Origin of the sequence: Nocardioides aromaticivorans, from assembly GCF_013408525.1 — a bacterium.
In the GTDB taxonomy this organism is placed as follows: domain Bacteria; phylum Actinomycetota; class Actinomycetes; order Propionibacteriales; family Nocardioidaceae; genus Nocardioides; species Nocardioides aromaticivorans.
Map to the genome: position 1 here is coordinate 3,836,141 of NZ_JACBZM010000001.1, position 113,220 is coordinate 3,949,360.

The 113,220-nt window shown below is 72.5% G+C and carries 101 protein-coding genes, 1 tRNA gene and 1 pseudogene (1 of these 103 running past the window's edge); 55 read left to right on the forward strand and 48 right to left on the reverse strand.

Annotation, left to right across the window (positions count from 1 at the left end; all coding sequences use genetic code 11):
• The first annotated feature begins 117 nt into the window (after window positions 1-117).
• Window positions 118-726 (forward strand): hypothetical protein, encoded by a 609-nt coding sequence (locus tag BJ993_RS18460; RefSeq protein WP_179650444.1) that lies wholly within the window; start codon window positions 118-120, stop codon window positions 724-726.
• A gap of 4 nt (window positions 727-730) precedes the next feature.
• Here the strand turns inward: BJ993_RS18460 and BJ993_RS18465 are convergent, their stop codons facing one another.
• Window positions 731-1,168 carry a winged helix-turn-helix transcriptional regulator gene (locus BJ993_RS18465; RefSeq protein WP_179650446.1) on the reverse strand — a complete coding sequence of 146 codons (438 nt, stop codon included), beginning with the start codon at window positions 1,166-1,168 and terminating at the stop codon, window positions 731-733.
• 91 nt (window positions 1,169-1,259) lie between these two features.
• Between BJ993_RS18465 and BJ993_RS18470 the strand changes: the two genes are divergently transcribed.
• Window positions 1,260-2,426 carry a thiolase family protein gene (locus BJ993_RS18470; RefSeq protein ID WP_179650447.1) on the forward strand — a complete coding sequence of 389 codons (1,167 nt, stop codon included), beginning with the start codon at window positions 1,260-1,262 and terminating at the stop codon, window positions 2,424-2,426.
• An 81-nt stretch (window positions 2,427-2,507) separates the two neighbouring features.
• Here BJ993_RS18470 and BJ993_RS18475 read toward each other — a convergent pair whose 3' ends face one another.
• Window positions 2,508-5,297: a family 43 glycosylhydrolase gene (locus BJ993_RS18475; RefSeq protein WP_179650448.1), complete on the reverse strand. Its 2,790-nt coding sequence runs from the start codon at window positions 5,295-5,297 to the stop codon at window positions 2,508-2,510.
• 272 nt (window positions 5,298-5,569) lie between these two features.
• On the opposite strand from BJ993_RS18475, the gene BJ993_RS18480 reads away from it, so the two are divergent.
• The 7 genes from BJ993_RS18480 to BJ993_RS18510 all read left to right on the forward strand — a co-directional run bounded on the left by BJ993_RS18480 (window position 5,570) and on the right by BJ993_RS18510 (window position 13,540).
• Window positions 5,570-7,708: a thiamine pyrophosphate-dependent enzyme gene (locus tag BJ993_RS18480; protein ID WP_179650449.1), complete on the forward strand. Its 2,139-nt coding sequence runs from the start codon at window positions 5,570-5,572 to the stop codon at window positions 7,706-7,708.
• Window positions 7,709-7,788: 80 nt separating this feature from the next.
• A complete protein-coding gene (locus BJ993_RS18485) occupies window positions 7,789-8,772 on the forward strand; it encodes an NAD(P)-dependent alcohol dehydrogenase (RefSeq protein WP_179650450.1) in 984 nt (327 codons plus the stop codon).
• Between the two features lie 257 nt (window positions 8,773-9,029).
• Window positions 9,030-9,827, forward strand: a complete 798-nt coding sequence (locus tag BJ993_RS18490; protein WP_179650451.1) for a hypothetical protein — start codon at window positions 9,030-9,032, stop codon at window positions 9,825-9,827.
• A 167-nt stretch (window positions 9,828-9,994) separates the two neighbouring features.
• The gene (locus BJ993_RS18495; protein ID WP_036541899.1) at window positions 9,995-10,882 is read left to right on the forward strand and encodes an AfsR/SARP family transcriptional regulator; all 888 of its coding nucleotides are present in this window, start codon (window positions 9,995-9,997) and stop codon (window positions 10,880-10,882) included.
• A gap of 61 nt (window positions 10,883-10,943) precedes the next feature.
• Complete coding sequence (locus BJ993_RS18500; protein WP_179650452.1) at window positions 10,944-11,630, forward strand: response regulator; 687 nt, start codon at window positions 10,944-10,946, stop codon at window positions 11,628-11,630.
• The gene (locus tag BJ993_RS18505) at window positions 11,617-12,966 is read left to right on the forward strand and encodes a sensor histidine kinase (RefSeq protein ID WP_179650453.1); all 1,350 of its coding nucleotides are present in this window, start codon (window positions 11,617-11,619) and stop codon (window positions 12,964-12,966) included. Before BJ993_RS18500 ends, BJ993_RS18505 begins: the two co-directional genes overlap by 14 nt.
• An 82-nt stretch (window positions 12,967-13,048) precedes the next feature.
• Window positions 13,049-13,540 (forward strand): response regulator, encoded by a 492-nt coding sequence (locus tag BJ993_RS18510; protein ID WP_179650455.1) that lies wholly within the window; start codon window positions 13,049-13,051, stop codon window positions 13,538-13,540.
• On the opposite strand, the gene BJ993_RS18515 is transcribed toward BJ993_RS18510, so the two are convergent.
• On the reverse strand, window positions 13,458-14,057 hold the full coding sequence (locus BJ993_RS18515; protein ID WP_179650457.1) for a hypothetical protein: 600 nt from the start codon (window positions 14,055-14,057) through the stop codon (window positions 13,458-13,460). The genes BJ993_RS18510 and BJ993_RS18515 overlap by 83 nt on opposite strands.
• Window positions 14,058-14,139: 82 nt before the next feature.
• Between BJ993_RS18515 and BJ993_RS18520 the strand changes: the two genes are divergently transcribed.
• Window positions 14,140-15,438 carry a lytic murein transglycosylase gene (locus BJ993_RS18520; RefSeq protein WP_306457129.1) on the forward strand — a complete coding sequence of 433 codons (1,299 nt, stop codon included), beginning with the start codon at window positions 14,140-14,142 and terminating at the stop codon, window positions 15,436-15,438.
• A gap of 179 nt (window positions 15,439-15,617) precedes the next feature.
• Here the strand turns inward: BJ993_RS18520 and BJ993_RS18525 are convergent, their stop codons facing one another.
• From BJ993_RS18525 to BJ993_RS18545, 5 genes are all read right to left on the reverse strand, one after another.
• Window positions 15,618-20,243 (reverse strand): multicopper oxidase domain-containing protein, encoded by a 4,626-nt coding sequence (locus tag BJ993_RS18525; RefSeq protein ID WP_179650459.1) that lies wholly within the window; start codon window positions 20,241-20,243, stop codon window positions 15,618-15,620.
• An 18-nt stretch (window positions 20,244-20,261) separates the two neighbouring features.
• Window positions 20,262-20,858, reverse strand: a complete 597-nt coding sequence (locus tag BJ993_RS18530; RefSeq protein ID WP_179650461.1) for a hypothetical protein — start codon at window positions 20,856-20,858, stop codon at window positions 20,262-20,264.
• A 118-nt stretch (window positions 20,859-20,976) separates the two neighbouring features.
• Window positions 20,977-26,556: a peroxidase family protein gene (locus tag BJ993_RS18535; protein WP_218864744.1), complete on the reverse strand. Its 5,580-nt coding sequence runs from the start codon at window positions 26,554-26,556 to the stop codon at window positions 20,977-20,979.
• Window positions 26,557-26,753: 197 nt separating this feature from the next.
• A complete protein-coding gene (locus BJ993_RS26390; protein ID WP_179650463.1) occupies window positions 26,754-27,914 on the reverse strand; it encodes a M15 family metallopeptidase in 1,161 nt (386 codons plus the stop codon).
• Window positions 27,915-28,058: 144 nt separating this feature from the next.
• Window positions 28,059-28,625 (reverse strand): hypothetical protein, encoded by a 567-nt coding sequence (locus tag BJ993_RS18545; RefSeq protein WP_179650465.1) that lies wholly within the window; start codon window positions 28,623-28,625, stop codon window positions 28,059-28,061.
• A 227-nt stretch (window positions 28,626-28,852) separates the two neighbouring features.
• Here BJ993_RS18545 and BJ993_RS18550 point away from each other — a divergent pair.
• A tRNA-Thr gene (locus tag BJ993_RS18550) sits at window positions 28,853-28,936 on the forward strand.
• Between the two features lie 240 nt (window positions 28,937-29,176).
• A complete protein-coding gene (locus BJ993_RS18555) occupies window positions 29,177-30,736 on the forward strand; it encodes a TROVE domain-containing protein (protein WP_179650467.1) in 1,560 nt (519 codons plus the stop codon).
• 360 nt (window positions 30,737-31,096) lie between these two features.
• Here BJ993_RS18555 and BJ993_RS18560 read toward each other — a convergent pair whose 3' ends face one another.
• Window positions 31,097-32,725, reverse strand: coding sequence for a GMC oxidoreductase (locus tag BJ993_RS18560; protein WP_179650469.1), 1,629 nt, complete (start codon window positions 32,723-32,725; stop codon window positions 31,097-31,099).
• A gap of 123 nt (window positions 32,726-32,848) precedes the next feature.
• On the opposite strand from BJ993_RS18560, the gene BJ993_RS18565 reads away from it, so the two are divergent.
• Complete coding sequence (locus tag BJ993_RS18565; RefSeq protein ID WP_179650471.1) at window positions 32,849-33,310, forward strand: DUF4383 domain-containing protein; 462 nt, start codon at window positions 32,849-32,851, stop codon at window positions 33,308-33,310.
• 52 nt (window positions 33,311-33,362) lie between these two features.
• Here BJ993_RS18565 and BJ993_RS18570 read toward each other — a convergent pair whose 3' ends face one another.
• Complete coding sequence (locus tag BJ993_RS18570; protein ID WP_179650472.1) at window positions 33,363-33,953, reverse strand: hypothetical protein; 591 nt, start codon at window positions 33,951-33,953, stop codon at window positions 33,363-33,365.
• A gap of 101 nt (window positions 33,954-34,054) precedes the next feature.
• Between BJ993_RS18570 and BJ993_RS18575 the strand changes: the two genes are divergently transcribed.
• Window positions 34,055-35,062 carry an AraC family transcriptional regulator gene (locus BJ993_RS18575; RefSeq protein ID WP_179650474.1) on the forward strand — a complete coding sequence of 336 codons (1,008 nt, stop codon included), beginning with the start codon at window positions 34,055-34,057 and terminating at the stop codon, window positions 35,060-35,062.
• 3 nt (window positions 35,063-35,065) lie between these two features.
• On the opposite strand, the gene BJ993_RS18580 is transcribed toward BJ993_RS18575, so the two are convergent.
• Both BJ993_RS18580 and BJ993_RS18585 read right to left on the reverse strand, forming a co-directional pair.
• Complete coding sequence (locus tag BJ993_RS18580) at window positions 35,066-35,749, reverse strand: lysoplasmalogenase (protein WP_179650476.1); 684 nt, start codon at window positions 35,747-35,749, stop codon at window positions 35,066-35,068.
• Window positions 35,750-35,771: 22 nt separating this feature from the next.
• Window positions 35,772-36,215: an HNH endonuclease gene (locus BJ993_RS18585; RefSeq protein ID WP_179650478.1), complete on the reverse strand. Its 444-nt coding sequence runs from the start codon at window positions 36,213-36,215 to the stop codon at window positions 35,772-35,774.
• Window positions 36,216-36,407: 192 nt separating this feature from the next.
• Between BJ993_RS18585 and BJ993_RS18590 the strand changes: the two genes are divergently transcribed.
• Complete coding sequence (locus tag BJ993_RS18590; RefSeq protein ID WP_179650480.1) at window positions 36,408-36,878, forward strand: hypothetical protein; 471 nt, start codon at window positions 36,408-36,410, stop codon at window positions 36,876-36,878.
• Here BJ993_RS18590 and BJ993_RS18595 read toward each other — a convergent pair.
• A complete protein-coding gene (locus BJ993_RS18595; protein ID WP_179650482.1) occupies window positions 36,841-38,058 on the reverse strand; it encodes a PucR family transcriptional regulator in 1,218 nt (405 codons plus the stop codon). The genes BJ993_RS18590 and BJ993_RS18595 overlap by 38 nt on opposite strands.
• Before the next feature lie 82 nt (window positions 38,059-38,140).
• Between BJ993_RS18595 and BJ993_RS18600 the strand changes: the two genes are divergently transcribed.
• Together BJ993_RS18600 and pruA are read left to right on the forward strand one after the other, a co-directional pair.
• Window positions 38,141-39,064, forward strand: a complete 924-nt coding sequence (locus tag BJ993_RS18600) for a proline dehydrogenase family protein (protein WP_179650484.1) — start codon at window positions 38,141-38,143, stop codon at window positions 39,062-39,064.
• A 38-nt stretch (window positions 39,065-39,102) separates the two neighbouring features.
• Window positions 39,103-40,740, forward strand: a complete 1,638-nt coding sequence (gene pruA, locus BJ993_RS18605; RefSeq protein WP_179650486.1) for an L-glutamate gamma-semialdehyde dehydrogenase — start codon at window positions 39,103-39,105, stop codon at window positions 40,738-40,740.
• Between the two features lie 78 nt (window positions 40,741-40,818).
• Here pruA and BJ993_RS18610 read toward each other — a convergent pair whose 3' ends face one another.
• On the reverse strand, window positions 40,819-41,979 hold the full coding sequence (locus BJ993_RS18610; RefSeq protein WP_179650488.1) for a glycoside hydrolase family 6 protein: 1,161 nt from the start codon (window positions 41,977-41,979) through the stop codon (window positions 40,819-40,821).
• 43 nt (window positions 41,980-42,022) lie between these two features.
• A complete protein-coding gene (locus tag BJ993_RS18615; RefSeq protein ID WP_179650489.1) occupies window positions 42,023-43,237 on the reverse strand; it encodes a S1C family serine protease in 1,215 nt (404 codons plus the stop codon).
• A 103-nt stretch (window positions 43,238-43,340) separates the two neighbouring features.
• On the opposite strand from BJ993_RS18615, the gene BJ993_RS18620 reads away from it, so the two are divergent.
• The 3 genes from BJ993_RS18620 to BJ993_RS18630 all read left to right on the forward strand — a co-directional run bounded on the left by BJ993_RS18620 (window position 43,341) and on the right by BJ993_RS18630 (window position 45,691).
• Entirely contained in the window at window positions 43,341-44,390 is a 1,050-nt protein-coding gene (locus BJ993_RS18620; RefSeq protein WP_218864745.1) for an alpha/beta fold hydrolase, read from the forward strand.
• Between the two features lie 276 nt (window positions 44,391-44,666).
• Window positions 44,667-45,026 (forward strand): GIY-YIG nuclease family protein, encoded by a 360-nt coding sequence (locus BJ993_RS18625; RefSeq protein ID WP_179650491.1) that lies wholly within the window; start codon window positions 44,667-44,669, stop codon window positions 45,024-45,026.
• A 299-nt stretch (window positions 45,027-45,325) separates the two neighbouring features.
• Window positions 45,326-45,691: a DsrE family protein gene (locus BJ993_RS18630; RefSeq protein WP_036541926.1), complete on the forward strand. Its 366-nt coding sequence runs from the start codon at window positions 45,326-45,328 to the stop codon at window positions 45,689-45,691.
• Here the strand turns inward: BJ993_RS18630 and BJ993_RS18635 are convergent.
• The gene (locus tag BJ993_RS18635; protein ID WP_179650493.1) at window positions 45,681-46,643 is read right to left on the reverse strand and encodes a 2-hydroxyacid dehydrogenase; all 963 of its coding nucleotides are present in this window, start codon (window positions 46,641-46,643) and stop codon (window positions 45,681-45,683) included. The two genes, BJ993_RS18630 and BJ993_RS18635, sit on opposite strands and share 11 nt — an antisense overlap.
• A 146-nt stretch (window positions 46,644-46,789) precedes the next feature.
• Window positions 46,790-48,124: an FAD-dependent oxidoreductase gene (locus tag BJ993_RS18640; RefSeq protein WP_179650495.1), complete on the reverse strand. Its 1,335-nt coding sequence runs from the start codon at window positions 48,122-48,124 to the stop codon at window positions 46,790-46,792.
• Between the two features lie 76 nt (window positions 48,125-48,200).
• On the opposite strand from BJ993_RS18640, the gene BJ993_RS18645 reads away from it, so the two are divergent.
• Entirely contained in the window at window positions 48,201-49,118 is a 918-nt protein-coding gene (locus BJ993_RS18645; RefSeq protein WP_036542933.1) for a LysR family transcriptional regulator, read from the forward strand.
• A gap of 133 nt (window positions 49,119-49,251) precedes the next feature.
• Here the strand turns inward: BJ993_RS18645 and BJ993_RS18650 are convergent, their stop codons facing one another.
• Both BJ993_RS18650 and BJ993_RS18655 read right to left on the reverse strand, forming a co-directional pair.
• Complete coding sequence (locus tag BJ993_RS18650; protein WP_308645624.1) at window positions 49,252-52,362, reverse strand: M14 family metallopeptidase; 3,111 nt, start codon at window positions 52,360-52,362, stop codon at window positions 49,252-49,254.
• A gap of 111 nt (window positions 52,363-52,473) precedes the next feature.
• On the reverse strand, window positions 52,474-53,370 hold the full coding sequence (locus BJ993_RS18655) for a phenylalanine 4-monooxygenase (RefSeq protein WP_036541928.1): 897 nt from the start codon (window positions 53,368-53,370) through the stop codon (window positions 52,474-52,476).
• A gap of 89 nt (window positions 53,371-53,459) precedes the next feature.
• On the opposite strand from BJ993_RS18655, the gene BJ993_RS18660 reads away from it, so the two are divergent.
• From BJ993_RS18660 to BJ993_RS18670, 3 genes are all read left to right on the forward strand, one after another.
• On the forward strand, window positions 53,460-53,891 hold the full coding sequence (locus BJ993_RS18660) for an Lrp/AsnC family transcriptional regulator (RefSeq protein ID WP_242530573.1): 432 nt from the start codon (window positions 53,460-53,462) through the stop codon (window positions 53,889-53,891).
• A gap of 197 nt (window positions 53,892-54,088) precedes the next feature.
• Window positions 54,089-54,901 carry an SDR family NAD(P)-dependent oxidoreductase gene (locus BJ993_RS18665; protein ID WP_179650497.1) on the forward strand — a complete coding sequence of 271 codons (813 nt, stop codon included), beginning with the start codon at window positions 54,089-54,091 and terminating at the stop codon, window positions 54,899-54,901.
• A gap of 5 nt (window positions 54,902-54,906) precedes the next feature.
• Window positions 54,907-55,686: an SDR family oxidoreductase gene (locus tag BJ993_RS18670; RefSeq protein ID WP_179650499.1), complete on the forward strand. Its 780-nt coding sequence runs from the start codon at window positions 54,907-54,909 to the stop codon at window positions 55,684-55,686.
• A gap of 3 nt (window positions 55,687-55,689) precedes the next feature.
• Here the strand turns inward: BJ993_RS18670 and BJ993_RS18675 are convergent, their stop codons facing one another.
• Window positions 55,690-56,766, reverse strand: a complete 1,077-nt coding sequence (locus BJ993_RS18675) for an alpha/beta fold hydrolase (RefSeq protein ID WP_179650500.1) — start codon at window positions 56,764-56,766, stop codon at window positions 55,690-55,692.
• A 406-nt stretch (window positions 56,767-57,172) separates the two neighbouring features.
• On the opposite strand from BJ993_RS18675, the gene BJ993_RS18680 reads away from it, so the two are divergent.
• The 8 genes from BJ993_RS18680 (at window position 57,173) to BJ993_RS18715 (ending at window position 65,790) form a co-directional block, all read left to right on the forward strand.
• Window positions 57,173-57,526: a prepilin-type N-terminal cleavage/methylation domain-containing protein gene (locus tag BJ993_RS18680; RefSeq protein ID WP_179650502.1), complete on the forward strand. Its 354-nt coding sequence runs from the start codon at window positions 57,173-57,175 to the stop codon at window positions 57,524-57,526.
• A gap of 90 nt (window positions 57,527-57,616) precedes the next feature.
• The gene (locus tag BJ993_RS18685) at window positions 57,617-58,729 is read left to right on the forward strand and encodes a type IV pilus twitching motility protein PilT (RefSeq protein WP_308645625.1); all 1,113 of its coding nucleotides are present in this window, start codon (window positions 57,617-57,619) and stop codon (window positions 58,727-58,729) included.
• A 13-nt stretch (window positions 58,730-58,742) separates the two neighbouring features.
• Window positions 58,743-60,476: a GspE/PulE family protein gene (locus BJ993_RS18690; RefSeq protein ID WP_179650504.1), complete on the forward strand. Its 1,734-nt coding sequence runs from the start codon at window positions 58,743-58,745 to the stop codon at window positions 60,474-60,476.
• 2 nt (window positions 60,477-60,478) lie between these two features.
• Entirely contained in the window at window positions 60,479-61,684 is a 1,206-nt protein-coding gene (locus BJ993_RS18695) for a type II secretion system F family protein (protein WP_179650505.1), read from the forward strand.
• Between the two features lie 47 nt (window positions 61,685-61,731).
• Complete coding sequence (locus BJ993_RS18700; protein WP_179650506.1) at window positions 61,732-62,169, forward strand: type II secretion system protein; 438 nt, start codon at window positions 61,732-61,734, stop codon at window positions 62,167-62,169.
• Window positions 62,160-62,795: a PulJ/GspJ family protein gene (locus tag BJ993_RS18705; RefSeq protein WP_179650507.1), complete on the forward strand. Its 636-nt coding sequence runs from the start codon at window positions 62,160-62,162 to the stop codon at window positions 62,793-62,795. The genes BJ993_RS18700 and BJ993_RS18705 overlap by 10 nt, the downstream gene beginning before the upstream one ends.
• Window positions 62,792-64,993: a hypothetical protein gene (locus tag BJ993_RS18710; RefSeq protein ID WP_179650508.1), complete on the forward strand. Its 2,202-nt coding sequence runs from the start codon at window positions 62,792-62,794 to the stop codon at window positions 64,991-64,993. The genes BJ993_RS18705 and BJ993_RS18710 overlap by 4 nt, the downstream gene beginning before the upstream one ends.
• 53 nt (window positions 64,994-65,046) lie before the next feature.
• Window positions 65,047-65,790, forward strand: coding sequence for a prepilin peptidase (locus tag BJ993_RS18715; RefSeq protein ID WP_257027576.1), 744 nt, complete (start codon window positions 65,047-65,049; stop codon window positions 65,788-65,790).
• Window positions 65,791-66,016: 226 nt separating this feature from the next.
• Here the strand turns inward: BJ993_RS18715 and BJ993_RS18720 are convergent, their stop codons facing one another.
• The 6 genes from BJ993_RS18720 to cls form a co-directional block, all read right to left on the reverse strand.
• On the reverse strand, window positions 66,017-67,453 hold the full coding sequence (locus BJ993_RS18720) for a serine/threonine-protein kinase (protein WP_179650509.1): 1,437 nt from the start codon (window positions 67,451-67,453) through the stop codon (window positions 66,017-66,019).
• A 60-nt stretch (window positions 67,454-67,513) separates the two neighbouring features.
• Window positions 67,514-67,723: a DUF6458 family protein gene (locus tag BJ993_RS18725; RefSeq protein ID WP_036541940.1), complete on the reverse strand. Its 210-nt coding sequence runs from the start codon at window positions 67,721-67,723 to the stop codon at window positions 67,514-67,516.
• Window positions 67,724-67,822: 99 nt separating this feature from the next.
• On the reverse strand, window positions 67,823-67,951 hold the full coding sequence (locus BJ993_RS26085; protein ID WP_257026918.1) for a hypothetical protein: 129 nt from the start codon (window positions 67,949-67,951) through the stop codon (window positions 67,823-67,825).
• 10 nt (window positions 67,952-67,961) lie between these two features.
• On the reverse strand, window positions 67,962-68,174 hold the full coding sequence (locus BJ993_RS18730) for a DUF6458 family protein (protein WP_179650510.1): 213 nt from the start codon (window positions 68,172-68,174) through the stop codon (window positions 67,962-67,964).
• Window positions 68,175-68,341: 167 nt separating this feature from the next.
• Window positions 68,342-68,563 (reverse strand): hypothetical protein, encoded by a 222-nt coding sequence (locus BJ993_RS18735; RefSeq protein WP_179650511.1) that lies wholly within the window; start codon window positions 68,561-68,563, stop codon window positions 68,342-68,344.
• Between the two features lie 182 nt (window positions 68,564-68,745).
• Window positions 68,746-70,218 (reverse strand): cardiolipin synthase, encoded by a 1,473-nt coding sequence (gene cls, locus BJ993_RS18740; RefSeq protein WP_179650512.1) that lies wholly within the window; start codon window positions 70,216-70,218, stop codon window positions 68,746-68,748.
• Window positions 70,219-70,353: 135 nt separating this feature from the next.
• Here cls and BJ993_RS18745 point away from each other — a divergent pair, with 135 nt between their 5' ends.
• Complete coding sequence (locus BJ993_RS18745; protein ID WP_036541947.1) at window positions 70,354-71,112, forward strand: glucose 1-dehydrogenase; 759 nt, start codon at window positions 70,354-70,356, stop codon at window positions 71,110-71,112.
• Window positions 71,113-71,145: 33 nt separating this feature from the next.
• Here BJ993_RS18745 and BJ993_RS18750 read toward each other — a convergent pair whose 3' ends face one another.
• The gene (locus BJ993_RS18750; RefSeq protein WP_036541949.1) at window positions 71,146-71,892 is read right to left on the reverse strand and encodes an IclR family transcriptional regulator; all 747 of its coding nucleotides are present in this window, start codon (window positions 71,890-71,892) and stop codon (window positions 71,146-71,148) included.
• Between the two features lie 65 nt (window positions 71,893-71,957).
• Here BJ993_RS18750 and pcaH point away from each other — a divergent pair, with 65 nt between their 5' ends.
• From pcaH to BJ993_RS18780, 6 genes are read left to right on the forward strand one after another with little or no spacing between them, the layout of a single operon-like run.
• Window positions 71,958-72,758, forward strand: coding sequence for a protocatechuate 3,4-dioxygenase subunit beta (gene pcaH, locus BJ993_RS18755; protein ID WP_308645626.1), 801 nt, complete (start codon window positions 71,958-71,960; stop codon window positions 72,756-72,758).
• Window positions 72,755-73,303: a protocatechuate 3,4-dioxygenase subunit alpha gene (gene pcaG / locus BJ993_RS18760; RefSeq protein ID WP_036541950.1), complete on the forward strand. Its 549-nt coding sequence runs from the start codon at window positions 72,755-72,757 to the stop codon at window positions 73,301-73,303. Before pcaH ends, pcaG begins: the two co-directional genes overlap by 4 nt.
• A 1-nt stretch (window position 73,304) precedes the next feature.
• On the forward strand, window positions 73,305-74,468 hold the full coding sequence (locus tag BJ993_RS18765) for a lyase family protein (RefSeq protein ID WP_179650516.1): 1,164 nt from the start codon (window positions 73,305-73,307) through the stop codon (window positions 74,466-74,468).
• The gene (locus tag BJ993_RS18770) at window positions 74,461-75,198 is read left to right on the forward strand and encodes an alpha/beta fold hydrolase (protein WP_179650518.1); all 738 of its coding nucleotides are present in this window, start codon (window positions 74,461-74,463) and stop codon (window positions 75,196-75,198) included. Before BJ993_RS18765 ends, BJ993_RS18770 begins: the two co-directional genes overlap by 8 nt.
• Window positions 75,195-75,596 carry a 4-carboxymuconolactone decarboxylase gene (pcaC, locus tag BJ993_RS18775; RefSeq protein ID WP_036541954.1) on the forward strand — a complete coding sequence of 134 codons (402 nt, stop codon included), beginning with the start codon at window positions 75,195-75,197 and terminating at the stop codon, window positions 75,594-75,596. Before BJ993_RS18770 ends, pcaC begins: the two co-directional genes overlap by 4 nt.
• Window positions 75,593-76,771 carry a 4-hydroxybenzoate 3-monooxygenase gene (locus tag BJ993_RS18780; RefSeq protein ID WP_036541956.1) on the forward strand — a complete coding sequence of 393 codons (1,179 nt, stop codon included), beginning with the start codon at window positions 75,593-75,595 and terminating at the stop codon, window positions 76,769-76,771. The genes pcaC and BJ993_RS18780 overlap by 4 nt, the downstream gene beginning before the upstream one ends.
• On the opposite strand, the gene BJ993_RS18785 is transcribed toward BJ993_RS18780, so the two are convergent.
• From BJ993_RS18785 to BJ993_RS18795, 4 genes and pseudogenes are all read right to left on the reverse strand, one after another.
• Window positions 76,750-76,980 carry a YgaP family membrane protein gene (locus tag BJ993_RS18785; RefSeq protein ID WP_179650520.1) on the reverse strand — a complete coding sequence of 77 codons (231 nt, stop codon included), beginning with the start codon at window positions 76,978-76,980 and terminating at the stop codon, window positions 76,750-76,752. The two genes, BJ993_RS18780 and BJ993_RS18785, sit on opposite strands and share 22 nt — an antisense overlap.
• Before the next feature lie 23 nt (window positions 76,981-77,003).
• Window positions 77,004-77,117: pseudogene (locus BJ993_RS26840) on the reverse strand (DUF8730 family Cys-rich protein); the annotation flags it as partial.
• 3 nt (window positions 77,118-77,120) lie between these two features.
• Window positions 77,121-77,498, reverse strand: coding sequence for a carboxymuconolactone decarboxylase family protein (locus BJ993_RS18790; protein WP_179650522.1), 378 nt, complete (start codon window positions 77,496-77,498; stop codon window positions 77,121-77,123).
• A gap of 31 nt (window positions 77,499-77,529) precedes the next feature.
• Entirely contained in the window at window positions 77,530-79,686 is a 2,157-nt protein-coding gene (locus tag BJ993_RS18795) for an MMPL family transporter (RefSeq protein ID WP_308645627.1), read from the reverse strand.
• Between the two features lie 94 nt (window positions 79,687-79,780).
• On the opposite strand from BJ993_RS18795, the gene BJ993_RS18800 reads away from it, so the two are divergent.
• Together BJ993_RS18800 and BJ993_RS18805 are read left to right on the forward strand one after the other, a co-directional pair.
• Window positions 79,781-80,209, forward strand: a complete 429-nt coding sequence (locus BJ993_RS18800; RefSeq protein ID WP_179650526.1) for a DUF302 domain-containing protein — start codon at window positions 79,781-79,783, stop codon at window positions 80,207-80,209.
• On the forward strand, window positions 80,206-80,466 hold the full coding sequence (locus tag BJ993_RS18805; protein ID WP_036541962.1) for a metal-sensitive transcriptional regulator: 261 nt from the start codon (window positions 80,206-80,208) through the stop codon (window positions 80,464-80,466). The genes BJ993_RS18800 and BJ993_RS18805 overlap by 4 nt, the downstream gene beginning before the upstream one ends.
• An 80-nt stretch (window positions 80,467-80,546) precedes the next feature.
• Here BJ993_RS18805 and BJ993_RS18810 read toward each other — a convergent pair whose 3' ends face one another.
• The 6 genes from BJ993_RS18810 to BJ993_RS18835 all read right to left on the reverse strand — a co-directional run bounded on the left by BJ993_RS18810 (window position 80,547) and on the right by BJ993_RS18835 (window position 88,951).
• Complete coding sequence (locus BJ993_RS18810) at window positions 80,547-81,170, reverse strand: alpha/beta hydrolase (protein WP_242530580.1); 624 nt, start codon at window positions 81,168-81,170, stop codon at window positions 80,547-80,549.
• Window positions 81,171-81,216: 46 nt separating this feature from the next.
• Complete coding sequence (locus BJ993_RS18815) at window positions 81,217-82,527, reverse strand: cryptochrome/photolyase family protein (RefSeq protein ID WP_179650528.1); 1,311 nt, start codon at window positions 82,525-82,527, stop codon at window positions 81,217-81,219.
• A gap of 148 nt (window positions 82,528-82,675) precedes the next feature.
• A complete protein-coding gene (locus tag BJ993_RS18820; protein ID WP_179650530.1) occupies window positions 82,676-84,088 on the reverse strand; it encodes a phytoene desaturase family protein in 1,413 nt (470 codons plus the stop codon).
• A 154-nt stretch (window positions 84,089-84,242) separates the two neighbouring features.
• Window positions 84,243-85,523 carry a PucR family transcriptional regulator gene (locus tag BJ993_RS18825; RefSeq protein WP_179650531.1) on the reverse strand — a complete coding sequence of 427 codons (1,281 nt, stop codon included), beginning with the start codon at window positions 85,521-85,523 and terminating at the stop codon, window positions 84,243-84,245.
• 107 nt (window positions 85,524-85,630) lie between these two features.
• Window positions 85,631-87,145 carry a class I adenylate-forming enzyme family protein gene (locus tag BJ993_RS18830; protein ID WP_179650533.1) on the reverse strand — a complete coding sequence of 505 codons (1,515 nt, stop codon included), beginning with the start codon at window positions 87,143-87,145 and terminating at the stop codon, window positions 85,631-85,633.
• Between the two features lie 3 nt (window positions 87,146-87,148).
• A complete protein-coding gene (locus BJ993_RS18835) occupies window positions 87,149-88,951 on the reverse strand; it encodes a DUF3556 domain-containing protein (protein ID WP_179650535.1) in 1,803 nt (600 codons plus the stop codon).
• A 152-nt stretch (window positions 88,952-89,103) separates the two neighbouring features.
• On the opposite strand from BJ993_RS18835, the gene BJ993_RS18840 reads away from it, so the two are divergent.
• Both BJ993_RS18840 and BJ993_RS18845 read left to right on the forward strand, forming a co-directional pair.
• Window positions 89,104-89,502, forward strand: a complete 399-nt coding sequence (locus BJ993_RS18840) for a homing endonuclease associated repeat-containing protein (protein WP_179650537.1) — start codon at window positions 89,104-89,106, stop codon at window positions 89,500-89,502.
• 24 nt (window positions 89,503-89,526) lie between these two features.
• Window positions 89,527-90,063, forward strand: coding sequence for a DUF4334 domain-containing protein (locus tag BJ993_RS18845; RefSeq protein WP_179650539.1), 537 nt, complete (start codon window positions 89,527-89,529; stop codon window positions 90,061-90,063).
• Window positions 90,064-90,138: 75 nt separating this feature from the next.
• Here the strand turns inward: BJ993_RS18845 and BJ993_RS18850 are convergent, their stop codons facing one another.
• Window positions 90,139-90,768: a flavodoxin family protein gene (locus BJ993_RS18850; RefSeq protein ID WP_036541975.1), complete on the reverse strand. Its 630-nt coding sequence runs from the start codon at window positions 90,766-90,768 to the stop codon at window positions 90,139-90,141.
• A 167-nt stretch (window positions 90,769-90,935) separates the two neighbouring features.
• Between BJ993_RS18850 and BJ993_RS18855 the strand changes: the two genes are divergently transcribed.
• Both BJ993_RS18855 and BJ993_RS18860 read left to right on the forward strand, forming a co-directional pair.
• Complete coding sequence (locus BJ993_RS18855) at window positions 90,936-92,402, forward strand: DUF1800 domain-containing protein (RefSeq protein ID WP_179650540.1); 1,467 nt, start codon at window positions 90,936-90,938, stop codon at window positions 92,400-92,402.
• Between the two features lie 5 nt (window positions 92,403-92,407).
• Window positions 92,408-93,682 (forward strand): DUF1501 domain-containing protein, encoded by a 1,275-nt coding sequence (locus BJ993_RS18860; RefSeq protein WP_179650542.1) that lies wholly within the window; start codon window positions 92,408-92,410, stop codon window positions 93,680-93,682.
• Here the strand turns inward: BJ993_RS18860 and BJ993_RS18865 are convergent.
• Window positions 93,679-94,062 carry a DUF1304 domain-containing protein gene (locus tag BJ993_RS18865; protein ID WP_179650544.1) on the reverse strand — a complete coding sequence of 128 codons (384 nt, stop codon included), beginning with the start codon at window positions 94,060-94,062 and terminating at the stop codon, window positions 93,679-93,681. The genes BJ993_RS18860 and BJ993_RS18865 overlap by 4 nt on opposite strands.
• 314 nt (window positions 94,063-94,376) lie before the next feature.
• Here BJ993_RS18865 and BJ993_RS18870 point away from each other — a divergent pair, with 314 nt between their 5' ends.
• A complete protein-coding gene (locus BJ993_RS18870; protein ID WP_036541977.1) occupies window positions 94,377-94,862 on the forward strand; it encodes an SRPBCC family protein in 486 nt (161 codons plus the stop codon).
• A 117-nt stretch (window positions 94,863-94,979) separates the two neighbouring features.
• Here BJ993_RS18870 and BJ993_RS18875 read toward each other — a convergent pair whose 3' ends face one another.
• The 4 genes from BJ993_RS18875 to BJ993_RS18890 all read right to left on the reverse strand — a co-directional run bounded on the left by BJ993_RS18875 (window position 94,980) and on the right by BJ993_RS18890 (window position 99,264).
• Window positions 94,980-95,369, reverse strand: coding sequence for a nuclear transport factor 2 family protein (locus BJ993_RS18875; RefSeq protein ID WP_308645628.1), 390 nt, complete (start codon window positions 95,367-95,369; stop codon window positions 94,980-94,982).
• Complete coding sequence (locus BJ993_RS18880; RefSeq protein WP_179650546.1) at window positions 95,366-97,369, reverse strand: NADPH-dependent 2,4-dienoyl-CoA reductase; 2,004 nt, start codon at window positions 97,367-97,369, stop codon at window positions 95,366-95,368. The genes BJ993_RS18875 and BJ993_RS18880 overlap by 4 nt, the downstream gene beginning before the upstream one ends.
• Entirely contained in the window at window positions 97,366-97,935 is a 570-nt protein-coding gene (locus BJ993_RS18885; protein ID WP_179650548.1) for a PadR family transcriptional regulator, read from the reverse strand. The genes BJ993_RS18880 and BJ993_RS18885 overlap by 4 nt, the downstream gene beginning before the upstream one ends.
• A 159-nt stretch (window positions 97,936-98,094) precedes the next feature.
• Window positions 98,095-99,264: a nuclear transport factor 2 family protein gene (locus BJ993_RS18890; protein WP_179650550.1), complete on the reverse strand. Its 1,170-nt coding sequence runs from the start codon at window positions 99,262-99,264 to the stop codon at window positions 98,095-98,097.
• A gap of 83 nt (window positions 99,265-99,347) precedes the next feature.
• On the opposite strand from BJ993_RS18890, the gene BJ993_RS18895 reads away from it, so the two are divergent.
• Window positions 99,348-100,250: a LysR family transcriptional regulator gene (locus BJ993_RS18895; protein ID WP_179650552.1), complete on the forward strand. Its 903-nt coding sequence runs from the start codon at window positions 99,348-99,350 to the stop codon at window positions 100,248-100,250.
• Here the strand turns inward: BJ993_RS18895 and BJ993_RS18900 are convergent.
• Window positions 100,204-101,070: an SDR family oxidoreductase gene (locus BJ993_RS18900; protein WP_179650554.1), complete on the reverse strand. Its 867-nt coding sequence runs from the start codon at window positions 101,068-101,070 to the stop codon at window positions 100,204-100,206. The two genes, BJ993_RS18895 and BJ993_RS18900, sit on opposite strands and share 47 nt — an antisense overlap.
• A 21-nt stretch (window positions 101,071-101,091) precedes the next feature.
• Window positions 101,092-101,844, reverse strand: coding sequence for a winged helix-turn-helix transcriptional regulator (locus BJ993_RS18905; RefSeq protein ID WP_179650556.1), 753 nt, complete (start codon window positions 101,842-101,844; stop codon window positions 101,092-101,094).
• 141 nt (window positions 101,845-101,985) lie between these two features.
• Here BJ993_RS18905 and BJ993_RS18910 point away from each other — a divergent pair, with 141 nt between their 5' ends.
• Complete coding sequence (locus tag BJ993_RS18910; RefSeq protein WP_179650558.1) at window positions 101,986-103,149, forward strand: acyl-CoA dehydrogenase family protein; 1,164 nt, start codon at window positions 101,986-101,988, stop codon at window positions 103,147-103,149.
• Between the two features lie 190 nt (window positions 103,150-103,339).
• Here BJ993_RS18910 and BJ993_RS18915 read toward each other — a convergent pair whose 3' ends face one another.
• On the reverse strand, window positions 103,340-103,897 hold the full coding sequence (locus tag BJ993_RS18915) for a hypothetical protein (protein ID WP_179650560.1): 558 nt from the start codon (window positions 103,895-103,897) through the stop codon (window positions 103,340-103,342).
• A 159-nt stretch (window positions 103,898-104,056) separates the two neighbouring features.
• Here BJ993_RS18915 and BJ993_RS18920 point away from each other — a divergent pair, with 159 nt between their 5' ends.
• The 5 genes from BJ993_RS18920 (at window position 104,057) to sigJ (ending at window position 109,446) form a co-directional block, all read left to right on the forward strand.
• A complete protein-coding gene (locus BJ993_RS18920; protein ID WP_179650561.1) occupies window positions 104,057-104,428 on the forward strand; it encodes an ArsR/SmtB family transcription factor in 372 nt (123 codons plus the stop codon).
• A gap of 4 nt (window positions 104,429-104,432) precedes the next feature.
• Window positions 104,433-105,410 (forward strand): TIGR03086 family metal-binding protein, encoded by a 978-nt coding sequence (locus BJ993_RS18925; protein WP_036541991.1) that lies wholly within the window; start codon window positions 104,433-104,435, stop codon window positions 105,408-105,410.
• A gap of 205 nt (window positions 105,411-105,615) precedes the next feature.
• Entirely contained in the window at window positions 105,616-107,769 is a 2,154-nt protein-coding gene (locus BJ993_RS18930) for a DEAD/DEAH box helicase (protein ID WP_036541994.1), read from the forward strand.
• 47 nt (window positions 107,770-107,816) lie between these two features.
• Window positions 107,817-108,560 (forward strand): SDR family oxidoreductase, encoded by a 744-nt coding sequence (locus tag BJ993_RS18935; RefSeq protein WP_179650565.1) that lies wholly within the window; start codon window positions 107,817-107,819, stop codon window positions 108,558-108,560.
• Complete coding sequence (sigJ, locus tag BJ993_RS18940) at window positions 108,553-109,446, forward strand: RNA polymerase sigma factor SigJ (RefSeq protein ID WP_308645629.1); 894 nt, start codon at window positions 108,553-108,555, stop codon at window positions 109,444-109,446. Before BJ993_RS18935 ends, sigJ begins: the two co-directional genes overlap by 8 nt.
• 3 nt (window positions 109,447-109,449) lie before the next feature.
• On the opposite strand, the gene BJ993_RS18945 is transcribed toward sigJ, so the two are convergent.
• Window positions 109,450-110,097 carry a Pr6Pr family membrane protein gene (locus BJ993_RS18945; protein WP_179650566.1) on the reverse strand — a complete coding sequence of 216 codons (648 nt, stop codon included), beginning with the start codon at window positions 110,095-110,097 and terminating at the stop codon, window positions 109,450-109,452.
• Complete coding sequence (locus BJ993_RS18950; protein WP_179650568.1) at window positions 110,097-110,705, reverse strand: TetR/AcrR family transcriptional regulator; 609 nt, start codon at window positions 110,703-110,705, stop codon at window positions 110,097-110,099. Before BJ993_RS18950 ends, BJ993_RS18945 begins: the two co-directional genes overlap by 1 nt.
• A gap of 77 nt (window positions 110,706-110,782) precedes the next feature.
• Here BJ993_RS18950 and BJ993_RS18955 point away from each other — a divergent pair, with 77 nt between their 5' ends.
• Window positions 110,783-112,207, forward strand: coding sequence for an MFS transporter (locus BJ993_RS18955; protein WP_051931673.1), 1,425 nt, complete (start codon window positions 110,783-110,785; stop codon window positions 112,205-112,207).
• 183 nt (window positions 112,208-112,390) lie between these two features.
• Window positions 112,391-113,220, forward strand: partial view of a DUF445 domain-containing protein gene (locus BJ993_RS18960; RefSeq protein ID WP_308645630.1) — the 5' portion only. Its footprint extends 433 nt past the window's final position; the window shows 830 of its 1,263 coding nt (coding positions 1-830); its start codon is at window positions 112,391-112,393; the stop codon falls past the right edge of the window.

The following is a 113,220-nucleotide window of genomic DNA, read 5'->3' on the forward strand; positions in this document are numbered from 1 at the left end:
CCTGCCCCCGCTACCAAAGTCCTGAGGGCGGTCACCGGATCCGGTGGCCGCCCTCAGGCGTTCTTCTCCCGTTCTCCCGCCTGACGCGGCGTCGCCCCGCGGCGCTATCGTCGCCGCGTGTCCGGCTACCAGCGCATCGCCGTCGTCAGCACGGCGTCCGGGTCTCCTGACCTGCGTGCGCTCGGGCGCGAGGTGGCCCGGGGTGCATTGGTGCTGACCGCGCCGACGGGCGAGGCCAAGGCGGTCGCCCAAGCGGTCTCCGGGGACGTGCGGCCCGAGATCCTGCTGGCCCCGGTGCGATTCCCGGATGCCGACCGCGGCCACCGGCTCGATGCGCTGGTGCGGGAGCACGCACTGCGCGACCGCTTCCGCGACGTGGTCGTCGTCGCCGACCCGGCGACGGTCACGCTGCTCCTGCGGGCGCTCGCACCGGGCCAGCTCGCGAGTGGAGGTGCCGTCTCCGTCGTGGCGCTGCCACGCGCGGATCCGCCGGTCTCGCCGCTCCGGGTCGCGCTGCTGGGCGGCGTCCTGGGCGCGCTCTCGGCGGTCCTGGACGGCCTGCTGCCGCTGTTCGTGCCCCCACTCGCGGTGGGGGTGTGCGGTCTCCTGCTCCTGGCGGTCCCGTCGCAGCGTCGTACTGGCCGCGAGGCACTGCTCGCGGCCGGGATCGGGGCACTCGTGGTGGTGATGATCGTGGCCGGGTCCACGCGATTCCCGTCCGGCTGAGGCCTCAGCCCTCCAGCGTCAGCTGGCCCGCCTCGAGCGGGTCGCCGCACGCCGCGCAGTGCAGCTCGGCGACGAACTCGTGGCCGCAGACGTGGTCGAACCGCACCGGGTCCGCGCCCTGGCGCACGTGCTCGTGGCCCCACTGCTTGAGGGTCAGCAGCACGGGGGACAGGGCGCGGCCCATCTCCGTCAGCCGGTACTCGTAGCGCGGCGGGCGCTCGCTGTACTGCTCGCGCGCGATCACGCCGTGCTCGACCAGCTTGCGCAGCCGGGTGGTGAGGATGTCGCGCGGGGCGCCGGTGTTGCGCGCGATCTCGGTGAAGCGGCGCTGGGCGTAGAAGAGCTCGCGGACGACGAGCAGGCTCCACCGGTCGCCGACGACCTCGAGCGCATCGGCGATCGTGCAGTCCCGCGGGGTCCGGGCGGCGGGTGCTGTCGGCATGGTCACATCCTCGGCGAAGACGGTTGTGTTTTCAAACTTACCGCGCCACCATGGGGTCAGTTCGGAAAACCAACTGACCGAGGAGCACGCCATGTCCGCAGCCGTCATCGTCGACGCCGTCCGCACGCCGCTCGCCAAGGGCAAGCCCGGCGGTGCGTACGCCGACATCCACCCCGTCGACCTCCACGCGGCCGCGCTGCGGGCGCTCGTCGACCGCACCGGCTTCGACCCCGCGGTCATCGACGACGTGATCAGCGGTGCCGTCGGTCAGGTCGGGGAGCAGGCCGGCAACACCGCGCGCTGGGCGCTCCTCGCAGCGGGCTACCCGGAGAGCGTCCCGGGCGTGACCGTGGACCGCCAGTGCGGCAGCAGCCAGCAGGCGCTGCACTTCGCGGCGCAGGGCGTCATCGCCGGTGCGTACGACGTCGCGGTCGCCTCCGGTGTCGAGTCGATGAGCCGGATCCCGATCGGCTCGCAGTTCCAGGGCAAGGACTTCTTCGGCCCGCAGGTCGGCGCCCGCTACGGCGGGGGACTGGTGCCGCAGGGCATCAGCGCCGAGCTGATCGCGCAGAAGTGGGACCTGTCCCGTGCCCAGCTCGACGAGTACTCCGCGATGTCCCACGAGCGTGCCGCCCGGGCGTGGAAGGACGGCCTCCTCGACAGCCAGGTCACGTTCGTCAACGACCTGCGCACCGACGAGACCATCCGCCCGGGCACGTCGGTCGAGACCCTCGCCGGTCTGCGGCCTGCCTTCCGCAACGACGACTGGGCGGCGGCGTACCCGACCATCGACTGGCGGGTGACCGCCGGCAACAGCTCGCCGGTCAACGACGGCTCGGCCGCGGTGCTCGTGACGAGCGAGGAGGCGGCGGCCCGGCTGGGGCTGAAGCCGCGGGCCCGGGTGCACTCCTTCGCCGTGGTCGGCGACGACCCGATCCTGATGCTGACCGGCATCATCCCGGCGACGAAGAAGGTGCTCGACCGGGCGGGCCTCTCGCTCGGCGACATCGACGCGTTCGAGGTCAACGAGGCGTTCGCCTCCGTCGTCCTCGCCTGGCAGGCCGAGACCGGCGCCGATCTCGCCAAGGTCAACGTCAACGGCGGCGCGATCGCGATCGGCCACCCGCTCGGCGCCTCCGGTGCCCGGCTCGCCACCAGCCTGCTCAACGTGCTGGAGCAGCAGGACGGCCGGTTCGGGCTGCAGGTCATGTGCGAGGCCGGGGGCCTCGCCAACGCCACCATCATCGAGAGGATCTGAGCAGGCCGGCGCTCGAGCCGGACAGCAGGGCGGCCGCACCCTTCGCGCTGAAGGGTGCGGCCGCCCCGTGCCGGGTCCGCCTCAGCGCGTGACGCGCACGCTGCGGACGGCCTGGGTGGCGGTCACGAAGGGGCTGCCGGCGTAGGTCACGCGGAGCTGCTTCGTGCCGACCCGCGTCGACCGGGGCACGCGGAGCCGGACGGTGGCCACGCCGTCCCTCACGACCGCGGTCACGGGCCGCACCCGTACGCCGGCCAGGGCCACCGTGACCTTGCCGGTGGGGGAGAGGCCGGACGCGGAGACCCGCGCCCGGACCGTCAGGTAGCTGCCTGTGCGGACCTTCGTCGGCGCGGACACCGTGAGATGGCCGCGCGCCTTGACCACGCTCACCCGCACGCTGGTCGAGGACGGCGCGAACTCCGGCGTCCCGGCGTAGCTGACGGTCAGGTCGTGCGTCCCGGGCGGGAGCGAGCGCCGCGCGATCGGCAGCTTGGCCTTCCCGTCCTCGTCGATCCCGGCGGTGACCTTCCGGCCCCCGGCCGTGGTCGACACGGTGCCCTCGTCGGCCCCCGACACGGCGACCCGCAGCCAGCCGACCTGGCCGTAGACCATGGTCACCGGTGCGACCGAGACGGCCGTCTCCACCGGCTGCGGGGCCTCGACGGGTGCGAAGCTCCAGGTCTCGACGTCGAAGAGCTGGCCCGCGTCCTCGCCGGAGTAGCGGAAGAACAGGTCGTGCGTGCCGGTCAGTGCGCCCTCGGCCAGCGGGAGGTCGAGGTCCGTCCAGGTGGAGCCGTCGCCGGCCGGGACGGTGATGCTGCCCACCACCGCGTCGGCCTGCGCGGGGTCGGGACTCGTGCTGACCGTGATCGTGCCTCCGGCCTTCGGGAGCACCCGGGCGGTCAGCCCGGCTGCTCCGTCGCCGAAGTCCACGCCCGCGAGGGACGTCCAGTCGCCGTCGTCGATGCTGGTGAGCTTCGGCGTCGGCGTCTGGCCTTCCCAGGTGCTCGTGCCGACGTACCCCTGCCGCGTGCCGGCCTGCCAGGCGATGGTCTCTGCCGACACCGGTCCCTCGTAGGGGTCGAAGGCGGCCTTCTGGCCCGGCCCGGCGTAGGTCCCGGTCACCGGCGCGATGGTGCCGTCCGCGCCCATGTCGACCTTGTCGATGTGGGCGTTGCGGTAGCCGGCGGAGGCGCCGTCCTCGATCGCCACGTCCAGGGTCTGGGCGTGGTAGGTGAGATACCAGCTGCCCTGGAAGTCGAAGAACGCGTGGTGGTTGTTGCCGCCCGTCCCGGCGCCGAAGAACTGCGCCTGGTTGGCGAACGCGAGCTTCGGCTCCGACCACGGACCGAGCGGGCTGTCCGATTCCATGACGACGATGTCGCCACGGCCGAAGTCGACGCCCGAGAGGGTGTGGGAGAAGTTGGTGCAGTACGTGTAGTAGTACGTGTCGCCCACCTTGTGGATCCCGGAGTCCTCGAAGACCCCCGGCGCGTCGATCATCTGGACCTCGTCGACCTGCCCGTCGTCGTTGTCGTCGGCGAGGCTGACCATGTCGTCGCCCAGCTTGGCCATCCGCGCGGTGTTCGGGTGGTTGGCCTCCCCGGTCGGGACGCCGCCGCCGAAGTAGATGTAGGCCTCACCGTCGTCGTCGACGAGCACGGCGGGGTCGAACAGCCAGACGACGTCGTTCGCCTCCGGGTCGGAGTTGTCGTTCACCCCCGGCGTGTCGAAGCCGATCAGGGACCGGTTCAACGGCGAGGTGAAGGGGCCCAGCGGCGACTCGCCCTGGAGGACCCAGATCCCGCCGGCGCTGTTGGCGAAGTAGAGGAAGAACTCGTCGTCGCCATCGCCGTCGACGTCCTTGGCCGCGGCGGCCGGTGCCCACGAGTTGCCGGGACGGTTGGCCGCGGCTCGCGTGATGCCGTCCGCACCGGCGGCGTTGATCGGACCGTGGTTCGTCCAGTTCACCAGGTCGGCGCTGGACCACACGTTGATCTCGTTGATCCGGCCGTAGTTGTTGGACTCCCCGTTCTCGACGTGGTCGACCCACTCCTGGGTGTCGTTCGTCGTGTAGACGTAGACGCGCCCGTCGTGCTCCATGGCCCAGGGGTCGGCCCCGAAGTTCTGGGTCACGAGCGGGTTCCCGCGCCGGCTCGCCGCATCCGTGCCCGGAGTCTTCGCGAAGGCGCCGAAGCTGCCCGGCGCGGTGTTGTCGTTGCGCTCCAGCGGGTCGGGCGGGGGCGGCGGGACCTCGCGCTCGCCGTACACGGAGATGTCGTCGACGAAGAAGATGTCCGGCACGGTGGCGGGGCCGACCGACTGGATCGACACCTTCGCCGTCGAGAGGTCGAGGCCGGTGGTCGGGACCGTGAAGGAGCCGGAGACGTGGCCGAACGTGGTCGTCGCCGTGGACGAGCCCTTCTCGACGGCCGACTGGGCCATGACCCGGGAGGAGCCGCCCGCGTCGCTCAGCACGACGGCGAAGTCGGTGGAGGCGTCACCGAGGTCGCGGTAGTGCACCCACGCGGAGACGTCGTACGTCGTACCGGCGATGAGTCCTTCGATCGCCCGGGACGCCCCGTCGGTGTGGGCCGTGCGGCCGTTGACCTTGAGCGACATGGCGCCGCCGTGCCGGGTGGAGTAGCCCAGGCTCAGGGTCGCGGACCCGACGGCCGTCCATCCGGCGGTGCCTGCCTCGATGTCACCGTTGGTGACCAGCTCCGCCGGCGCGGTGTCGAGGGCGGCGCCCGCGCGGACGGCCTCGTCCGCCCGGGCGCCCTGCGGCGCGGCGACTGCCATGGCGAGCGAGCAGCCCACCGCGAGCGCGGCGAGCGACGCGGTCGCCCGCCTGCTTCGTGTTCGGTTCATCGTTCCTCTTCTGGGGACGGGGATGCGTCGAGCCGGGACGGCAGGACCGTTCCGGGGGCGCGCGGCATCGCCCGAGGGCGTGTGCGTCGGAGCTCGTGGGGTGCCGGCGCCCCGGACGCGTCGGCGACGGGCGGGCCGATGGGGATCCGGGAGCGGTGTGACGCCCGTCACCACAGATTGTTAGCGCTAACATCCGGGCCGGTCAAGGACGGGTCTCACGGATCGCGGCGTCGGTGTGAGCGTGCGCATGGCTGGTCTGGCATCGTCGGCGCATGGAGCCCGTGGAGGAGCACTTCCTGGACGTCGTACGACGGCTGCCGGTCCCGCCCGAGCCGAGCGCGACGTCGACGCCCCTCGACGGGGACCTGCTGGCGCTCTTCCGCGCGCAGGCGACCAGCCGCCTCCTCGACCTCGCGGCGCGCGAGCTGCAGCGCGCGGGAGCCGGCTACTACACGATCGGGTCGGCCGGCCACGAGTCGAATGCCGCGCTCGGCATGCTCTCCGGCCCCGGCGACCCGGCGCTGCTCCACTACCGCTCGGGCGCCTTCTACGCGGCCCGTGCGCTCGCGTCGGGCACGGTCGACCCGGTGCGGGAGACCCTTCGTGGCCTGACCTGCTCGGCGCTGGACCCCGCGTCGGGCGGTCGGCACAAGGTGATCGGCCACCCCGACCTCGGCATCGTCCCCCAGACCTCGACCATCGCCTCGCACCTGCCACGTGCCGTGGGCCTCGGCTTCGCGCTCGGGCTCGCCGCTGCCTCGGGCCGGGAGACCGGCTGGGCCGAGGACGCCGTCGTCGTGGCCAGCTTCGGGGACGCCTCGCTCAACCACTCGACGGCCGCCGGTGCCCTCAACGCGGCCGCCTATCTCGCGCACCGGCACAAGGACTGCCCGGTGCTCCTCGTCTGCGAGGACAACGGACTCGGCATCAGCACCCCGTCGCCGCGCGGCTGGGTGGGCGCGGCGCTGCAGTCGGTGCCCGGGGTGCCGTACTTCGAGGTCGACGGGGACGCCCCGATCGCCCTCCTCGGTGTCGCGCGCCACGCACTCGCGCAGGTGCGGGAGACGCGTCGCCCCGCGATCCTGCACCTGCACACGGTGCGCTTCCTCGGCCACGCCGGCTCCGACGTCGAGATCGCCTACCGGTCGCCGCGCGCGATCGCCGCGGACCTGGAGCGCGACCCGCTGCTCGCGACCGCCCGGTTGCTCGTCGAGCGGGGCGTCCGCACGCCGTCCCACCTCCTCGACGAGTACGACGCCCTCCGCGCCGATGTCGCGAGCCGCACGGTCGAGGTGCGGGCCGAGGAGCCGCTCCGGACCCGGTCCCAGGTCATCGCGCCGCTGGCGCTCCCCGAGCGGCGCCCGGTGGTGCACCGCCCGGCGGCCGCGCCGGGCGGGATCACCCTCGCGCAGGCGATCAACCAGACCCTCGCCGCCGAGCTCGCCGCGGACCCCGGCGTCCTCGTCCTCGGGGAGGACGTGGGCGCGAAGGGCGGTGTCTACGGGGTGACCCGCGGCCTGGCGGCGACCTTCGGCGCGGGCCGCGTCTTCGACACCCTCCTGGACGAGCAGACGGTGCTCGGCACCGCCCTCGGCGCGGCGCTCGCCGGCTACACGCCCGTGCCGGAGATCCAGTACCTCGCCTACCTGCACAACGCCGAGGACCAGCTGCGCGGCGAGGCCGCGTCGCTGCGCTTCTTCTCCGCCGGGCAGCACGACAACGGCATGGTGGTGCGGATCGCGGGCCTGGCCTACCAGAAGGGCTTCGGCGGCCACTTCCACAACGACAACTCCGTGGCGGTGCTGCGCGACATCCCGGGGCTGGTGCTCGCGGTGCCGAGCCATCCCGCGCTGGCTCCCGCCCTCCTGCGCGGCTGCCTCGAGCTGGCGCGCGAGGGGCGGGTCGTGGTGTTCCTCGAGCCGATCGCCCGCTACCACACGCGTGACCTCGTGGACGGCGACGAGGAGTGGCTCGCCGGCTTCGAGCCGTCGGGCACCGTCGGGCTGGGCGACGTCGCCGTCCACGGCAGCGGCACCGACCTGCTGCTGGTCACCTTCGGCAACGGCGTCCACCTCGGGCGGACGGCCGCGCTGGCGCTGGAGGCCGAGGGCATCGCCACCACCGTGCTCGACCTGGTCTGGCTGGCGCCGCTGCCGGTCGAGGCCCTGGTCGCTGCCGCGCGCGGTGCCGGCGCGGTCCTCGTCGTCGACGAGACCCGTGCGTCCGGCGGTGTCAGCGAGGGGGTCGTCACGGCGCTCGTCGATGCCGGCGTCGACGTACCGCTGGCGCGGGTGACGAGCGCCGACAGCTACGTGCCGCTCGGTCCGGCGGCGGCGACGGTGCTGCTCCAGGTCGACGAGGTCGTCGAGGCGGGACGGCGTCTGGCGACCTCGGGGTCGGCTCAGGGCTGATCCCGATGGTCGCCACACCCGTGACTCCCTAGCGTCGACGGCAAGCGCCGGAACCGCCGGCCGAAGCTCGAGGGGCCGCCATGAAGGCGCTGGTGCAGGACATCTACGGCACGTCCGACGTGCTCCGGCTCGAGGACGTGGCGGACCCGGTGCCCGGTGAGGACGAAGTGCTCGTGCGGATCGCCGCGGCATCGGTCAACGCGGCCGACTGGCACATCATGCGCGGGGAGCCGCGGGTCGCGCGGCTGATGGACCGCACGATCTTCGGGCGCCGGGGACCGCGCCAACCGATCCGCGGGCGTGACCTCGCAGGCACGATCGAGGCCGTCGGCCCCGGCGTGGTGGGCTGGAAGGTCGGTGACGAGGTGCTGGGGGAGGACGAGGCGACCCTGGCCGAGTACGCCGCCGTTCCCGCCGCGAGCCTGGCGCGCAGACCGGCGGGCCTGAGCGTCGAGGAGGCCGCGGCGCTCCCGCTCGCCGCGGTCACCGCCGACCTGTGCCTGACGGCCGGCGCCGTCCGGGCCGGCCAGCGGGTGCTCGTGGTCGGGGCCTCGGGCGGGGTGGGCACGTTCGCCGTCCAGCTCGCGGTGGCGTCGGGCGCCACCGTCACCGGCGTCTGCAGCACCCGCAACGTCGAGCTGGTGACCTCGCTCGGCGCGAGTGCGGTCGTCGACTACACCGAGCAGGACTTCACCCGCACCGGGGCGTCGTACGACGTGGTGGTCGATCTCGTCGGCAACCGGCGGTTGCGCGACCTGCGCCGGGTCGTGGCGAAGGGCGGCACCCTCGTGCTCTCCGGCGGCGGCAATCCCGGTGAGGGCCGCATCCTCGGCCCGGTCGGGCTGATGGCGAAGGGCGGCCTCTTCGGCCGGCTGCTCGGGCTGCGCGTGCAGATCCCGCTCGCTAAGCCGGACGCCGCGCGGCTGGGCGAGCTCGCGGTGATGGCGGCGGCGGGCGAGCTGCGTCCCGTCATCGAGCGGACCTTCCCCCTCGCCGACGCCGCCGCGGCGATCCGGCACCTGGAGGTCGAGCACGCGCGCGGCAAGGTCGTCGTCACGGTCTGAGCGGACGGGAATACCGGCCCGGGTGCACCCGTTGTGCCCGTCAGCTGGTTCGACCCAAGCCCCCGGGCCTCACCTTTCGCCGCCACGAGCGGCCGTCCGCCGAGAGGCGGCTGGCGGACCAGTGAGCAGCACCGCACAGCCACCCGCCGGGTAAGCCCCGGTCAGGGTGGCTGTGCGCGTTGTGCGGGCGTAGCGTTGGTCGGGCGCCCTGCGCCGGCGCCCTGCAGCCGGCGCGCGACCGGATCGGGGTGATCGAGGTGCGCACCATCGCGGCGATCTGCGTCGGGAGCCTCCTCGCGCTGCTCGTCGGCTGCGGGTCGGACGAGCCGTCCCGGCCGGGCGCGACGCCACCGCCCGACCTGCCGCGCTCGGACGAGGCCAGCACGCTCGACCCGTCGACCTTCACCGCCGACGTGACCAATCGCTGGTACCCGTTGGCACCGGGCACCCGGTGGACCTACCGCGAGACGACCGAGGAGGGCGAGCAGCAGCAGGTGGTCGTCACCGCGACGACGATCACCCGCCGGATCGCCAACGGCGTCACGGCACGGGTCGTCCGCGACACGGTGAGCCTCGCGGGTGAGGTCGTCGAGGACACCCTCGACTGGTACGCGCAGGACGAGGACGGCACCGTCTGGTACCTCGGTGAGGACACCGCGGAGTTCGAGGACGGCGAGGTCAGCAGCCGCGAGGGCTCCTTCGAGGCCGGCGTCGACGGCGCGGAGGCCGGCATCATCATGCCGGCGGCGCCTGCGGTCGGCATGGACTACCGGCAGGAGTACTACGAGGGCGAGGCCGAGGACCACGGCGAGGTGATCGCGGTCGGGCAGGCGGTGCAGGTCCCGGCGGGGAAGTACGACGACCTCCTCCAGACCGCCGACACCACGCCGCTCGAGCCCGACGTCCTCGAGCACAAGTACTACGCCTCCGGGGTGGGGCTCGTCCTGACGGTGGACAAGGAGGCCGGTGGTCGCGAGGAACTCCTGTCGGTCACACGGGTCTCGATGGCAGAGGCACGCCGTGCGGGCTCCGCCGCGCTGGGCCAGCCGTACTGACGCGCGGCATTGTCGGTCCCGTCCACCCCGGTGTCCGCTCCTCGTGGACTACTCAATTTTGGGGGGCGCGCGATACCGCATTCGAGGGTTCACTTCGGCCGTGGCCCGGAGTAACAATCGGGACAGCACCAGCGTCATCTCGGGCGGAAGCCAAGGGGGGCACCGGGATGATCCGCGTCAGGCTGTTCGGTCCGACATCCGTCGAGGTCGATGGTGAGCCGACGGGGGCCCTGCGGGGCCGGCCGCGGCAGATCCTCGAGATCCTGGCCAGCGCCGCCGGAGCCCCGGTGGCCAAGGAGAGACTCTCCGACCTCGTCTGGAACGGCGATCCGCCGGCGTCCCACCTCGGCACCCTCGAGAGCTACATCTGCAACCTGCGCCACTGCCTCGGGGTCCGCAGCGGGCGAGGCTCCGTGCTGGCCACGGCGGCGGGCGGCTACCAGCTCGCGGGGCCCTCGCTGCGGGTGGACCTCACCGAGGTCCGCGAGCACATCGAGGCGTCGATGGGGCCGGCCGACATCGCGGTGGACCGGGCGCTCGCTGCGGTCCGGCTCACGACGGGCGACCTGCTCGAGAGCGAGCCCTACGCGGGCTGGGCGGAACGGATGCGGGAGGTGTTCGCGCGCGAAGCGGTGACGGCGTACGTGCGCACGGCGGGACTGGCCAACGCGACCCGGCGCTTCGACTGCGCGAGCGTCCTGGCGCGCGAGGCGGTGCGCCTCGACCGGCTCTGCGAGGTCGCGTGGCAGCAGCTGGTCCGGTCGTACTGGCTGGCGGGCCGGCACGGCGAGGCGTTGCGCGCGTACGCCGACCTGCGCGCCCTGATGCTCGAGGAGCTCGGCGACGAGCCGGGACCGGAGAGTCGCGACCTCTATCTCGCGGTGCTCCAGGACTCGTCGGACCAGGGTGATCGGCGGCGGCTCGCCGGTCGCGAGCTGCAGACCCTGCTGGTCCTGCTGCGCCAGTCGCTCGCCGCGACCCCGGGCGCGGTCCTGCCCGCGCTCGACTCGGCGTTGTCCGCGGCCGCGGTTCGAGTGATCGCGACCCAGCCGTGAGCGCGCGCGACGGGAGCCTGCCGGGCGACGGGCAGGACCGGGACGCGAAGGCGGTGCGGTCGTGACGGTCCAGACGGAGGTCCGGCCGGCGGGACCGGTCGAGAAGATGCGGATCGTGGTCGTCGACGACCACCGGATGTTCGCCCAGCTGCTGGCGATCACGCTGGGCGACCAGCCCGACATGGAGTGCGTCGGGATCGCCAACGACGTCGCGACCGCGCTCAGCATGGTGACGGCGCTCCGGCCCGACCTCGTGCTGATGGACGCCCGCCTCCAGGACGGCGACGGGGTCGCCGCGACGGCCGAGCTGGTCGCCACCAACCCCGGCCTGCGCGTGGCCGTGCTCAGCGGCTTCATCGACACCGCCCTGATGCGCCGGGCGGCGGAGGCGGGCGCCTGCGCCCTGCACCCGAAGGACGGTGACCTGGAGGAGATCCTCAGCGCCGTACGCCGGGCGCGTGCGGGCACCTTCGTCGTCCAGCCGCAGCTGCTGCGCAGCCTCGTCGCACAGTCGCGCGACGCCCAGCCGCTGCACCCGCCGCTGACGGAGCGCGAGCACGCCGTCCTGCAGTTCCTGGCGGCCGGCCTGGATGCCTCGGTCATCGCCCGCGAGCTGGGCATCTCCGTCAACACCTGCCGTGGCTACGTGAAGACCCTGTTGACCAAGCTGGGTGCGCACTCCCAGCTCGAAGCGGTCGTGTTCGCCCTGCGAACGGGCCTCGTCGGCGTCGGTGATGTCGCGCCGTGAGCGGAGACAGGCACCCGTCGGTGGTCTCGGGCGGCGAGCGCTCGTCGAGTTCGTGCTCTGTGCGCTGCTGTCGGCCACCGCTGTCAGCGTCGCCACCCTGCTGGTGGCGCAGACCATGTCCGAGCGGATCGCCATCCGTGACGCCCAGGCGCGCGGGGAGGCGTTCACCAACGGTGTCGCGGCGCCGCTGGTCACCATGGGGGTCCGTGACGGCGACCCGGAGGCGATCGCCGACTTCGACCGGGTGATGCAGAACCGGCTCACCGCCGGAGCGATCGTGCACATGAAGCTGTGGGCCACCGACGGCACGGTGCTGTGGTCCGACGAGACCGGCTTGATCGGCCACACCTACGAGCTCGAGGAGTCGGTCCGCCGGCAGGCCGGGACCTCGTTCGCGCACGCGGAGCTCTCCAGCCTCGACGAGCCGGAGAACGAGCTGGAGAACGAGCTCGACCCGGACACCGGACAGCTCCTCGAGGTGTACGTCGGCACGCGGGACGCCGACGGGAGGCCGATGATCTTCGAGACCTACTGGTCGGCCGACCGGATCCACAGCGACGAGCGCCGGGTGTTCTGGACCCTGGCACCGCTGTCGCTGGGGTCGATGGGCCTGCTGCTGCTCCTGCTGCTGCCCCTCGCGTTCAACCTCGCGCGCAACACCAGCCAGCACGTGCGTGAGCGCAACCGCGTCCTCAAGCACGCCCTGGTCGCGGTGGACCTCGAACGCGCCCGGATCGCCCAGCTGCTCCACGACGGCGTGATCCAGGACCTCGCCGGCGTCGGCTACGCCCTGCCCTCCGCCGCATCGCGGCTCGAGCACGAGCCGGGCCTGGCGGACGCGCGCGAGATCATCGACCACGCCACCGACCTGGTCCGACGCGACCTGGTCGCGCTCCGTACCCTCCTCGTCGACATCTACCCGCCCTCCCTGGGCAGGGGCGAGCTGGCGACCGCGATCGAGGAGCTCGCCGCCACGGCCGAGCGGTCGGGCCTCGAGGTGACGGTGGCGGTCCACACCGACCGGCCGCTGGACGAGACGAGCAACCGGCTCGCCTACCGGATCGTGCGCGAGGGCCTGCTCAACGTCGTCAAGCACGCGGCCGCGACCCGGGCCAGCGTCGACGTGTGGGCGTCGGGCACGACGGTCGAGGTCGCGGTGCGCGACGACGGCCCGGCGCCGGCCGCGGTCACGGTCACGGACCCCCGGTCCGGGCACCTGGGGCTGCGCCTGCTGATCGACGCGGTCGCGGACCACGGCGGCGAGCTCACGATCGGGCCGGCCGTCGACGGCGGGACCCTGCTGCGCGGTTCGTTTCCCGTGCAGGAGCAGCGCTGACCGCGGCTCCAAGGAATACGCAGGCTGCGCCACCGAGACTGGACGCAGAGCGGCCAACGGGAGGCTCGGGCGGGAGGACGACATGATCCGGGTAGTGCTCGCGGACGACCACGACCTCGTCCGGCTCGGCATCACGGCGGTGCTGAGCGAGCAACCGGACATCTCCGTCTGCGGCGTCGCAGCGACCGGGGAGGACGCGGTCGCCCAGGCCCAGGAGCAGTCTCCGGACGTCGTGCTGCTCGACCTCACGATGCCCGGGGCGGGCGGCCTCGCGGCCGCGGCCGAGATCGTGGCCGCCGACCATGCGGTCCGGGCGCTGATCCTCACCGGCCACACCGACCCGGAGCTGATCCGGGCGGCGTTCGCGGCCGGTGCGACCGGCTACGTGTTCAAGGACGCGGACGTCGGCCAGCTGGTCGAGGCGGTCCGGGCCGTGCACCGCGGTGAGGTGTGGTTGAGCCCGGAGGCGGCCGGCGCACTGGCGGGCGAGCTCAGGGACCGGACCCGGCGGTCGACCCGCCGTGGGCATGGCCTTCGGCGCCGAGCACCGCGGGAGCAGCTCCCCAGGCCGTGAGGACGACGGCCGCCCACACCGCGGTCGTCGCGACCGCCAGGCCGCGCCGGCTGGGGCCGACCTCCGACCACCGGCGTGGCTGGACCCGCTCGCCCCCCGTGAGGCGGAGGGCGACGGCCGCCGCGGCGACGGACATCAGCTCGAGCAGTCCACACGCCGTGTCGGGGACCCCGACCGGCTCGGGCACCCGGAAGTCGTCGGGCCCGATGGGTGTGCCGAGGGTGCGCGACAGCAACCACACGGCGACGGTGAGCAGGCCGGTCGCGACCACCAGGACCGCCGCTCGGCTGCTCCACGCGTAGACGGCGAGCAGGGCCAGCACCAGCTCGGCGAGCTGGATGCCGAGGAAGAAGAAGCCCGCCGGCACCCATTCGCCGAAGTGCTCGCCCGCGACGGTCCCGTGGATGATCGCGCTCCCGGTCAGGCTGCTCGCGACGACCGCGCGTGCGACGAGCTGGACATCGGCGACGTACGACGCACGGCCGGCCGCGCGGACAGGGGACAGCACTCTGGCCATGTCCCCACGATGGCGCGCGGACCTTGTGAATTGCTGGGGCGGTCCCAAGGTCTCCACAAGGTCGCGCCGCGACGCTGGGCACATGAGCCGGATGCATCGACACCGCCGTTCCCGGACCTCGTTCGCCCCGCGGCGCCTCGGCCCGCAGCGGGTGGTGGCGGGCCTGTTCTGGCCGGCCTTCGCCGGAACCGCGGCCAGCGCGGTCTGCGTCGTGTGCGCGGCCCCGGCCGGCGCGCCGCGGTCGGTGCCCGACCGCGCCCCGGCGACCGCGGTGCCGGCCTCCACGGTCCGCGCGGTCTCCGGAGGACCCGGGTACGACGCGCCGTTCGTCGTCGACGGGAGCCCTGCCCGCGGCGACCGCACCATGGTCCTGCTGTGGCGCGCGTACGCCGGCGCGGTCGAGGGTGCGCCCACCGACTGCCACCTGCCGCTCTCGCTCCTCGCAGCGATCGGCCAGGTCGAGTCGGGCTCGCTGTCCGGTCGCACCCTGGACGCGGCGCATCGCGTGGTGCCCGCCGTCCTCGGCCCCGTGCTGGACGGGCACGGCTATGCCGCCGTCGCGGACACCGACCACGGAGACCTCGACGGGAACTCGCGGTGGGACCGCGCGGTCGGACCGATGCAGTTCCTGCCCGGCACGTGGGCCCGCCACGGGCGTGACGGTGACGGGGACGGCCGGCTCGACCCCCAGGACATCGAGGACGCCGCGGCCACCGCCGCGGCGTACCTGTGCAGGCACGAGCGCGACCTCGCCGACCGAGGCCAGCTGGCGGCCGCGCTCCTGGAGTACGGCAACGCCCGGTCCTACGTGCACCTGGTCCTGAGCTGGCAGGCGAACATCGACGCCCAGCTCGGCTCGACCCTCGTCGTCACCCCGCTGCCTCCGGTGCCGGTCGGGTTCCCCCTGCCCGCCGCGACCCCTGCACGGACCCGGCACCCCGCGACGCGGAACCCGGCAGTGCGGCACGCCGCCCATGCCGTCGTGCACGTGCTGGCCGACGCCTCGTCGCCCGCCGCCGCCCCGGCACACCCGGCGGACGCGCCCGGCGACGTCCCGTGGGACGTCGAGCCGACCACCGAGAACCCGGTCGACGCACCCGGCGCATGCCCGGTCCCGGCCGCCGAGCCCCCGACGGCCGAGCCCGGTGCGGTGCCTGCGGGACAGCCCGCCGAGGAGCCCGCCGAGGAGCCCGCTGAAGGGCCCGTGGACGAGCCCGGCGGTGAGGCCACCCCGGAGCCCTCGTCCTGCCTCCCGGCGGGGGAGCCCGTCGAGGAGCCAGCCGAGGAGCCGGCGGAGGAGGTCACCGAGGAACCGGCCGACGGACCAGCCGGCGAGCCGGCCGACGACCCGGTGCCCGGCTCGGCTCCGGACGCGAGCTGACGGACCGGCCCCCAACCGGTCCGTCCGCCCCCCGGGCCTGTCTGTGCCCGCGGCCTGTCATGCCTCACGTCCTGCCGTCCTGCCCGGTCGAGGTGCCGGTGGTGGGGGGGGGGGGGGGGGAGAGAGGTAGCCACCACCGGCGTGGGCGGCCCGTCCTCAGACGACGGGCCGCCCCCTCGTCAACAGGTGGTGGCGTCGACCCGCCGGACCGAGCAGCTGTCCGCAGGTAGGACGTGCTGCACACCCCAGGCACCAACTGCGGTGAACGGTCGCCGGGCGTCGCCGTACACGTAGTCGCCGGGTTCGCCACCACCTGCGCCCCCGACCACGTCGAGGTCGAAGGTCTCCCACGCACCGAGCCCCTGGGCGGACATCCAGTTGGAGTACCGGATGGTCCGGTCCTGCGGCCAGTACAGGCCGCCCAGGGTGAAGACGTGGCTGTTCTCGCTGCCGGGCGCCAGGAGGACGTGCACCGTCGTCGGCTCGCCCGCATAGGCGGTCAGCGTCGGGACGTCGCCGGCGCCGGCGAAGGCACCGGGTCCGTCGCCCGCGGGCGCGGCCCGGTAGCCCAGGAGCGTCCGTCCGGCATCGGCGTCCGTCGGGTACGGCATCTGGTCGCGCCCGATCGCGATGTCGTCGTCGGCCAGGGTCACCGTGAAGTCGCGGTAGTTCGGGTGCGCCTGGCCCGGAGCCCGGACCAGCACCTGGCTGCCCAGGTCCTTCAGCGCGCCCGTCACCGGGTCGCGGAAGATCGTCGGCTGGCCGGCGACCGTGGACGCGGGTGCGACCACCACGGCGCCGTACAGGCCGTTCTTGAGGCTGGTCGCGTTGGCGAGGTCGCCGATCGCGGCGCTCCCGATCCGGTCGGTGGGCACGTAGTAGCGGTAGGTGCGGGTGCCACCGGGGGCGACGTCCTGCTCGGGCGCGAACCCGACGTCCACGCCGCCCGACCCGGCCTCGCGGTCGAGCTTGCCCATGCCGAAGCCGACCGGCGTCAGCAGCCGGTTGCGCAGCGTGACCGTGACGCACTCGCCCGCGACGACGTGCATGACCAGCGGCTCGGGCTGCTTGGTGCGCTGGATGATCGCGTTGACGTCGACGGTCGGGACGTACGCCGTCCGCGACCCGTTGTAGACGTTGGACCGGTCGACGGCGGTCAGGTCGAAGGACCGGGCCGGTGCGCCCGCGGGACACGGGTTGCCCGGTGGCGCGTCGGGTGGCGCGCCGCCCGTGCTCGTCGGCTCCGTGTACGACGCCGTCGGGCTCGTCACGCCGGGCAGCGGCTGGAGCCCCGGGACCAGCCCGGGCAGGACCCGGACGATGCCCCAGGCACCCTGCTGGGTGCGGGCCTCCATGCCGTTGGCGTAGAGGTAGTCGCCGGCCCGCAGCCGCATCGCGTCCGGCTTCCCGTTGAGGACCAGCGTGAACCGCTCGCTGATCCCGCCGTGGATCGCATCGATGAGGGTCCCGTTCGGCTGCCCGTCGGCGCTCTGCCGTGGCTCGAGCAGCGTCCGTGCGCCCAGGAAGTGGAGCGTGTCCAGGGTGGGGGAGACGCTGATCGTGCGGACGACGAGTGGGTCGTCGGGGTACAGCCTCGGCAACGGGGTGAGCGGGTCGCCGTACGTCCAGGAGCTGAACTGGTGGGCCTTGTCGGGCCGGTCGGCCAGCGGGTTGGCGCGAAGGTTCAGCGTCGAGAAGGCGCTCTGGTCGTTGTCGTTGATGGTCCACAGCGCGAGCTCGCGGAAGCTGCCGTCGACCAGGCCGGGGGCCAGCGGGTTCGTCGTGTGGATGTCGACGAGCGTGCCGGAGTCGACGGGCTTCCCGGTGACCGGGTCGGTCCAGGTCGAGCCCTTCGGCTCGACGATGATCTGGCCGACGAGGCCGTGGCCCCAGCCGTGGATGCCGTCGACGTGGTCGTGCCAGAAGACGTTGTCGACCAGGGCGTCGGGGTACCACCTGCTCTGCAGGAACTCCGTGCCGGCGTACTCGCCGGCGGCGTGCGCGGAGGCCAGGCCGGTGGTCAGGCTGACGGTCCGCGTGCTCGTGTTGACCGAGCGGACCTGCCTGATCTCGATGCCCTCCGTGCCCTGACCGATCGCGATCCACTTCGTCGCCGCCTTGCCGTTGGCGTCGACGCCGGACAGCCCTGCGACCGAGGTGAGCGGGATGCTGGTCGCGCCCTTGAGGACGTTGCGGGCCAGCGTCGGCTCGACCTGCGTGTAGGGCCGCACGCTGTGCTCGTAGGCGAAGCCGGCGCTGACGCCGTCGGAGCCCTGGATGTCGAACTGCACGTGGTGGATGTGCATCGAGACCTTGGAGAAGCCGTCGAAGGTCGCGGCGTCGGGCACCTCGCTGTTGAGGGTGAGCGCGACGCAGTCGCCCTGGTTCGCGCGGATCGCCAGGGGCTCACCGCCGTCAGGTGAGGCCAGCAGCGCCTTCTTGTCCTTGGCCAGGACGAACACCTTGCCGTCCGGGTCGACCTCCGTCGGCGTGCGCCGGATCGGCTTGGCCACGGCGACCACGTTGTAGGTGCGGGTGGTCCGCCCGGCCGGGCACAGGCCGTCCTTCCTGCGGGCCCACGGATCGGTCCCCAGAGCGCCGGCGGGGGCGGCGTCGGCGTTGCCGCCGAGGTACGGCGCACCCGTGTGCCCGTTGCCCGTGAACGGTGGTCTGCCCCCGATGTGCGTGCGCAGCAGGGGGTACGCCGGCCGGCCGTTCAGCGGGTTGAACAGGATCGTCGGCCGCCCGCCGACCACGTGGCCCTGGTCGACGAGGAGCAGGTTGGGCTGGCCAGGGACGACCTTCGGCGACTCGACGAAGTCGGTCGGGTCGGCCGGTGCCCCGAGGTAGACCGGGGCGGCCGAGGTACCGGCGACCTTCCAGTCCATGACGGTCGCGTCCTGGTTGTCCGCCGGGATGCCCGACGGGGGCAGCTGCGGCCGGATCCACGCGTCGAGGTTGTTCCTGGTGATCTTCGTGCCGCCGAACGTGCGTCCGATCAGGCCGGAGGAGTCGACGGCCGTCGGCGGCGCCGGGCGGTCGCCGAGGGGAACGAGGTCGGGCTGCAGGGTGTCGAAGACCCGCCACAGCGCCCACATGCCCGAGACGTAGTGCTTGGCGATGTGGCAGTGGTAGAGGAAGTCGCCGGCGGACTGCTGCACGCCGCCGGCGCCGCCCTCGAGCTCGAGGTTGTAGGACTCGCCGGGGCCGACCGACTGCGAGTCGAGCCGCTGCGACGGCGACAGGGCGGTGGCGGGATCCTTCCGCAGGCCCGTGTCCGCGTAGTAGTACGACGGGTCGGAGACCGGGTTGAAGCGCCAGCGGTCACCGCCGCCGTGCAGGTGGAAGATGTGGAACTTCTCCGCCCCGGCGTGCATCAGCCGGATCTTGGTCGGGTCGGCCAGGTAGCCGCGCATCATCGGCGTCGACGGCTCGCCGAAGGTGTAGGAGCTGTAGGCGTGGCTCTTCTCCCGGGGGAAGGCCAGCAGCCGGTTGCGGAAGGACTCGCTGCGGTAGTTGAACGCGAAGCTGCCCGGCCGGTAGGAGCCGGTCGTCCTGTCGACGAGGGGCACGGGGGTGCCGTCCTTCGCCGTCAGCTGCTCGTTGTCGTTGCCGATCTCGTGGTGCAGGATCGCCGCCTCGCGGAAGGCGCAGGTCGGCTGGGGACTGTCCATCTGGCACGGGACGTCCACCCCGCCGGGCTTGATGATCGCCTCCCACCCCGAGGCCAGGCGTTGCCCCGCGACGCTGGTGTTCCAGTACGTCGAGCCGGGCGGCTCGACCACCAGCGACCCGAACAGGCCGTGGTCGACCGCCGCGCGCATGCCCGGGCCGGGGTGGATGTGGTGGCCGCCCTCTGCGCGACGGTCGTCCGGCACGGCGAACCGGTAGGTCACCGTGTCACCGGGGTCCGCCGCGGACGACGGGTTGCCGCCGACCTGGTCGCCCGAGGAGCTCACCGCGAACTTCAGCCCGTCGATGTGCATGCCGACCGCTCCGCGCGAGGCGTGGTTGGTGAAGGTGATCGCCACGCAGTCGCCCTCGTTGGCCCGGATCACCAGCGGCTGGATCGGGTCGTCGCGCAGCCCGATGGAGACCTGCTGGCTCTGCTCCTGCTGCCGGATCGCGGGGATCGCGTCCGTCAGGGCGTACATCACGCCGTCGGGGTCGTGGTCGCCGAACCGGTTGACCGGGATGTCGACGTCGATGGCGGTGACGTCGAAGGAGGTGTCCGTGGGCCCGCCGGCGAGGCAGTCCGGGGCGGCGCTCGCTGCCGGTGCCACGCTGGTGAGGGCGCAGGTCGTCAGCAGGGTGACGGCACCGGTGGCCAGGGCCAGTCCGGCCCGGACCCGCCGGGGCGAGAGCGCCCCGGCTGCCCGTCGTACCTGCTGGACGAGGGCGAGGAGCGGCAGCAGCACCACCAACCCCGTTGCGGCGTCCGCCAGGAGCGTCGCCGGACCGACGTCGCCGCCGGCCGAGGACGCGTGCAGCTGGGCGCCGGCCGCGACGGCCAGAGCCGCGGCCGGCGCGGTCAGGAGGAGCTCGGTGCGGCCGCCACGGGCCCGCGTCGCCGCGAGCAGCACCACGACCGCGGTCACGGTCGGCACCAGCGCGAAGCCGACCATCGCGCCGAGCTGGAGCAGGAACCCGCCCGGGCCGGCGCCGTGCTCGACATGTCTCGCCGGCTCGAGGAGCGCGAGCCAGGCCGAGCCGGTCACGCAGCAGAGCAGGCCGGCCAGCAGGTCGGCGGCGATCGTGGCACCGGTGCGGGTGACGGTGGTGCGGGGAGCTGACTGACGGGACATGGCTGGCCTCCTGGTGCGTCAGTGGTGGTGCTCGTCGTCGCCCGGAGTGGGCGCGGTGCGTCCCGAGGAGCCCGGGACGGCGGGGATGGCGACCGAGTGGTCCGAGGTGGCGGTGCCGAGGGACAGCCGGGCGTCGGTGCGCGGTACGACGAAGCTCACCGAGCCCTCGACCATCGCGTGGGGGGTGAGCGTGCCGGTGCCGAGCGAGCCGCTCGCCGGCACGATCGGCTTCGTCGAGCCGGCGGCGAACGCCCGCAGCTGCGACGGGTCGTAGGCGGCGGCACGGTCGCCCGCCGAGACCCGCAGCCACACCTGGACCATCATCTGGTCCGCGGTGACCCAGCCCGAGATGTCGTGGCCCATGCCGCCCATGAGGTCGGTGCCGGCGACGCCGACCACCTCCTCCGCGGCGACCACCTCGACCCGGGCGTCGCCCAGCTTCAGCGTGGGTGGCGCCTCGTGGCCGTGCGGGGACGCGGCGTGGTGGGCAGGGTCCAGGAGCGACAGGGCCCGCTGGCCGCCGTACACGGTGGCCGCGCAGAGCAGCACCACGAGCAGCAGGGTCCACCTGGTCGTCTCGCCGACGGGTGCGGGTCGCCGCACGGTCGTGTGCATGCTCCGATCGTTCTCCGCCGCCCTTGCACGGATCTTGGAGGACGGCCCCGTCAGGGAGCGCACGGATGCCCGTGGCCGTCGGCCACGGGCATCCGCTCCAAGGGGTGGTCGGTTCCTCCTACTGCGTCCTGAAGGTCCAGGCCACCGGGGCCAGGCGGTTGCCCGCGAGGTCACGGATGGCGTTGGTCAGGTTGACCCGGTAGGTCCTGCCGGGCAGGAGGTTCAGCACCGGGTTCAGCGTGGCGGTCCGGCCGTCCGCGCTCACCGTCACGACCGCTGCCACGCGGGTGTTGGTCGCGGTGTTGGTGAGGGTGAACGTCACGGGTGTCACGTTGAGCACCGGCTCGCTGAAGGTCACCACGGTGTTGGCGCCCAGGGCGACCCCGGTCGCTCCCGCCGCCGGCGACCTCGTGGAGACGGTCGGGGCGATCAGGTCGGGGACGGTCCGGAAGTTCCACGACGTGGTCGCCAGCGGGTTGCCCGCCAGGTCCCGGATCGCCGTGGCACCGCCGGTCAGGGTGACCGTGTACCGGGTGTTGTTGGCCAGCGCGGCATTCGGTGTCAGGGTCACGGTGTTGCCCGCCAGGTTCACCGTTGCCGGGACGTTGACGCCGGTCACGGTGTTCCGCAGTCGGACCGTGGTGCCGTTGACACCCTGGACCGGCTCACTGAACGTGGCCGTCACGGTCGTCCCGATCGGGACGTTCGTGGCGCCCGCTCCCGGGGTGCGTGCCGTGACGGTCGGTGCCGTCGTGTCGGCCAGGACCGTCACCGCGTTGGACGGAGCGCTGTTGGCGCCCGTGCCGACCGCGTTGATGGCCGCCACCCGCAGCCGAACCGAGGTGCCCGGGATCAGGCCCGTGACCGTCGCGCTGGTGGCGCTCGGGTTGTTCACGGTGGTGGTCCCGACCACGTTGTTGCCGGCGTCGATCGCCTGCACGCGGAACCCGGTGACCGGCGAGCCTCCGTCGTCGGCCGGGCCGGACCAGGTGACGCTGGCCGAGCCGACCCCCGCGGTCGCCGTACCGATCGTCGGAGCCCCCGGAGCGGTGTTCGCGGGGGTGACCCCGTTGGACTCCGCCGAGAAGGGGCTGGTGCCGAAGGCGCCCACCGCCCGCACCCGGAAGGTGTAGGTGGTGCCATTGGTCAGGCCGGTGACGTGGATGCTGCTGTCGGTCGACGGCGCGGTCCGCAGGGCTCCCTGCTGGACGCCGCCGCTGAGCACCTGGATCTCGAACGAGCTGGTCGGCTGGCCCGAGGCTGCAGCGGTCCAGGTGACGTCGGCGGAGGAAGGCCCGGCCGTGGCGGTCCCGATCGTGGGTGCGTCGGGTGCCGCCAGGACCACGATCTCCGTGGTGCCGTCGTCATTGGTGAACTGCAGGCGCTCGATGTTGCGCAGCGTGTCCTTCCCGTCGAGGACCTTCTGCGCGGCACCCCGCGCTCCGGTCTGCTCCACGATCACGTGGTCGCCCTCCGAGGTGATGGTGTAGCTCGACCTCGGGCCGCGGTACACCGCCGTGTCGACGGCCGGGGCCGGGTTGGCGCCCGAGCTGGCCGCGTCGTGGTCCCCGGCAGGAGCCGGGATCAGGAAGCGGACCGCCACGAGCTGGCCCGGGTCCACGACTCCGGCGAACACGTCCTGCTGGAGCGTGTGGTTGCTGCCCGTGAGGTACGGGTGCTCCATCAGGTCGGTGCTGCCGATGACCGGTCCGGTGCCGTCCACGTTGGCGTGGACGTCGATCCGGACGTTGAGCGAGCGGTCGCCGTCGATGATGTCGTCGGCGCCACGACCGGTGATCGTGTCGCTCCCGCCGCCACCGATGAGGATCTCGCCGTCACCCCAGACGTTGCCGCTGAGCGGGCAGGTGCCGGCTGCCGCGTCGGCGTTGAGGGACGCCGCCGGCGTCGTCCTGATGCTCGGGGGCACCAGGGCGTCCAGCCCGACGATCCGGTCCACACCGGCCTGGTCGAGCGCGTCGCAGCCGCTGAAGCCCGCGCCGCCCTGGGCCAGCGGGACATCGTCGGTGCCCTTGAGCACGTCGTTGAACGCCGATCCCGAGTTGCCCTCGACCTCCTGCCACCGGTCGCGGTTGACGACCACCTGGATCGGGACGCCGACCAGGTTGTTGTTGATCGACATGTCCTCGTCGGCTCCCACCGTGTCGTACTGGTGGAAGGCCCAGTCGAAGCCACCCGCGCCGGCGTTGCGGTCGATGGCCGCGTTCGCCGACATCAGGTCGTCGCCGCCCTCGGCGTCGTAGTCGTTCTCGCCGGGCTGGCCGATCATGATCTCGTTGCCGGGAGCGGTCTCGCCCGGGTCGTCGAAGAACGGCGCCCCGTGGTCACCCTGGAGGAGGTCCTGGCCGGTGCCGCCCTCCAGCCAGTCGTCGCCTCCGTCGCCGAACACGGCGTCGGCGCCCTGGCCGATGATCACGAAGTCGTCGCCGGGTCCGGCGAACTCCTCGTTGTCGTTGGCTCCACCGTTCATGAAGTCCTTGCCGTCGCCGCCCATCATGATGTCGTCCCCGATGCCTGCGTCGAGCGCATCGTTGCCGGGACCACCCTTCAGCGTGTCGGCACCGGAGAGGTCGGTGACGATGTCGTCGCCCTCGCCGCCGAGCGCCACGTCGTCGCCGCCGTTGCCCTCGATGACGTCACGGCCCTTGCCGCCCCAGAAGGTGTCGTTGTCGTTGCCGCCGAAGACGCGGTCGACCCCGTCCGTTCCCTGGTAGACGGCCTGGCCGTTGATGCCCGACGGATCGACCGAGTTGAACTGCCGGTACTGGATGGTGCCGTCCGGCTTGCGGAGCAGCAGCAGCGACTCGTCGCAGTCGGGTGTCGACGGGTCGTCCGCGACCGTCGAGCCGAACTGCGTGAACCCGGCGGGAGTCCCCGCGAGGTGGGCGAGCTGGAACTTGCAGTCGGCGGTCGCGAAGGCGTCCGCCTTGAGGGTGTTGGTGTTGTCGGTGTTGCGCTGGATCAGCTCGGAGAACGAGTTGCCCTCGAGCTGGGTGCGCAGGTTCAGGCCGGGCGTGCGGGCCAGGTAGTAGAACCGGTCACCGTCCTGCAGCTTCTCCAGCTGGGTCTGGAACACGTAGTTGAACGTGCTGCCCAGCAGTCCGCCGAAGAGGTTGGTGATCTCGGCCAGGCCGCCCACCCAGAGGTCGACGTCGTCCAGGCCGGTGGTGGTCACGCCGTTGGCGTTGCTCGACCAGTCGCCGGTGCTGAACATGAAGTCCGACGCGTCGGCCGGCGGGACGTCGCTGCCCTGCGGGTTGACGATCGCCCGGGCAGCGTCCCGCTTGGCGACCAGGGTCGTCGCGCCGGTGATGCTCGGGTGCTTGCCGTAGGCCGCGACGAAGTTGATCAGCGACTCGGGGTGCTTCAGGTGCTGCCCGAAGTCGCTCCAGCTCGTGTACGGCGTCATCTGGCCGTCGTTCGTCTCGGCGAAGATCTGCCGACGCACGTCGTTGAGCGGCGGGATGCCCGCTTCGCGGGCACGCGTCATGTTGATCGACGGCAGGTCGAGCGGGAGGCCCAGCAGGTTGTTGCGCAGGGTCTCGGTGACGAACTCGTCGAGCTCGTTGCCCACCTGGTCGGAGGAGCCCATGACGATGCTGCCCGCCGCCTGCTTGGCGTTGAGCGTTCCCGCCGATCCGCCGTCGAAGTAGGCGGGTGGGTTGAGGAAGGCGGTCAACAGTGGCAGCGAGTTGTCGGAGCCGTCCCCGTTGGTCCGGGCGACGTCGTCGTCGAGCATCGAGTGGCCGAACCGGTAGACCGCGTGGGCGAACTCCGCCTCGACCGCCGGGTTGACCTCCGGGCTGTAGAGGTGGAAGGGCCGGATCGCGGGCTGCACCTTGCGCGCGAACTCCTCGAAGACGAGGTGCTGGTACTGCATCTCGGTGATGAAGCGGGCTGCCTGGAAGAGCCGCTCGCCGTAGTCGTAGCCGCTGACGCCGATCGCCTTCCAGTTGGCCAGAGCCGCCACCCCGCTGGGGGTCGTGTCGTTCGTCAGGATCTGGTCGATCTCGTCCACCAGCCTGTTGTGCTCGGAGTGGAACACCTGGTGGATGGTCGACAATGCGATGTTCTCGTTGCACCGTCCGTCACCACAGGCGAAGTGCGCGTCGAGCATCTCGTCGTCGTACGTCCCGGCCGGTTGGCTCGCGAAGTCGGCGGACGGGGTGTCGTTCGCGTCCGGCACCGGCGGAACCGGGGGAGTGCCCGGGTTGTGGTCGGTGTCCTGCGGGCTCGGGTCCGCGTTGTGCGCGATGTCGGTCAGGAAGGGCGTGTCGAAGTGCAGTACGTTCGCGGGGACCGCCACCGGCGAGTCGAGGTCGCCCTCGACGAGACCGGTCTTGGTCACGTACTGCGGCAGACCCCGTGCCGGACCGGGGATGAACTTGCCGTAGGGGTCGGTCGCCAGCATCGGGACGTTGAGCGCGTCCATGTCGACGAGTCGCAGGCCGAGCTTCTCCGCCGCCTGCTTCTTCACCGCTGCCCACGTGCCGATCCCGCCGGCGCCGTCGGGCGATCCGGCGTAGGTCTCGCCGGCTGGGAGTCCCTCGAGGAACTTGCCCGTCGCGACCGAGGCCGGGTTGTCCGCGCCGTAGGGGCCGGACCGGCTGCTCGCGGCGTACGCGCGCAGGAAGACCTGGTGCGAGGCGTGCGAGGTGTAGGTCTGGCTCTGGTCCACCCAGGGCGTGTCGGTGTTGTTGGCGTTCTGGATGTCGTCCGCGCTCTCGTCCGCGGGCGTGCTCGGGTCGTCGCCGAGGACGCCGTCGGGACCGGGCTGGTTCTGGGCGCGGGTGATCACCATGAAGGCCTGTGAGGCGGGCACCTCGTCACCCGTGCCGGCCTTGCCGTCCGGGCCGAGGACGCGCAGCGGGTCGTCCGCCTTGAGCGGGACGAACACGTTGCCGCCGCTCTTCACGGTCTGGTCGACACCGTGGTCGAAGAACTGCCCGAAGAACGTGAACAGGCTGTTGTACGGCGGCGAGAGGCCCACGTCGGTCGTCACGTTCGGGATGAACAGCGTGTGGTGGCTCGGCACGCAGCCGGCAGGGACGCCCTCGACCGGCGGGTCCGCCGTCGGTTCGGGGTCCGTGGTGCAGGGGAACAGCCCGGGGTTGCCCTGGCTGCGCACCGGGTAGCCGGCGGCGGCGATCGCGGCCGGGTTCGTCGAGGTCTGGTCGACGATCAGGTTGCTGATCACGCGCGGCTGGGAGTCGAAGACGTTGCCCTTCTTCTGGGCGTACGACGACGGTCCCGGCGGGCCGAAGCCGGTCGGGACGTTCTCCGCGTCGCGGAACCGGGGATTGGTCAACCGCGGGAACGGCTGGTCGGCGGCGGCGAAGTACTCGTCGCCCGTCTTGAGGTTGTTGCAGCTGCCGTCCACCGTGCGCAGGCCGTAGGTGGTCAGGATGTCCGGCACCTGCTCGGAGTCGGGGATGCCGTCACCGGGCTGGTTGAGCAGCGTGCTGCAGGGGTGCGCCGGGGTGCGGGTCAGGGAGTGCCGCTCGGCGATCTTGATCTGCTTGAGGATGAACGCGAGGTCGCCCGTCGTCACCGTGAAGCCGCTGCCCACGGGGCCGGGGTCGGCCTCGACGGCCGGGGCGACCATCTGGGTTCCGAGCGCCAGCGACACCGCGAAGGCGGTCGCGCCCGCGACCTCGCGCCGGCGGATGCGGAGGAGCACGCGGAGCCGGGTCCTGGCCCGTCTGGCCGCGTGGCGGCGTCGTACGGACCTCCGACCCGAGCCGGCGCTCGACGCCGAGGGGTGTGTCGCGTGTGCAGGGCGCGTTGCGTGCATGGTCGTACCTGCCTCGTATCGGTGATGGACTGATCCACCATCGACAGGCGTCCTTGGGAAAACCTTGCGGGCTCCCGGGACGCTCAGCAGGACCTGATCGCGGCCAGCTCGAAGTGCATGGGATCGGTGTAGCGCCACGTCCCGCCCCAGGCGAAGCCGCACCGGACGAGGATCGCCACCACCCGCCGGTCGATCGTGCCGGCGGTGCCGCGCCGGTTGCCGGGGACGTTGAGGTCGATCGCGGTGCCGAAGGTGTGGAACGACAGCCCGCGCGAGGGGTCGTGGCCGATGAAGCGCGGGACGTAGCAGCCGCCGTACTCGTCGGCGTGGACCTCCGCGGCGAGGCCGGCCTCCACGACCCGGGTCAGCGCCCGGCGCAGCGCGGGCAGCATCGCGCGGTTGCAGGTGACCGCGCCGAGGACCGGCACCCGCTCGGTGCGGATGTGGGTGCGCACCCACCGGGCCTCGGGGTCGACCGTGCCGTCCGGGTTGGGGGTGTAGCTGAACGACCCGACCGCGGCGGCGACCGAGCCGCCCGTGAGCACGGCGCTCAGCGCCTGGTCCGGTACGACGTTCGGGGCGAGCAGGCTGACCGACGCCCTCGTGCCGAGCACCCGCCGCAGCCGGCGGACCACGGGCCCGGGCGCGGCGAACCGGGTCGACACGACGAGGGCATTGCCCTTCGGCAGGTGCAGCCGGTCGGCCCACCGCTCGTTGAGCAGCGCCCCGATCGCCGAGTGGGGGACCAGGGGTGCGTACGCCGCGACGTGCGCGCGCTGGGCGTTGTCGTCGTTGCCGAGGGTCACGAAGTCGCCCGGGCCCGCGAGCGCGGTGCGGAGGTCGGGCCGCAAGCCGATCTCCCCGTCGGCGACCCGGTCCCACAGCGCGTCGAGGACGGCGGTCGGGCCGGGGGTGAACTGACGGAAGGTCGCCGGGTCGACGGCGGCGTACGTGATCGCCTCGCCCTCCCGGTAGAAGGTGGCGAGCGAGAACTGCTCGAGCCGGGCCACGCCCTGGGTCGCAGCGGCGCGGGCGACCAGGTCGGCGTCGATGGGGCGCGGGCTCTGGACGAGGATGTCGGGGGAGTCGCCGGTCGACTCGAAGGGCCCGGGCCGGGCCATCGCGACGTCCTGGTCGCTCGGGGCGGCGGAGGCCGTCGCCGGGGACGTCGGGCCGGCCGTCGGCGCCGGCGAGCCGGCGCAGCCCGAGCAGAGCACGATGCAGGCGAGAGCGACCGAGAGCACGCGTCGCTTTCCGGCCAATGGACCCCCCGGACACCTGGTCCAGCGATGCTACTCCGCCTTCGGCGAGGGAACCGTCAGCTGATCTCCGGCAGCTCCTGCGCGCTGCCCAGCAGCGCCCGGAACGGGTCGCCCGTCCGCGTGCGGTCAGCAGGCCAGGGCGGGGTTGAACTCGGCGAACATCCCGTCCGGGTTGTGCGCCCACGTCCAGACGTGGAGGTCGTAGTGCACGGGCGCGCCAGTGCCGTGGCCGGGCATCGGCCCGTCGAACTCGTGGCCGAGCAGCGACGGGCGGTCGTCATCGGTCGCCAGGTCCTGGTCGCGGTCGGCCTGGAAGTACTCCACGCCCACGAGCCGCAGCTCGCCCTCGACGGGCAGGTAGAGCAGGAACGCCGGCTTGCGGAGGTCGATCGACGCTGCTGCGCGCGCCGGGTTCATGTAGTGGACACCCATCGCTCCGGCCGGGCTCTCGACACAGTCGGACACGGGGACGTAGCCGTCGGCCTCTGCCGCCGCGACGTCGTGGTACTTCGCCGTCACCGCCCGCACCGTGGCGAGGGTGCCGGGCTTGGGCTCCGGTGCGGCCTGCGCACCGGTCGGCGCCAGGGTCGAGGCCACGGCGGGCAACGGGGCCAGCAGGCCGCCCAGGACGACCGCGGCGGTACGACGCCGGCGGGCACGTCGGGCGTGGCGGGCTCGGGTGGTGGGGTTCATGGTCAGGACTCGCTCTCGCTCGGTTGGTTGCGGTGCGAGAAGCATCCGGTCGTCCTACCCACCTGGAACATCCCGTAGGTGCGGGGAATTCGCGGTCCCAGAAAGGTGGGGGAGGGCGTCGTCGGTCCACGAGCTCCGGAGCGCGACTGGCGAGCCCCGGGAGTGCGGGCGCTGCGCGAGCCCGGGAAAAGCGTTTGGCCGATCGGCGGGCCGGGCCCCACCCTTGACGCACTCCACCGGTACGCGCCGGTGCGGAGACCGGGGTTACTTCACTGGTAATGAGCGGGTTGCGGGTTCGAGTCCCGCCGCGACGGGCGACCGTCGTGTAGCTCAAACGGCAGAGCAGCTGTCGACACCTCGGTCGACCTGGTCCTCGGCGCGTCCCGTCGGAGGGTGCCCGGTGCGAAGGCCACGGCTACTTCGTCTCCAACGGTCCCGCTGACAACGGGAAAACACCGTCGCCGCACGGTCCTCGGGCGCCACCCCTGCCTGCCCGGCGTCCCGCCGGGCAGGCCGACGAACGACCCCGCCCTCGGAAGGAGGGACACCACATGAGCAAGTTCAACCTGAGCGGCCTGCGCCGCACCGGCACGAGCGCCGTCCGCACGGCGGACCACGCGACCGGCCGCACCCACGAGGGGGCGCGCGGCCACGCCCGCGACGCCAAGGGCGAGCTGTTCCTGCTCGCCGTCACCTCCTTCGTCGCGGAGGACACCTTCTACGAGGCAGCAGCCGAGCGCGACGAGCGACTGCGGGCACTCGCCGCGACGGTCGCGCTCGAGGACGTCGACTGGACCCTGCGCCTGGTCCGCTGGCTCCGCACGGGGGCGCACCTGCGCACGGTCGCGCTCGTCGTCGCCGCCGAGGCCGTCAAGGCCCGCCTGGAGGCGGGCATCGCCGGCGACAACCGCGCGCTGGTCGAGGCCGCCCTCGACCGTGCGGACGAGCCGGGCGAGATGCTGGCCTACTGGGCCTTGCGGCACGGCCGCGCCTTCCCCAAGCCGGTCAAGCGCGGCGTCGCGACGGCAGCCGAGCGTCTCTACACCGAGCGTTCGCTGCTCAAGTACGACGCCCGGGGCCGCGACTACCGGTTCGCGGACGTGCTCGAGCTGACCCACGCGCGTCCCCGCGACGCGCGGCAGTCGGCGCTGTTCCGGCACGCCCTGGACCGCCGGCACGACCGGGCGGACGCCGTCCCGGACGAGCTCGCCGTCCTCGCGGCGCGGGAGCGGCTGCTCGCCGTACCCGTCGCCGAGCGGCGCGCGACCCTCGTCGGCGACCCCGAGGGGCTGCGCCGTGCCGGGATGACCTGGGAGCAGGTCGCCGGCTGGCTGCAGGGTCCCCTGGACGCGGCCGCGTGGGAGGCCCTGGTCCCGTCGATGGGCTACATGGCGCTGCTGCGCAACCTGCGCAACTTCGACCGGGCGGGTGTCGCCGACGACGTGGCCGCAACGGTGGCTGCCAAGCTGGCCGACGCCGGTGAGGTCGCTCGGTCGCGCCAGCTGCCGCTGCGCTTCCTGTCGGCGTACCGGGCAGCGCCCTCGCTGCGCTGGGCCTGGCCGCTGGAGCAGGCCCTGCAGGCCAGCCTGGCCAACGTCCCGGAGCTGCCGGGCCGCACGCTGGTGCTGGTGGACCGCTCGGGCTCGATGTTCTCGCGGCTCTCGGGCCGCTCGACCGTCACCCGCGCCGACGCGGCAGCGGTCTTCGGCGCGGCGCTGGCGGTCCGGTCGGCACGAGCCGACCTGGTCGAGTTCGGCACGGACAGCCGGACGGTGGCCGCGCGGCGCGGGGAGTCCGTGCTGGCGCTCGCCGGCCGGATGGGCAACCTCGGCGGCACCAACACCGCCGCCGCCGTACGCCGCCACTTCCGCCGACACGACCGCGTCGTCATCGTCACCGACGAGCAGGCGTGGGCGGGCTGGCGCGGCCAGGACCCGACGTCGGCGGTGCCGGCGACGGTGCCGGTTTACACCTTCAACCTGGCCGGCTACCGGTACGGCCACGGCCCCTCGGGCTCGGCCAACCGGCACACCTTCGGCGGCCTGAGCGACCAGGGCTTCGCCGCGATCCCGCTCCTGGAGGCGGGACGTGACGCCGACTGGCCGTTCTGACGCCCGGCTCCGGGTCGGACGTGGCCGGCCGGCCCGCGGTCTCCCGCCGTGGGCCGGCCGGAAGCACCGGGGCGCTCGCTCCCCATGGTGGCGGGCGGCCCGTTCGCATCGTCGCGACGACCCCTCCTCGTCGGACTGCTGGTCCCTCGACGGTAGGGCCGCGGTGACGGTCCGCTGAATAGTCGGATGCGATGCACGGGTGGGGCAGTGGGCGGTGCCGGAGGGTCCGGGAGTTTCACCGGCCGGCCGGTGAAACTCACGCTTGGACGACGAAGTTTCATCGTCCAGGCGTGAGTTTCGTCGTCCAGGCTCGCCAGTTTCACCGGCCGGCCGGTGAAACTGGCGAGCCGACGATCTCCCTCAGAGCAGGTCGTCCGCCACGATCCTCTCGATGTTGCGCTCCGCCAGCGCCGTGATCGTGACGAACGGGTTGACGGTGGTGTTGCCGGGGATCAGCGCGCCGTCGATGACGTAGAGCCCCGGATGGCCGTGCAGGCGCCCGTAGTTGTCGGTGGCCTTGTTCAGGACCGCGCCGCCGAGCGGGTGGTAGGTGAGGCCGTCCTGCCAGATCTTGTAGCCGCCGAAGAGGTCGGTCCGGTAGATCGTCCCCTCCTTGCTGTTGATCTTGTCGAAGATCGTCTTGGCCATGGTGATCGAGTCCTGCTTCCAGGCGGTCTGCCAGGACAGGTCGACCCTGTTGGCGGCGGCGTTCCAGCTGAACTCCGCGCGCCGGGTCGTCTTCGTGATCGACAGGTAGAGCGAGGCGTAGGTCTCGATCCCGGTCGGCAGCGGAGCGACCTCGGCGAAGGCGCCGCCGGCGTCCCAGTTGTCGATGCCCGAGCAGGGGATCGTGGACTGCAGCGTGCCGGTGGCGTCCCACATGTGGTTGGCGCGACCGCACATCACGTTGCCGTTGTCGCCCCAGCCCTTGCCGACCTCGTTGTTGAGGCCGGGCAGCGCGCCGGTGGCCTTCATCTTCACGAGGAGCTTGCTGGTGCCGACGCTGCCCGCGGCGAAGAACACCTTCGTCGCGGTGACCGTCTTCGTGGCGACGACATTGCCGGAGGTGTCGATCTGCTCCATCGCGACCGTGTAGCCGCCGCCGGCGGCGGGGGTCACGTTGGTGACCCGGTGCAGCGTCGACACGTTGACCCGGCCGGTGGCGAAGGCCTGTGCCAGGTAGGTCTGGACCAGCGACTTCTTGCCGTGGTCGTTGCCGTACATGACCTGGCCGTCGAGGGCGGAGCGGGTGACGGTGCCGGCCTGCTCGGCCTTCATGTAGTTCCAGTCGTAGACGTCGGGGACGAAGGTCCAGGCGAAGCCCGACCGCTGCGCGTGCTTCCGCCCGACCCGCGCGTACTGGTAGCAGGCAGCGCTCTCGAACCACACCGGGTCGATCTGCCCGACGCCGAGGCCGGCGTTGGCGCGGGGGTAGTAGACGTCGTACATCTCGTTGGCGTCGACCGACGGCAGGATCCCGGCGAAGCGCTCACGCTTCGGCGTGACCGCCATGCCGCCGTTGACGAGCGAGCCGCCGCCGACGCCGCGGCCCTGGTAGACGGTGATGCCCGCGAACTCCTCGGCGTCGAGGACACCGGTGTACTTCGTGATGTTCGAGTCGATCGGGAAGCCGAAGAAGTTGCTGACCGGCGCCTTGGTCTTGGTGCGCAGCCAGTACGCACGCTGGTCGGGCGAGGTGACCTTCGGGAAGATCTTCCCGTCGGCGCCGGGGGTGTCCCACGACATCCCCATCTCGACCATCTCGACGGGTACGCCGGCCTGGGCGAGCCGGAGCGCGGCGACGGCGCCGCCGTACCCGGTCCCGATGACGAGCGCCGGGACGGACGCACCGTTGCTGATCGCGGCGGCGCGCGCGGGTGCGGCGCGGAGCAGGGGCCCGGCGAACGCGGCGGCGCCCGCGGCCGCTCCCGTCGTGGTGAGGAACCCGCGACGGGTGAAGCGGGCCTGGTGGGGGGTGGTGTTCGGCATGTGACCTCCATCACAAAGGAAAGAACAAGAACGTGTTCTATCGGTTCTGGTGAGGGTTCGTCACTACTTACCGGGAAGTAACTCCGTGGGACTCGCGGTCGGGCCGGCGGGTACCGCCGCCCCATGGACACGATGACGACGCGACTCTCCCGGAGCTCGCTGCTCCAGAAGGCGGCGGCCGTGGTCACCCTGACCTTCCTCCTGGTCGGCATCCTGGGGTTCGTCCCGGGCGTGACGACCGACTACGACGACATGACCTTCGCCGGCCACCACTCCGGCGCCCAGCTGCTCGGCCTCTTCGGCGTCTCGGTGCTGCACAACCTCGTGCACCTCGCCTTCGGCGTCGCCGGCCTGGCCCTGGCCCGCTCCTTCGGCGGCGCGCGCGCCTTCCTCGTCGGCGGCGGCGTGGTCTACCTCGTGTTGACCGTGTACGGCTTCCTGGTCGACCGCCACGACGACGCGAACTTCGTGCCACTCGACCAGGCCGACAACTGGCTGCACCTGGTCCTCGGGGTGGGCATGGTCGGGCTGGGGCTGGCCCTCGGGCGGTCGATGGCCGAGCGCAACCGCCCGCTGCCGGGCTGATCCCGAGCTCCGTGGAGGTCGCGCCCGGTCGAGGAACGGGCGTGGGATCAGGTCAGAAGGGGCGCTCCGGCAGCGGCTTGATGAGCGGCTCCAGCAGTTCGCCCGCCCGCTCGACGGTGAGTACCTCGGAGGGGTCCAGCGCGATGACCTGGCGCTTGGACTCGTCGATCTCCCAGACGTCCTCGCCGATCAGGCGGCCCTGGTCGTCGTACGGCCAGATCATGTGCTCGACGTTGGCCACCAGGTAGTGCGCCTCCGGGTCGACCGGTGCGCCGGCGGCGGCGAGGACCGCGCCCGGGGTCTGCTGGTAGATCGTCGCGGTCGAGCAGATCATGTTGTCGCCGACGGCGAGCACCTCGTCGTCGGTGTAGAAGACGCACTGCGCGGTCTCGGACCACTCCGCGTAGACCGCCTGGACGGCCTCGGCGCCCTCGAGGACGGTGTTGATGCCGAAGACGTTGAAGTGGTAGATCGGGTGCTCGACGGTCATCTCCGGCGCGAAGATCTCCTTCCATCGACCGGCCATCTCCAGGTAGCGGTGCCGGTTGTAGGCGTGCAGCAGGTAGCGGTGGCGCGGGTTCTCGGTCGTCTCGAGCAGGCGCTCGACGGCGAGGTTGGTGCGGGTGATGTCGAAGCGACTCATCGGTTCTCCAGGGTTCGGGGTGGATCTGTCCGGCCATCACGGTCGCAACCGGCGGACCGCAGTGCTTGACAGCACGCGACTCGTTCTTGACCCTGTGCGACATGACCCTGATCCGGGGCACCTCGCTCCAGGGGTTCACCACGCTGGCGACCGAGCTCGGCGCCGATCCCGTCGCGCTCCTCGCCGCGGTGCACCTCACGCCCGCCGTCGTCGGTGACCACGACAGCTTCATCAGCTATCGCAGCGTGACCGCCCTGCTGGAGTCGACCGCCGCGGTCACCGGGCGCGGTGACTTCGGGCGGCGGCTCGGGGCCCGCCAGGGCCTGGAGATCCTGGGCCCGCTCGGCGTGGCCGCGCGCACCGCACCCACGGTGGGGGCCGCGCTGCAGGCGATCGAGCAGTTCATGGGCTTCTACAGCCCGGCGATCGCGGTCACCGTCCACCCACCCGGACGCGACGGCCTCGCCCAGTTCGAGTGGCGCCTCGTCGAGCCCCGTCCGCCGGTGCACCGGCAGGCGGCCGAGCTCGCTCTCGGCGTCTCCCTGCAGGTCTTCCGGCTCCTCGCCGGACCGGACTTCCGGCCGACCTCGGTGCAGCTGCGGCACCCCCTGCTCACCCCGGAGGCGGACTACCGCCGCGACCTCGGCTGCCGCGTCGACGCAGGGGAGGACCGCTACGGCTTCCGGTTCCGCGCCGAGGTCCTGGAGCGCCGGCTGGACGCCGACCACGCGGTGCACGCCGTCGTGCGCGACTACCTCGACACGATCGCGGTCCGGACCGGCGGCGGCACCACCGACGCCGTCGTCCGGCTGGTGCGCCGGATGCTGCCGACCGGGGGCCTCGGCCTCGAGCTCGTCGCCGAGCAGCTCGCGCAGCACCCGCGCACCCTGCAGCGCCACCTGGCTGCCCAGGGAACCACCTTCGCCGAGATCGTCGACGGGGTGCGCCGCGACGAGGCCGAGCGCTACCTGCGCGACACGGACATGCCGTTCGGGCAGCTGTCCGGCAACCTGGGCTTCAGCGAGCAGAGCGTGCTCTCGCGCGCCTGCCAGCGGTGGTTCGGGATGTCGCCGCGGGAGGTACGGCGCTCGAGCCGGGCGGACCGGTGAGCGTCAGGCCCGCGCGGCCCCCTCGCTGATCAGCAGCTGCCCGGCCGTGTACGTCGCCATCACGAGCGACTCGAGTCGCTCCGGCGGGTCCGTCAGCACGAAGGTCCGTGAGCCGAGGACGGAGTCCGAGAGCAGGAACAAGCCCGCCCCGACGGCGGTGAGCACGCGCGCGTCGCGCGGCAGCGCGGGGGACAGGTGCTGGGCCGAGGCGGTCATCGAGCTCAGCAGCGCGGAGTAGCCGAGCACGGTCGGGCCGAGGGCGCGCTCCTTGCGGGCCGCGGCGATCGCCATCACCGGTCCGCTCACCGCCCAGGTGGCCGCGATCGCCCGTGCCGCGCGGTTGCCACGCAGCGGCGTGGACCGGTCGCGGTGGCGGGCCAGGCCGCTGATGTAGGCGAGGTGCCCGACGCCGAACGACCCGGCGCCTGCGGCGAAGGCCTTCGGGCCCTCGCCGAGCAGCAGGACGTCGCCGGCCCAGCCCGCCGCCTGTCCCGCCAGCGTGCTGGCGCGCAACGGCGATCCCTGGGCGCGTGGATCGGTCGCCAGCGAGGCGCCGAGCACCGGCATCAGCAGCGGCTTGGTGACGAAGCGGGCGCGGTGCGCCCAGTGGCTGCCGGACCCGGCCAGCAGGGTGTCGGTGATCGCGAGGGCACCGTAGGCGAGCCTGAGCCGCGTCGTCGTACGCACGGGCGCAATCTAGCGCCCCTGGTCAGCGGGTGGCGGCGAGCTGGGCCCGGGTCGGGGCGTAGGGCTGGACCAGGAGTCGCATCCCGGCCTCGAGTGGCGTGCGGTTGGCCTTGCGCCCGTTGCAGGGGCTGCACGCGGCGACGGTGTTGAGCCAGGTCCAGGTCCCGCCGCGGCTCTGGGGGAGGAGGTGGTCGACGGTGGCGGCGTGGCGGCCGCAGTAGGCGCAGCGGTGGCGGTCGCGCTTGAGCACGCCGGAGCGGGAGTACGCCGCCGGGCGGTACATCCACTTCGCCGCGATGTAGCGGACCAGCCGGATGACTCGCGGCCACGGGTGCGGCCCGATCATCCGGTCCTCGTGGGCCTCCTCGACGGTGGCCACCTCGCGGAAGAGCATCCGCACCGCGTGCTGGAAGGTCACCGTCCCGAGCGGCTCGTAGGAGGCGTTGAGCAGCATGACGGTCGTCATGGCAGCCTCCTTCCACGGACCCGGGTCGCGCGCTCCTGACCGATCGTGGGTGCCCCGTCGTCCTCCGGTGTTTCCGGAGGGCCACGAGTGCGTGAAATGCAGAAGACCACTGGGCGCGGCCCTGCCTCGACGGTACGCCGCTGCCGGCGTGATGGCCCGCGACTTTCCCGGAACGGTGTGATGATGGCGGACATGGACGCATCGACGGACTGGACCGAGGACCGCAAGCAGAGGATCCGGGCCGCGCTGCGGGACCGGGCGGAGCAGGACCTGCAGGCCTCGCGGCAGGCCGCCGCCGCGCAGGCGTCGGCGGCCCGGCTCGACGAGGACGCGTCGTACGACGCCGACGCCCTCTCGCAGTCCGACGAGGCCGGTGAGCTCTCCGGGTTGCAGGACGACGCGGTCGCCCGCCAGGAGCGGCTGCTGGCGCAGATCGACGAGCTGGACCTCTCCGTGCGCGAGGCCGCCGGGCCCGGTGCCGTCGTCGCATTCGGCGGCGACCACTACCTCGTCGGCGTCGTGGCCGGTGAGCTCGACGTCGATGGTGTGCGGATCGAGGGCATCGCTGCCGATTCCCCCGTCGCCGCGGCGATCGCGGGCAAGCGGGCGGGGGAGACGTTCACCGTCAACGGCGTGGAGCAGCGCCTCGACCTGGTGGTGTGAGCCCCGGCGCGGGCTCCGCCAGGAAGGGCGCCAGCTCGACGGCCAGGTGCAGCCGGAGCCGGTCGCGCCCGCGGCTGAGGTCGTGGCCGGTGGCCTGCTCCACCTGCGCGAGCCGGTGGTAGACGGTCTGCCGGTGCACCGACAGCCGCTCGGCGGTGCGTGACGCACTGCCGGCCTCGTCCAGCCAGACCTGCAATGTGGTGACCACGTCGGACGTCGCCGTCGCGAGGAACCGTTGCACCGCGGGCTCGACCACGGCCGCCGCCAGGTCGTCGTCGCGGGCGACTCCGAGCAGGGCGAGGGGGCCGAGCGAGGACCACGTGACGACCTCGCCCGGCGGGCGGGTGCGAGCCACCCGGAGCCCGACCCGGGCGCCGCGGAAGGTGGTGGCCAGGCTGTCGATGTCCGGTACGACGGGCCCGACGGCCGCGCGCGTGACGGAGTCGAGGCTGTCGAGGCGCCGACCGATCCCGAGCGCCGTCAGCAGGGCGTCGGTCCCGGTCGCCCCGCCACTGCCCGCCCCGCCGCTGCTGTCGGCCACCAGGCGCGCGCGGACCACGGCCGCGACGGCGTCGCCGGTCCGCGCCCACACCACGCCGGACCGGGCCGGCCGGCTGGCCACCTGGTCGGCGAGCTCGGGCCGGTCGACCAGCACGCAGGCCAGCGGCTCGCGCAGGTCGAGGCCGGCCGCGTCGGCGAGGTCGGCGGCGGACTCCCGCGCGGCCAGGCGCCCGCCCTCGACGAGCTCACGGAAGAGCGCGTCACGTCGGGCCTGCCGCCGCTCGGCCACATTGAGGAGGTGGGCCGCCGACTCGGCGATCCGGCCGGCCTCGGGCCACGTCGCCGGGTCGATCCGTCCGTCGGGGTCGAGCAGCCAGAAGTAGCCCTGGACGCGACCCAGGTGGCGTGCCGGCACGCAGAGCCGGGCGACGATCCCGAGCTCGGTGTCCGCCGGCGTGCGCAGCGGGCCCTCGCTGTCCTCGATGCCCTGGCCGCGGAACCACGCCCGCACGTCCTCGCTCGAGTGGCGCTGCAGGATCGAGCGCTGGCGGATGCTGTCGACGGCGTCGTCGGTGCGGTGGTCGGAGAACGCGATCAGGCGGAACTCCGGGTCCTCGAGGGTGCACGGGGCGTCCGTCAGCCGCGCCATCTCCTCGGTCAGGTCGTCCAGCGTCGTCACTGGACAAATGTCTCACGAACCTCGCCGAAGGACGTGACAGATGTCGGTTTGCTGTGGCCCGGGCCACTCGTAGCGTGGAAGCATGCTGAGCCAGACCCTCAACCGCGCCTCGCGCAGCACCCGCGCGCGCCGGGCCGTCGAGTCCTTCCCGGTGACCCGCAAGGTCGTCGACCGCTTCGTGCCCGGCGAGACCACCGCCGACGCCGTCGAGGCGAGCGCCGCGCTCATCGCCACCGGACGCAGCGTCACCATCGACGTGCTGGGCGAGGACGTCCTCGACATCGGCGGCGCCCGCGCCACCCGCGACGCCTACCGCGCCCTGCTGGTCGCCCTCGCCGAGGCCGGCTGCGCCGACGGCGCGGACGTCTCCCTCAAGCTGTCCGCCCTCGGCCAGGCCCTTCCCGACGGTACGACGATCGCGACCGACCACGCGGCCGAGATCTGCGACGCCGCTGCCGGCCTGGGCTGCACCGTCACGCTCGACATGGAGGACCACACGACGGTCGACTCCACGCTCGCGATCGGCGCCGAACTGCGGGCGTCGTACCCGTGGATCGGCAACGTGCTCCAGACCAACCTCCGTCGTACCCCCGGCGACATCGCGGCGCTCGACGGCACGGGCGCGCGGATCCGCCTGGTCAAGGGCGCCTACCGGGAGCCGGCGACCGTGGCGCTGCTGCGCAAGGACGACGTGGACCGCGCCTACGAGGCCGCGATCGACGCCCTGATGACCTCCGACTGCTACCCGATGATCGCCACCCACGACCCGGCGATGCTCGACCGCGCGATCGAGAAGGCCGTCGCGGCCGGCCGCGGCGACGACCGGTGGGAGGCGCAGATGCTGTACGGCGTGCGGCCCGACCTCGAGCAGCGGATGGTCGACGGCGGCCACCGGATGCGGGTCTACCTCCCGTTCGGCACCGACTGGTACGGGTACTTCATGCGACGCCTGGCCGAGCGTCCCGCCAACGTCGCCTTCTTCCTCCGCGCCCTCGCGCACCGCTGATCCGCCTGATCCCCGAAGCCCCCACGAGAGGACCTGACATGGACGCCATCACCACCCCGCCGGCTCCCGTCAACGAGCCCAACCTGACCTACGCGCCCGGCAACCCCGAGCGCGAGGCGCTGGCCGCCGAGATCACCCGGCTCACGTCGACCACCCACCAGCTCGACGCCCGCATCGGTGGCGAGAGCGTCACCGGTGGCGGCGAGGAGATCGCCGTCGTCCAGCCGCACGCGCACCAGAAGGTGCTGGGCGTGCTGCGCAACAGCACCGCCGACGACGCCAAGTCCGCGATCGCGGCCGCCCACGAGGCCGCGCCGGAGTGGCGCGCGCTGCCCTTCGACGAGCGCGCCGCGGTGCTGCTGCGCGCCGCCGAGCTGCTCGCCGGCCCCTGGCGCCAGCGGCTCAACGCCGCGACCGTGCTCGGCCAGTCGAAGACCGCCTTCCAGGCCGAGATCGACGCCGCCTGCGAGCTGATCGACTTCTGGCGCTTCAACGTCCACTTCGCCCGGCAGGTCCTCGCCGAGCAGCCGATCGCCAACAGCCCCGGCATCTGGAACCGCACCGACCACCGCCCGCTCGAGGGCTTCGTCTACGCGATCACCCCGTTCAACTTCACCGCCATCGCCGGCAACCTGCCGACCGCGCCGGCGCTGATGGGCAACACCGTGATCTGGAAGCCGTCCCCGACCCAGCAGCTCGCCGCGTCGCTGACGATGCAGCTGCTCGAGGAGGCCGGCCTGCCGCCGGGCGTGATCAACATGCTCCCGGGCGACGGGCTCGCGGTCTCCGAGGTCGCGCTGGCGCACCCCGACCTGGCCGGCATCCACTTCACCGGCTCGACGCCGACCTTCCAGCACCTGTGGCGCACGGTGGGCGACAACCTGACGTCGTACCGCTCCTACCCGCGGCTCGTCGGCGAGACCGGCGGCAAGGACTTCGTCATCGCGCACCCCTCCGCCGACCCGGACGTGCTGCGCACGGCGCTGATCCGCGGTGCCTTCGAGTTCAGCGGCCAGAAGTGCTCCGCCGCCTCGCGCGCCTACGTCCCGGCCTCCCTGTGGGCGCGGATGGGTGACGACCTGGCCGCGCAGACCGACGCGCTCGCCGTCGGCGACCCGACCGACTTCTCGAACTTCACCGGTGCCGTCATCGACGCCCGCGCCTTCGCCAAGCACAAGGCCGCCATCGAGCGCGCCCACGCGACCGAGGGCCTCCAGGTCGTCGCCGGCGGCACCGTCGACGACAGCGTCGGCTGGTTCGTCCGGCCCACGATCGTGGTCGCCGAGGACCCCGCCGACGAGATGTTCTCGACGGAGTACTTCGGCCCGATCCTCGTCGTCCACGTGTACGACGACAGCCGGCCCGGCGCGTTCGAGGCGGTCGTGAAGCAGGCGGAGTCGGCGGCGCCGTACGCGCTGACCGGCTCGATCCTCGCCACCGATCGCCGGGTGATCGACTGGGCGAGCGAGGAGCTCCGGTTCGCGGCGGGCAACTTCTACGTCAACGACAAGCCGACCGGTGCGGTCGTCGGCCAGCAGCCGTTCGGCGGCGGCCGCGCCTCGGGCACCAACGACAAGGCCGGCTCGGCGCTCAACCTGCTGCGCTGGACCTCGCCGCGCTCGATCAAGGAGACGCTGGTCCCGCCGACCGACCACGGCTACCCGCACATGGGCTGATCGGTCCTGCGTCGTACCGGACCCAGTGGTCGTGATCTCGCGGGAGACGCAGCCACTGGGTCCGGTACGACGGGCTGCTCAGCGGAACCGGGTGTACGCCGCCATCCGCACCATCCGCCCCGGGGTGCGGCTGTCGTTGCCACCCTGCTGCATCCAGCGCCAGCCGCGCCCGAACCAGAGGTACCCGTCGACGTACACGCGGGCCTGGCGGCGCAGGGTCGGGTGGTCGGTGCCGAGGCCGAGCTTGGCGGCCTCGGCGTCGAGCGGGCTGCGGCTCGGGCGGTGGCCGATCGTCTGGCAGACCTGCTCGGTCGGGGAGCCGCAGGTCGGGGTGTTGTCGAACTGGTAGTACTCGTTGCCGGTCGAGCGGAAGCGGTCGCCCCAGCGGGCGTTCCACTGCGCCCAGGTGAAGGGCGTGCCGTTGTCGGCGGTGTCGATGATCGCGCGCTTCCCGCTGATGCCGACGCGGCCGAGCGCCTGGGAGACCTTCGCCGCGAAGGCGACATTGGCGGCGACGGAGTCGTAGTGCGTGGCGCCGAGGGCGAAGCCGCGGGCGTACTGCACGCCGCTCGCGCGCAGCAGCCGGACCGCCTCGTCGACGTACAGCCAGTCGGCGGAGCCGGCGTCGAGGTACAGGGTCTCGTTGCGCAGAGTGGTCGCGAGGTAGCGCGCCGCCCACGCGGCCATCCGCATCCGGGTGCCCGGTGAGGGGTCGGGCATGGTCCGGCCGTCGGCGCCGTGGTTGGCGGAGATGGCGAGGTCGGGCTCGAGGACGATGATGGCGCGGGCGTCGCCGATGCCGAGGGCGATCTGGCGGATCCACGCTTGGTAGCGGGTCATCGACCACGACATCGCCGGTCGCCGGCCGTTGACCACCTCGCCGTCGGGCCAGAGCCCGAAGATCGCCAGCTGGGCGACGCCGTCGGGGTGGTTGCGGCGAGCGTCGGCGACGTACGACGCCACCGACTGCCGCACGCGGTCCACATTGCAGGAGCCGCAGTTCGCGAACCACCGCACGCGCGGGGTGAGCGCGATCCGCGCGAGCTGTGCCTTGCGCGCAGGATCGGTCTCGACGCGGTGGTTCAGCAGCTCCGGGTTGGCGCGCGTGGTGATGGCGGACCACTGCCAGGGACGGCCGTCCTGCAGCGGGTTGGCGGGGTTGAGTGGGTCGGCCCCCGCCGGCCACGCGGCCAGTGCCAGCGCGACCAGCAGGGTGCCGAGGACGATGAGGCGGCGCATCCTCTCCTCGTCGGCGCCGCCGCCGCGATCCTGAGCGAAAGGCTCAGGACACGGGACCCTCGCCGAGGGTGACCGTGGCCGACCGCGTGCTTCCGCCGGAGGTCGTCCAGGTGATCGTGACGCGGTCGCCCGGGTCGTGGGCGGCGATCGCGGAGCGGAGGGCGTCGGCCGTGCCGATGGTGTCACCGTCGACGGCGGTGATCGTGTCGCCGACCGCGAGTCCGGCCTCCTCGGCCGCGGTGTCGTCGATGACCTGGGCGATGAGGGCGGAGGACGCCGACGGGTCGAGGCCGACGCCGAGGTAGCCGCTGTAGCCGAGCTCGATGTCGCCGCTCTCGTCGCCGGCCTCGATCCGGTCGACGACGGACTCCACGGTGGCGATCGGGATCGCGTAGCCGGTCACATTGCGGCTGCCGCTGGAGGCGGCGACGTTCATGCCCACCACGTCGCCCTGGTCGTCGAGGACGGCGCCCCCGGAGTCGCCGGGCACCACGTAGGCGTCCATCCGGATCAGGTCGGTCAGCTTCGTGGAGGAGCCGTCGGTCTCCTGGACGGTGATGTCCTGGCCCAGCGCGGAGACCGTGCCCGGCGCGGCCGTCAGCGAGCCACCGTCGCCGCCGGCGTCGCCGACCGCGGTGATCTGGTCGCCGACCTGCGCGGCGTCGTCGGACAGGTCGACCGGGGTGAGCCCGCTGGCGCCCTCCAGCTGCAGGACCGCGACGTCGGTGACCGCGTCGCCGCCGAGGTACGTCGCGCGGTAGGTCTGGCCCGTCGACACGACGGTGACCTCGATCCTCGTCGCGCCGTCGACCACGTGGTGGTTGGTGACGATGGTGCCGTCGGCGTCGAGGACCAGCCCGGTGCCCGCCCCGGTGCCGTTGGTGAGCGTCGAGGTGATCTGCACGATGCCCGTCGACTGCTCCGCGCTCGCGTCGGACGCGGTCTCGCTGCCGGCGTCCTGCCCGCCGCCGTACGGCGTCAGCTCGGGCAGCGTTCCCGTGTCCGGCCGGCTGCCCGTCCCGTCCTGGGCGGTCGTCGACGGGACCAGGCTGGTGCCGGCGCTCGCGGCGCCGTCGCGGTCGAGGACCTGCAGCGCGACGGCGGTCGTCGCGGCCCCGGTGCCGACCAGCAGCACGCCGCCCGCGACACCGGCGGCGACCAGGCCGCGGCCGCTCCGCCGACGGGCGTGGCCGGCCGGCCCGAACGGGGGCGGCGGCGGGGGCGGCAGGTACGGCGGCGGGGGAGTCGGGCTGGTCATGTCATCGAGCGTGCGTCGCGAATCTGTGGGTTCGATGTGGGGAGGCCAAGGAGTCGCCACGAAGCCCGGCCGCCGGGGCTGGGAGCGGCGTACATTGACGCCCGTGGTCGCCGCTCAGGTCCCGAACCAGCAGGTGCGCTTCTGCCGCGCCGACGACGGGGTGCGGATCGCGTGGGCCCGGCACGGCTCCGGTCCGCCGCTGCTCATCGTGTCCTGCTGGCTCAGCCACCTGCAGCACGACTGGCAGAGCCCGGTGTGGCGGCACTTCCTCGACGACCTCGGCGACCTCGCCACGGTGGTCCGGTACGACGAGCGCGGCTTCGGGCTCTCCGAGTGGGAGGTCACCGACTTCTCCCTCGCGCGCCGGCTCGCCGACCTGGAGGCGCTGGTCGAGGCGGCCGGGCTCGACCGGTTCGCGGTGATGGGCATGTCCGGCGGCGCGCCCGTCGCGCTGGCCTACGCGCACGCCCACCCGGACCGGGTGTCGCGGCTGGTGCTCTACGGCGGCATGGCCGGGGGTGGGCTGCAGCAGGCCGACGAGGCGGCCGAGGAGGCCTTCCTCGCGATGATCCGCGCGGGCTGGGCGCGGCCGGACCCGCTCTTCCGCCGGGTCTTCACCAACTCGTTCATCCCCGACGCGACCGAGCAGCAGATGGAGTGGATGGACGAGCTGCAGCGCACCTCGACGAACACCGAGAACGCCGTCTGCAGCCGGGTGGCCCGGCACGCGACCGACGTCCGGGCGCTGCTGCCGGAGATCACCACGCCGACCCTGGTCCTGCACGCGGAGGGCGACCGCGTGGCGCCCGGCTGGGGTCCCCGGCTGGCCGCCGACATCCCGGACGCCCGCCTGGTGATGCTGGAGTCCCGCAACCACGTGCTGCTGGCGGACGAGCCCGCCTGGCCGGCGTTCCTGCGTGAGGTCGCGGCGTTCGTGGGTGAGGACCGGGCCGTCGTACCGGTGTCGCACCTGACGGACCGCGAGCGCGAGATCCTCCTGCTCGCCGCCGAGGGCCTCGACAACACCGCCATCGCCGACCGCCTGACCCTCAGCGTCCGCACCGTCGAGCGGCACTTCCAGAACGTCTACCTCAAGCTCGGGCTCTCCGGCCGCACGGCCCGTGCCGCTGCGGTCGCGCGCGTCCTCACCTGACCCTCCCGTCGGTCGAGGAGGTTGCGCAGCACACCCCGGTGGTCGAGGAGGTTGCGCTAGCAACCGTCTCGAGACCTGGTGAGCCGGTCCGCGGTCCGGCTCAATGGGATGAGTTGGTAGCACGGGTTGCGGGGGTCTCGAGACGGTCGCTGCGCGACCTCCTCGACCACCGGGTGACGGTCCTCCTCGACCACCGGTGCGCTTCGTCAGGCTCGTTTCCACAGGCTGACCGGGTCCCCGTTGCGGACTGCTGCGGCGCGGACGAGGGTCCGCGTCATGCCGTACACCTACATCCTTCGTTGCGCCGACGGAACCTTCTACGTCGGCAGCACCGTCGACCTCCAGCGCCGGATCGACGAGCACAACCTGGGCCTCGGATCCGCGTACACCCGCAGGCCCCGCCGTCGCCCGGTCGTGCTCGTGTGGTCGCACTGGTTCGACCGGATCGACCTCGCCTTCCTCTTCGAGAAGCAGATCCAGGGCTGGGGACGCGCGAAGCGGATCGCACTGATCGAGGGTCGGATCGACGCGCTGGTGGAGCTCGGCAGTCGCGGCTACTCGGGTAGGGCGGCGCGCCAGGATGCGCAGACGAGCGGCGCTCCGGACCGTTGGGAGCCTCCTGCGGACGTCCCGTGACGGTGGTCGAGGAGGTTGCGCAGCAACCGTCTCGAGACCTGGTGAGCCGGTCTGCGGTCCGGCTCGGTGGGATGAGTTGGCAGCACGGGTTGCGGGGGTCTCGTGACGGTCGCTGCGCGACCTCCTCGACCACCGGGTGAGCGTCGCTGCGCGACCTCCTCGACCACCGGTGACGCGTACGCGTCGGCCGCCACGCACCCGCCGCGGGTTGCGCGTCGGCGCGGATCCGGTGGACCCCCTCCCGGGCGGAGGCTTCGGGCATCGGCGGAGACACCGCCCAGGACCCGAAGGAGATCGTCATGTCGAACAAGGCCGTCGTCAGCCTCGCCACCGGACTCGAGGACCCCGAGAAGGTCACCGTCGCGTTCCTCGTCGCGCTGGGTGCTGCCGAGCACGGGCGCCCGACGCTGATGTTCCTGACCAAGGAGGCCGTGCGCCTCGCGGTGCCCGGGACGGCCGTCGGCCGGGCCTGCGAGGGATGCCCGTCGCTGCCGGAGCTGCTGGCCCGCTACGAGGCGGCCGGCGGCAGGTACCTCGTCTGTCCGCTCTGCTTCAACGCCAAGGCCCTCGACCCCGAGAACCTCATCGCCGGCGCCGAGATCGGCGGCACCGTGCCGATGTGGCAGTGGATCGGCGACGAGGGCGCGACCAGCTTCAGCTACTGAGCGCGGCCATCTCCGGGACCGGGGTCTGCAGGCGACCGGACTCCCACCAGAGCGCGAGGTTGGCGAGCGTGAGGTCCGCCATCGCGGTCCGCGTCCGCACGGTCGCCGAGCCGACGTGGGGGAGGAGCACCACGTTCCCGAGTGCTCGCAGCGCCTCCGGGACGTGGGGCTCCTCGGCGTACACATCGAGGCCGGCGGCGCCGAGCCGTCCCTCCTGCAGCGCGGCGACGAGGGCGGGCTCGTCGACGACGGATCCCCGCGCCACGTTGACCAGCACGCCGTCCGGACCCAGGGCGTCGAGCACGTCCCGGTCGACGAGGGCGGCCGTCGCGGACCCGCCCGGTACGACGACGACCAGGTTGTCGACCGCCGCCGCCAGCTCGGTGGGGGAGCCGGCGTAGGCGTAGGGGACGCCGGGGACAAGGCGGCGGTTGTGGTAGCTGATCTCGCAGCCGAGCGCCTCGAGGACGCCGGCGATCCGGCGCCCGATCCGGCCCAGGCCGAGGATGCCGACGCGACTGCCGCTGACCTGCCCGGTGAGCGGGAACTGACCGTCGGCCCACCGGCCCTCACGGACGAACGCGTCGGCCTCGACCAGGCGGCGGCGGGTCGCGATCAGCAGGCCCAGCGTGGTCTCGGCGACCGCGTCGTCGAGGACGTCGGGGGTGTGGCTGACCAGGATGCCGCGCTCGAGGCAGGCGTCGACGTCGACGTTCTCGTAGCCGACACCCTGGTTGACGACCACCTGCAGTCGCGGCACCGCGCCGATCAGCTCGGCGTCGACCCGGCCGCTGTTGGTGCACGCGATCGCGACCACGTCACCGGCGTGCTCCGCGAGGAACGCGGCCCGCCCCTCGGAGGGCAGGTCGAGGACGTCGTACGACGCCGCGAGGGACTCGTGCAGCAGCTTGCTCAGCGGGGGGACCCGCAGGACGGCGCCGGATCGTGTCACCGGACCAACCTACGAGGTCGGGTGCGGGGGTCTCGAGACGGTCGCTGCGCGACCTCCTCGACCACCGGGGTGGAGGTCGCTGCGCGACCTCCTCGACCACCGGGGTGGAGGTCGCTGCGCGACCTCCTCGACCACCGGGGTGGTGCTCAGGCGCGACCGGCCCGCAACATCTCCTCGCGGGTGGCGACCTTGACCCGGGCGCGGCCCTCGGCCTCGCCCAGGGCGACCTCGTGCGCGTCGAGGAGCTCCCACGAGGTGTGGGTGGCGACGTCGACGTCGCGCTCGGCGAAGTAGGCGTCGACGTCCTCGGGGCGGCGGGCCGTGGCGGTCTCCACCGTCGTCTCGAGCAGGTGGGCGACGGTCTCGGCGGCGTCGCTCTTGGTGTGGCCGATCAGGCCGACGGGACCGCGCTTGATCCAGCCGGTGACGAAGGTGCCCGGGATCGGGTTGCCGTCGAGGTCCAGGACCCGTCCTCCGTCGTTCGGGATCACGGCGGCGCGGTCGTCGAAGGGCAGGCCCGGCAGCGCGGTGCTGCGGTAGCCGATCGCGCGGTAGACCTGCTGGACGTCCCAGTCGGTCACCTCGCCGGTGCCCTCGACGGTGCCGTCCTCGTTCGGCGAGTGGGTGCGCTCGGTGCGCAGCGTGGTCACCCGGCCGTCGGCGTCGGTGACGATCTCGACCGGCGCCTCGGCGAAGTGCAGGTGGATCCGGTGCGGCTTGCCGACCGGGTCCGCGCCGACCCAGCTGGTGAGGGTGTTGAGCACCATCTTCTGCGACTTGTGCTGGGCGATGTGCTCCATGCCGTGGGCGTCGACGTCGAAGCCCTCGGGGTGGACGATCACCTCGACGTTGGGCGAGTGGTTGAGCTCGCGCAGCTCGAGCGGCGAGAACTTCGCGTACGCCGGGCCGCGGCGCGCGAAGACGTGCACGTCGGTGATGGTCTTGGCCTTCAGGCCGGCGTGGACGTGGGCGGGGATGTCGGTCACGAGCATCTCGTCGCCGGTCTTCGCGAGCACGCGGGCCACGTCGAGGGCGACATTGCCGACGCCCAGCACGGCGACGCTCGTCGCCTCGAGCGGCCAGGTCTGCGGGACGTCGGGGTGGGCGTCGTACCAGCTCACGAAGTCGGCGGCGCCGAGGCTGTGCTCCTCGCCGGGGATGCCGAGGTCGCGGTCGGCCATGGCCCCGGTGGCGATGACGACGGCGTCGTAGAACTCGCGCAGGTCCTCGAGCTTCACGTCCACGCCGTACTCGACGTTGCCGAGGAAGCGGACCTCCGGCTTGGCCAGCACCCGCTGGAGCGCCTTGATGATCTCCTTGATGCGCGGGTGGTCGGGCGCGACGCCGTACCGGACCAGTCCGAAGGGCGCGGGCAGCCGCTCGATGATGTCGACCGAGACGGGGGTCTCCGACCTGGTCAGGATGTCGGCGGCGTAGATGCCGGCCGGTCCGCCGCCCACGATGGCCACACGAAGAGTCATGCTGATGAGTCTGCTGATCCGCGACCGCTCACAGAACGAGGTTGTGGTTGGGTGGTCACAAGGTAGGCTTGTGACCATGTTGGGGCCGCACGTCCCGGATCTCCGGGCGCTGGAGCTGCTCGTCGTCGTCTCCCGCACGGGGTCGCTGGGGGCCGCCGCGGCCGAGCTCGGCATCACCCAGCAGGCCGCCTCCTCGCGGGTCCGCACCATGGAGTCACTGGTCGGCGAGCCCCTCGTCACACGCAGCAAGCGCGGCTCCGAGCTCACCCCCACGGGGGAGCTGGTCGTGCAGTGGGCCGACCGCGTGCTCGACGCCGCGCAGGAGCTGGACGCCGGCATCGGCGCCCTGCGCGCCGACCGCCGCGGCCACCTCGACATCGCCGCAAGCCTCACCATCGCCGAGCACCTGCTGCCCGGTTGGCTGGTCGGCCTGCGCGCCCAGCAGGTGCAGCGCGGCCAGCAGCCGACCGACATCACGATGACCGCCACCAACACCCAGCGGGTGGTCGAGCTGGTCACGGCCGACGAGGTGACCCTCGGCTTCGTCGAGGGTCCCGACGCCCCGCGGGGCCTGCGGCACCGCCTCGTCGGCACCGACGAGCTCGTCGTGGTCGTCGGGCCCGCGCACCCGTGGGCGCTGCGGTCCCGCCGCCGGGTCACGGCGGCGACGCTCGCGGCCACGCCCCTCGTCGTACGCGAGGTCGGGTCGGGCACCCGCACCGTCCTCGAGCGCGCCCTCGCGGACCTGCCGATGGCGGCGCCCGTCCTCGAGCTCTCGAGTACGGCGTCCGTGCGGGCCGCCGTCGCCGCCGGCGCCGGTCCCGCGGCGGTCGGCGCGCATGCCGTCCGCGACGACCTGGCCACCGGGCGTCTGGTCCGGGTGACGGTGACCGGCCTCGACCTCACCCGCCGCCTGCACGCGGTCTGGAAGGGCGGTCCGCACCCGCCCGAGGGCCCGGCCCGCGAGCTGGTCGCCTGGGCGTCGCGCCGCTGACACCCGAGAGGTGCGCCCGGGCGTCTCGTGACGCTTGCTGCGCAAGCTCCTCGACGACCGGGAGACGAGCAGGCCCCCGGCGTGGTGCCGCGGGCCTGCTGTCGTCACTCCTGGGTCGTCGCTCCTGAGGCCGTCAGTCCAGCAGGTGCTCCATCGCCGCGGCGATGAAGTCGTTGCGCATCGCCGTCGTCGTGAGGCCCTCGGCGCCGAAGCCGGTGAACACCGTGTCCTCGGTGACGGTGCCCGCGCCCTCCTGGAAGGCGGTCTGGCTGCGCTCCCAGTTGTTCGTCGTCCGCGAGCCGGCCGGCGCCGCGGACGGGGTCCAGCCACCGAGGCCGTCCTCGAAGGAGGTCGTCGCGGTCGGTGCACCGTCGACGATGACCTGCGTGTCGTCGACGAACACGCCGAGGCCCTGGGTGCCCCAGTCGGTGAGATAGGAGATCGACACCTCGACCTGCTTGCCGGCGTACGCCGTCAGGTCGACGTTCCACTCCTGCCACCCGCCGCTGCTGCCGGTCGCGGCGTTCCAGGCGCCGGTGGTGCCGGTCGGCGAGCAGTCCGCGCCCTGGTAGTGGGCGACGAACGGGTGGATGGCGTCCCAGCCGGACGCACACGACTCACCGGTGACCTGCGCGGTGTGGCCGTTGGCGTCGGGCAGCGTGGTCCACTCGTCGCTGCCCACCTCGTGGGCCTCGACGATCACGAAGTCCCAGTCCGCCTCGGTGTCGTGCGACATCTGGAACTTGAGCGCTCCCGACGTCTTCCCGGTCAGGTCGACCGTGCGGCTGAGCCGCTTCCAGCCCTGGTCGGCGGTCTGGCTGAACATGTACCAGTCGCCGGTGTGCGGGTCGAAGGGCGCGCCACCGGGGCGGTCCCACTCGATCGGCTCCGAGCTCGCGAACTGCGGGAACTCGGCCGGGGGCAGGAAGCTCGACGTGGTCAGCAGCGACGCCGTGTGGCCCTGGTTGTCGGCGCCGTCGCCACCGTTGAAGGTGCCGGCGAAGCCGTCGAACGTCCCGTCGTCGCCGCGGACCGGGTAGGGGTTGCCCGAGTCGGGGTCCGTGCCGCCGTCGCTGACGTAGTTGTAGGCGCCGAGCCAGTACTGGAGGAAGTCGTTCTCCAGAGTCAGGCAGGGGTTGGCCCGGACCGTGCACTCCGGCGGCGCCGTCGGCGAGAAGTAGTACGTCGCGCCGGTGGCCTGGGCGAAGAGGTTGTACTGGCCGGTGACCAGCGCCTTGCCGCCCTCGTTGAGGTAGTCGCGGACGGCGGTCTCGAGGTCGTTGGACAGCTTGGCCGCCGTGCCCCCCGGCTGGCCGACCGCGCGGGTGATGATGTCGTCGCCCGACTCCCAGACGATGGCGTCGTAGTGGGACAGGACGCCGAGGTGGTGCGGGGCCCGGCGGTCGTTGGCGTCGACGTCGTACACGTCGGAGGTGTAGCCGGCGGCCGTGAGCGCCGCGGCGTAGTCGTCGGCGTACTTGGCGGTCGTCACGCCCTGGACGGGGCTGGCGCCGGTGACGTCCTCGGCGGCGAGGATCAGCACGTCGCCGCCGATGTCGTCGGCCACCTCGTAGGTGAACGGCTCGCTCCTGACCGGGCCCTTGCCGGGCTTGACGCCGGTGAACCAGACCTTGACCGAGTCACCGGACGCCGTGCCGGTGACCGTGCCGCGGAACTCGCCGTAGTAGTCGTGGTGGGTGTCGCCGTAGCGCTCGCCGCCCTTCCACAGCGCCGTCTTGGCCGTCCTCGTCGGACCGCCGTTGACGGAGTAGTTGAGCTTCAGGTCCTTGATCGCCTTCTTGGCCGTCACCGCGACCGGCTGGGTGGTGCCGTGCGACACCGAGAACGGGTCGGAGACCATGTCGGCGGCCGTCCGCGCCTTGCCGTCGTCCTTGACGACAGACACCGGGTCGTCGGGGTCCGTCGCCGACTTCGCGACCGAGAGGGCGAACGGGATGTTCTTCTCGAACTCGGCCTGGATCAGGCCCTCGTCGTCGGGGAAGTTGAAGCCGGAGAGGCAGTCGTCGGCCTCCCACTCGTCGTCGGGGTCGGAGTTCGACGCCGTCTCGCAGGTGGTCATCTCCGGCGTGAAGCCGAGCGTGCCGTACTCGACCTGGGCGTGCGTGTCGGTGTCGCCGTTGGTGGTGTAGAGCTCGGCGGAGATGTCCGGGTCGTAGCCGGGGACCGCCGGGTTGGCGTCGTCACCCACCATCGCCTCCGAGATCACGTCGTCCGGCGACGGCGTGCCGACCTGCCAACCGATGCCGTAGAGCAGGAGCTCGGCGGCCGAGTGGTAGTTGATGTAGAACTCGAACCCGACCCGGGCCATGAGGGCGTCGAGCGCCTTGGTCTCCGGCTCGGAGTTCGGGCCCGGGCCGCGATAGGTCTCACTGGCCGGCTCTGGCGAGGAGCCCTCGTTGTCCCAGCCCCACTTGACCGCGAAGTTGCGGTTGGGGTCCACGCCGTCACCGGGCGTGATCGTCCCGTCGCCGTTGTTGTCGCGCAGGTTCTTGCGCCACAGGCGGTTGTCGGGGGTGAACGTGAAGTCGTAGCCGTCGGGGTTCGAGACCGGCAGGAACCACAGCTCGGTGGTGTCGACCAGCGACGTGATCTCGGGGTCCGAGCCGTAGCTGTCGAGGAAGTGGTGCATCAACCGGCGCACCATCTCGGGGGTGATCCACTCCCGGGCGTGCTGCGCGCCGCCGTACAGGACCGCGGGGCGCTTGCCGTCCTTGAGCTGCCGGGCGTTCTTCGTCACCTTGAGCGCGAGGATGTCCTGGCCGTTGACGGTCTTGCCGATGCTGACGAGCTTGGCGATCGAGGGGTTGGCCGCCGCCGTCTCGCGGAGCTCGTCGGCGATGCCGCCGGCCTCGCTGTACGAGCGATAGGCGTCGTAGCCGGCGAGGTTCTGCCGACGCGCCTCCTCGGAGGCCTTGCGGCCGTTGACCCGCTTGACGGTGACCTTGAGGCCGTCCTTGCGCAGCTGCGCGGCCTGCCTGCCGGTGATGACGGCGTCGAGGCGGACGTTGCCCTGGCCGGCGTCCTCCTGGGTGACGTGGTGGGTGTCGACGCCGACGTCCTCGAGGGCGTCGAGCTGGCCCGGGGCCGCCTCGACGACGTACACCTCGAGGCCGCCGCCGCTGCCGCGGTCGTCGCGGCTGGGGCTGGTGCTGGCGGGAGGACCGGCGGTGAGGAGGCCGGCGGTCAGGGCGGTGAGGGCAAGCGCTGCAGGTAGGTGGCGCACGAGATCGACCTCTGCTTCATGGGTGGAAGGGGATGGTCCGCGCTGCACACATTCGCTGTGATCTGGGTCACCGTCAAGAAGCTGGGCGAAACTCGTCGCCGGGAGGAGGTCCTACGCGTGGGCGGGCGTGCGGGCCAGGATCGCGGCGATGGAGTCGTCGGTGCAGTCGGCCCAGAAGCCGCCGACGACGTCCTCGACCTGGGCGAACGACTCGGCGACGTAGAGGACGTCCTGGTAGTCGGTGATGTCGTAGACCTGCGTGCCCATGGTGGCGACGTCGAGCGGGCGGATGTTCATGCCGCGGAACGCCTCGATCTCGCCGGGGGAGGAGAGGATGCCCGCGCCGTAGGCCTTGAGCTCGCCGGCCTCCCAGAGCACGCCGAACTCGAGGGTGAACCAGAAGACCTTGCTGACGAACTCGAGCGCGTCCGCGCTCTGCACGCGACGCGAGGCCTGGCCGGCGAGCTCGTAGAGGGCGGTGAAGCGCGGGTTGGCGAGGGTGTTGCCGTGGCCGACGACCTCGTGCAGCACGTCGGGCTCCGGCGTGTAGAGCGGCACCGAGTGGTGGCGGACGTACTGCGTGGACCAGAACGCCTTGTCGGCGAGCGAGCCGTAGAACTCGCGCAGCGGCACCAGTCCGGCGGCCGGCTGGTAGCGGTAGCCGGTCAGGGGCGCGAGCCACTCGCTGACCTCGGCGAGCTGGGGGATGTGGTCGATGGGGAGTCCGAGCGACTCCTTGCCGTCGAGGAACTCGCGGCAGGCGTAGCTGCGGTGCTTGGTCACCAGCGCCTCGCTGACGACCTGCCACACGCGGTGCTCGTCGTCGGTGTACGGCGCGATGGGCGCGGGGGTGCCCGGCCGCCAGTTGTTGGCGAGGGTCGCGAGCGCGTCACGGCGGGCGCGGTACTCGGGGTCGGCGAACCCCGGGTGGTCGGCGCCGAGATGGACCTCGAGCGCTCCGTCCTCGTTGGCGGTCACGGGCGCGAAGTACTGACCTTCCTCGAACATGGCTGCAGTGTGTGACCCGATCCACAGAATTGCCAGTGCCGTCGGACGTTTGGTCATCAGGTACGTCGAATTGTGGCAACATGTCTCGCATGGACGCCGTCGACCGCGCGATTCTGGACGTGTTGCGGGACGATTCGCGGACGTCGATCCGCGACGTCGCGACCCGGGTCGGGATCAGCCGCGCCAACGCCTACGCGCGGGTGAAGCGGATGGTCGACACCAAGGTCATCCGGAAGTTCACGGTCGACGTGGACCACGCCGCGATCGGGCTCGGCCTGTCGGCGTACGTCCACGTCCGGACGAAGCAGAACTCGTGGAAGTCGTTCCGCAAGAAGGTCTGGGAGCTGGAGGAGGCGGCGCACGTCGCGCTGGTCACCGGCGACTTCGACTGCGTGATCCTGGTCCGCGCCCGCGACGCCGACCACCTGCGCGAGCTGGTGCTGGAGCGGATCCAGGCGCTCCCCGAGGTGGTCGCCACCCAGACGGTGCTGGTGTTCGAGGAGCACGTCGGCCCGTCCTGACACCTCCGGTCGTCGAGGAGGTCGCGCAGCGACGCAGCCGGTCGTCGAGGAGGTCGCGCAGCGACGCAGCCGGTCGTCGAGGAGGTCGCGCAGCGACGCAGCCGGTCGTCGAGGAGGTCGCGCAGCGACGCAGCCGGTCGTCGAGGAGGTCGCGCAGCGACCGTCGCGAGACGCCCCCTCCTCTATAACCTGTTCTCGTGCAGAGCTTCGAGGGCCGGGTGGCCGTGGTGACGGGTGCCGGCAGCGGGATCGGACGGGTGACGGCGCAGCGCCTCGCCGCGCGAGGCTGCCACCTGGCGCTGGTCGACCTGCGCGCGGAGGGCCTGGCGGAGACCGCCCGCCTGGTCGAGGCGCACGGTCGCCGCGCGACGACCCACCTGGCCGATGTCGCCGACGCCGAGCGGATGGCGGCCCTGCCCGACGAGGTCCGGGAGCGGCACGACGTCGTCCACGTCCTCGTGAACAACGCCGGCATCACCTCCGTCGGTGCGTTCGCCGACGAGGCGCTCGAGGACATGCGGATGCTCGTCGACGTCAACGTGTGGGGCGTGGTCCACGGTTGCCGGGCCTTCCTGCCGGTGTTGCGGCAGCAGGACGAGGCGCACATCGTCAACGTCTCGAGCATGGCCGGGCTGATGGGCCTGCCGCACACGGCCACGTACGCGCTGACCAAGGGCGCCGTGAAGGCGTTCTCCGAGGCGCTGCGCGGCGAGCTCGCCGGTACGACGGTCGGTGTCTCCGTCGTCTTCCCCGGCACCCACCGCACCGGCATCGCCGCGACGGCCCGCGGCGCCGACGGGGCCCGGATCGCGAAGGTCTCCCAGGGCCCGCTCTCGGTGCTGATGCCGCCACCGTCGTTCGTCGCGCGCCGCATCGTCAAGGCGATCGAGAGGGACCAGCCGCGCGCGGTGGTCGGCCCGGACGCGCGGGTGATCGACCTGGCCTCACGGGTCGCACCCGGCCGGACCCGGCTGATCGGCCGCGTGACGAGCCGGTTGTCGGGACACTGATGACGATGACCGGGCCCCTGCACCAGCGCGCGTTCGTCTTCGGCGGCTCCGAGGGGATCGGCCTCGCCGTCGCCGGACGGCTGGCCGCGGCCGGCACCGAGGTGGTGATCCTGTCCCGCTCGGAGGCCAAGCTCGGCGCGGCGCTCGCGCAGCTCGGCGACGACGCCCTCGCCCGCGCGGTCGACGTGACCGACGCCGAGGCGGTGCAGGGCGTCGTGGACGCGCTGGTGGCGGAGGTCGGCGTACCGGACCTCGTGGTGACCACCGCCGGCTACGCGCGGCCGGGGTGGCTGGAGGAGCTGCCGGCCGAGGACGTGGCCGGGATGGTTGCGACCAACCTGGTCGGCACCATCAACGTCGCCCGCGCGGTGCTCCCGCACCTGCGCCGGGCCGGCGGCGGGACGGTCGTGACGACGTCGTCGATGGCCGGACTGGCGGGGGTCTTCGGCTACACGGTCTACAGCGCGACCAAGTTCGGCGTGGTCGGCTTCTCGGAGGCGTTGCGCCGCGAGGTCCGCCCGTACGGCGTCCGGGTGCTCGTGCTCTGCCCGCCCAACACGCTGACCCCCGGCTTCGACGAGGAGAACCGCCACAAGCCGGCCGAGGTCCTCGCCGCCGAGGAGAGCGTGAAGACGCTGACGCCCGACGAGGTGGCCGAGGCGCTGATGGGCGCGCTCGGTCGGCGGCGCGGCTTCCTCGTCGTACCGGGGCGCGACAGCCGGCTCGCCGCGGTCGCCATCCGGCACCTGCCGGCGGTCGTGGACCGGGCGCTGCGGCGGCCCTGAGCCTCAGCGCCGCTTGCGGTCGTGCGCCTCGAGGAACTCGTGGATGTAGGCCCACGTGGTCTCCGGCGCCTTCGTGCCGGTGAGCACGCCGAGGTGGCCGCCGGGGGCGAGGGGGAGCCGGACGTCGCGGGAGCCGGTGACCAGGTCGCCGACGTGGTGCGCGGCCGCGGCCGGGACGAGCACGTCGGTCTTGCCGGCGACGTTCATCACCGGGACCTTCACGGTCGCGAGGTCGACGAGCGCGTTGGGGCCCTGCACCTTGCCGGTGGCGAGCTCGTTGCGCAGCGCCATCCGCTGGTAGACCTGCAGCGTCGCCCGCCCGGGGTAGGCCAGCATGTTGTTCATGATGTGGTCGACGGCCTGCACCTGACCGAGGAACTCCCTGTCCTCGCGCCTGTTCCAGAGGGTTCGGGGCTTCTTCAGGTACGTCGGCAGGGCGGTCGCCTTGAACCCGATGCTGACCACGGGCGCGGGCACGGAGCCCGCAGCCTTGAGCGCTGAGCCGACCAACCGTCCGCGGGTCACCTTCGCCACGGCCTGCACCGGCTTGAGGAGCGGTTGCTTGGACAGGTCGAACGGGCTCGCCACCATCGCGACGGACCGGACCGGCAGGTCCTGGTGGACGGCGACGGTGCCGAGCGAGAGCAGGCCCCCCATGCACCAGCCGACCAGGTGCACGTCGCGCCCGCCGGCGTCCTCGGAGACCTTGCGGATGGCCGGCGGCAGCACGTCGTTGATGAAGTGCTCGATGCCTACCTTGCGGTCCTCGCCCTTGAGCGGCCCGTAGTCGACGAGGTACGTCGGCCGGCCCCGGTCGACGAAGTCCTGGGCCAGCGAGAGCCCCTGCCGCAGGTCGAAGCAGGACGCCTGCGAGCCGAGCGGCGGGACCAGCAGCACCGGGATGCCCTTGCTGCGCACGCCCTTCGCCTTGTCGTACCGATGGAGCTCGCGGGTCCGTCCGGTGTCGATGATCTCCGAGGGGGTGCGGGTCAGGTCGGCGATGCCGCCCTTGACCAGGAAGTCCCACAGGTTGACGACGGACTGCTTGCTGGGCGCCTTGGGAGCGGAAGGGGTGGCCACGGGCACAGTGTGGCCCACGTCACCCGGATCCGTCGGGACGTTCCACGGCCCGGTGGTTGAGGTGCGACGAGCGCTAGCGAGGAGCCTCGAAACCCCCGGGCGACCGGGTGGTCGAGGAGGTTGCGCACCAACGTCGCGAGACGCCGAAAGTGCCAAACCTTCGCGCAATTCTCCGATCTGCGAAGCCTCAGGGGCGGCGGCAGATTATGCGCACCTGCGGGCCGTTTCGCAGGCGAACCATCGGATCCGATAGGTGCTGGGCGGACCTTAGTCGGGGTACAAGCAGATGAAAAGTAAAGAAAACCGCATTGCCATGACGCGGCGTCGCGAGAGGTCGTTTCATCGACGCAGTGGCTCGGGCTCACATCCTCTCCCGTTCAACTCTCTCTTCCGAAGAGGTAACGCCATGCGCCGAACCATCGACCGCCTCCAGGCGGCCCGCCGCGAGGACCGCGGCTTCACGCTCATCGAGCTCCTGATCGTCATCATCATCCTCGGCATCCTCGCCGCGGTCGTCGTCTTCTCCGTCCGGGGCATCTCGGACAACGGCGAGGAGGCGGCGTGCAAGACCGAGATCCGCACGGTTGAGACTGCCGTCGAGGCCGCATACGCCGAGAACGGCAGCTACCCGGGCACTGTCGGAGCCCTCGTGACGCAGGGCTTCCTGCGCGCGGCGCCGGACGGCACCGTGTCCTCGATCACCGGCGCCACCGCCATCACGGCCACGGGTGCCCTGAACCCGGCGCCGGCTGCCTGCTGACGATTCCAGCTCGCAACAGGAGGGCCGTCGCTCTGGCGGCGGCCCTCCTTCGGCATCCGTCCCGGCACGACCAGACCTGAGGGGCTCCACGTGTACCACCACCTGCACCGGATCGGTGATCGCATTGACCAGCTGCTCGGCGCCCTGTGGGAGGTACAGGGCACCGACCTGATGCTGACCGTCGGGATGCCGCCCATGCTCCGCGTCGACGGATCGCTCCGTCCGATCCCGGGCCAGCCGGCGCTCAGCGCCGAGGACACCGATGACCTGCTGGCCGAGGTGCTGACGCCGGAACAGGCGACGGCGTGGAGCGCCCAGCACGAGTACGACTTCTCCTTCTCCTGGCGCGAGCACGCTCGGATCCGCGGCAATGCCTTCACGCAGCGCAACCTGACCGCCGTCGCCCTGCGGATGATCCCGCGCCATGTCCCGACCGTCGACGAGCTCGGCCTTCCGGTGGCGCTGCGCGAGCTCTCCATGCGCCACCAGGGCCTGATCCTGATGACCGGGCCCACCGGCTCCGGCAAGTCGACCACCCTCGCCTCGCTGATCGACCTGATCAACTCGAACCGCGGCTGCCACATCATCACCGTCGAGGACCCGATCGAGTACGTCCACGACCACAAGATGGCGGCGGTCAACCAGCGTGAGGTCGGCACCGACACCGCGAGCTTCCGCGACGCGCTGCGCTCCGTGCTCCGCGAGGACCCCGACGTCCTGCTCGTCGGTGAGATGCGCGACCTGGAGTCGATCCAGTTCGCGCTCACCGTCGCCGAGACCGGCCACCTCGTGTTCGCGACGCTGCACACCAACGACACCGCCCAGTCGCTGGGCCGGATGATCGACGTCTTCCCGGCGGAGCAGCAGGCCCAGATCCGGGTCCAGCTCGCCGCCGCACTGAGCTGCGTCGTCTACCAGCGGCTGATCCCCAAGATCGGTGGCGGGATGACCGCGGCCTACGAGGTGCTCGTCGCCACGCCCGCCGTCCGCAACCTGATCAAGGAGGGCAAGACCCACCAGCTGCGCAACTCCCTGGTGACCGGCGCCCAGGACGGGATGATCACTCTTGAGCAGTCGCTGTCGCGCCTCGTCCAGGATGGCATCGTGACCGAGGAGGAGGCGGCCGCGCGCAGCCTCTACCCGAAGGACATCGAAGCGCGTCCGCGCTACTCGACGGTCCCCGCCGCAATGGGCTCCCGCTGAACGAGGACGGACGATGAGGCTCAAGGGACGCCACAGCAAGGTCGAGGCGCCGATCGCGGCACCCCGAACCGACGAGGACGACGAGCGGCTCGGTCGGATCCTGGTCAGCGCAGGCCGGGTGCAGCCCTACCAGCTCGACGCCGTTCGAGGGCAGGAGGGAGCACTCGCGACGAAGCTCATCGCGAGCGGCGCCATCACCGATGATGCGCTGGCGCGGACGCTCTCCGAGCACCACCAGGTGCCGTTGGCGGACTTCCGCACCATCACACCGGCTGAGGAAGCCATCGCCCTGCTGACCCGGGAGCAGGCCACCACCCTGCAGGTGCTGCCGGTCGCCGTGGACGACGACGCAGTCACGGTCGCTGTGCTCGACCCGGCTCCGGAGCGGATCGCCGCCGTGGCATCGGTGCTCGAACGACCGGTCCGGGCGGCGGTCGCCACGGCGCGTGACCTAGAGCGGGGCCTTGCCACCTCGTACCGGGCCACCCACGAGGTCGGCGGCCAGATCACGGCCTTCGAGGCGCGCGACGCGCTGCGCAAGGACACCTTCGACCTGGACGGCGTCAACGTCAACGAGGACGCGCCGGTCGTGCGGGTCGTCCAGTCGATCATCACCCAGGCCATGCGCGACCGGGCCTCAGACATCCACGTCGAGCCGACGGGTGAGCGGGTCCGCGTGCGCTACCGGATCGACGGCGCCCTGACCGAGGTGCTCGACCTGCCCGGCTCCATCGGGCCGGCCATCGTCAGCCGCGTCAAGATCCTCGCCGACATGAACATCGTCGAGCGACGCCGGCCGCAGGACGGTCAGATCTCGATGGTCATCGAGGGTCGCGAGGTCGACATCCGGGTCTCGACGACCGCGGTCGTCGGCGGCGAGAAGATCGTCATGCGGGTGCTCGACAAGAGCCGGCCGCTCTTCGAGCTGGAGCAGCTCGGCATGCCGGCCGACACGGCGGAGCGCTACTCCGCGCTGATCCACAACCCGTTCGGCATGGTGATCTGTGCCGGCCCCACCGGTGGTGGCAAGACCACCACGCTGTACGCGTCGCTCGGCGAGCTGAACAGCCCCGAGAAGAACCTGATGACGATCGAGGACCCGGTCGAGTACACCTTCGACTCGATCAACCAGATCCAGATCAACGAGGCGGCCGGCATCACCTTCGCCGGTGGCCTCAAGTCCATCCTGCGCCAGGACCCGGACGTGATCCTCGTCGGCGAGATCCGTGACGTCGACACCGCCCGGATCGCCGTGCAGTCGGCGCTCACCGGTCACTTCGTGCTCTCGTCGCTGCACGCGACCGAGGCGGTCTCGGCCCTCTACCGACTCCTCGACATGGGCATCGAGGCCTTCCTCATCGCCTCGTCGGTGACGGCTGTCGTGGCCCAGCGCCTGGTTCGCCGCAGCTGTACGTCGTGTCTCGAGCCCTACCAGCCGTCGCCCGACGAGCTCGCCTTCCTCCAGCAGTACGGCGGGCAGGAGCCGATCGGCGGCTTCCAGCACGGCACCGGCTGCCACTTCTGCGCCCACACCGGCTACCTCGAGCGGATCGGTGTCTACGAGATGCTCGTGGTGACCGACGAGGTGCGCGAGCTGATCGTCGATCGCGCCCCCCACGACCAGATGCGAAAGCTCGCCCGCAGCCAGGGGATGCGCACCCTGCAGGAGCAGGCGGCACAGCTGGTCACCCACGGCACGACCACGGCCGCCGAGGTCATGCGCTCCATCTACGTGGCAGGAGTCTGAGCATGCCGAAGTTCGCCTATGTCGGAGTGGACCCGCAGGGCCAGAGCGTCAAGGGGACCCAGAAGGCCGCCAACCGCGGCGACGCCGAGGTCGCGCTCTACGAGCAGGAGCTGCGCGACCTGCGGGTGCATGAGAAGACGAGCATCCTGCAGTACGAGATCTCGGGACCGCGGATCAAGCGCGAGCACGTGATGCACCTGTCCCGCCAGATCGCGGCGTTCCTGCGCGCGGGCCTGCCGATCCTGGATGCGGTGCACTCGATCGGTGCCGAGAGCGAGAACTCCTCGGTGCGCCGGATGATGCACGACATCGAGGACGGGCTGCGCACCGGCGAGCGCTTCTCGGACACCCTGGAGCGCTACCCGAGGGTGTTCCCGGAGTTCTACCGCGGCATCGTGCGCTCGGCCGAGCTGACCGGCGAGCTGGACACGGTCCTGTCCCGCCTCGCGGTCTACATCGAGCGCGACCTCGAGGCGCGGCGCAAGATCAAGTCGGCCATGATCTATCCGATCGCCGTCGCGATCATGTCGGTGGCGACGGTGCTCGTGCTCGCGCTCTACGTGCTGCCGAAGTTCGTCGACTTCTTCGACTCGCTGGACGCCGAGCTCCCGCTGCCCACCCGGATGTTGCTCGGATTCACTGGTTTCCTGGGCGACTGGTGGTGGGCGATCCTGATCGGTATCGCCACGGTCTCCCTGCTCTTCTTCATCTCCCAGCGCTTCGAGCGCGGGAAGTACGTCTTCCACGCCTTCCTGCTGAAGGTCCCCGTCCTGGGCGAGACCATCCAGTACGCCCTCGTCGAACGCTTCTGTCGCGTGATGGCCTCGATGGTCAGCGCGGGAGTCAACCTGCCCGAGGCCATCCGGGTCGCGACGGACTCGCTGCGCAACCGGGTCTTCATGAAGCGTCTCAACGGCGTGACGGAGCAGATGCTCGAGGGGCAGGGCATCGCCGGCCCGCTGGCGCGGACGCAACTCTTCCCGGGAACCGCCACTGCCATGTTGCGCGTCGGCGAGGAGACGGGGTCGATGGACACCCAGCTCGAGGTGACGGCGGAGTACTACGAGGACGAGCTCGACTACAAGATCAAGAAGCTCACCGCGCTCTTCGAGCCGATCGTGATCGTGATCATGGGTGGCATCGTCGGCTTCGTCGCGGTCGCCCTGGTGTCTGCGATGTACGGGATCTTCCAACAGGTCGAGCTCTGATGCAGTGGCTCGCGCGCCGGCGTACAGCGTCCACCTCTGATGCGGGTGTGACGCTCATCGAGACGCTCGTCGCGCTGTCGATCCTGGCCATCGCCGGGGTAGCGATCATGGCCGGCCTCCAGCTGGCAGTGAAGAGCTCCGACATCCACCGCAAGCAGTCCACCGGCGGCTCCGCGGTACGCACGTACGCGGAGGCGATCGAGAAGTATCTCGACGCCGATGGCAACTATGTCCCGTGCGCTGGTGCGGGCGCCTATGCGCCGGCGACGGTGGGCTACGCCGTCCCCTCGGGCTACACGGCCTCGGCGTCAGCCGCGCAACCGCTCGACGGCAACGGCTCGGTGATCACGACCGGCTCCTGCCCGTCGAGGGACAAGGGCGTCCAGCGCCTGACCCTCACGGTTGCGAGCTCGGACAGCAGGGCGACAGAGCGCTTGACGATCGTCGTGCGGCGCTCGTGTGGGACGGGGACGGCATGTCCCTGAATCCGGATCGCCGCGACCTGCGCGATGACAGCGGCTTCACCCTGATGGAGCTGATGATGACGGTGACGATCATCGGCTTCGTGATCGCGGGACTCACCGGGATCGTCATCAGCTACTTCAAGACGACCGTGGACACCCAGGCGCGGCTCACCGAGTCGCACGACGTGCAGTTCGTGGCGGCGTACTGGCAGCGGGACGTGGCGAGCATCGGTGTCCGCTCCTTCGACGCCGGCACCAAGACGTTCCCGCTGCAGCAGTCGGTCGACGTGACGCCTGCGTGTGCGCTCCCGTCGGGCACGGTCGTGGCCACCCTCGCGTGGAGCGAGTACACCTCGCTCGACTCGACCGCCACGCCCGCTCGCGTGACGGTGAGCTATGTGGCCCAGGCCGACGGCACCGGCTATGACCTGGTCCGCCGCCGGTGCAGCGGCGCGACCGTTGACTCCACCGTCGAGGTGGCCCACAGCCTCAACGCACTGCCGACCAAGACGTGCGATGTCGCCTGCACCGGCTCCGGCGCCAACGTGCCCTCCGTGGTCAACCTCAACCTGTCCGTGCTGGACCCCGAGGGCAACGGTACGACCGCCTACACCGCCACGCTCTCTGGCGAACGGAGACAGTCATGAACTTCCGCCTGCGGCGCCGCCGCTCCGACGAGGGCGCTATCCTCATCATCGCGATCTTCGTCGTCGCCGTGGTGGCCGTGGTGACGGGCGCCGTGCTGACGCGGGGGGACGGAAGCCTCCGCGCCACCGTCGCGCTGCGCGACGTCGCCCGCTCGTCGTACGCCGCCGACGCCGCCGCGCAGGTGGCGATCAACGGTCTCCGGACCGGCTACAGCGTGGGCTCGGGCAGCAGTGCACAGGTGCCGAAGTGGTACTACACCAATGTCGCGGGCACGGGCTGCTTCGGCTACGACGGCAGCGGCTCCTCGACCACCCCGAAGGACACCCTCGTCCTCGACGGCCTGATCCCCAAGCAGACGGGAGAGACCCAGAGCGCCATGTCGGCAGCCGTGGTCTGCGAACCCGAGGAGGCCACAGGCGCACAGGGATCGGCCGTACCGATCAACAGCAGCAACAAGCCCGGCTACGCGATCGTCGCCCTCGGCGACCGGACGACGAAGACCGGCGGGAACATCTCGGCCTCGCAGACCCTCAACGTCCACGGCGGCGTCTATGCCAACGGCAACATCTCGGGCCCCGTCGCCCTGGACGCCGGCGACGTGAAGGCCACGGGGACCTGTTCGGCGACGACCGTGGTCGCGCCCTCCACCAAACGATGCTCGGACTCGCCCCCCGCTGCGGCCGCGCTGAACGACCCGAACTACAACCACGAACTGGGCTCGACCGTGCCCGCGCTGCAGCAGCCGCCGACGTCCTGCACGGGCGGCGTGGCCGAGTTCGCGCCGGGCTACTACGACAGCGCGCAGGCACTGAACACCGCCATGGGCCTGTGCCGGGTGATGTGGTTCAAGCCGGGCAACTACTACTTCGACTTCCACGACGAGACCTGCGCCAACGTCTGCCCGGACAACCTCTACGCCGGCACCACCAATGTCTGGACGATCCCGCGTGGCACCGACGTCGTCGGGGGGACGCCCACCAACCCGACGACTGGCGCAGTCCTCTCGCGGCCTCCCTCGCCGCTCCCGGCGAACGGCAACGGGCTGATCCCGGGCAACTGCCAGAGCCCGATCACGAACATCAACGCCCAGGGCGTCCAGTTCGTCTTCGGCGGCAACAGCAGGCTGTTCCTGGACGGCAACGGCAGCAGCGGTGCCCGGATGGAGCTCTGTGCGACCTATCACGCCAACCGTCCACCCATCGAGCTCTACGGACTCAAGACCGGCAGCACCCCCACCTCGGCCCAGGCGAACGGACTGCTTCCCAGCGGCAGCGTGACCACGACCCAGCCGCAGGGAACGTGGACGAACGCCACTGCTGCGGCGGTGAGCGCCGACGGCGGCGCCGAGGCGACCTGGACCACCACCGGCAACGGGACCAAGAACGGCACGATCACGGTGCCCGGTTTCACCCCGGTCCAGAATGTCCCGGCCGGCGCCATCCTGACGGGTGCCTCGTTGCGCGTGAAGCACAAGGACGTCGCCAACGCGAGCACGGTGACCGTCCAGGTGACCGGCGCGCCCGCCGCGACGGGCACGTTCAACGTCCCCGTGCGCAACACGACGAGTGGTGTCGACACCGTCAACCTCGCGACCGCGGACCCGACCCAGTTCCAGGCGCTGCAGAAGCAGGTGCACGACTACGGCTACTCCGGCGCGCGGCTGGTGTACGCGGTCAAGGTGACCACCAACGGAAACAACACCGTCACGCTGGACTCCTTGGCGCTCGACCTGACCTACTACGTCCCGGTCCTGCGCGGTGAGCAGGGCACCTGCATCGAGACCGGCACGAGCTGCCCCATCCTCGGCACCGACCCGAGCGGCAACAACAAGATCAACATGTACCTCCAGGGGACCACCTACGTTCCCTACGGCCACATGAGCATCGTGCTCAGCAACTTCAGCGCCGAGGTGGCCAAGTTCGGCGTCGTCACGCGATCGGTGTCGTTCAGCGTCAACACGGGAAACCCGCGCTACACCGGCCCGGTGTTCGAGATCCCTGACGACTCGCCCGGCTTCGGGTTCGAGCGGACACTCGTGCGCCTCAAGGTCTACCTTTGCCCCGGCGTCACGTCCGGGTGCACGCCCGGTGGCGGGGAGCTGGCTTTGGAGTCGCGCGTGGAGCTGTTCGACGAGGGTGGCACCCCAGGACCTCCGAACCGTGAAGTGACCGTGCTGAACTGGAGCCACACCCGCTGACCGAGCAGGACTTCCTCGACATCGCGATCCCGGCGATCGCCGGCCTCCTCGGGCTGGCCATCGGGTCGTTCCTCAACGTCGTCGCGCACCGGGTGCCGGCGGGGGAGTCCGTGGTGCACCCGCCCTCCGCGTGCCCGAAGTGCGGGCACGCCATCCGGACCCGGCACAACGTCCCCGTGCTCGGGTGGCTGGTGCTGCGGGGGAAGTGCTTCGACTGCGGTGAGCCGATCAGTCCGCGGTACCCGCTCGTCGAGGCGGGGACGGGGGTGGCCTTCGCGCTGGTGGCGCTCCGGCTCGGGGCGGACGAGGCGGGGCTGCGGTTGCTGCCGGCGTACCTCGCCTTCGCCGGGATCGGGATCGCGCTCGCGCTGATCGACTTCGACGTGAAGCGGCTGCCGGACGTGATCGTGCTGCCGTCGTACCCGGTCCTGGCGGCGCTGCTGCTGATCGGCGGGGACGGAGACGCGCTGCTGCGGGCGCTGATCGGGGCCGCCGTGCTGGGGGCGTTCTACTTCATCGTGTGGTTCGTCGCGCCCGGCGGGATGGGGTTCGGGGACGTGAAGCTGGCCGGGCTGGTCGGCGGGATGACCGCGTACCTGACGTGGGGGACCTTCCTCGTCGGCGCGTTCATGGGCTTCCTGCTCGGGGCCGTCGCCGGCGTGCTGCTGATGGTCGGCGGGAAGGCGGGGCGCAAGACGGCGGTGCCGTTCGGGCCGTTCATGATCCTGGGCGCGTGGACGGCGATCCTGGGCGCGGGCGAGCTGGGGAACTACTACCTGGAGCTGATCGGGGTGTGAGGGTGCCGGGGGTCTCGTGACGGTTGCTGCGCAACCTCCTCGACCACCGGCGGTGCTGCGCAACCTCCTCGACCACCGGCGGTGCTGCGCAACCTCCTCGACCACCGGCGGTGCTGCGCAACCTCCTCGACCACCGGCGGTGCTGCGCAACCTCCTCGACCACCGGCGGTGCTGCGCAACCTCCTCGACCACCGGCGGTGCTGCGCAACCTCCTCGACCACCGGACTCACAGGAACGCGCGGACCCCGTCCACGGCCGAGGAGATGCGGTCCGCTGCGGACGAGGAGACCTCGCCCTTCTCCTGGCCCTCTGCCAGCTTCCGGGCGATCTCGTCGAGAGGCTTGGCGAGCGTGTCGTCCTCGTCGTCGCCGCCCTTGCCCCCTTTGCCGGGCTTGCCGGGCTTGCCGGGCTTGTCGTCCTCGAGCGCCTTCTGCAGGTCCTCGACGCGCTTGGTGAGGTCGTCGGCGGTCTTGCCCTCGAGCCCGCCCGACCGGGCCTCCTGGGCGACGACGTCGCGGAGGGCGGCGACGGCGTCGGCGAGGGTCGAGGGTTCCGCGGCACCGTCCGTGGTCGCAGGGGGCGCCGTGCCGGGATCGTCCGTCGTCGGAGTCGGCGTCGCGGTCGAGCGCTCGCTGGTGCTCGCCGAAGCGTCCGGCGGCGGGGCGTCGTCGTCCTGCGCGAGGACCGCGATGACCACCACGAGGACGACGACGGCAGCGAGCGCCGCGGCGGCGAGCATGCCGACGGGCAGGCGCCGCCGAGTCGTGGGTGGTGGCGGGGGAGGTGGCGGCAGCACGGCCGTGGTGGACGGGGACGGAGCGGCGTCCGGCAGCACTGCGGTGGCGCCGGGTGAGGGCGGACCACCGCGCTGCAGGGCGGCGACGCCGGCCGCACGTCGTACCGGGTCCTTCGCGAGCAGGTCGTCGACGGCGGCGTCCAGCCAGGCGGGTACGCCGTCGCGCCGGTCGCTCACGCGGGGCGGGGCCTCGTCGAGGTGCTGGCGCAGCACGGCCATCGGGTGCTCGGCCGTGAACGGCGGCTCCCCGGTCAGGAGCGTCATCAGGGTGCAGCCCAGGGCGTAGTGGTCGCTCGCCGGGGTGGCGGCGTCGCCACGGGCCTGCTCGGGGGAGAGGTACGACGCACTTCCGACCACCATCCCGGTGGCCGTCAGCCGGGTGCCGGTCGCCTCGGTCAGGCGGGCGATCCCGAAGTCCACCAGGCGCACCCGTCCCCGCGCGTCGAGGACCAGGTTGCCGGGCTTGACGTCGCGGTGGAGGACTCCCACCCGGTGGGCGGCCTCGAGACCCGTGGCCGCCTGCGCGGCGAGGTCGGCGGCCCGCTCCGGCGCGAGCGGTCCCTCCTCCCGGACCAGCGTCGCCAGCGTCGGGCCGGGCAGCAGCTCCATGACGAGGAAGGCGCGGTCGCCGTCGGTGCCCGCGTCGTAGACGCCCACGACGTGCGGGTGGTTGAGGGACGCGGCCGTGCGTGCCTCCTGCTGGAAGCGCGCCGTCTCGGCGTCGTCGGCTCCGGCGAGCGAGACCACCTTGACCGCGACGTCGCGCTGGAGCGCCGTGTCGCGGGCCTGCCACACCTCGCCGCTCGCACCACGCCCGATCGGGCTCCGCAGCTCGTAACGGCCGGCCAGCAGGTCACCCGGAGACATGGCGCCATGATGCCCGTTCGGCGCCGACGGCCCGCGCACCGGACCAGTGCCGGGCGGGGCTCAGCGCAGCGGTCGGTCGTCGTGGTGGACGACGCGCTCGCGGCGCCACGGCGGTGCGACGACCAGGGACAACACGATCGCGAGCGCACCGGCGACGATCAGGATCGTGCCCAGCAGGTCGTCGTTGACGTAGTCGATGTCGACGGTGATGACGTCCAGGGCGAGGATCAGGCCGAGGACGAGGAGGACGATTCCGAGTCCGATGTACATGCCCGCTCGGTGCCCCGGGGCAGCCACCGCATACCCGTGCGCCGAGAGGGCGTCTCCTGGCGGTTGCTGCGCCACCTCCTCGACACCGGGCGGGCGGGATCAGAGCGTCAGCGCCACCAGCAGCCCGAGCATCAGCAGGATGCCGAGGAAGAGGTGCAGCCCCGACGCCTCGGCGTCGACGGGCCGGCGGCCGGCCGCGCGGCGGCCCGGGGGCTGGGCGAGTGACATGGCGGGCTCCTCAGCGCAGCGGACGGTCGTCGTACTCGTGGACCACGCGGTCGCGTCGCCACCGCGGAGCCATGAAGAGCGACAGCACGATCGCGAGCACGCCGGCGACGATGAGGATCGTGCCGAGCGCGCCGTCGTCGACGAACTGCAGGTCCACCGTGATGACGTCCAGGGCGAGGATGAGGCCGAGGACGAGGAGAACGATTCCGAGTCCGATGTACATGGCGCTGTCAGTGCCCGGCGACGACCGGTCCAGACCCATCGGATCGTAGGACGGATGGAGGCGCCGTGCGCGACCTCAGCGGCCGCCGGGGTGCCGCGGCGGAGCAGCCGCCCCACTCGACGCGGGCTGCTCCGCCGCGGTCGTTTCGTGCGCCCGGCCCCTCGGGCTCAGCGCTGCGTGAAGCAGACGAGGCAGCTGTGCGGCTCGTGCTGGATATGGCTGGCGTGCAGGCGGTCCGCCCGGCCGAGCAGCTCGTCGAGGGCCCGCTCGGAGGCGGCGATCTCGAGGATGGTCTCCTCCAGCTCCGCGGGGATCCGCGGACCGGCCGGCGCGGTGGCCGCGCCGAGCGAGACGTCAGTGTCGACGACGGTGGCTTCGAGAGCGCTCATGGGTTCCTCCCTGAACTCCTGACACATGACCGAGACCCTTCTTCACGAGGATCAGGGGTCGCTCACCGCCGTAGCAATGGGCGCGCGTCAGGTCAGGTCGAAGGATTCGGGCGGATGACCCGTCGTGACTACCCACCCGGGACGACCGTCTCGGATCCTCTCCGCGACGACCATCGGATCCGCTACTGCAGCGCCGCGGTCAGCCGCATCACGTTGTCGACGTACTTCGTCCGGCGCGGGCGCCGCTCCCACTCGGGGAGGGTCAGCTCCGTCGACAGGGCCCGGTAGTCGTCCTGCACCTCGCGCAGCCGCTCGACGACGGCGGGGTCGGGGAGCATCAGCGAGATCTCGTAGTTGAGGCCGAACGAGCGCATGTCCATGTTGCTGGAGCCGATCACCGCGACGTCGTCGTCGATCGTGAAGTGCTTCGCGTGGAGGATGAACGGCGCGGGGTAGCGGAAGATCCGGACGCCGGCCTCGAGCAGCGCGCGGTAGTACGACGCCTGTGCGTGGCCGACCATGAACTGGTCGGAGACCTCGCTGACGAACAGCTCGACCTCGATGCCGCGCTCGGCCGCGGTGGTGACGGCGTAGAGGAGCGACTCGTCGGGCACGAAGTACGGCGAGGTCAGGGAGATCCGCTGGGTCGCGGCGTAGATCAGCGACGTGAACATGCGCAGGTTGTTCTCCGCGACGATGCCCGGGCCGCTGGGGACCACCTGGCAGGGGACGTCGAGCACCTCGTCGGGGCGGACGTCGGGCTGGCCGAAGACGGGCACCAGCTCCACGACCTCGCCCGTCTCGACGTACCAGTCCGAGGCGAAGACGGCGTTGAGGCCGCCGACGACCGGGCCCTCCAGGCGCACCATCAGCTCGACCCACTCGCGGCCCAGCCGGTGGTTCTTCGGATTGTTGTAGCCGGGCTCGGTGAGGTTGAGCGAGCCGGTGAAGCCGACGGTGCCGTCGACGACGAGGATCTTGCGGTGGTTGCGCAGGTCCGGGCGGCGGAACCGTCCCTGCAACGGCTTGATCGGCAGCATCGGGTGCCACTCGATCGACGTACCCCGCAGCCGCTTCAACATCCGGCGGTAGCCCTTGAGGCGGCGCGAGCCGAGGTGGTCGAAGAGCAGGCGTACGTCGACGCCGCGGCCCGTCGCGCGCACCAGCGCCTGGAAGAGCGGGTCGGTCACCTCGTCCCACGCGGTGATGTAGAACTCCACGTGCACGTGGCTGCGCGCCCGCTCGACCTCGCGGGCCATCTCCTCGATCACGCCCGCGTAGTCCGGCCACAACTGGACCTCGTTGCCTCCGGTGAGGGGGAGCGCCCCGAGGTGGTGGTTGAGGTCGGCGACCCGCGCTATCGGCGCCGGGAGCACGGTGCTGTCGAAGGACAGCGGCAGCTCGTCGGCACGCTCGCGGATCGCCGCGATCGCCGCCTTCTGGCGGGTGATCCGCCGGTTGCCGAGGCGGGTGCGGCCGAGCAGCAGGAAGATCGAGAACCCGATGATCGGCTCGATCATGATCAGCAGCAGCCAGGCCATTCCCGTCGAGGGCTTCCGGTTGCCCGGGATGATCCCGAGCGCGACGAAGCGCAGCACGATGTCGAGGCCGAGGACGATCCAGCCGAGCGTCGACGTCGGCACAGGGAAATTCATGGATGAACAGTAGGGCGGGCGTTCGTCACAGGCGCACAACCGACGCGTCGGTTGTTGTCGCGTCGGGCCGGTCCGGACGGGGCGCCCGCGTCCCTACGGTGGCGCGACAGCTCGCACGCCACCCTGGAGGAAGCCATGTCCGCACCCGTCGCCATCGTCACCGGATCCGCGAAGGGCATCGGCCTGAGCACGGCCCGCGAGCTCGCCTCCCGGGGCTACCAGCTCGTGGTCTCCGACCTCGACGCCTCGGCCGCCGAGGTCGCGGCGAAGGAGATCGACGGCGCGATCGCCGTACCCTGCGACGTCCGTGACGAGGACCAGGTCCGGGCGCTGGTCGCGGCCACGACCGACCACCACGGGCGCCTCGACCTGATGGTCCCCAACGCCGGCATCGGCATCGTCGCGCCGATCCTCGACACCGACCTCGCCCAGTGGCGCGAGGTCACGTCGGTCAACCTCGACGGCGTCTTCCTCAGCCTGCGCTGGGCGGCGCCCGCCATCATCGCCTCCGGCGGCGGCTCGATCGTCTCCATCGCCTCGGTGAGCGGTACGACCGGCACGCCCCTCATCGCGTCGTACGCCGCTGCCAAGGCCGCGGTCATCAACCTCACCAAGACCGCGGCGATGGAGCTGCGCGACCACGGCGTCCGGGTCAACGCCGTCGCACCGGGCTTCATCGGCACCGACCTGGTCAACGACGCGGCGCCCGAGTTCGAGCGCCTGCTCGGCCTTCCCGAGGGCGGCTTCGGTCCGGTGATCGAGGCCAAGCAGGGGCGCTTCGGCGACCCGGAGGACGTGGCGCGGGCGGTGGCCTTCCTCGCGGACGCGCAGCAGTCGTGGGTGACCGGGTCGATCCTCACCCTCGACGGCGGGATCACGTCGTCGCTGATCTGATCGCGCCGACGGCTCCTCGACCAGCGGTGCGGGTCAGCCGACCGAGCGGCCGATGCCCTGCGCGGCGACCTGGAGCGCGGCGACGAGGCGGGTGCGGTCGCGCTTGAGCGAGGGCACCACGATGCCGAGGGCTCCGATGACCCGGTCGCCTGCGCTGATCGGCACCGCGACGGAGCAGGCGCCCAGCGTCATCTCCTCGACGGTGGTCGCGTAGCCGTCGTGGCGGATCCGCTCCAGCTGCTCACGCATCCGCCCCGGCTGCGTGATCGTGTACGGCGTCACGCGGGCCAGCCGCGCGAGGGCGGCCTCGACGACGTCCTCCGGTGCGTGGGCCAGGAGCACCTTCCCGACACCGGTCGCGTGGAGGGGGAGCCGGGAGCCGACGGTGCTCACGACGGGCACCGACGCGCGACCGGACAACCGCTCCAGGTAGAGCACCTCGGTCCCCTCGCGGACGGCGAGGTGCACCGTAGCGCGGGTGGCGGCGTGCAGGTCGTTCATGAACGGCGCCGCGATCTCGCGCAGCCCCGTCTCGACGGGGGCGAGCAGGCCCGTCTGCCACAGGCGTCGCGCGACGACGTACTCGCCGGTGGGGCGGCGCACCAGCGCGCCGCCGGCCACCAGCTCGCCGACCAGGCGGTGCGCGGTGGGGACGGGCAGGTCGGCGCGCCGGGCGAGCTCGGAGAGGGTGAGCCGGCGGTGCGCGTCGTCGAACGCGAAGAGCAGCGCGAGCGCCCGGGAGACGACGGTCGCGCCGGGGACGGAGGTGTTGCCGGCCATGAGTACCTTTCGCTGAGTGGAATGACTCTATCGCCCGGGGCGCGGCGCGGGCCTAGCGTGTGACCGTGCTCACCACCACGTCCACCAGCACCGCCCCGGCCCTCGTGCCGCAGGAGCAGGTCACGGCCGAGATCACCGAGGCCCACGCCGCGACGCCGCCGGGTGCCGCGCAGCCGCGGATCGACTTCCCGCCGTACCGCAGCTCGGTCCTGCGCCATCCCACCAAGGACCTGCGCCACGCCGACCCGGAGGGCATCGAGCTGGTCGCGCCGGTCTTCGGCCACTCCGACGTCGACCCCGTCGAGGCGGACCTCACGATCCAGCACGGCGGCGACCCGATCGGCGAGCGGATGGTCGTGACCGGGCGCGTGCTCGACGGCGACGGGCGGCCGGTGCGCCACCAGCTCGTGGAGATCTGGCAGGCCAACGCGGGCGGGCGCTACATCCACAAGCGCGACCAGCACCCTGCTGCGATCGACCCGAACTTCACCGGCGTCGGCCGCTGCCTGACCGACGCCGACGGGAACTACCGGTTCACGACGATCAAGCCCGGCCCGTACCCGTGGCGCAACCACCACAACGCCTGGCGGCCCGCGCACATCCACTTCTCGCTGTTCGGCACGGAGTTCACGCAGCGGCTGGTGACGCAGATGTACTTCCCGGGCGACCCGCTCTTCGCGCTCGACCCGATCTACCAGTCGATCACCGAGCAGTCCGCGCGCGACCGGCTCGTCGCGACCTACGACCACGACGTCACCACGCACGAGTGGGCGACCGGCTACCGCTGGGACATCGTCCTCACCGGCACGCACGCGACCCCGCTCGAGGCCACCTTCGACGACCAGGACGGGGAGGACCACCGATGACCGCCACGCTGGAGCCGACGCCCGGCCAGACCGTCGGCCCGTTCTTCCACTACGCCCTGCCGTACGACGGCGGCGCGCACCTGGTCCCGCCCGGCACGCCGGGCGCGGTCCGCCTCCACGGCACCGTGTACGACGGCGCCGGGGTCCCGGTCCCCGACGCGCTCCTCGAGATCCGCCAGGCCGACGCCGCCGGCGCGACCCCGCGGGTCGAGGGCTCCCTCGCCCGCGACGGCCGGTTCACCGGCTGGGGGCGGGCGGCGACCGACGCCGGCGGGCGGTACGCCTTCACGACGGTCGCACCCGGGGGAGTGCGGGGCGGTGCCGCCTTCTTCGCGGTCACCGTCTTCGCCCGCGGCCTGCTCGACCGGCTCTTCACGCGCGCCTACCTGCCGGGGGAGAGCGACGCCTTCCTCGCCGGGCTCGCCCCGGAGGACGCCGCCACGCTGCAGGTGGTCCGCGACGAGGCCGGCGACCTGCGCTTCGACGTCCACCTGCAGGGCGAGCGCGAGACGGTCTTCCTCGCCTACCCGCGGCACCGGGCCTGACATGGCCGGCGTGCTGCGCCCCGGCTCCCACCGGGCCACCGACGTCGCCGACGACGGGGCCGTCGTGGCGGCGATGCTGTGCGTCGAGGTCGCGTGGGCGAAGGCGCTCGTCGCGACCGGCGTCGCGACCGAGGCCGAGGCGGCGAAGGTCGCGGAGGCCGCGGCCGGGCTGGACGTCGACCTCGACGCGCTGGCGGTCGCCGCGGAGGCCGCGGGCAACCCGGTGGTGCCGCTGGTCGGCCTGCTGCGCGAGGCCGCCGGCGACGCGGCCGGTGCCGTGCATCGCGGCCTGACCAGCCAGGACGTCCTCGACAGTGCGCTCGTGCTGCTGGCGCGCGACGCCGTCGTACGGCTGCGGTCGCACCTGGTCGCGACCGGCGACGCGCTCGCGTCGCTCGCCCGGACCCACCGTGACGACGTCGCCGTCGCACGCACCCTCACGCAGTGGGCGGTGCCGACGACCTTCGGCCTCCGGGCCGCGCAGTGGCTGGCCGGCGTCGACGACGCGGTCGCCCGCCTCGACGCGCTCTCCTTCCCGGTCCAGTACGGCGGCGCCGCGGGTACCCGCGCGCTGCTCGCCGAGCTCGCCGGACCCGGCGCGGACGCCGCGGCCCCGGCCCTCGCGGCCGCGCTCGGCCTGGCCGACGCGCTGCCCTGGCACACCCGCCGGGGAGCCGTGACGGCGATCGCCGATGCGCTGGTCGCCGCGACCGACGCGCTCGGTGTGCTCGCCGCCGACGTCCTCCTGCTCGGACGGCCCGAGGTCGCCGAGGTCCGCGAGAGCCTGGCCGAGGGGCGCGGTGGCTCGTCCACGATGCCGCACAAGCAGAACCCCGTCCTGTCCGTGCTCGTCAACGCCGCCGCCCAGCAGGCGCCGGGCCTCGCCGCCCAGCTCCACCTCGCCGCGGCCGGCGCCGTGGACGAGCGGCCGGACGGCGCCTGGCACGCCGAGTGGCCGGCGTTCGCGCGACTGCTCGAGCTCGCCGTCACCGCCGGCAGCCAGGCCGCCGAGCTGGTCGCCGGCCTGCAGGTCGACACCTCAGCCATGGCGGCGCGCGTCGCCGTCGCGACGGACGCCGGTGCCCTCGACGCCCGGGGCGCGACCGGCGAGGCCGGCCGGCTCGTCGACCTCGCGGTCGCGCGGTGGGAGGGCCGTCATGCCTGAGCTCGCCCTCACCCAGCTCGCCGGCGACGACGACGCTCCCCGCGTGCTCGTCGTCGGACCGTCGCTCGGCACCGGTGCCGCCGACCTCTGGCAGTCCTGCGCGGCGTCGCTGCCGGCTGACCTCCAGGTCGTCGGCTGGGACCTGCCCGGCCACGGTGCCTCCCGCCCGACGGCGGCGGCCTTCACGATCGACGACCTCGCCTCCGCCGTGCGCGACGGCGCCTCCCGGGTGGCCGCCGGCCGCCCGGCCGCCTACGCCGGGGTGTCGCTCGGCGGCGCCGTCGGCTTCGCCCTCGCGGCCGACCCGGGCCCGTTCGGCGCCGTCGTCACCCTCGCCTCCGCACGCGTCATCGGTACGCCGGAAGGCTGGCACGACCGGGCCGCCTTCGTCCGCAAGGCCGGCACCTCCGCCATGGTGGCCGGCTCCTCGGAGCGCTGGTTCGCGCCCGGCTTCCTCGACCGCTCGCCGTCCGCCGGCGGTGCGCTGCTGATGGCGCTGCGCGAGGTCGACGACGAGTCCTACGCGCTCGCCTGCGAGGCGCTGGCCCGGTACGACGCCCGCGACCGCGCATCCGTCGTACCCCTGCTCGTGGCGGGTGGGTCCGCCGACACCGTGGTCACGCCCGACCAGGTCGACGTCGTGCTCGACGGCGTCGGCCACCTGCCCCCGATCGAGGACCCGGCCGCGACGGCCGCGCTGGTCCTGAGCCACCTCGAGGAGAACCTGTGAGCGACCCCTACGTCGACCCCCACGACGCCGGCATGCGGGTGCGCCGCGAGGTGCTCGGCGACGCGCACGTCGACCGCGCCGAGGCGGCGAAGACCGCCTTCACCGAGGACTTCCAGGCGCTCATCACCCGCTTCGCGTGGGGGAGTGTGTGGACCCGTCCCGGCCTCGACCGCCGGTCGCGCTCGGTCGCCGTACTGACCGCGATGATCGCGCTCGGCCACTGGGACGAGTTCGCGATGCACGTGCGGGCCGCCCGCACCAACGGGCTCACCGACGACGAGATCGCCGAGGTGATCCTGCAGGCCGGCATCTACTGCGGCGTCCCGGCCGCCAACCACGCCTTCGCCGTCGCGAAGCAGGTCCTCGAAGGACTCGACAGCACAGGGGAGCAGCAGTGAACCGCACGACCACCGAGGTCGCCATCGTCGGCGCCGGCCCCGCCGGCCTGATGCTCGCGCACCTGCTCCAGCGGGCCGGGATCGACTCGGTCGCGATCGACATCCGCACCCGCGAGGAGATCGAGAACACCCACCGCGCCGGGATCCTGGAGCAGGACAGCGTCCGGCTGCTCGTCGATTCGGGCGTCTCCGACCGCGTGCACCGCGACGGCTACCGCCACGACGGGATCGAGCTCGCCTTCGGCGGCGCCGGGCACCGGATCGACTTCCAGGGACTGGTGGGCGCGAGCACCCAGCTCTACCCGCAGACCGACGTCTTCATCGACCTCGCCGACGCCCGGGTCAGGGACGGGGGAGACGTCCGCTTCGGCGTACGCGACGTCTCGGTCGCCGACCTCACCACCGACCGCCCGGTGATGAGGTTCACCGATGCGGAGGGCGTCGCGCACGAGGTCGCGGCGAAGGTCCTCGTCGGCTCGGACGGCTCGCGCAGCATCTGCCGCCATGAGTTCCCGGAGGCGCTGCGCCGGCAGTTCTTCCGCGAGTACCCCTTCGCCTGGTTCGGCATCCTCTGCGAGGCCCCGCCCAGCAGCGAGGAGCTGATCTACAGCCACTCCGACCGCGGGTTCGCGCTGATCAGCCAGCGCACCGAGTCGCTGCAGCGGATGTACTTCCAGTGCGACCCCCGCGAGGACGTCGCCGACTGGTCCGACGACCGGATCTGGGAGGAGCTGCAGTCCCGCGTCGGCGCGAACGGCTACGTGCTCAAGGAGGGCGCGATCACCTCGAGGACGGTGCTGCCCTTCCGCAGCTTCGTCCAGGAGCCGCTGCGCCACGGCAACCTCGTGCTCGCCGGCGACGCCGCGCACACCGTCCCGCCGACCGGCGCCAAGGGCCTCAACCTGGCGCTCGCCGACGTCCGGGTGCTGGCCGAGGAGCTCGAGCGCCACCTGCGCTCCGGCGCCGCGGACGCGCTGGACTCCTACGCCGAGCGGGCGCTGCAGCGGGTGTGGCGGGCCCAGCACTTCTCGTACTGGATGACCACGCTGCTGCACCGCCTGCCCGACGCCAGCGACTTCGACGTACGACGCCAGGTCGGCGAGCTCACGTCGATCGTCTCGTCCACGGCCGGCTCGACGTACCTCGCGGAGGGCTACACCGGCTGGCCGTCCTGACGTCGGGACGGGAACGCGCAGCCTGCGGGCACCCCGAGCCGTCGCAGCACGACCGCCGCCGGGCAGAAGCCGGTGAGACTCGACTGGAGGAGGTTCACGCCGACGAAGGCCGTCAGCAGCAGCCACCACGGGGAGACCAGGGCGGCGAGCGCCGCGCTGAGCAGCACCAGCGAGCCCGCGAGCGCGAGCACCAAGCGGTCGACGTTCATCGCCACCACCGCTTCGGCTTCTCGTGGCCCGGGCACCACTGGTCCGCGGGCACCTGTGCCCTGACCGAGGCGATGTGCTGGCCGCATCCGGCCCAGGTCGTCTTGCTGCAGATCCTGCAGCGCACGGGACGGCACATGGCTCAGGCCTCCTCGGTCTCGGCCAGCGCGTCGGCGAAGGAGCAGAAGGCGTCGTACGCACGGGCGCCGTGGATGGTCGCGGGTCCGCCGTGCATCAGGAAGGTGACGCCGATGGCCTCGGCGGCCTCCTGCTTGGTCGCACCCGCGCGGGCCGCTGCCTGCGCGTGGGAGGCGATGCAGCCGTCGCAGCCCTCGACGACGCCGATGGCGAGGGCGATCAGCTCCTTGGTGCGCTTGTCGAGGGCGCCGTCGGCGAAGGCCGCATGGGAGAGTGCGCCGAAGCCGGAGTAGACGTCGGGGATGGCCCGGCGCAGCTGGCGGTGCAGGGGCGAGAGCTCGTCGAGCAGTGGCTTGCCGTGGGGCGAGGTGTGGTCGGTCATGTCGGGTTTCCTCTCGGGTGCGTGGTGCGGTTCAGTCGTGGGCGAAGGTGATGGCGGGCAGGATCCGGCGCAGCCACACCGGCGTCGCCCAGGCGGCGCGGCCGGAGACGCGCAGCAGGACGGGCAGCAGGACCAGGCGGACGAGGAAGGCGTCGAGCAGGACGGCGACCCCGAGGATCACGCCCATCTCCTTGGGAGGCAGTGGGCCGGACAGGGCGAAGGTGAAGAACACCGCGACCATGACGCCGCCGGCGGCGAAGATCACCCGGCCGGAGTGGGCCACGGCGCCGACCATGGCCTCGCGCGGGTCGCCCGACTTCTCCCAGTGCTCCTTCGCCGAGGCGAGCAGGAAGACCGTGTAGTCCATCGCGATGGCGAAGATCATCGCGAAGAAGAACACCGGCGCCCAGGCGTCGAGGAAGCCCTGTGACTCGAAGCCGAGCAGGCCCGCGCCGTGGCCCTCCTGGAAGACCAGGCGGGCGACACCGAAGGCGGCGGCGGTGGACAGCAGGCTCGCGAGCGTGCCGAGCAGGGAGATCAACGGTGCCTGCAGGGCGACGAGCAGCAGCAGGAAGCCGAGGAGCAGGACCACGCCGATGACCACCGGCGTCGAGCGGTGCAGTTGGTCGGTGAGGTCGATGTTCTCGACGGCGGCGCCGCCGACCAGCGCCGAGTCGGGGAGCTCGGCCCGGAGCCGGTCGACCGTGTCCGGGAGCGCCGGGTCGGAGGGGTCCACCGTCGGCATCGCCTGGACGAGCACCCGGTCGGTGCCGTCGGTGGCCGGCATGGCGGGCAGCACGGCGGCGATGCCCGGGTCCGCGGCCAGGGCGGCGCTCGTGGCGTCGGCGTCGATACCGTCCGCGACGACCTGCAGCATGCCGGGCGCGCCCGGTCCGAAGGCGTCCTTGACCTGCTCGTAGCCGAGCCGGGCACTGGCGTCCTCGGGCAGCACCTTGATCGAGGGCATGCCCGTCTTCAGGCCGAGGACGGGAGCGGCCAGGACCAGGAGCACCAGGGTGGAGCCGATGCCCCACACCGCCGGCCGCCGCCACAGGTGCTCACCCCACCGGGCGAACACGGGGGAGCGGTGCTCGCCCACCTTCACCCACGGCAGGGCCAGCCGGTTGATCCGCCCGTCGAGCTTGAACAGCACCAGCGGCAGCAGGGTGAGCGTCGCGGCCAGCACGAAGACGACCGAGATCATGATGCCGCCGGCCATCGAGCGGAACGACGGCGAGGGCACGAGCATCACGGCGGACAGTGACACCAGCACGGTGGCGCCGGACAGCAGGACCGCCTTGCCGGCCGTGTCCATGGTCTCGGCGATCGCCTGGCGTGGCGAGCCGTGCTGGCCGAGCCGGGCCGCCCGGTAGCGGACGACGAGGAAGAGTGCATAGTCGATGCCGAGTGCCAGGGCGAACATCATCGCGAAGTTCATCGCCCAGATGGAGACGGGCACGACCTCGTTGATGAGGACCAGCGAGCCGGCGGAGGCCACCAGCCCGGCCAGGGTCAGCAGCAGCGGAAGCCCGGCTGCGACGAGGGCGCCGAAGGCGAGCACGAGGATCGCCAGGGTGACCGGCCAGGAGAACATCTCCGAGGTCAGCATCGCGTCGAGGTTCGCCTCGTTGAAGTCGGACCACAGCAGCGACGAGCCGGTGGGATTGACCTCGACGCCGCCGGTCGAGAGGCCCTGGAGCTCCTCCTTCAGGTCGGTGGCGACCCGGACCATCTCGTTGGTGTCGACGCCCGCACCCGCGAGCACGACGGCGGTGCGGCCGTCGGGGGAGAGGCTGGCGCCGGGCACGGGGGCGATGACCTCGGCCAGGCGCGGCTCGTCCTCGAGGATGCGCGTCACCTCGGCCACGACCCGGGCGCCGGTGCCGGACTCGAGCGATCCGTCGGTCGCGTGCACGACGACCTGGATCGCGTGGCTGGCGTCGCCGCCGAAGTGCTCCTGCGCGAGGTCGCGCACGGTCACGGACTCCGAGCCGTCGGCCTGCCAGCCGGCGCCGGAGAGGCTCTTCTCCACGGACGGGGCGAAGACGCCCAGCCCGATCACGATCGCGATCCAGACGAGGCCGACGCCTCCCCGGTGCTCGGTCACCCAGACCCCGAGCCGCCCGAGGGGGCCGGGCCGCCAGGTGTGCGAGGCCGCCTCCGGTGCGGCCGATGTCGTCTGCGCCACGGTGGCGCCTCCTTTCGAGTTATCCCCCCGGGGGGTTAGGATCAGGACAGTAGCAGATCCCCCCGGGGGGATAGTGAATCGACAGGAGAACCCGATGGACAGCACCGACTTCACGCTGGGAGCCACCCTCGATGCGTCGTACGACGAGACGGTGGCGCGCGTGCGCGCCCTGCTCGCCGACGCCGGCTTCGGCGTCCTGACGGAGATCGACATCCGCGCCACGCTCCAGGCCAAGCTCGGCGTGGAGGTGCCCGCACAGCTGATCCTCGGCGCCTGCCGGCCCGAGCTGGCCCACCGTGCCCTGCAGGTCGAGCCGCGCGTGGCGGCGCTGATGCCGTGCAATGTCGTCGTCGCCGACGCAGGGGAGGGGCGCACCCGCGTCGATGTCATGGACCCTGCGCTGATCGCCTCACTGGCGCCGGACCCCCGGCTCGCCGAGGTGGCCGCCGAGGGTCGTGCCCGGCTGACCGGGATGATGGAGGCACTGACCGCGACTGCAGCACCTGACGGGAGCAACCGATGAAGCTGGAGCCTGAGGAGATCAAGGCGATCATCACCCGCCTCAAGCGGGCCAACGGCCACCTGGCGTCGGTGATCCGGATGCTCGAGGAGGGCGCGGAGTGCGAGGACGCGCTGATGCAGCTCGCCGCCGTCAACAAGGCGGTCGGGCGCGGCGGCTACGCGCTGGTCGCCACCGGCCTGCAGAAGTGCCTGGTCGAGGGCGGCCCGGACAGCGTCGACGCGAAGAAGATGGAGAAGCTCTTCCTCGCGCTGGCCTGATCTTCGCCGTTCACCTACCGAATTCGTCGTGGATCAGGCGATCTCACGACAATTTCGGTAGGTGAACCGCACCACCCGGGTCAGGCGAGGACCTCGCGCACGGACGCGGTGGCCCAGGCGTTCCAGAGCGACGTGCGGCGCAGGAGGTAGTGCCCGACGGCGCCCATGTCGGTGAACTCCGCGTCGGCGACGGCGCTCGCCCGCTCGACGTACTTCCTCGTCGCGCGGGCGGAGGTGATCCGGTCCCGGCGGCCGTGGGCGGCGCGCAGGACCTTGCCGGCCAGTGGCTCGACCGGGTCGCTGGGCGGCAGCCACGGGGCGAGCGCGACGACGCCGCGCACGGACGGGTGGTCCGCGACGGCGACGCCGGTGCGGGCGCCCATCGAGTGGCCGACGACCGCGACGGGCAGGCCGTGCTCGGCGGCGAGGGCATCCAGCGCCCACCGCGCGTCCGGGACGGGCGAGGGGAGTGCGCCGGCGGCGGCGTTCCAGCCCTTGACCCGGTAGCGCAGCAGCACCACGCCGATGCCGTCGCCGTTCAGCGGGCCGGCGAGGTGGCGGGCCAGCGCGCGGCCGCGGCGCCACGACAGGCTGCGGCCGTCGACCGGCATGGTGCCGTGCTCGGCACCGCCGTGCAGGACCAGCGCGATCGCGCGTGGCGAGGCGGGAAGGTGCTCGTCGGTGAACGTCGGGGAGGTGGTCACGGCATCCATCTCCCCGTCTTCGGAGCCGGCCGGGCGGCCGGATTGCTCAGCCATGCTGGCGCAGCAGGTGGTAGGCCTCGAGCGTCTCCGCGCGCTGCTCGGCGTGGTCGACGATCGGCTCCGGGTAGTCGCCCCGCGTCGGGTCCTCCAGCTCGGGGACCCACCGGCGCACGTACGCCCCGTCGGGGTCGAACTTCTTGGCCTGTGAGGTCGGGTTGAAGATCCGGAAGTACGGCGCCGCGTCGGTCCCGCACCCGGCGACCCACTGCCAGTTGTGCTGGTTGCTCGCGAGGTCCCCGTCGACGAGGTGGCGCATGAAGTGCCGCGCGCCGTGGGTCCACTCGACGTGGAGGTCCTTGACCAGGAAGGACGCCACGACCATCCGCACCCGGTTGTGCATCCAGCCCTCGGCGAGCAGCTGGCGCATCCCGGCGTCGACGATCGGGTAGCCGGTGCGGCCCTCCGCCCACGCGGCCAGCCGCTCCCGCAGCGCGCGGCCGGTCACGTAGGGCAGCCCCTTCAGCTCGGGCTTGAAGTACTCGCGCGCGGAGTCCGGCCACGCGTGCAGCACGTGCGCGTGGAACTCCCGCCACGCCAGCTCCTTGCGGAAGACCGCCTCGTGGTGGTTGCGGGCGTCGAGGTCCGCCAGCAGGGTGCGCGGGTGGATCGCGCCCCAGCGCAGGTAGGTGGACAGGCGCGAGGTCTCGTCGAGGTCGGGGCGGTCGCGGACGTCGTCGTACGGCGTCCCGCGGAACTCCTCCCAGCGGGCGAGGGCGGCGGCCTCCCCGGCCTCGGGCAGCTGGACATCGCCCAGGTCGGGTGCCTCGGGCAGGCCGTCCGAGGGGGCTCCGACCCAGTCGACGGCGGCCGGGTCGGACTCCGCCGGCGCCCGCCAACGGTGGTCGACCCACGCCTTGTGGAAGGGCGTGAAGACCTTGTAGGGCTGGCCTGCTCCGGTGGAGAGGCGGCCCGGGGCGACCGCGTACGGCGACCCGGTGCGCACGAGCGGCACGTCACCGAGGGCGTCCTCGATGCGGGCGTCCCGCGCGGCGCCGTACGGGCCGAAGTCGGCGCTCACGTGCACGGCCGCGGCGCCGGTCTCGGCGACCAGCGCGGACAGCACCTCCTCGGGCCGGCCGCTGCGCACCACCAGCCCCGGGCCGTGCGCACGCAGGTCGCGGTCGAGGGCCTCCAGCGACCGGGCGAGGAACGCCCGGCGCGCGGGGCCGGAGGGGGCCAGGAGCGCGTCGTCGAGGACGAAGACCGGCAGCACCGGGCCGTCGGCGGCCGCGGCGAGCAGGGCGGGGTGGTCGCCCAGACGCAGGTCCCGGCGGAACCACAGGATGCTCGGGGTCACCCGGCCATGCTGGCAGACGGGCGGGAAAGCGGGTCTCGTGACGGTCGCTGCGCGACCTCCTCGACCACCGGGTCACGGTCGCTGCGCGACCTCCTCGACCACCGGGTGACGGTCGCTGCGCGACCTCCTCGACCACCGGAGACCCCGGTCAGCGCAGCCCGAGGTCCTTCAACGCGAGCCGGGCCGCCCGGTAGCCGGCCATGCCGTGCGCGCCCGGTCCCGGCGGCGCCGCCGCCGAGCAGAGGTAGACCCCGCGGGCGCCGGTCCGGTAGGGGTTGCGGCCCGGCCGCGGTCCGAGCACCAGCGACGCCGGCGACTTGGCGCCGGTGAGGATGTCGCCACCGACCCAGTTCTCGTTGACCGAGGCGAAGTCCGCCGGTCGGGTCACGTGGGTGCCCACGACCCGGTCGCGGAAGCCCGGCGCGAAGCGCTCGACCTGGGCGATGATCGCCTCGGTGGCGTCGCCGTCGTAGCCGGCCGGCACGTGGGCGTAGGCGTAGACCGGGTGCACGTCGCCACGTGAGCGGGATGGGTCGGCGACGTACTGCTGGCCGAGCAGGACGAACGGCCGCTCCGGCATCCGCCCGGTGGCGACGGCCTTCTCGCCGGCGATGATCTCGGCCGGTCCGCCCGCGAGGTGGAGCGTGCCGGCGCCGGCGAGCTCGGCGTCGCGCCACGGGATGCCCTGCGCGACGGCGAAGTCGACCTTGAAGGCGGCCGGTCCGTAGCGGTAGCGGCGGTAGGCGCGCCTGCTCCCGGAGGGCAGCTGGTCGTCGTACAGGCCCAGCGCGGCGGTCGGCGAGAGGTTCAGCAGGACGGCGTCGGCGGCCGGCAGCTGGCTCGCGGAGGTGACCCGGACGCCGGTCTCGATCTTGCCGCCGAGGTCGACGAGCGCCTTCGCCATCGCGTCCGTCAGCGCCTGGGTGCCGCCGACCACGACCGGCCAGCCGTCGTGGTGGCCGGCCGTCAGGATGCCCATGCCGATGGCCGAGGAGAGCACCTCCGTGAGCGGGCGCATCGCGTGGGCCGTCGTACCGAGGAAGAGGGCGCGGGCCTGCTCGGTGCGGAAGAAGCGGGCCAGCAGGGCTGCCGGGAGCAGGGTCGGCGTGCCGAAGCGGCCCATCAGCAGCGGGTGCCGGGGGAGGTGGACGACCGGCCCGAGGATGTCGCCGGCGAGCCTCTCCCAGGCTCGGGAGGGAGCGCCGAAGAGCATCCGCCAGCGGCGCGCGTCGGCCCCCAGGCCGGCCGCCGTCGCGTCCACGGAACGGCGCAGCAGCGCCGGCGCGGCGTCGTCGAGCGGGTGGGCCGCGTCGATCTCCGGCCAGGCCCACTGCAGGCCGTAGCGGTCCAGCCCGGCGAGCGCGGGCGACTGCACCGCCATCGGGTGGAAGGCGGCGCAGTGGTCGACGAGGATCCCCTCGCCGAACGGCTGCACGGTCCGGGTGCCGCCGCCGATCTCGTCCCGCGCCTCGAGCACGGTGACCTGCACGCCGGCCTTCGCCAGGGTCAGCGCGGCCGCCAGGCCGTTGGGCCCGCTGCCGACCACGAGTGCGTCCGTCATGGGTACGACGGTAGGCCCAACAGCCGCGTCCCTCCCATGTCACGGCGTGCGGACTTGGCGCGCGGCCTTTGGTCTCCGCGCACAACACCGGAGATCGCCAGGTCCTCCCCGCGCCGGCGGGGAGGACCTGGTGGGGGGACCCGGGCTGCTGGTGTCAGTGCGTGGGGATCAGCAGGGCCCGGCCGAGCCAGTGGCACGCGGTGAGCGCGAGCTCGATCGCCTGTCGGTCGGAGCTGACCGGCCAGCCCATCGCCTTCTCGGCGGACGCGATCCGGTACTTCACCGAGTTCTTGTGCATCAACATCGCCTCGGCGGTGGCGGTGTAGCTGCTGTCGTGCTGGAAGAACAAGAGCAGCGTGTGCCGCAGTCGCTCGTGCTGCTCGTCGTCGAGGGCCAGGTCGCCGAGCGTCTCCTGCACCCAGGTGCGGGCGGTGTCGAGGTCGTTGGCCAGCAGGGCGGCGACCTTGAGGCCGGGCTCGTCGAAGGTCGTGACCGAGCGCTGCGGGTCGTCGCCGACCATCGCCACCTGCTGGGCGTGCAACGCCTCGCGGTGGGTACGACGGAAGCCCTCCACCCCCGACGCGAGCCGGCCGAGCGCCAGGTTGGGCGCCGGCGGTCCACCGGCCTTGGCCAGGAGGGACTGGATCCCGCCGACATCGAGCTCGACCTCGTCGCGGACCGAGATCCAGATCCACGCCGACGCGCGGTCGCGCGGGATCACCAGCGGCGTACGCGACGAGCCGAGGAACTCCGCGATCGACGTCGCGGCACGGGTGAAGCGGGAGAGCTGGTCCTGCTGGGTGCCGGTCTCGTCGACCCACAGCACGCCACCGAGGTGCGGCACCCGCAGGCGGTAGCCCAGCGTGGTCTCGGCGGCGTCGATGTCGATCGGGGCGCCGGCGATGAGCTCCTCGACCCGGCCGACCCGGGCGCTGTTGCGCTCGGCCAGCCAGCGCTCGCGCTCGCCCTCGTAGACCGTGACCACGCCCTGCGAGATCCAGTCGATGTAGTCGAAGGTGACCTTCACGATCCGCTCGTAGGCCTCCGAGCGGACCTCGACCGGCGCCTCGAGCCGGTCGCACTCGGCGAAGGTCATCTCCAGCAGGTGCTGCTGGCCGAGCCGGTAGGCGCGCACCAGGGCGCTCATCGGCACCCCGCGCTGGGCGAGCCGCCGCGCGTACTCGTAGGCCGCCGACGGCGGCTCGATCTTGTCGAGCGTGATGTCGTGGCGCAGCGAGTAGAGGATGTTCTCGATGTTGCCCTCGATGCTGGCGTAGAGCAGCTCGAAGATCGCGCCGTCCTCGTCGAGCTCCTCGATGCGGTTCGAGAGGCGGTCGCGCATGCTGCTGGCCAGCTCGGTGATCCGGGCCTGGAGCGCCGTCGCGACGGTGGTCACCAGCACGTCGGCGGAGAGTGGAGGGGGAGCGTCTGCCACGTCTCGCAGTGTCCCAGACCGAGCGTGACGCGCGTCACTGTGCTCGCGCCACGACTGCGGGCCCGCGCTTTGGTCGCGGCGACCAAAGGCCTGCTGCGGGGGACGGCTCACGCCGACACCTGCTCGCGCAGCAGGCCCTTCACCAGCTTGCCCACCGAGTTCTTCGGCAGCTCCGTGCGCACGTGCACCTCCTGGGGCACCTTGTAGCGCGCCAGCGTGGCCGCGCAGTGCTCGCGCAGCTCCTCCGGCGTCGCGACGCGACCGGGCCGGGTGGCGACGTACGCGACCGGGACCTCGCCGAGCACGGGGTCCGGCTTGCCGATGACGGCCGCCTCGAGGACCGCGGGGTGCAGGTAGAGGCACTCCTCGATCTCCTTGGGGTAGATGTTCTCCCCGCCGCGGATGATCATGTCCTTGATCCGGTCGACGATGCGCAGGTAGCCGTCCCGGTCGATGATCCCCACGTCGCCCGTGTGCAGCCACCCGTCGCGGAGCACCTGGGCCGTCTCCTGCGGCTTTCCGAGGTAGCCCCGCATCACGTTGGCGCCGCGGATCACCACCTCCCCGCGCTGCCCGGCCGGCTGTGGGACGCCCTGGGCCGACACGACGGCGACCTCCTGGCCCGGGAGCGCGACGCCCACGGTGCCCGGCTTGCGCAGTCCGTCGACCGGGTTGATCGTCGACGCCACGCTGCCCTCCGAGAGCCCGTAGCCCTCGACGACGGGCACCCCGAAGCGCCGCTCGAAGCGGGTGATCAGCTCGGCCGGCATCGGCGCCGCGCCGCAGACCAGGAAGCGCAGCGAGGAGGTGTCGACCTTGCGCTCGGTCCGCGCCTCGAGCACGGCGTAGATGGTCGGCACCGCCGAGAAGTACGTCGGCCGGGCGGCCTCGACGTCGTCCCAGAAGGTGTCGGGGGAGAACCGCCGCGCGACGACGACGTCGCCGCCGGCCCGCAACGGGGCGAGGGTGCCGGCGACCAGGCCGTTGCAGTGGAACAGCGGGAGGACCAGCAGGCTGCGGTCGTCGGCGGTCAACCCGAAGTGCTCGACGAGCGAGGCGCTCATCGCGTCGAGGTTGTCGTGGTCGAGCAGCACGCCCTTCGGCTTGCCGGTCGTGCCGCTGGTGTAGATCACGAGCGCGAAGTCGTCGCCGAGGGCGGACGGCTCCTCGACGCCGTCCTCGGCGCCGGCGGGTGCGGAGGACACGGGCGGGTCCCCGGGGGCGGGGAGGACGAGGTCAGCGTCCACCCACGCGATCCCCAGGGACTCCGCCAGTGCCCGGGCCCGCTGGTCGCCGACGATCACCGCGGACGCCGAGTCCTCGAGCTGGTAGCGCACCTCGTCGTCGGTCAGCGCGGTGTTGACCGGGTTGAGGGCGGAGCCGCGGAACCACGCGGCGAACATCGTGGCGATGATCTCCGCGCAGTTCGGCAGCAGCACGGCGACGGTGTCGCCGGGCGCCACGCCCAGCGCCGTGAAGCGCTGGGCGAGGCGTCGTACGGAGGTCGCGAAGCCGGCGTTGTCCCAGGCCCGGTCACCGTCCTGCAGGCACGACCCGGTGGGGTCCTGCGCGGCCCGCTGGAACGGGATCGCCGCCAGCGGGCTGGTCGTGGTGACGCCCATGGGTCAGGCCGTCGCCGTCGGGCTGGCCGCGCCGAGGGCGTGCGCCGGGTGGTGCTGCGGGTGGCGCCAGGTGACGTCCGTCGGGACCGGGCCGTTCGGCAGCCAGGGCTGCTCCTTGACGCAGTCGGTGACCAGCCAGCTGCCGCGCTCGACGATGCCCAGGGCGGCGTCCATCACGAAGTACTCCTGCGTCGGCTTGTGGATGGGCTGCGACTCGACCCAGACCACGACGAACTCGCCGGGGGCGAAGCCGACCCGCTTCTGGATGGCCTCGATCAGCTGGTCGTCGTGCAGGTGGCCGTCCCCGAAGTTCCACCCGATCACCTTGTTGCAGCAGAACTCGGCCTCGCGCAGCGAGTAGCCCTCGTACTCGTCGCCCAGGTAGTTCTGCAGCACCGAGAACAGGCCGCGACCCTGGCTGTGCATCGAGCGCCAGCTCAGCGTCATCTGCATCGTCATCTCGGCGGCCGCCGGGTCGAATCCCATGCCGTCGACCAGCTGGTCGATCTGGTTGAGCGCGCCGCCGGGGATCTGGTTGAGCTTCGCCTCCGCGCCCGGGGCGAAGGCCCAGGTGGCCGAGGCCCAGTTGCCGGCGTACTGCCGCATCGAGGGGAGGAAGGACACCAGGTCGGGACGCAGGTTGCCGAGCACCGGGAAGAAGACCAGCGCGGCCACGAAGGCCGGTAGCATCCAGCCCTCGCTGAAGTCGGTCACGGCGTAGCCGTCACCCGCGAAGTGCCCGGCGAACAGGAAGATCGTGATGAACGAGAAGTTGATATTCCACTCCAGCGGCACCGCCAGGGGGAACGTCTGGGTGATGAAGAGGTGGAAGAGGACCATCGAGCCCACGGCCAGCAGCGTGATCGTCCAGTTGGTGCTCAGCAGCAGGACCAGCGGTACGGCGAGCTCGGCGGTCGTGCCGAGCACGTGCGCCATGAACCAGGCGAGCCGCGACGGCAGCAGGTCCTCGGGCAGCGACCGGTAGTGCGCACGCTTGAGGGCCTTCGGCACGAACGGGGCGTTCGACACCATCGGCGGGATCACGTTGAGGAAGTGGTGGTTCATCTTGGACACGGCCGCGCCGACCCAGATGGTGACGATGATCAGCTTGGCCGCGACGATGAAGTCGACGAACGTGAGCACCTCGCCGGCAAGCGCGGAGATCAGCAGGATCGGCAGGTACTGCTCGCCGCGCGAGGCGAGGAAGAGGATCTTGTCGCGCAGGCCGCAGAGCACGAGCAGGCCGGCGGAGAGCGCCATCAGCGCCGGGTCGACCATGTCGACGCCGAAGCCCTCGAGGGTCCTCCCGCCCGACGACGCGGCGAGGAGGAAGCTCGCGAGGGTGGCGAGGTAGAGCGCCACGTCGAAGACGCTGCGGTTGTCGCCGGCGGTGAACGGGACCTTGCCCGGCCACGGGGGGAGCCGGATGGTGTTCGGTCGCGCCCAGTAGGCGATGCCACCGGTCATCGGCTTGAAGTGCGCCGCGAGCGGACCCCACGTGCCACCGATGCCGAACAGCTCGAGAAAGAGCGTCCAGAGCACGAACTTCTGGTAGATGATCGGCTGGTCCCACCACTGGCTGACCTCGAGCGGGCCGCCCACGTCGGAGGTGAGGGTCGCCAGCGCGACGCCGCCGCCGATGTAGAGGACGAGCAGCTTCACGATGTAGATGGTGTGCACCATCTTCTGGGTGCCGAAGCCGTTCTCGGCCCAGAACGTCGCCAGGAACCTGATCCGTTCCTGGCGGGGGCGGGTGAGGAACTCCGCAGGGTCGACCTGCGGCACGGTGGGGGTGAGGAAGGGCATGGGTCTGGCTCCTTGGTGCGGGAAGGACCGCTCGGCGATCCGCCCCGAAGGTAGGCGCGATGTGACCTGCGTCATCACGGCCGCGACGACCGAACTTGCCTCCCGTTCTTCGTCCCCGACGGCCAACGACCCGGGCCCGCTACGGTGGCGGCATGCGGACCCCCGAGTACTCCGACGACCAGCTGGCGGCCGGTGTCGCCGCTGCTGCCGCCGCACTGGGCGAGCCGCTGACCGCTGCGGCGTACGACGCCTGGCAGCGCGACCAGGACGCGGCCTCCCCGGCGCTGCTGATCCGCCGGTTCGGGTCGTGGAACGAGGCCTGCGCCCGCGCCGGCGTGGCCACCAACAAGACCCGCTCGACCTCGCGGAGGTGGAGCGACGAGGACGTCGTCGCGATCGTGGCGGCGTACCTGGGCTCACCGGGGGCGACGGGCTCGTTCGCCGACTACTCGGAGTGGGCGAAGGCGCAGGACGACGCCCCGAGCGGGGCGACCCTGCGGCAGCGCTTCCCGTGGGCCGAGGTCAAGAAGCGGGCAGCGGCCGGCACCTGAGCGGGCGTCCGTCACAATGACAGCATGACTGTCATTCCCGCGGACCGCCTCGCCGAGCTCGAGCCCGCCTGCGCGCTCGCGGACGCACTGGCGTTCTTCGACAGCCTCCCGGCCGTCCGTGCCGAGGAGGTCACCGGCCGCTGGCACGGGCGCGAGCTCGCCACCGGGCACCCGATGGACGGGCTGCTGGAGGCGTCCGGGTGGTACGGCAAGCAGTTCGACTCCGTGGACGAGGTGCACCCGCTGCTCTTCCGGACGCCGGCGGGGAAGATCGTGTCCGTCGACCCGCGACGGATCCCCTTCGGGATCGTCGACCGGATCCCCGAGGGTGTGGTCGCCCGCGGCCGCGCGGTCATGGGCGCGGCGCTCCCGGCGCTGCGCACGAAGAAGCCCCGGGCCCGGCTGCGCAACGTGGAGTACCGCGGCGTGGTCACCGCCGGGATGAGCTACGACCACCTGCCGATCATCGACCTCTTCCGCCGGGTCGACGCCGACACCCTGCTGGGCTGCATGGACCTGCGCGACGCCCCGCCGTACTTCTTCGTCCTGGTCCGGGACTGATCCGGCAGCCGCCGGTGGTCTCGTGACGGTTGCTGCGCAACCTCCTCGACCACCGGGCAGGTTCAGGCGGCAGGTTCAGGCGGGCGGGTACGGCGCCGCCTTGAGCAGCGCCGCCAGGTGGGCCGCGTTGCCGGCGAGCGTCGCGGTGGTGGCCGCGGTCTTCTCGGGCTCGGGGTCGAGGTCCTGGTAGTCGGTCGACTGCATCGCCTCGCCGACCCAGTAGGTCACGCCGTTCGCCGGGATCGTGAAGCCGACGTCCGAGAGCGCCTGGTAGACCTCGGCGCTGACGTGGTGGGCGCCGTCCTCGTTGCCGACGACCGCCACGGCCGCGACCTTGCCGGAGGTCAGCATCCGGCCCTCGTCGTCCTCCTCGCTGAGCTCGGCGTCGAGCCGCTCCAGCACCATCTTGCACACCGACGAGGGCTGGCCCATCCAGATCGGCGTGGCGATGACGAGGATGTCGGCGGCGAGCACCTGGCGGCGGATGTCCGGCCACGCGTCGCCGTCGCCCTCGTCGGTGCTGACCCCGAACGCGACCGGGTGGTCCACCACGCGCACCAGGTCGCCGTCGACCCCGTGCCCGCGCAGGGCCTCGAGCACGCGCCGCCCCAGCAGGTCGGAGCTGGACTCGGACGGTGACCTGCGCAGCGTGCAGCACAGGACGAGGGCACGCAGGGAATCTGTCGGTGGGGTGTCGTCGACCATGCGCGGGGTGGTACCCGGCGGGAGGCCGGGCACCCGGGCGCCCGGGGCAGAGGTCCCGGGTCCGTGATCCGGATGGGTGTCGCATCGTGTCCGAGAGGCCGCTCCGCCGGGCCGTCCCGGCTGCCTACGCTCGCCGCGACGCGCACTGATCGGGGGAGGGAGCTCGGGTGGCGTACACACCGCGGGCCTGGACCCGCACCGCGATCCCGTCGTCCGCGACGCTGCACTGCCTGCGCCGGTTCACCGCGGGCTACACGCCCGCGCTCCACCGCCAGGTCGTCGCCGCCGGCGGGTTCACGGCGTGGTTCGAGAAGCAGCTGACGTCGCAGTACGCCGACGCCTGGTACACCACCTCGGCGACGTGGTGGACCTCGATCAACGCCTCGGCGGAGACGCTCTGGCAACGACAGGTCGACGGCATCGAGGAGCTGTGGCTGGCCGACGCCAACTACGAGCGCTGGGCGCTGGTGCGCCGCCTCGGCTCGCAGCGGCAGGTGCTCGAGACGATGGCGGAGCTCTGGGAGCACCACCTGCACGTGCCGGCGACGGGCGAGGTCGGGCCGTTCCGGACGTCGTACGGGAAGACGATCCGGAAGCACGCGCTCGGCCGCTTCGAGGACCTGCTGCAGGCGGCGATCGTGCACCCGGCGATGGCGGTCTACCTCGGCAACGCGAACTCCTCCAAGCGCGCCCCCAACGAGAACCTCGGCCGCGAGCTGCTGGAGCTGCACACCGTCGGTCGCGGCAACTACGACGAGGACGACGTCAAGGCATCCGCGCGGATCCTCACCGGCTACCGCGTCGACTCGTGGCGGACGTGGGCCTTCTCCTACGACCCGGCCCACCACTGGACCGGACCCGTGCAGGTCATGGGCTTCGCCCACGACAACGGCGCCGCCGACGGCCGGCCCGTCGTCCAGGCCTACCTGCGCTATCTCGCCCACCATCCCGCGACCGCGCGGCGGATCGCGCTCAAGCTGGCCCGGCGGTTCGTGTCCGACAGCCCGCCGGACGCACTGGTCGATCGCCTGGCGAAGGTCTACCTCGCCCATGACACCCAGATCCGCCCGGTGCTCCGCGCGCTGGTCGCCTCGACGGAGTTCAAGGCCGCGAGCTCGGTCGGCAAGAAGGTCCGTACGCCGACCGACGACGTCGTCGCGACCTGGCGGGCGCTGGGCGTCCAGATCTCCGCGCGACCGGCGGACAGCGAGTCCGAGGCCGGCGCCAACGCGATCCTGTGGCAGGCGTCGTCCGTCGGCATCAGGCCGTTCTCGTGGCAGCCGCCCGACGGACGACCCGACACGGCAGCGGCGTGGTCGTCGACCTCGCGCTTCCTCAACTCCCTCGACGTGCACTACACGATGGCGGGCGGCTGGTGGCCGTCCATCGGCACCCGCTACCGCACGCCGGCGTCGTGGCTGCCGGCCACGCAGATCCGCTTCGACCACCTCGTCGACCACCTCGCCCGGTCGATCCACGGACGCGGCTCGACGTCGCTGCTGCTGCAGGCCGCGTGCGAGGCGACCGGCTGCAGTCCGGGCACGATCATCACCAGTACCCACGACCTGGTCCGCTGGGAGATGCCGCGCCTGCTGACCGTGTTCCTCGACTGCCCGACCCACATGACGAGGTGACGGCCATGACCTCCCCGACCCCTGCCCCTCCCGCCGAGCCCTGCGGATGCCCCGAGTTCTCGCGGGTCTCACGCCGCGGTCTGCTCCGGGGCGCGCTCGCCGCCGGGGCCGGCCTGAGCACGGCCACCGCGTTCGGCACCGCCTTCGTCGAGACGTCGTACGCCGCCACGCGCTCCGCGCCCGCCGTGCTGGTCGTCCTGTCGATGCGCGGCGCGGTCGACGGGATGAGCCTCGTCGTCCCGCACGGCGACCCGGTCTACGCGAGCGCGCGGCCCGGCATCGCCGTCCCGTCGGCGCAGCTGCTCGCGAAGGACGGCTTCTTCGGGCTGCACCCGAACCTGGCGCCCCTGCTGCCGCTGTGGAACGGCGGCCGCATGGCGGCCGTGCACGCGACCGGCCTGCCGGCGCCCAACCGCTCGCACTTCTCCGCGATGGAGGAGGTCGAGGACGCCGCGCCCGGCTCGACGACGCGCACCGGCTGGCTGAACCGGCTGATCGGCCGCGACACCTACACCAGCCCGCTGCAGGCGGTCCAGCTCGGCAGCGCCAACCCGCCGACCTCCCTCAGCGGGCCGCAGCAGAGCGTCGCGATCGAGCGGATCGCGGACATGCGGCTCTCCGGAGCCGACAAGTGGGACCCCGAGGGGCGCCGGCCCCGGTCGATGCGGACCACCTGGGCGTCAGCCTCGGGACCGCTCGGAGCGGGAGCCCGCGCCGCGATGGCGGCCATCGCCGACTTCGCCCCGGTCAAGGCGACCTCGACGACACCGGCCAACGGGGCGTCGTACCCGGACGGGGACTTCGGGCGCGCGATGGCCGCGACGGCGCGCACCATCCGCGGCGACGTGGGTGCCGAGGTGATCACCGTCGACTTCGGGTCGTGGGACCACCACGTCGACCTCGGCACGCTCGAGTGGGGTGCGATGCAGCGGATGACGTCCGAGCTCGCCGACGTGCTGGCGGCGTTCTTCACCGACCTCGGTGCGCTCGCCGACAAGGTGACCGTCGTGGCGCTGTCCGAGTTCGGCCGACGGGTCAAGCAGAACGCCAACTACGGACTCGACCACGGGTGGGGCAACGTGATGCTGTTGCTCGGCGCCGGCGTCAAGGGCGGCTACCACGGCACCTGGCCGGGTCTGGTCAACGACGTCAACGCCGACCTCACGGTCACGACCGACTACCGCAGCGTCCTCGCCGAGGTCGTGGTGAAGCGGATGGCCGCCTCGTCGGCGACGGTGTTCCCGGGCTTCACTCCGGAGACCGTCGGCGTGATGGCCTAGGCGACGGCGATCGCGAGGAGCACGACCGCGATCGCGGGGAGGGTGAGCTGCGTGATCGCCGCACGAGCCTTGTCCGGCGACGAGAGCAGCAGCACCAGCCCGGCGGCCACCATCGACCCCGCGCCGGTGAAGACCAGCGTCGAGCCGACCGTCTCCTCGTCGGCGACGTGGGCGGCGATGCCGCCGAAGGTCACCAGCGCGAGGAAGAGGTTGTAGAAGCCCTGGTTGTAGGCGAGCTCCTTGGTGGCCTCGGCCTCCTCGACCGACGTGCCGAACGTCGCCCGCGTCCGCGGACTCGTCCAGGTGAGCGACTCCATGACCCAGATGTAGACGTGGAGTGCGGCGGCGAGGCCCGCGAACGCGAGGGCGACGGTGGTCATGTCCAGCACCCTAAGGGGCGGCGGGACCTCTGGAGGGACCTCTGGCGGGCGCGAAGTGCGTGGGTTTCTCCGCCGAAGTGTGAGGTCTTCTCCGGCGAAGTGGCAGAGGTTCTCCCTCGAGACGTGAGGATTGCGGCGCCGGTGGCGGAGAAATCTGCCCACTTCGGTGGAGAAATCGGCCCACTTCGGTGGAGAAATCGACCCACCTCGGCGGAGAAAACCTCACACTTCGCGCCCCACCCGGGTTCGGCCGTTGTCGGCGGGTACCGCGAGGCGGAACCGACAACGAACCCCGACCGAGAGGAGCACGATCCATGAGCACGATCGAGAAGACCATCGTCGTCGAGGTGCCGGTCCGTACGGCCTACGACCAGTGGACGCAGTTCGAGAGCTTCCCCAAGTTCATGCAGGGCGTCGAGCACGTGAAGCAGATCGACGACAAGCACCTGCACTGGAGCGCCGACATCGCCGGAGTGCACCGCGAGTGGGACGCCGAGATCGTCCACCAGACGCCCGACGAGCGGATCACCTGGCGCGCCACCGACGGTACGACGAACGACGGCACCGTCTCCTTCGCCCCGGACCCCACCGGGCGCGGCACGCGGGTCACCCTGCAGATGGAGTTCGAGCCCGAGGGCATCGTCGAGAAGGTCGGCGACGCGCTGAAGATCGTCGACAAGCGCACCGAGGGCGACCTCGAGCGGTTCAAGGAGTTCATCGAGGCCCGTGGTGTGGAGACGGGCGGGTGGCGCGGGGCGGTGAGCCCGAGCGACGTGGACCCGCCGAATCCGGCGTTGTGATCGGGGGAGTTTCACCGGCCGGCCGGTGAAACTCCCGCGCCTGGACGAAGAAACTCACGCCTGGACGACGAAGCTTCGTCGTCCAGGCGTGAGTTCTGTCGTCCAGGGTGCCGGGGCTCAGCCCTGGCCGGCCTGCTCCACGATCCGGTCGAAGCGCGCGCCCATCGCCTCGGCGAGCGCACTGGCGGCCTTGAGCGGGCGGACCATCACCATGAAGTCGGTGATCAGGCCGTCGTCGTCGAGGACGAGGAAGTCGCACCCGGTGATGTCGAGGCCGTCGACCTTCGCCTCGAAGACCAGCGCATGGCCCGCGTCGTCGCCGAGCTCGCGCACGTAGTGGAAGTCCTCGAAGACCTCGATCACGTTGGCCAGGATCGCCGCGGTGATGGGCTTGCCGGGGTACGGCTTGTGCGCGACCGGGCTGCGGAAGACGACGTCGTCGGCGAGGCACGCCCGCATGGCGTCGATGTCGCGCGCCTCGACGGCGGTGCGGAACGCCGCGCTCACAGCGCCGCCGCCAGCTCGGTGCCCTGCTTGATGGCGCGCTTCGCGTCGAGCTCGGCGGCCACGTCGGCGCCCCCGATCAGGTGGACACGACCGGCGAAGTCGGAGGCGAGCAGGTCGTCGTACAGGCTGCGGACCGACTCCTGGCCGGCGCAGACAACCACGTGGTCGACGTCGAGCACCTGCGGCGCTCCGTCGACGGTGATGTGCAGGCCCGCGTCGTCGACCTTGTCGTAGGAGACGCCGCTGAGCTGGTGGACGCCGAGGTCCTTGACGACGGCACGGTGCACCCAGCCCGAGGTCTTGCCCAGGCCCTTGCCCTGCGCGGACTCCTTGCGCTGCAGCAGCCACACCTCGCGCTTCGGGGTGCGCGGCGCCTTCTCCGTCACGCCACCGCGTACGACGGCCGGGTCGGCCACGCCCCAGTGGGCCTTCCACTCCTCGACGGTCTCGTCGGTGTGGGCGAGCAGCTCGGTGACGTCGAAGCCGATCCCGCCGGCACCCATCACGGCGACCCGGCCGCCGACCGCGACGCGGCCGGTGATGGCGTCGGGGTAGGAGACGACCTTCGAGTGGTCGATCCCCGGGATCGACGGGGTGCGCGGCTCGACGCCGGTCGCGACCACGACCTCGTCGTACCCGGCGAGCAGCTCGGGCGTCGCCCACGTCGACAGCTTCACGTTGACGCCGAGGACCTCCATGCGGCGGCGGAAGTAGCGCAGCGTCTCGGCGAACTCCTCCTTGCCGGGGATCTGCATCGCCAGGCGGAACTGGCCACCGATCTCGTCGCTCGCCTCGAAGAGCGTGACGTCGTGGCCGCGCTCGGCGGCGCTGACGGCGGTCGCGAGGCCGGCGGGGCCACCACCGACGACGGCGACCCGCTTGGCGGAGCGCGTCGGGCCGAGCACGAGCGTGGTCTCGTGGCAGGCGCGCGGGTTGACCAGGCAGGAGGCCCGCTTGGCCTGGAAGGTGTGGTCGAGGCAGGCCTGGTTGCAGCCGATGCAGGTGTTGATCTCGTCGGCGCGGCCGTCGCGGGCCTTGTTGACGAGCTCGGAGTCGGCGAGGAACGGGCGGGCCATCGAGACCAGGTCGATGCCCTGCTCGAGGATCGACTCCGCGACGTCCGGGGTGTTGATCCGGTTGCTCGCGCAGACCGGGATCGACACGACCTCCTTGAGGCGCAGGGTGCTGTCGACCCACGCGCCGCGCGGCACGCTGGTGACGATCGTGGGGACCCGCGCCTCGTGCCAGCCGATGCCGGTGTTGATGACGCTCGCGCCGGCCGCCTCGATCCGGTGCGCCAGCTCGACGGTCTCCTCCCACGTCTGGCCGTCGGGGACGAGGTCGAGCAGCGACATCCGGTACATCACGAAGAAGTCCGGCAGCTCCTGCCGGATCCGGCGCACGATCTCGACGGGGAAGCGCATCCGGTTCTCGGCGGAGCCGCCCCACTTGTCGGTACGACGGTTGGTGCGCGCCGCGAGGAACTGGTTGATCAGGTAGCCCTCGGAGCCCATGATCTCGATGCCGTCGTACCCGGCCTTGCGCGCGAGCCTCGCCGATGCGACGAAGTCGTCGACGGTCCGCTCGACCGCCCGCGTCGACAGCGCGGACGCCTTGAACGGGGTGATCGGCGACTTGGTCGCGCTCGCCGAGACGCTGAACGGCGTGTAGCCGTAGCGGCCGGCGTGGAGGATCTGCAGCGCGATCCTCCCGCCGTTCTCGTGGACCGCGTCGGTCACCCGCTGGTGGCGGTGCGCGTTCATCCGCGTGGTCATCTGCGAGCCGAACGGCAGCAGCCAGCCGCGCACGTTCGGCGCGTAGCCGCCGGTCACGATGAGGCCGACACCGCCGGCGGCCCGCTCGGCGAAGTACGCCGCCATCTCGTCGACGTGCCACGGCCGGTCCTCGAGGCCGGTGTGCATCGAGCCCATGACCGCGCGGGACTGGAGCTCCAGCCCGCCGACGACGGCCTTCGAGGTGAGCAGGGGATAGCTGGTCATCGGTTCTCCTCGGTGTCTCCAGCGGTGGTGCTGGCGGTGGTGTGGGCGTCGATGTACTCGGTCAGCCAGCGGATCCAGAACTCCTCCATGAGGAGGCCGCCGCGCAGCACGAGGTGGATGTCGAGCTCGGCGCCGGTCAGCGCGCCGGGGTCCGGGAAGTCCCGGGCGGCCATGAACTCGTACAGCGAGAGCCGCTTGGTGTGCTCGTCGAGCTGGCGGCGCAGGTCGTCGAGCAGCGCCGCCCGGTCGCCGTACGACGCCCCGCGCATCTTGATGCCGACGCTGCTTCGCATGGCGTCGGGCGTGGTGGGCTCGCCGATCCAGCGGGCGAGCTCGGCCCGCCCTGCGTCGGTGACGGCGTAGACCTTCTTGGTCGGCCGGTCGGCCTGGGGGACCGCCTCGGCGCTCACCCAGCCGTCGCCCTCCATCCGGCCGAGCACGCGGTAGATCTGCTGGTGCGTCGCGGACCAGAAGAAGCCGATCGACGCGTCGAAGCGGCGCACCAGGTCTGAGCCGGACGCGGCGCGCTCGCTCAGCGACACGAGGATCGCGTGCTCGAGGGCCATGGCACGAGGATGCCCCAGTCGGAGCGGCTATGCAACTAGTTGCGCAACTAGTTTCAGGTGGTCTGGGTCACGGGCGTGCGGGGGATGCAGGAATCCCCGGCTGGCCGGGGATTCCTGCGCATGCTGACGGCTGCAACCGTCACCAACCGCGAGAAGGCGTCATCCGGAGCGGCGGTGGTAGGCCTTGTTCGCGATCCGCCACGCGCCGTCGACCCGCAGGAGCACGAACACGTCGGTGAAGGTGTCCGCGCCATGCTGCAGCGTCAGCACCGCCGTCCCGGTGCTCCCGGACGTGCTCAGGTGCTCGATCCGCCGCCACCGCTCCGCCTCGTCGTCGGCGGGCTTGCCGGTGAAGAGCGCGCAGAACTCGTCGAGCGTCCACGAGACGAAGGCGCCGTCGCGCAGACCCTCGACGTGGGCGGTCGGCAGGAACGCCGCCCGGTGGTACGACGCCTCGCCGGTCGCGTGCCCCGCCACATAGGCCAGCAGCGGCTCCAGCACCTCGGGTGGCGCGGTGGCGCCGGGCGCGAGGGTGAGCCCGTGCCGCGGCGCGGCCAGGCCCGCGATGTCGTCCTCGGGTGCGAGCGGGACTCGCTCCGTCTCGGCCAGCAGGCCGGCGGCGGAGGGGGCGTGGCCGGCGAGGAGCCGGACGTCCTTGGCGAGGGCGCCGGCGGTGAAGTCGGCGCCGGCGAGGTCGCCCGCGTCCAGGCGCTGGCGCTTGGCGCGGACCAGCCCACCGACCGAGGTCCGCTCGAGGACGTGCCAGGTCAGGGCGGCGTCGAGGCCGAGCTCGCGGGCGCGGGTGCGGCTGTCGCGGAGGGTCAGCAGCGCGCCGGCCAGCACGCCGTTGGCGACCAGCTTGGCGGCGGCGGCCCGGGCGGGGGAGCCGCACGGGACGACGTCGCCGAGGTCGGCGAGCACCCCTGCGGCGGGCCCGGCCAGCGAGGGGACGCCCGCGAGCAGGGTGAGGTCGCCGGCGGCGACGGCCGGGGTCGAGCCCATCACCGGGGCGTGCAGGTAGGCCGGCCCGAGCGCGGCCGCCAGGTCCGCGGCCTCGTCCGGACCGACGGTGGCGGTGTTCACGACCACGGCGTCGTGGGGGAGCGCGCCGCTGAGGGAGTCCAGCACGGAGCGGCAGGCGGCGGCGTCGTACAGGCAGAGCAGGACGAGGTCGGCGCCGGCGACCGCCTCGGCCGCGGTCGGGGCGGAGGCCAGTCCCGGCAGGGTCCGGCCGGATCGGGTCCAGGTGGTGACGGTGTGGTCGCGGTCGGCGAGGCGGGCGGCCATGGCGGCGCCCATCCGGCCGAGGCCGAGGACGGTGACGTGCATGGGTCCATGCTGGACGAGCGCTGTCCCTGCGACTAGCGCAGATCTGGCAGTGCTGCCATGCGCGGACCGCATACCATGAGGGAGTGGACCCGGTCACCTGGCGCACCTTCCTCGCGGTCTGCCGCCTCGGCTCGCTCTCGGCGGCCGCGCTGGAGCTGGGCTACACGCAGTCCGCCATCTCCCGGCAGGTCGCCGCGCTGGAGCGGGAGGTCGGGGTGGCCCTGGTCGAGCGCCGCCCGCGCGGCGTCGTACCCACGCTGGCGGGGGAGGCCTTCGGCCGCCACGCGCAGGTCGTGGTGGCGGCCGCCGACCGCGCGGTGCGCGCGGCGCGGGAGGCGGCGCAGGGACGTCGCCTCGTGACGGTCGGGGCGACGCCGTCGGCCGCGGCCGGGCTCGTCCCGGCGGCGCTGCGCGGGCTGGACGCCGCGTGGTCGCTGACCGTCGCGCTCACCGGCGAGCTGGAGGAGCAGGTCGCGATCGGCGCGCTCGACCTCGCCGTCGTCACCGATGCGCCGCCGGGCCTGACAGCGGATCCGCGCCTGGAGCGGCGCCGGCTCGGTGACGACGTCATGCGCGTCGTCGTCGCTGCCGGCCATCCGGCGGCCACCCGCCGCCGGGGGCGCCGCCGGCCCCGGCTCGCCGACTTCGCCGAGGACACCTGGGTCGAGGACAACGAGGGCTCGGCCGCGCTGCTCCGCGCGGCGGCCGCGACGGCGGGCTTTGCGCCGCGGATCGACCTCACGGCCGCCGACCTCGCCGGCAAGACCGCCCTCGTCGCCGCAGGCCACGCGGTCGCGCTCGTGCCGGGCCTGCTGGTCCCGGCGCTGCGGCGCGACGTCGTCGCCGTGGCCGTCGCGGACGCCCCGACACGGGGGATCTACGTGACCGAGCGGGCGGGGAGTGCCCCGGACGGACCGGCCGCGGTGCTGCGCAGCAGGCTCAGGACGGCGCTCGCCGCAGGGTCCGGAACTCCTTCATCCGGCTGACATAGCGCCCCACGCGCCGCGCCGGCACCGGCCGTGGCCAGTCGGTCGCGCGGAACCATGCGTCCGAGCCGCCGTCGACGAAGACCACGCTGCCGCAGAGGAAGTCGGCCGCGTCGGAGAGCATGAAGACCACCCAGGCCGCGAGCTGGCCCGCGTCGCCGAAGCCGCCGATCGGCACCGGGAACGCCCGGATCCGCCTGGCCTCGGCCAGCGTCGCGAGCTGCTGCTCCAACAGCGGGGTCATGATCGCGCCCGGGGCCAGCGCGTTGAGCCGGATGCCCGCGCCCGCCCACTCGCGGGTGACTGCCTGGCGTCGTACCCAGTGGGAGACGGCGACCTTGCTCGCGGCGTACGCGAAGGTCGGCGCCGCCCTGCCGAGCAGCCGCAGCGTGCCGAGCGCCCTCTCGACGTCGCCCTCGAGCAGCGCCCGGACGACCCGCTTCGGCACCATCGGCACCGTCGTCGTGGAGTTGCTGGAGAAGACCACGACCTTGGCGCGGTCGGCCTTCGCGAGCGCCGGCCGCCAGGCGTCGAGCAGCTCGACGACGCCGAGCACGTTGACCTCGGCGATCAGCCGCGCGCGGTCACGGCCGGGCGCGGGTCCGAGCCCGGCGGCCAGCACCGCCCCGTCGAGTACGCCGCCCGCCAGCTCGAGCACGGCCGCCGAGGCAGCGCGTCGGCCGGCCGGCGTGGAGAGGTCGGCCGTGACGTCGGCCTGCTTGATGTCAACCCCGATGACGCGGTGGCCGTCGGCGAGGAGCCGCTCGACGACGGCGGCGCCCATGCCGGAGGCGGACCCGGTGACTGCGTAGGTACCCACGCAGCGACTCTAGAACAGGTTCTACTTGGCGGGTACCTGGTCCTCCCGCTCCGACTGCGCCGACTGGTCCGCCCGGTCCACCCGGTCCGCCCGGTCCGCCCGCTCGCGGGTGACGGCGGCCCACGGGCTCCACAGGAACCACCGCGGCAGCGCCCGGACCAGGCGCGGCGGGCCGGCGACCTCGAGCCGGCCGGCGTCGACCGCCTCGCCCCACGAGCAGTAGCCCTGGAAGACGTCGGCCAGCGCCGGCGTCGTACCGGCCACCTCGACGTCCACCTCGAAGCCCGGGTGCTGCAGGCAGACCGACACCTCGCTCTGCGCCATGACCAGCCAGATCGAGACGGGGTCGGGCGCGGTGTGCCGGAACTCCACCACGGTCCGGCCCGGCGGCAGCCGCTCGTGGTCGACCCGGCGGTGCATCCACCACATCAGCGTCGTGGGCGCCACGTCGTGCGGCCGCAGCTCCTCGAAGAGCCACTCGATCGCCCAGCGACCGAGGCTGTCGATGACCCGCTCGAGGTCGCGCCCGGCCGGCGTGAGGTGGTACTCGCTGCCGCGCCCGGTCGGCGCCGGCCACATCTCCAGCACGCCGCGCTTCTCCAGGTGCCGCAGCCGCTGCACCAGCAGCGAGCGCGAGATGCCGGGCAGGGCGCGGGCGATGTCGTTGAAGCGCGTGTTGCCGAGCACCAGCTCGCGGATGATGAGCGGCGTCCAACGGTCCGCGACCACCTCGGACGCCATCGAGACGGGGCAGTAGTTGCCGTAGTCGGGCATGCGCCCATGGTCCTCCGGCGCGGCGGCCGCCGCCAGCGAATGGATCTTCTGGTCGCGCCTGGTCGCGAGGTCGCGAATACGAACCGGCGGGGTCACAATTGTGGACTGGTCGCGCCGTCGCGGTCGGCGGACATTGGACGCATGACGATCACCGACACCACCCAGACGGCCGGACAGCCCACCAGCAGCACGGCCACCACCGCGACCCCGCTCGAGCGCGCCCGCGAGATCGGGCCCCGCATCGCCGCCCACGCCGCCCGCCACGACGCCGAGGGCAGCTTCGTGTCCGAGGCGTACGACGAGCTGCGCGCCGCCGGCCTGCTCCAAGCCGCCGTCCCCGTCGAGCTCGGCGGCGACGGCGCCACGGTCCGCGAGCTGACTGCGCTCCAGCGCGAGCTCGGCCACCACTGCGGCTCGACCGCCCTGGCCAGCGCCATGCACCAGCACGTCGTGGCGTTCACGGCGTGGCGCTACCGCCGCGGCCTGCCGGGCGCCGAGGCGACGCTGCGCCGCGTGGCGGAGGAGCAGATCCTCCTGGTCTCCACCGGCGGCGGCGACTACACGCACCCGCACGGCGATGCCGTGAAGGTCGACGGCGGCTACCGCGTCACCGGCCGCAAGCGCTTCGCCAGCCAGTCCGAGCAGGGTGCGGTGATGTCGACGATGTTCTGCTTCGACGACCCCGAGCAGGGGCGCCGCGTGCTCAACATGGCCGTCCCGTTCGCGTCCGAGGGCGTCACCGTCGCCGACAACTGGGACACCCTCGGCATGCGCGGCACCGCCAGCAACGACATCGACCTCGTCGACGTGTTCGTGCCGGAGGAGAAGGTCCTGGCCAACCGGCCGTGGGGCGTCCTCGACCCGCCGCTGCAGGTCATCTCGAGCATCGCATTCCCCATCGTGACCGGCGCCTACCTCGGCGTCGCCGAGGCCGCGTACGACGCCGCGGTGGCCGCTGCCTCGCGCCGCGCCTCGGACCCCAGCGCGCAGCGCCAGGTCGGCGTGATGCGCTCGCGGCTCCAGGTCGCCGGCTGGGCCCTCGACGGTGCGCTCGCACTCGTCGGCGACGACCCGACGCCGTCGTACGACACCGTGCTCGCCGTGATGGCCGCCAAGGCCGAGGTCGCCCGAGCGGGGCTCGAGGTCTGCGACCTCGCCATGGAGGTCGCCGGCGGCCCCGCCTTCTTCAAGGGCTCGGTCATCGAGCGGGCCTACCGCGACATCCGCGCGGTGAAGTTCCACCCGTTCACCCCGGAGGACACCCTCCTCGCGCTCGGCCGCGACGCCCTCGGCGCGGAGGCCTGAGCACCCGGAGCACCGGGAGTACCGAGAGCACCGGGAGCACCGGCCGGGCCGCCGCGACGTGGGGTAGCGGCGGCCCGGCCCGCCCGCCGACTTGGCGCTTCCGTCCGCCGAGTTGGCGGTTTCGCGCGTCGAGTTGGCGGTTTCGCCCGCCGAGTTGGCGGTTCCGCCCGTCGAGTCGGCGGCTCGTGGCCTAGCGGCCGCCGAGGACCCCGGCGTCGAACGCCTTGAGCACCGACGCCTTGTCGGCGGCGGTCAGGTCACCGTCGTCGACCGCCTGGTCCAGGCGGTCGGAGAGCTCGGTGCGGTGCTCCGCCCTGGCGGCCGCGCGCAGGGTCTCCAGCGCGTCGGACACCTTGTCCTCGTCGATGCCGAGCTCCTCGGCCAGCGCGGTCACGAACGCCGCCTCCCGCTCGGCGCGCTCCTCGTCGGTCGGCGGTGTCGGCTGCTCGCCGTCGGCGGGCCTGCTGTCGGCGTCCGGCCTCAGCTCGTCGCGGACGGCGTCGAGGGCGTCGGACACCTTGTCCTCGCTGACGCCGAGGGCCTTCGCGAGGGCCGCGGCGTCCACGGGACCGCCGCGTCCGGGGCCACCGGGGCCGCCGGGACCGGGCTCGCCCGCGGTGGCGCTGGACGAGTCGGAGGTGGTGCCCGTGTCGTCCGCGGCGTGGGCGGACAGGCTGGCGGCGGTCACGCCGCCGGCGACGGCGCCGGCGGCGAGCAGGGCTGCGGCGCGGGTGCGGTACGTGGTCATCTCGGTCTCCTTGTCTCTGTCCCGCCTCGCTGGGGGACCTGCCTCGACGGTGCCGACGGCGGCTGGGGGAGCGCTGCGCCACGGCTGGGCGGAGCCTGTGAGTGCCCACAGAACGCGTCAGTGTTGACTAACGCGTTAGTGCTGACTAACGTGTACGAGGTGACCGACCCCCTCAGTGCCGCAGCGGAGCCCAACCGGCGCCGCCTCCTGCAGCTGCTGGCGAGCGGTCCGCAGAGCGTCACCGAGCTGGCCGGGCAGTTCCCGGTGACCCGCTCGGCGATCAGCCAGCACCTGCTCGTCCTCGCCGAGGCCGGGCTGGTCGCCGCCGAGAAGTCCGGCCGGCAGCGCTTCTACCGGGTCGTGCCCGATGGGCTGCGCCGGCTCCAGGCCGAGATCGACCGGTTCTGGACCGCCGAGCTCGACCTGCTGGTCGCCGACGCCGACGAGCTCCACCGCGCCGGTGCGCACCCGCCCCCCGGTGACCCCGACAGCCACGACCCCGACAGCCACGACCCCCACAGCCAGGAGTGAAGCCATGACCTACGCGAAGACCGTGTCCCTGCCCGTCCCTGCCGACGAGGCCTTCGCCCTCGTCACCCAGCCCGAGCGCCTGCGGCGCTGGATGGCCGTCACCGCACGGCTCGAGCTGCGCGCCGGTGGGGCCTGGCGCTGGACCGTCACCCCGGGCAATGTCGCCGGCGGCACCGTCCGTGAGGTCGAGCCCGGCCGCCGGGTCGTCCTGGACTGGGGCTGGGACCTGATGCCGGGTGCTGAGGGCTCGCTCGGGACCGTCACGGTGACCGTCGAGCCCGCCGGTGACGGCTCCACGGTCACGCTCGTGCACGAGGGCCTCGACGTGGAGCAGGAGGCCAGCCACGCGGAGGGCTGGGACCACTTCCTCGGCCGGCTCGAGGTCGCCGCGGCCGAGGGAGACGCGGGCCCCGACGACTGGGCTGCCGCGCCCGACCCGATCGACGAGCTGGTCGCCGCCGAGGCGGCCCTCGCCGTGCTCCAGCACGTGCTGCGCCAGGTCGGTCCCGGCGACGGCGACCGGGCGACCCCGTGCTCGGAGTTCACCGTCGACGAGCTGACCGAGCACCTGCTCGACACCCTCGTCGACCTCGGTGCGATGGCCGAGGCCGAGCTCACCCGGCCCGAGGGCGCCGACGCGGAGGACCGCGTCGCGGTCCTTGCCGCCGAGGTGGTCGAGGCCTGGCGCCGCCGCGGCCTCGACGGCATGGCGCGCAGCCCGTTCGGGGAGGCCCCCGCGCCTGTCCTCGCCGGGATCGTGGCCCTCGAGCTGCTGGTCCACGCGTGGGACTTCGCACAGGCGACCGGCGCCGTCATCACGGTCAGCGACGAGCTCGTCACCTACGTCGCAGGCCTCGCCGAGCGGGTCGTCCCCGGTGCCCGGGGCCGTGCCTTCGCCGAGGAGTCGCCCGCTCCGGTGGACGCCGATGCCCTCACGCGGCTGGCGGCGTACACGGGTCGTACGCCGCTGGCGCTGGTCTGAATCCCCGGGGGTGGTCGCCGCGATGTGCGCGGCGTCACCCCCGCGGGAGGCCGTGCGCTACTCTGGGTGCACCACCGGACGCCGTCGTACGACGGGCACCCGGTGACGTTCACCCGGTCGGCGCCCTCCCGCAGCAGCGCGAGCCGTCGTCGACCGACCTTGCGATGAAGACCTCGCGGCGCTGTTCGCGATGGGAAGGACACCTGTGGCTCGAGGAGGCCAGCGGGGAGCGACGCAGCAGCGACGCAACAACCCGCAGGCGGCGCGGACGCGTCGCAACGAGGAGGGCATCATCCCGCAGCTCGCGCGCGCCGTGCGCGAGGTCGAGGCGGCCGTCGCGCGCCGATCGGCGATGCCGGAGGTGCGCGCGAAGTTCCAGGTCGTGGCCCTGCTCGCCCGCGAGGAGCGGGCGCGGGTGAAGAACGACCCGGACCTCTCCGACAGCCGCCGCGGCGAGGAGCTCAAGCGCCTCGACGGCATCGCGACGATCCTCGCCCAGACCGCGGCCCGCGACAGCACGCTCTTCACGCTGCTCGACGAGAACGCCGAGATGTCGGAGTCGGCGAAGGCCATGCGCCGCGAGCTGCTCCGCAAGGCCGGTGTCGACGAGCCCGAGCCCGAGCCGGTGCCCGTGACGGTCGACCCCGAGACGGCGGCCCTGCTCGAGAAGCGGGTCATCCCGCAGTCGGTGCAGGCGCGCCAGCTCGCCAACCCCTTCCTCGCCCCCGACTTCGAGCACGCACGGGCCAAGGTCCGCCCGCGCCGGCTGGCCGGCTGGGAGCTGCTGGAGCCGCTCTTCCGGTCCTTCGAGCGCGCGGCGCCCGACGCCCCGGCGTGCATGCCGCTGCCCGACGCCGACCAGCTCACCAACCTCACCGGGCTGCACGGCCCGGTCGGGCGCGAGCTGATGCACCACCAGGCGCAGCTCATCGGCTCGGCAGCGCTGGGCCACCGCACCTACCTGCTCGCCGACGAGCCCGGCCTCGGCAAGACCGCCCAGGCGCTGCTGGCCGCCGAGGCGGCGGGCGCGTTCCCGCTGCTCGCCGTCGTCCCCAACGTCGTCAAGACCAACTGGGCGCGCGAGGTCGAGATCTGGACGCCGCACCGCAAGGCGACGGTGCTCCACGGCGACGGTGACGACGCGGACGGCTTCGCCGACGTGTTCGTCGTCAACTACGAGATCCTCGACCGCCACGTCGGCTGGCTCGGCACCCACGGCTTCCGCGGGATGATCGTCGACGAGGCGCACTACATCAAGAACAAGACCTCCCAGCGCTCGCAGAACGTCCTGGAGATCTCCAACCGGATCCGCGCCCGCGTCGCCCGGCCGCTGATGATGGCGCTGACCGGCACCCCGCTGATCAACGACATCGAGGACTTCCGCGCGATCTGGCAGTTCCTCGGCTGGATCGACGACGTCGTCCCGCAGGGCAGCCTGATGGAGGCGCTGGAGGAGACCGGGCTGACCCCGGCCGACCCGGCCTTCTACCCCGCGGCCCGACGCGCCGTCATCGACGAGGGCATCGTGCGCCGCCGCAAGATCGACGTCGCCGCCGACATCCCCGCCCGCCGCGTCGCCGACATGCCCGTCGAGCTGGAGGGCGAGGCCGGCCGCTCGATCCGCAAGGCCGAGCAGGAGCTCGCCCGCCGCATGGTCGAGAGGTACGACGCCGCACTGTCCACGCGTCGAGCCGGAGCCGTCGTCGAGGGCATCGACCGCCACCTGGTCCGCCAGGTCGCGGGCTGGGAGCGCGAGGACAACTCGACCAAGACCGGCGAGAACGTCTTCATGATGATGCGCCGGATCGGTCAGGCGAAGGCCGGTCTCGCGGCCGACTACACCGCCCAGCTGGCCCGCAACGTCGGCAAGGTCGTCTTCTTCGCCAAGCACATCGACGTGATGGACCAGGCGGAGAGGACCTTCACCGAGCGCGGCATCAAGTTCACCTCGATCCGCGGCGACCAGTCCTCGACCGCGCGCCAGAAGGCGATCGACGCGTTCGTGAACGACCCGGAGGTGCAGATCGCGGTCTGCTCGCTGACCGCCGCCGGCGTCGGCCTCAACCTGCAGGTCGCCTCCAACCTGGTGCTCGCGGAGCTGTCGTGGACCGACGCCGAGCAGACCCAGGCCATCGACCGGGTCCACCGCATCGGCCAGGCCGAGCCGGTCACCGCCTGGCGCGTGATCGCGACCCAGACCCTCGACACCCGCATCGCCGAGCTCATCGACAAGAAGGCCGGGCTCGCCGCCCGCGCCCTCGACGGTGCCGGCGAGGAGGTCGAGGGCGGTGCGATCGACCTGCAGACCGAGGCGCTGGCGGCGCTGCTGACCGCGGCGCTGGAGGCGCGCGGGGACTGACGGTCCGGGCGATGTCACACTTCCCGCCGCTGTCCCGTCCACCTGTCATGAGCACACGCATCGCAGTGGCAGGTGGGACGGGACTGGTCGGCCGGCTGGTCGTCGACGAGGTACGACGGGCCGGCGCGACCCCGGTCGTCGTCGCCCGGTCCGCGGGCGTCGACCTGACGACGGGCGCCGGCCTCGACGAGGCCCTGGCGGGCGTCGACGCGGTCGTCGACGCCAGCAACGTCGAGACCATGAGCGGCAAGGTGTCGGTCGCCTTCTTCGAGGCCGCGACCCGGCACCTGGTGCAGGCCGGGGAGCGGGCGGGGGTGCGCCACCACGTCGCGCTCTCGATCGTCGGCTGCGACGTCGTCGACCTGCCCTACTACCTCGGCAAGAGACGCCAGGAGGAGCTGGTCACGGCCGGCCCGGTGCCGTGGACGATCGTGCGCGCGACGCAGTTCCACGAGTTCGCCGGCCAGCTCGTCGACCGCAGTCCCGGCCCGTTCGCGCTGGCCCCGCGGATGCTGAGCCAGCCGGTCGCGGCCGCGGAGGTGGCCGCCCTGCTGGTCGCGGCCGCCCTCGGTGAGCCGCAGCACGCCACGCGCGAGCTCGGCGGCCCGCGGCCGGAGCGGATGGACCGGCTGGTGCGCGCGGAGCTGCGCCGGCGCGGGGAGCGGCGCGTCGTCGTACCGCTCCCGATGGCGGGGGCTGTCGGCCGCCAGGTCAAGGGCGGCGGACTGCTGCCGGGGCCGGGCGCGACGCTCGGCCGGCAGACCTTCGAGGAGTGGGCGACGGGTGCCTGAGCGCAGCGACGAGCTCGCCACCGAATACGACGCCCTGCGGCCCCGCATGGTGCGCGTCGCCTACGCGATCCTCGGCTCGCGCGCCGAGGCGGAGGACGTCGTCGCCGACTGCTGGACCCGGCTCGTCGACGCCGACGCCCGTGAGCCGGTCCGCGACGTCACGGCATGGCTGACGGTCGCGGTCGCGCGGGCCGCCACCGACGTGCTCCGCTCCGCGCGGGTGCGGCGGGAGGCCTACGTGGGTCCGTGGCTCCCGGAGCCCTTCGTGGTCACGGCTGCCGAGACCGCCGACCCGGTCGACCGGGTCACCCTCGACGAGACCGTCGGGTACGCGCTGCTGGTCGTCCTGGAGGCGCTCTCGCCGGCGGAGCGGACCACGTTCGTGCTGCACGACGTCTTCGGCATGGGCTTCCCCGAGATCGCCACGGTGGTCGGCCGGACGCCGGCGGCCGTGCGCCAGCTCGCGTCCCGGGCGCGCGCCCACCTCGCCGCGCAGCGACCGCGCTTCGAGGTGGACCGGACGGCCCACGAGGAGGTCCTCGGACGCTTCCTCGCGGCGGCGGCCGGTGGCGACCTCCAGGCGCTCGTGGCGACCCTCGACCCCGACGTCGTCGTCACCTCGGACGGTGGCGGCGTCGTCAGCGCGGCCCGTCGTCCGGTGCTCGGCGCCGACCGTGCGGCGCGCTACGTCCTCGGCATCGTCGCGAAGTACGTCGACCAGCAGGCCGAGGTCGACCTGCTCCTCGCCAACGGGCTGCCCGCCATCGGGATCCGCCAGGGCGGCGTGCTCACCTCGCTGGTGGTGCTGACCGCCCGGGCCGGGCGGGTGGCGCGGGTCGACATCGTGCGCGCGCCGGCCAAGCTCGCGGCCGCCGACCGGCGATGAGCCTCAGCCGGTGGTCGCCGGCTGGGTCGTGAGCTGCCGGTCGGCGTACCGGAAGCCGGCGATGAGCACGCTGAACAGCACGGTGATGCCGAGGCAGACGACGGCGACGTGCGCCCAGCCCTCGGCGCGGAAGTCGAGGAACGGGTAGGGGACCCACCGGGTCGCGCCGGCGACGGCGAGGGTGACGGCCAGCCAGGCGATCGGCCACGCGAAGGCCACGGCGACCGCCCGGCCGTCGACGCGCGGGCGCGGGCCGAACGCGAACCAGCCCACGACGGCCAGCACCGGGACGACCATGTGCAACAGCTTGTCGGCGGCCCAGTCGGCGCCGGTGAGGTCGAGCAGCGGGCGGAGCAGGAAGAAGTGCACCAGCCCGGTGACCGTGATGCCGACGGTGGCGGCGAGGCGCAGCGCCCGGAAGGCGGCGCCGTCGCGGTCGGGGGAGAGCGCGAGCAGGGTGGTGGCGACCGCGACCAGGATGTTGCTCTGGATCGTGAAGTAGGCGATGAAGCGGGCCAGCCGGAGGCCGAGGCCCGGGGGCTCGACCTCGTCGAGCACCCGCCCGCCCTGCACGACGAGGACCAGCTGGAGGACCACGGCCGCCACGGTGACCGCGGCCGTGAGCACGTGCCAGCCGCGCGCGCCGCGCATCAGGGTCCCTCGGCGTCGGGGGTGAGCAGGTGCTGGATCGCGTCGCCATACAGCGCGACGACACGGTCGGTGTCGGCGGCCGTGACGAGGGGGTCCTCCTGCCGGAAGACCAGGTTGAGCAGGCCGCCGAGCTGGGCGACCGCCAGCGCGACCCGCAGCTCACGGTCGGGGCCGGTCAGCCGGGGCGCGAGCGCGGCGACATAGGTCTCGGCGGTGTGGCGGTTCATCTCCTCGCGGACCTGGTCGAGGTGGGCGGCCTGGGCGAGGGCGAGGTAGCGCTGGCGGAGCAGCGGACGGCCGGGCTCGAGGAAGTAGGCGACCAGTCGACGCCCGACCGTCTCCAGCGGTCCGTCGAGGACCGTCCCGATGCCGGTGGAGGTGTCGACGCAGCGCAGGAAGAGCGCCTCCTTCGACCCGAAGTGCCGGATGACCAGGGCGGGATCGACGCCCGCCTCGTGGGCGATCGCCCGGACCGACGCGTCGAACCCGCGCTCCGCGAACAGCCGCCGGGCGGCCTCCTCGATCGCGGCCCGCGTGGCCCGCCCCGCCGGCCGCAGCTGGCGCTCGTCCGGCGGGACCGGACGGTCGGGGGAGGAGGTCTTGGTCACACCGCAACCGTAGGGCATCGACCGGGCCGGTCAACGGTGTTGACAGCCCTTCGGTCAACGCCGTTGACTGGTTGACCGTGACAACTACTGCGCCTGCGGCGAGTGCCGCGACCGGTGGCCGCACCGGGTCGCCCCTGCTGACCGTCGCCGTCCTGTGCCTCGGCGGGCTGGTCGTGTCGCTGACCCAGACGATGGTCATCCCGATCCAGGGCCAGCTCGGGATGCTGCTGCGCACGAGCGAGGCCAACGCGTCGTGGGTGGTCACCGCGACCCTCGTCGCCGGCGCCGTCTCGATGCCGATCTCCGGGCGCCTCGGCGACCTGTTCGGCAAGCAGCGCGTGCTCGTGGTCAGCTCCTCGCTGCTCGTGCTCGGCTCGCTCGTCTGCGCCCTGAGCAGCTCGCTCGCCCCGATGCTGGCCGGCCGCATGCTGCAGGGCCTCGCGATGGGCTTCATCCCCGTCGGCATCGCGCTGATGCGCGAGGTCGTGCCGCCGCAGTTCGCGGCGACCGGCATGGCCGCGATGAGCGCCACGCTCGGCGTCGGTGGTGCGATCGGCCTGCCGCTGTCGGCGTGGATCGTGCAGGACTTCAGCTGGCACACCCTGTTCTGGGTCTCGACCGGCCTCGCGGCGCTCGTCGCCGCGGCCGTCGTGCTGCTCGTGCCGCACGTGCGCGACGCCGTGCCCGGCCGCTTCGACGCCGTCGGCGCGGTGGGCCTGGCGGTCGGCCTGGTCGCGCTGCTCGTCGCGGTGTCGAAGGGCAACGACTGGGGCTGGGCCCACGGGCGCACCCTCGGCCTCGTCGCCGCTGCCGTCGTCGTCCTCGTCGCCTGGGGCAGCTACGAGCTGCGCGTCGCCGACCCGCTGTGCGACCTGCGGGTCACCGCCCGCCGCCCGGTGCTGCTCACGAACGTCGCCGCGATCGCGATCGGCTTCGGGATGATGGCCCAGGCGATCGTCGTACCCCGGCTCCTGCAGTCGCCGGAGGCCACCGGCTACGGCCTGGGGCAGAGCCTGCTCGAGACGGGCCTCTGGCTCGCGCCCGGTGGCCTGGTGATGATGGCCTTCTCGCCCGTGTCGGGTCGGCTGATCCGCCTGGTCGGCGCCCGCCGGACGCTGATGGTGGGCGCCACGGTGCTCGGCCTGGGCTACGTGTTCGCGATCTTCCTGACCGACGCCCCGTGGCAGCTCCTGGTGTCCAACTGCATCACCTCGGCCGGCATCGGGATCGGGTACGCCGCCATGCCGACCCTCATCCTCGAGTCCGTCCCGCTGAGCGAGGCCGGCTCGGGCGTGGGCATCAACGGCCTGATGCGCTCCATCGGCACGAGTGTCTCCTCCGCCGTGATGGCGGCCATCCTGACGTCCTCGACGACCAGCCTCGGCGGCTACGAGATCCCCGATGAGAGCGCCTTCCGGATCTGCTTCGTCGTGGGCGCCGCGGCCGCCTTCGCCGGGGTCCTCCTGGCCGCCCTGGTGCCCGCCCGCCGAACGGACAGGTGACCAGTCTCAGATCCGGTCACATGTCCGTGACAAGACATCACGGGTACCCGGAACCTCGCCGTTCCCCGGTCGTTGATCGGAGTGCGTGGCTGCGGTGACTGGGGGGTTTCGCGACACGCGAAGGGGCGGCTCCGGCCCGAGACCGGAGCCGCCCCGCTTCCGTTCATGCGCAAGGATGGCCGCGTGTCCGCCGGCCCGCTGATCCCGTCCGACCCGTCTGCCGACGAGGTCCGCCGATCGGCCCTGCGCCGGATGCGTACCGTCGCCGTCTCGCTGCTGCTCCTCGCCGCCGCCGTGTACGCCGCCACACTCGGCCGCGACGGTGCGTGGGGCTTCGTCAACGCGGGTGCCGAGGCGTCGATGGTCGGCGCGATCGCGGACTGGTTCGCGGTCACCGCGCTGTTCAAGCACCCGCTCGGGCTGCCGATCCCGCACACCGCGCTGATCCCCAAGCGCAAGGACGACCTCGGCAAGGGTCTCGAGCAGTTCGTCGGGGAGAACTTCCTGCAGGCCGACATCATCCGCGAGCGGGTGCTCGGCGTGCAGATCGCGCAGCGGGTGGCGGACTGGCTCGCGGTGCCGGCCAACGCCGAGCGGGTGGTCACCGAGGTCGCGGAGGTCGCTGCGGTCGCGCTCGGCAAGGTCCGCGACGACCACATCGAGGCGCTCGTCAACGAGGCCCTGGTGCCGCGCTTCCGGGAGGAGCCGATCGCCCCGCTCCTCGGCGGGCTGCTCGCCGAGGCGCTCGAGGACAACCTCCACCACGGCGTCGTCGACCTGATGCTGGAGGAGATGCACGACTGGCTGGTCGCCAACCCCGACACGGTGCACGAGGTGCTGGGGGAGCGGGCGCCCTGGTGGGCGCCGGAGAGCGTCAACACCTATGTCATCAACCGCGCCCACCTCGAGATGGTGCGCTGGATGGCCGAGATCCGCGACACCCCCGACCACCGGGCCCGGCGCGCGCTCGACTCGATGCTCGAGCGGCTCTCGGACGACCTGCTGGAGAACCC

Bases quoted from the DNA above. Each gene is read 5' to 3' on its own strand.
- BJ993_RS18465 (WP_179650446.1), bottom strand. From the start codon at position 1,168: ATGCCGACAGCACCCGCCGCCCGGACCCCGCGGGACTGCACGATCGCC.
- BJ993_RS18835 (WP_179650535.1), bottom strand. From the start codon at position 88,951: ATGCCCTTCCTCACCCCCACCGTGCCGCAGGTCGACCCTGCGGAGTTC.
- BJ993_RS26085 (WP_257026918.1), bottom strand. From the start codon at position 67,951: ATGTCACTCGCCCAGCCCCCGGGCCGCCGCGCGGCCGGCCGCCGGCCC.
- BJ993_RS18865 (WP_179650544.1), bottom strand. From the start codon at position 94,062: ATGACCACCGTCGCCCTCGCGTTCGCGGGCCTCGCCGCCGCACTCCAC.
- cls (WP_179650512.1), bottom strand. From the start codon at position 70,218: ATGAATTTCCCTGTGCCGACGTCGACGCTCGGCTGGATCGTCCTCGGC.
- BJ993_RS18475 (WP_179650448.1), bottom strand. From the start codon at position 5,297: ATGAACCGAACACGAAGCAGGCGGGCGACCGCGTCGCTCGCCGCGCTC.
- BJ993_RS18585 (WP_179650478.1), bottom strand. From the start codon at position 36,215: ATGACGACCGTCATGCTGCTCAACGCCTCCTACGAGCCGCTCGGGACG.
- BJ993_RS18670 (WP_179650499.1), top strand. From the start codon at position 54,907: ATGACCGGGCCCCTGCACCAGCGCGCGTTCGTCTTCGGCGGCTCCGAG.
- BJ993_RS18470 (WP_179650447.1), top strand. From the start codon at position 1,260: ATGTCCGCAGCCGTCATCGTCGACGCCGTCCGCACGCCGCTCGCCAAG.
- BJ993_RS18735 (WP_179650511.1), bottom strand. From the start codon at position 68,563: ATGAGCGCTCTCGAAGCCACCGTCGTCGACACTGACGTCTCGCTCGGC.
- BJ993_RS18705 (WP_179650507.1), top strand. From the start codon at position 62,160: ATGTCCCTGAATCCGGATCGCCGCGACCTGCGCGATGACAGCGGCTTC.
- BJ993_RS18680 (WP_179650502.1), top strand. From the start codon at position 57,173: ATGCGCCGAACCATCGACCGCCTCCAGGCGGCCCGCCGCGAGGACCGC.
- BJ993_RS18830 (WP_179650533.1), bottom strand. From the start codon at position 87,145: ATGGGCGTCACCACGACCAGCCCGCTGGCGGCGATCCCGTTCCAGCGG.
- BJ993_RS18845 (WP_179650539.1), top strand. From the start codon at position 89,527: ATGACTGTCATTCCCGCGGACCGCCTCGCCGAGCTCGAGCCCGCCTGC.
- BJ993_RS18850 (WP_036541975.1), bottom strand. From the start codon at position 90,768: ATGGTCGACGACACCCCACCGACAGATTCCCTGCGTGCCCTCGTCCTG.
- BJ993_RS18520 (WP_306457129.1), top strand. From the start codon at position 14,140: ATGAGCCGGATGCATCGACACCGCCGTTCCCGGACCTCGTTCGCCCCG.
- BJ993_RS18870 (WP_036541977.1), top strand. From the start codon at position 94,377: ATGAGCACGATCGAGAAGACCATCGTCGTCGAGGTGCCGGTCCGTACG.
- BJ993_RS18625 (WP_179650491.1), top strand. From the start codon at position 44,667: ATGCCGTACACCTACATCCTTCGTTGCGCCGACGGAACCTTCTACGTC.
- BJ993_RS18525 (WP_179650459.1), bottom strand. From the start codon at position 20,243: ATGTCCCGTCAGTCAGCTCCCCGCACCACCGTCACCCGCACCGGTGCC.
- BJ993_RS18790 (WP_179650522.1), bottom strand. From the start codon at position 77,498: ATGACCGACCACACCTCGCCCCACGGCAAGCCACTGCTCGACGAGCTC.
- BJ993_RS18545 (WP_179650465.1), bottom strand. From the start codon at position 28,625: ATGAACCCCACCACCCGAGCCCGCCACGCCCGACGTGCCCGCCGGCGT.
- BJ993_RS18720 (WP_179650509.1), bottom strand. From the start codon at position 67,453: ATGTCTCCGGGTGACCTGCTGGCCGGCCGTTACGAGCTGCGGAGCCCG.
- BJ993_RS18805 (WP_036541962.1), top strand. From the start codon at position 80,206: ATGAAGCTGGAGCCTGAGGAGATCAAGGCGATCATCACCCGCCTCAAG.
- BJ993_RS18935 (WP_179650565.1), top strand. From the start codon at position 107,817: ATGAGCACACGCATCGCAGTGGCAGGTGGGACGGGACTGGTCGGCCGG.
- pcaG (WP_036541950.1), top strand. From the start codon at position 72,755: ATGACCGCCACGCTGGAGCCGACGCCCGGCCAGACCGTCGGCCCGTTC.
- BJ993_RS18610 (WP_179650488.1), bottom strand. From the start codon at position 41,979: ATGCGCCGCCTCATCGTCCTCGGCACCCTGCTGGTCGCGCTGGCACTG.
- BJ993_RS18910 (WP_179650558.1), top strand. From the start codon at position 101,986: ATGACGATCACCGACACCACCCAGACGGCCGGACAGCCCACCAGCAGC.
- BJ993_RS18770 (WP_179650518.1), top strand. From the start codon at position 74,461: ATGCCTGAGCTCGCCCTCACCCAGCTCGCCGGCGACGACGACGCTCCC.
- BJ993_RS18860 (WP_179650542.1), top strand. From the start codon at position 92,408: ATGACCTCCCCGACCCCTGCCCCTCCCGCCGAGCCCTGCGGATGCCCC.
- BJ993_RS18485 (WP_179650450.1), top strand. From the start codon at position 7,789: ATGAAGGCGCTGGTGCAGGACATCTACGGCACGTCCGACGTGCTCCGG.
- BJ993_RS18925 (WP_036541991.1), top strand. From the start codon at position 104,433: ATGACCTACGCGAAGACCGTGTCCCTGCCCGTCCCTGCCGACGAGGCC.
- BJ993_RS18945 (WP_179650566.1), bottom strand. From the start codon at position 110,097: ATGCGCGGCGCGCGCGGCTGGCACGTGCTCACGGCCGCGGTCACCGTG.
- BJ993_RS18565 (WP_179650471.1), top strand. From the start codon at position 32,849: ATGGACACGATGACGACGCGACTCTCCCGGAGCTCGCTGCTCCAGAAG.
- BJ993_RS18615 (WP_179650489.1), bottom strand. From the start codon at position 43,237: ATGACCAGCCCGACTCCCCCGCCGCCGTACCTGCCGCCCCCGCCGCCG.
- BJ993_RS18480 (WP_179650449.1), top strand. From the start codon at position 5,570: ATGGAGCCCGTGGAGGAGCACTTCCTGGACGTCGTACGACGGCTGCCG.
- BJ993_RS18730 (WP_179650510.1), bottom strand. From the start codon at position 68,174: ATGTACATCGGACTCGGAATCGTTCTCCTCGTCCTCGGCCTCATCCTC.
- BJ993_RS18630 (WP_036541926.1), top strand. From the start codon at position 45,326: ATGTCGAACAAGGCCGTCGTCAGCCTCGCCACCGGACTCGAGGACCCC.
- BJ993_RS18560 (WP_179650469.1), bottom strand. From the start codon at position 32,725: ATGCCGAACACCACCCCCCACCAGGCCCGCTTCACCCGTCGCGGGTTC.
- BJ993_RS18655 (WP_036541928.1), bottom strand. From the start codon at position 53,370: ATGTTCGAGGAAGGTCAGTACTTCGCGCCCGTGACCGCCAACGAGGAC.
- BJ993_RS18690 (WP_179650504.1), top strand. From the start codon at position 58,743: ATGAGGCTCAAGGGACGCCACAGCAAGGTCGAGGCGCCGATCGCGGCA.
- BJ993_RS18575 (WP_179650474.1), top strand. From the start codon at position 34,055: ATGACCCTGATCCGGGGCACCTCGCTCCAGGGGTTCACCACGCTGGCG.
- BJ993_RS18745 (WP_036541947.1), top strand. From the start codon at position 70,354: ATGTCCGCACCCGTCGCCATCGTCACCGGATCCGCGAAGGGCATCGGC.
- BJ993_RS18640 (WP_179650495.1), bottom strand. From the start codon at position 48,124: ATGACTCTTCGTGTGGCCATCGTGGGCGGCGGACCGGCCGGCATCTAC.
- BJ993_RS18530 (WP_179650461.1), bottom strand. From the start codon at position 20,858: ATGCACACGACCGTGCGGCGACCCGCACCCGTCGGCGAGACGACCAGG.
- BJ993_RS18555 (WP_179650467.1), top strand. From the start codon at position 29,177: ATGAGCAAGTTCAACCTGAGCGGCCTGCGCCGCACCGGCACGAGCGCC.
- BJ993_RS18765 (WP_179650516.1), top strand. From the start codon at position 73,305: ATGGCCGGCGTGCTGCGCCCCGGCTCCCACCGGGCCACCGACGTCGCC.
- BJ993_RS18515 (WP_179650457.1), bottom strand. From the start codon at position 14,057: ATGGCCAGAGTGCTGTCCCCTGTCCGCGCGGCCGGCCGTGCGTCGTAC.
- BJ993_RS18695 (WP_179650505.1), top strand. From the start codon at position 60,479: ATGCCGAAGTTCGCCTATGTCGGAGTGGACCCGCAGGGCCAGAGCGTC.
- BJ993_RS18505 (WP_179650453.1), top strand. From the start codon at position 11,617: ATGTCGCGCCGTGAGCGGAGACAGGCACCCGTCGGTGGTCTCGGGCGG.
- BJ993_RS18880 (WP_179650546.1), bottom strand. From the start codon at position 97,369: ATGACCAGCTATCCCCTGCTCACCTCGAAGGCCGTCGTCGGCGGGCTG.
- BJ993_RS18885 (WP_179650548.1), bottom strand. From the start codon at position 97,935: ATGGCCCTCGAGCACGCGATCCTCGTGTCGCTGAGCGAGCGCGCCGCG.
- BJ993_RS18915 (WP_179650560.1), bottom strand. From the start codon at position 103,897: ATGACCACGTACCGCACCCGCGCCGCAGCCCTGCTCGCCGCCGGCGCC.
- BJ993_RS18510 (WP_179650455.1), top strand. From the start codon at position 13,049: ATGATCCGGGTAGTGCTCGCGGACGACCACGACCTCGTCCGGCTCGGC.
- BJ993_RS18840 (WP_179650537.1), top strand. From the start codon at position 89,104: ATGCGGACCCCCGAGTACTCCGACGACCAGCTGGCGGCCGGTGTCGCC.
- BJ993_RS18725 (WP_036541940.1), bottom strand. From the start codon at position 67,723: ATGTACATCGGACTCGGAATCGTCCTCCTCGTCCTCGGCCTGATCCTC.
- BJ993_RS18890 (WP_179650550.1), bottom strand. From the start codon at position 99,264: ATGCACGTCACCGTCCTCGGCCTCGGCCGGATGGGCGCCGCCATGGCC.
- BJ993_RS18600 (WP_179650484.1), top strand. From the start codon at position 38,141: ATGCTGAGCCAGACCCTCAACCGCGCCTCGCGCAGCACCCGCGCGCGC.
- BJ993_RS18660 (WP_242530573.1), top strand. From the start codon at position 53,460: ATGGACGCCGTCGACCGCGCGATTCTGGACGTGTTGCGGGACGATTCG.
- BJ993_RS18800 (WP_179650526.1), top strand. From the start codon at position 79,781: ATGGACAGCACCGACTTCACGCTGGGAGCCACCCTCGATGCGTCGTAC.
- BJ993_RS18785 (WP_179650520.1), bottom strand. From the start codon at position 76,980: ATGAACGTCGACCGCTTGGTGCTCGCGCTCGCGGGCTCGCTGGTGCTG.
- BJ993_RS18590 (WP_179650480.1), top strand. From the start codon at position 36,408: ATGGACGCATCGACGGACTGGACCGAGGACCGCAAGCAGAGGATCCGG.
- BJ993_RS18820 (WP_179650530.1), bottom strand. From the start codon at position 84,088: ATGACGGACGCACTCGTGGTCGGCAGCGGGCCCAACGGCCTGGCGGCC.
- pruA (WP_179650486.1), top strand. From the start codon at position 39,103: ATGGACGCCATCACCACCCCGCCGGCTCCCGTCAACGAGCCCAACCTG.
- BJ993_RS18645 (WP_036542933.1), top strand. From the start codon at position 48,201: ATGTTGGGGCCGCACGTCCCGGATCTCCGGGCGCTGGAGCTGCTCGTC.
- BJ993_RS18570 (WP_179650472.1), bottom strand. From the start codon at position 33,953: ATGAGTCGCTTCGACATCACCCGCACCAACCTCGCCGTCGAGCGCCTG.
- BJ993_RS18905 (WP_179650556.1), bottom strand. From the start codon at position 101,844: ATGCCCGACTACGGCAACTACTGCCCCGTCTCGATGGCGTCCGAGGTG.
- BJ993_RS18710 (WP_179650508.1), top strand. From the start codon at position 62,792: ATGAACTTCCGCCTGCGGCGCCGCCGCTCCGACGAGGGCGCTATCCTC.
- BJ993_RS18495 (WP_036541899.1), top strand. From the start codon at position 9,995: ATGATCCGCGTCAGGCTGTTCGGTCCGACATCCGTCGAGGTCGATGGT.
- BJ993_RS18750 (WP_036541949.1), bottom strand. From the start codon at position 71,892: ATGGCCGGCAACACCTCCGTCCCCGGCGCGACCGTCGTCTCCCGGGCG.